The organism is Pseudomonas chlororaphis subsp. piscium, assembly GCF_003850345.1.
Classification (GTDB): domain Bacteria; phylum Pseudomonadota; class Gammaproteobacteria; order Pseudomonadales; family Pseudomonadaceae; genus Aquipseudomonas; species Aquipseudomonas piscium.
The window spans coordinates 2,625,042-2,740,384 of record NZ_CP027707.1 but is presented as its reverse complement, the minus strand read 5'-3'; the positions used below and the strand labels follow the sequence as shown (position 1 = coordinate 2,740,384).

The window sequence follows — 115,343 nt, the reverse complement described above, 5'->3', positions numbered from 1 at the left end:
GACAGCCATGGCGCCAACCCGGACACCAACGCCAACCTCCCCTATTTCAAGCCGGACCTGGAATCCAAGTGGCTGTCCATCACCGGCTATGACGAGACCGGCGCCCAGGTCTACAACCGTTGCGGCACCTCCAAGTGGTGGTGCGTCATGGGGGTTTCCGGCATTCCGTCCGCAGGACCGGAAGGCGAGATCATCCCCAACGCCAACGGCACCTCGGCGGCGGCCCCCAGCGTTTCCGGCGCCCTGGCCCTGGTGATCCAGCGCTTTCCCTACATGACCGCGAGCCAGGCCCGCGATGTCTTGCTGACCACCTCCACCCTGCAAACCCCGGACGGCCCGGACACCCCGGTCGGCGACCGGAAGGGCGGACGCACCTACGACAACCTGCAACCGGTGCACGACGCCGCTCCCGGCACCCCGCAGGTGCCAGGCGTGGTCAACGGCTGGGGCCTGCCCAACCTGAAAAAGGCCATGCAGGGCCCGGGACAGTTCGTCGGTGCACTGGCCGTGGCGCTGCCCGCCGGCACCCGCGATATCTGGGCCAACGACATCTCCGACGAAGCGATCCGTGCCCGACGCAGCGAAGACGCTGCCGAACAGGCCACCTGGAGCGCGATCAAGCAGCAAAAAGGCTGGGTCAAGGGCCTACCGGCCGGGGCCTCGGCGGACGATCAATTCCAGTACGAGATCGGCATGGCCCGGGAACAGGCAACGCTGACCCGCGGCCTGGACCCGCTGACCGGCCAGACCTATGTCGGCAGCCTGACAAAGTCCGGGGATGGGGAACTGGTACTCGAGGGTCAGAGCAGCTATTCGGGCAGTACCTGGGTCCGTGGCGGCAAGCTCTCGGTGGACGGCAGATTGACCTCCAGCGTGACGGTCGATGGCAGCGCCGTGGGCACCGTCGATGCCAATAATCAGGTGGTCACCCGTATCGGCGGCACCCTGGCGGGCAACGGCAGCATCGGCAGCCTGCTGGTGAACAACGGCGGTACTGTGGCCCCCGGCCATTCGGTCGGCACCCTGCACACCGGCGACGTCACGTTCAACCCGGGTTCGGTGTACGCGGTGGAAGTCGCCGCCAACGGGCAGACCGACACCATCCAAAGCACGGGCGTGGCCACTCTCAACGGCGGACAGGTCACCCTCTCCATGGAAAACAGCCCCAACCTGCTGTCTGCGGCCCAGGCCAGCAGCTACCTGGGCCAGCAGTTCAACATCCTCAGCGCCAGCCAGGGTATCAACGGCCAGTTCGCTTCCGTCGCCCCCAGTTTCTTGTTCCTCGGCACCCGCCTGGACTACCAGCCGAACCAGCTGAACCTGGGCATCTACCGCAACCAGACCGCGTTCGCCAGCGTAGCCTTGACCCGTAACGAGCGTGCCGTCGCCAGCGCCATCGACACATTGAGCGCGGGTAATCCGGTGTACGAGAGCATCCTGGCCTCCGACTCGGCGGAACTGGCGCGACAAGCCTTCAACCAGCTCGATGGCCAGGTGCACGCCGACATCGCCGCTGCGCAGATCGCTGACAGCCGTTACCTGCGTGACGCGGTCAACGGCCGCCTGCAACAGGCTCAGGCCCTGGGTACCGATATGGATATCCAGGCCAGCAGCAATGGTGGCTGGGTGCAATTGCTCGGCGGCCACAGGCAAGTCGACGCCGATCACAACGCCACGCGCTACAGCACTTCCACCACCGGCGTCCTGCTCGGCCTGGACACCGACGTCGGCGATGGCTGGCGCGTCGGTGCGGCAACCGGCTACACCAGAACCGATCTGAACGGAGCCTCCAGGACTTCCGCCGACAGCGACAACTATCACCTGTCGATCTATGGCGGCAAACGTTTCGACAGCATCGCCCTGCGCCTCGGCGGAGCCACCACCTGGCACCGCTTCGACACGTCCCGTGACGTGGCGTACGGCAACCAGTCGAGCCATGAAAAAGCCAACTACAACGCGCGTACCGATCAGGTGTTCGGCGAAATCGGCTACACCCGGTGGGCGGCTTTCGAGCCCTTCGCCAACCTCAGCTACATCAACTTCCAGAACGACTCGTTCAAGGAACGCGGCGGTGCGGCAGCCTTGCATGGCAGCAAGCAAAGCCAGGACGCCACGCTCTCGACCCTTGGCCTGCGAGGTCATACGCAATTGCCGGTGAGCGCCACCCGCTCGGTGACCTTGCGTGGCGAGCTGGGCTGGGAACACCAGTACGGCGACCTGGATCGTGAAACCTCATTGAAATTCGCTGGCAGTGCGGCGGCCTTCGCGGTGAACGGCGTGCCGGTGTCTCGCGATGGCGCGGTGGTCAAGGCCGCTGCGGAAATGGCCATGAGCAAAGACACCCTGGTGTCGCTGAACTACACCGGGCTGGTGTCCGGCCATGGCGGTGGCAGCGCGGTCAACCTGGGGTTCACCTTCCAGTTCTGACCCTGCTCAGGTGATCGGCCCATGGGTGCAATGACTGTTCATTGCACCCTTTTTTATTTGCGCCCTTCGGCTTTTCCCCGCCGGGTTGCCGAGCAGCAGCGGCGCGCCACTGAAAATTTATTCTACAGATTGCAATTACCGAATTTTTATTCCATAAATAGCACTCCTTACAATAAGAATTCTGAAAGGGGTCGGCTATGGGTGAACTTGGAATAGGCTTGATCGGCACCGGTTTCATGGGGCGGGCCCATGCGCTGGCGTTTCGTAATGTCAGTGCGGTATTCGAATTGCCGGTGCGCCTGCACCTGGCGGCGCTGGCCGATGCCGACCGCCAGCGCGCCGAACAGTGCGCCGCGGCCTGGGGTTTCGCCCGGGCCCACGACGACTGGCAACGGCTGATCGACGACCCGAAGGTCGATCTGGTGGCGATCACCACGCCCAATCATCTGCACTTCCCCATGGCCATGGCCGCGCTGAAGGCTGGCAAGGCGGTGTACTGCGAGAAGCCCCTGGCGGTCAGCGTCGAACAGGCGCAGCAGATGCAACAGGCGGCCCAGGCCGCCGGGGTGGTCACCCGGGTCGGCTACAACTATCAGCACAACCCGATGATCCTGCAGGCCAAGGCGCTGATCGACAGCGGCGAACTGGGGCAGATCCTCAGCTTCCAGGGCGAGTTCAGCGAAGACTTCATGGCCGACCCGGCCTCGCCTTTCTCCTGGCGCTGCGATCCGCAGCATGCCGGCGGCGCCCTGGCCGACCTGGGCAGCCATCTGTTGGCCATGGCGCGTTATCTGCTGGGCGATGTCGAGGCGGTCTGCGCCGACAGCCAGACCGTGCACCACCAGCGCCCGGCCAGCACTGGCAGCCAGGAACAGCGCCCGATCGCCGTGGACGACCAGACCCACGCCCTGCTGCGTTTCGCCAGCGGCGCCCGCGGGACCTTCAGCAGCAGCTGGCTCAAGCATGGCTACAAGAACCACCTGAGCTTCGAGATCAGCGGCACCCGCGGCACCCTGGCCTTCGACCAGGAACGCCTCAACGAACTGCGCCTGTACCGTGCCGGCGACCAGGGCTTCCAGCGCCTGCTGGCCGGGCCCGCCCTGCCCGGCTACGCCGCCTTCAGCCCAGCCCCGGGGCACCAGCTGGGCTACAACGAGCTGAAGACCCTGGAGGTGCATGAATTGATCATGGCGCTTAGCGGCCAGGGGCACGGCGGGACGGATTTCGCCGAGGCCTGGCAGGTGGAGCGGCTGGCGGCGGCGATCCGGGTCGCGGCGCGGGAGCAGCGTTGGGTGGATGTCAACGCGGTGTGACCTTGAGCGTGATGGCGTTAAGGAGGACGTCATCGCGGGCAAGCCTCGCTCCTACAAAAACATACATATCGTTGTAGGAGCGAGGCTTGCCCGCGATAGCCGCGCAGCGGCGATTTACCCTAACGCCACCAACCGCGCCGCCAACGCCTTGGCCTGGCTGGCCACGTCGGTCACCGCGGTGCTTTCCCACCACATGCCGCGCAACGGCGGGCCCATGGCGAACAGCCGACTGGCGACCTGCCCTTCGGCGTCCACCACCGCGCCGCCGGCGTCGGCCCGGATCCCCAGGGCCAACGGTCCCGGCTTGATCAGGCCACGGGCCAGCAGCTGCTGCGGCAACGGCCGGGCGACCCGGCGCCAGTCGTATTCGATGCCGCTGGAGTTGATCAGCGCATCCCCCGCGACCCAACTGGTTTGCGCTTCGCCGCGACGGCGAATGCGAATCGCCAGGCGCCCATCCGCCGAAGGCTCCAGGCCCTTGAACGAGGCGGCCTGGATGCACAGCCGCCCTTCCCCGTGCAAACGCGCCACCAGCTCGGCGCTCAGGGGCGGCGAACGGTGGTGATGGCTTTCCCACCAGGGCCGCACATGGCGCACGAACTGCCGGCGCTGCCCATCCGTGGCCTGGCTCCACAAACGCCCGATATGGGCGCGCACCGTGTCCAGCGGCGCCTGCCAGTCCACGCCGTCCGCCAGCGCCTGGCGGCACTGGCGACGCAGTTCGTGCAACAGCTGGCGCGGGGTGCGGATGCTGGGGTCCTCGGCGAGGAAGTCGACCCAGGCCGGTGGCTGGCGCCGCACATGGGGCAACAGGCCGTGGCGCGAGAACACCTCGATCGGCCCGCGATGCCCGGCCTGCTCCAGGGACACCACCGCGTCGACCATGGTCAGCCCGGAGCCGATGATCAGCACAGTCGCCTGCGGGTCGAGCCGGCTCATGGCCGAGACATCCCAGGGGTCCAGCGCGGCGGCGTTGAGGCCGCTGGATTCGGTCTGTGGCGTGCGCGCCGCCGGGAACATGCCGGTGGCCAGCACGGCAAAGGCACCGCGTAGTTGCTGGCCGTCGTTGAGGGTCAGCAAGGCCCCCTCAGCGTCGGCCTGCAAGTCCACCACCTCGGCGCGCACATGCTCCACCCTCGAGCCCTGCAAGGCGCCTATCGCCTGGGCTTCGGCCAGCCGCTGCTGCACATACAGGCCGAAGATCCCGCGGGGCGGAAACAGCTCGCTGACCGGCACATGCTGCTGGTCCGACTCGGGCCAGCCGCCGGCGGCGAGGTAGTCGCTCAGCCACTGGGTCAGGTCGTCGGCGTTGTCCGGATCGACGCTCATGCGCGCGGCGTTGCCGTTCAGGGTGTGGCCCAGCTCGACGGCGCTGTAGGCCTCACCGCGCCCCAGCTCGCTGCGCGGTTCGATCACCAGCACCTGACGCCGGCCCGGCAGGCGCAGCAGTTGAGCGGCGAGCAAGGCGCCACTCAGGCCGCCGCCGACGATCAGTACATCGGCATCACGGGTGGCGCCGCTCGCCTGTCCGTTGGGTGTTTGGCTCATGGGGTTCTCACGGGTCAGTGTTTACCTGGGTTGCGGTGATGCACGCAGGCTTGGGTAGCGTAGCTGGGCACCACATTAGTAGGTTGTTCGACGATACGGAATCTCCCGGCCCCGGCGAGCTTCATGCAATGTTGCGCTTGAGCCCGGCCAGCCACGGCGATAGCGGAAACTTCGCGGCGCTGCCGGGGGCTTGCCAGATGTAATGCAGCCGCTGGAAACCCAGGAGCCGACGTATCTGGTGTTTGACCAGCCGTTGCAAGGGGCGCTGCGGCTGGGCATTGGCCCAATCCCACAGCCGGCGTCGCCAATGGCCCGCAGGCACCAGGCGGCGTGCGCTGTCAGCGGCCAGGTATTGCAGGCGCGCGGCCGAAAGCAGCAGGCCGCTGGGGGCCACCTCGCGGCGGTCGCGGCTGGCCGAATCGCGGCTTTGCGGAAACGCCAGGCTATGGCCGCTGTGCAGCCACTGTTGCAGCAGCACCCTCAGGCCATCCGGCCATTCCGTGCCCTCTTCGCTCCACAGCTGCGAGGCCGCGGCCGGCTGCCACCAAAGGTTCTGCCGCCGCGGCGTTTCACTGGCACCGAGCAAATCATCGAAGGCCAGCACCGGTTGCCGCGCCGCGTCAGGCAAACGCGGCACCGCCTGATGGGCGATCAACAGCTGCGGGGCCGGGCTGCTTTCGCCGGCGGCGACCCAGCGCAGCAACTGCGGCGCGCAATGCACGAAGGCATGGCTCGGCTGCAGGCGCCACAGGGCCCGGCGCAGCGCCACGTGGCCGAGCTGATCGTCCAGGGTCAGGACCTCGGCCCCCACGCTTTGCGCGGCCAGGGCCAGAAGCAGCAGGTCGGGCTCGAACAGACCACTCAGCACCAGCCGCGAGCGCTCGCTGAAACCCTGTTGCCGCAGCCCGTCGGCCAGGCGCTCGACATCCCGCAAGGCGTCGATCCAGCGCCAGTGGTACCAATGGCCGTGGCGCTTGTGACGCAACGCGCTGGCCAGCGGGCTGACCTGGGCCCAGTGCTGCAACAGCTCCAGGGCAGCGGGCAGCAGCGCGGTGTTTTCCAGTGTTCGTGCATCCGCCGGGGGCGAACGCTTGAGTTCATGCACGCTCATGGGCTGACCTCGATGCCTTGGGCAAAAGCGTGCGGTGGTCCGCTGGCTGGTTTTTGGGTTTGCACCGCACCTGTAGCCGCTGCCGCAGGCTGCGATCGACCGGAACGGTCGCGGCGATGGTCCTGACGGCAAAGACCCTGCGGGTCTTATCGCAGCCTTCGGCAGCGGCTACAGGGACGGTACCCGGATAGACGCCACCTGCTGCTCCTGGCGATGCCAGGCCGCGAGGTCGCGATAGGCGCTGCCCGGATGCACTTCCGGCAAGCGCGGCCCGGCGCCGAACAGCTTCTCGCGCAAGGTACCGGGGGCGTATTCGGTCTTGTACACGCCGCGCTTCTGCAGCTCGGGGACCAGCAGTTCGACGGCGTCGACAAAGGTTTCGTGGGTCAGCGCATAGGCCAGGTTGAAGCCATCCACATCGGTGTCCTCGACCCACTCCTGGAGCAGGTCGGCCACGGTTTCCGGGCTGCCGACGAACAGCGGGCCGAAGCCGCCGATGCCGACCCAGTCCGCCAGCTCATGGGGGGTCCAGACCTTGTTCGGGTCGGCCGTGGAGAAGGCTTCCACCGCCGACTGGATGGCGTTGGTGTGCACATGCTTGAGCGGCTCATCGGGCTTGAACTGGCTGAAGTCGATGCCAGTCCAGCCGGAAATCAGCGCCATCGCGCCCTCGTAGCTGACCCAGGATTTGTACTCCTCGAACTTGGCCCTGGCCTTGGCGTCGGTCTCGCCGAGGATCACCGTCTGCAGGTTGAAGATCAGGATCTTCCTTGGATCGCGCCCGGCCTCGGCGGCCCGGCGACGGATATCGGCCACAGTCTTCTTCAGCAGCACCTTGGACGGCGCGGCGACAAACACACACTCGGCCTGCTCGGCGGCGAACTGCTTGCCACGGCTCGACGCCCCGGCCTGGTAGAGCACCGGGGTGCGTTGCGGCGAAGGCTCGCAGAGGTGGATGCCCGGCACCTGGAAGTGTTTGCCGAAGTGCTGGATCTCATGGATCTTGCTCGGGTCGCTGAAAATCCGCCGTTCCCGGTCGCGCAGCACCGCGCCCTCTTCCCAGCTGCCTTCCCAGAGCTTGTAGCAAACCTGGAGGTATTCCTCGGCGTAGTCGTAACGGGCGTCGTGCTCGGTCTGGGCTTTCTGCCCGAGGTTCTTCGCCCCGCTTTCCAGGTAGGAGGTGACGATGTTCCAGCCGGCGCGGCCCTTGGTCAGGTGATCGAGGGTGGAAAGACGCCGGGCGAAGGGATAGGGATGCTCGAACGACAGCGACGCGGTCAGGCCGAAGCCCAGGTGTTCGGTGACCAGGGCCATGGGCGGAATCAGTTGCAGCGGATCGTTCACCGGCACCTGGGCCGCCTGGCGGATCGCCGCCTCGCCGTTGCCCTGGTAGACGTCATAGATGCCCAGCACATCGGCAATGAACAGGCCGTCGAACTTGCCGCGTTCGAGAATTCGCGCCAGGTCGGTCCAGTATTCGAGGTCCTTGTACTGCCAGGAACGGTCCCGGGGGTGGGCCCACAGGCCCGGCGACTGATGGCCGACACAGTTCATGTCGAAGGCGTTGAGACGGATTTCACGGGACATCAAACAACACTCCTGAAACTGGGCGGCACCACGCCGTTGAGGCGGTAGTTGCCGATCAACGGGTATTTCCAGCGCAACGGCTCATCCAGCGCGGCGGGCAGCGGGCTGCGCTGGCCGGTCAGCTCGAACTCGGCGTTGCTCACCGCGAGCAAGGCCTCGCGACTGGCGATGGCCGCCTCGGCCTGGGCCACGCCGACTTCGGCGACATCCTGTTCCCTGGCGAGCAAGGCCTGGGCTCGCTCCTGCAAGGCAGCGGCGACTTCGACACGGATCAGCAGGTCGCCAAAGCGGCTGATCACATAAGGGTCGTCGCTGGCCCTGGCCAGGCCGCTGCCGGGCCAGGGTTTGGCCTGCTCACGGACAAAGGTGAGGGTCGACTGCAGCAACTCGCGGGCGCGGCGCAGGTCGTCGTGGCTTTGCTCGGGCTTTTCATGGGTGGTGGCTTGGCTCAATGCGTTCATGGGCGGTTCCTCAGTTCCAGGCGTGGCGGGCCGGCTTGACGCCGTTGAGCAGGAAGTTGCCGATCAGGTGGTATTTCCAGCGCGCCGGGTCATGCAGGGTGTGGGTCCGCGCGTTGCGCCAGTAGCGGTCGAGGTTGTACTTGCCGAGCACCGAGCGGGTGCCGGCCAGCTCGAACAGCTTGCTGCTGGCGAGCAAGGCGCTTTGTGCCGACAGCACCTTGGCTTGCGCCACCACCACCGAGGCCTGGGCCACTGTGTCTTCGTTGGGTTCGCGCAGTGCCTGGTCGATGGCCAGGCCGGCTTTTTCCAGGATCGCTTCGGTGCCGTGCACCCGCCATTCCAGGTCGCCGATGGCAGCGATGGTGAACGGGTCCTGCCAGCCATGGTCCTGGCCGCTGTCGATCCAGGGCCGCGACTGGCGGGCGTGGCGCTTGGCCTCTTCCAGGGCGCCGAGCGCCAGGCCGGTGTCCACCGCCGCCTGGATGATCTGCGAGATCGGCCCGTCGGCGGTGGGCTCGTCGAACGCGCGGTGGGCCGGGATCACCGCACTGAGCGGCACCTGCACCGCGTCGAGGGTAACGCCGCCGCTGGCCGTGGTGCGCTGGCCGAAACCGTCCCAGCTGTCGATCACGGTCAGGCCGGAACTGCCCCGTTCAATAAAGGCGATGAACGCCTTGTTCTCCTCATCGACCGCCACCGCCGGCACGATATGGGCGAACAAGGCGCCGGTGCAGTAGAACTTCTCGCCGTCGATCCGCGCGCCGTCGGCGTTGAAACGGATACGGGTCTCGAAGGCGCCGGCATGCTTGCTGCCGGCTTCGGAAAACGCGTTGCCGAAGCGATAACCCTGCAGCACCTTGGCGAAGTAATAGCGCTTCTGCTCTTCGCTGGCGGTCTGCAGCAGGATGTCGAGCACACCCAGATGGTTCTGCGGCAGTTGACCGAGGGACGAGTCGGCGGCGGATATGATCTTGATCACCTCCGCCACCGTCAAGTAGGACACCCCGGCGCCCCCGTAGGCCTTGGGAATGGTGATGCCCCACAGGCCGCTGGCGGAGAACTCGTCCAGCTCGGCGAACGGCAGGCGCCGCTCGCGATCGCGCACGCTGGCCTCGACGGCGAAACGCTCGGCCAGGGTCCGGGCGACGGCAATCGCCTCGGCATCGGAGTGGATGATATGGGCGGTTCGGGTGGGTTGAGCAGTGGCTGTCATGGCCAACTCCAGGTCCTGTCGAATGCGGAAGATCCGTTCTGACCGGGAGATTGCAGAAGTCGTGCCTAAGCCTATAAATCTTATAAATCAGTAAGTTGAATTGTATTTGCAATAAATAACATCAACTGAAAACAGGCAAAGTGTTCAAGCACTGTTGCCCAGGCAACAGTACTCAGATCACCACGTTGCGCACGAAACGCACCGCCACCGCCCCATCGTTGCGATAGGCGTGCGGCAGGTTGCTGGCGAACATGAAGAACTCGCCGCTGTCCAGGCGCCGCTCCTGCTCTCCCAGGACCAGGGTCAGGCAACCCTCGCAGACATACAGCTGCTCGCTCCAGCCTTCGGCGTCCGGTTCCGACAGGTATTGCTCGCCCGGCTCCAGGCGCCACTCCCACAGCTCCACTTCGCGGCAGGCGTTGGCCTTGGCCAGCAGCACCGCCTTGCTCCCGGGAAGCAGCCCGGCCCAGGCCAGCTCATTGATGCGGCTCGGGTCGCGGGCATCGGGGGCCTGGATCAGGTCGCTGAAAGCCACGTCCAGGGCTTCGGCCACCCGGTCCAGGGTGCTGAGGCTGACATTCTTCTCACCGGCCTCGATGGCCACCAGCATCCGTCGGCTGACCCCGGACTTCTCCGCCAAAGCGCTCTGGCTCAGCTCGGCGGCGTGGCGCAAGCGCCGGACGTTGTGACTGACATGCTGCAGCACGGACGCGCGCTGCCCAGGATCTTTGTGCACTATATTGCTCACTGTATGGATTTGCGCAGTATACTGCCCAACTTCGCGGCGCATTGTGCGGCCGCCCCGGGTAGCGCGCAAGGGCATGACGTCTGTGAACTCCTCCAAACCTTCCTCCTTCTTCCTCAAACTGAGCAAAGCCGAGTGCGTGCTGGTGCTGATCACCATGGTCTGGGGCGGCACCTTTCTCACCGTGCAACACGCCATGACCGTCAGCGGCCCGATGTTCTTCGTCGGCCTGCGCTTTGCCGCGGCGGCCTGCATCGTCGGGCTGTTCTCCCTGCACAGCCTGCGTGGGCTGACCCTGTTCGAACTCAAGGCCGGGGTCTTCATCGGCACCGCCATCATGCTCGGCTACGGCTTGCAGACTGTGGGCCTGCAAAGCATTCCCAGCAGCCAGTCGGCCTTTATCACCGCGCTGTACGTGCCCTTCGTGCCGTTGCTGCAATGGCTGTTCATGGGCAAGCGCCCGGGGCTGATGCCGAGCATCGGCATCATGCTGGCCTTCACCGGCCTGATGCTGCTCTCCGGGCCGAGCGGCGCCGCGCTGGACTTCAGCCCGGGGGAAATCGCCACCCTGATCAGCACCGTGGCCATCGCCGCGGAAATCATCCTGATCAGCACCTACGCCGGCCAGGTCGATGTACGCCGGGTCACAGTAGTACAACTGGCTGCGACCTCGGTGCTGTCGTTCCTGATGGTGGTGCCGACCCAGGAAGCCATCCCGGACTTTTCCTGGCTGCTGCTGGCCAGCGCCCTGGGCCTGGGCGCCGCCAGCGCGGCGATCCAGGTGGCGATGAACTGGGCGCAGAAAAGCGTCTCGCCGACCCGCGCCACCCTGATCTACGCCGGCGAACCGGTGTGGGCCGGTCTGGTTGGGCGCATCGCCGGCGAACGCCTGCCGGCCCTGGCCCTGCTGGGCGGCGCGCTGATCGTCGCGGCGGTGATCGTCAGCGAATTGAAGACCAAGGGTAAGAGCGCTGAGGCGGTCGAGGCGGATCGGCTGGATGAAACCGCGGATTCGCAACGCTGAACTAGCGCGGCAACGATTCGACAATGGCCGCCAGCTCCTGCCGAGAGAGCTGGCCGGCCTGTACCGCGGCGACAATGTCTTCTCGTGTCATCGCTGCTTGGTCCGGGACCTGCCCGGGATCGACATTCCATAACCACAAGGGGCTGATCGACGCTTGCCCCGGCCAGAAGGCCTTGGGCAAGGCTTCCTGAGCGATAACGCCCTTGTGATAGAAGTACGCCAGGTAGCGACTATGGCCCTCGGCAAAGCCGGTGTCGTAATAGAGCACGGTGCCGGCGGGCAAGGCCGCCGCCGTCTGCCCCTCGATCGACAAGGGTTCCAGGGTCTTGAAGCGGCTCATGCCAGCGGTGGGCCCGGCAAGCGTCAGCCACAGCCAGACGCTCCAGCCGCCGAAGGCCATCAGCAGCAGGCTGGAGAGGGTTTTGCGGGTAAAGGTTCCGAGGGTCATAGGGCCTGTCTGCTTCCTTTCAAGCGGGTCCGTTGCAGATCGGCGTGACCATAACACCGCGCGCAGCGCTTTGTTGTCATTCACGCCGGGCAAACTGCCATGACTTTCGCGCCAACCGGCTTTTTGTCCCCTGCCTTGAACGCTGGCCGAAAGGGTTTTGTAGGATCCTGCCACAGCTTCAAGGTTGGTGATCCCTGAGTCGGCACGTATGATGCATCACAATTTCCCGCAGATTAGAAGCCTATGTCCCTGATAGTTCTACTGCTTCTGCCTTTTATCGGCAGCTGTCTGGCGGCCTTGCTGCCGCACAACGCGCGTAACACCGAGTCCCTGCTGGCAGGCCTGGTCGCCTTGGCCGGTACCGTGGCGGTGGCCTCCATGTACCCGCAGATCGCCCATGGCGGCGTGATCCGTGAAGAGTTCAACTGGCTGCCCAGCCTCGGCCTGAACTTCGTCCTGCGCATGGACGGCTTCGCCTGGCTGTTCTCCATGCTGGTGCTGGCCATCGGTACCCTGGTGTCGCTGTACGCGCGCTACTACATGTCGCCGGAAGACCCGGTGCCGCGCTTCTTCGCGTTTTTCCTGGCCTTCATGGGTGCCATGCTCGGCCTGGTGATTTCCGGCAACCTGATCCAGATCGTATTCTTCTGGGAACTGACCAGCCTGTTCTCCTTCTTGCTGATCGGCTACTGGCACCATCGCTCCGATGCCCGGCGCGGCGCCTATATGGCACTGATGGTTACCGGCGCGGGGGGCTTGTGCCTGCTGGCGGGGGTCATGCTGCTCGGCCATGTGGTCGGCAGCTACGACCTGGACCAGGTCCTGGCTGCCGGAGATCTCATCCGAGCCCATGCCCTCTACCCCATCCTCCTGCCCCTGATCCTGATCGGCGCCCTCAGCAAAAGCGCGCAGTTCCCCTTCCACTTCTGGCTGCCCCACGCCATGGCCGCCCCGACACCGGTGTCGGCCTACCTGCACTCGGCGACCATGGTCAAGGCCGGGGTCTTCCTCCTCGCCCGCCTCTGGCCCTCGCTGTCCGGCAGCGAAGAATGGTTCTGGATCGTCGGCGGCGCCGGCGCCGCGACCCTGGTGCTGGGCGCCTACTGCGCGATGTTCCAGAACGACCTCAAGGGCCTGCTGGCCTACTCGACCATCAGCCACCTGGGCCTGATCACCCTGCTGCTGGGCCTGAACAGCCCGCTGGCCGCGGTGGCCGCGGTGTTCCATATCCTCAACCACGCCACCTTCAAGGCCTCGCTGTTCATGGCCGCCGGCATCATCGACCACGAAAGCGGCACCCGCGACATCCGCAAGCTCAACGGCCTGATCAAGCTGATGCCGTTCACCGCGACCCTGGCCATGGTCGCCAGCGCCTCCATGGCCGGCGTGCCACTGCTCAACGGTTTCCTGTCGAAAGAGATGTTCTTCGCCGAGACGGTGTTCATCAATTCCACCGCCTGGGTCGAGGCCGCCCTGCCGGTGATCGCCACCATCGCCGGGACCTTCAGCGTCGCCTACTCCCTGCGCTTCACCGTGGATGTGTTCTTCGGCAAACCGGCCGAAGACCTGCCGCACACGCCCCACGAACCACCGCGCTGGATGCGCGCGCCGGTGGAGCTGCTGGTGTTCACCTGCCTGCTGGTGGGGATCTTCCCGGCGCAGATGGTCGGCCCGCTGCTAGCCGCGGCCGCCCTGCCGGTGGTCGGCGGCACCCTGCCGGAGTACAGCCTGGCGATCTGGCACGGCCTGAATGCGCCGATCATCATGAGCCTGATCGCCATGTCCGCTGGCATCGTGCTCTACCTGCTGCTGCGTACCCCGCTGGTGCGCGGCCACTTCGCCTACCCGCCGCTCATTGGCCGCTTCAACGGCAAGCGCCTGTTCGAGCGCAGCCTGGTGAGCATGATGCGCCTGGCCCGGCGCCTGGAGCGGCGGATCAGCACCAAGCGCCTGCAGACCCAGCTGTTCCTGCTGGTGCTGGTGGCGGTGCTGGCCGGCCTGATCCCGATGCTCTACAGCAGCCTGAGCTGGGGCGACCGACCGAAGATCCCGGGCTCCATCGTCTTTGTCACCCTCTGGCTGCTGGCCATCGCCTGCGCCCTGGGCGCCGCCTGGCAAGCCAAGTACCATCGCCTGGCGGCCCTGACCATGGTCAGCGTCTGCGGCCTGATGACCTGCGTGACCTTCGTCTGGTTCTCCGCGCCGGACCTGGCCCTGACCCAACTGGTGGTGGAAGTGGTGACCACGGTGCTGATCCTGCTCGGCCTGCGCTGGCTGCCACGGCGGATCGAAGACGTCTCGCCGCTGCCCAGCAGCCTGCCCAAGGCCCGTGCCCGGCGCCTGCGCGACCTGCTGCTGTCGATCGCCGTCGGCCTGGGCATGGCCGTACTGTCCTACGCCATGCTGACCCGCCAGACTCCCAACGACATTTCCTCGTTCTACCTCAGCCGCGCCCTGCCGGAAGGCGGCGGCAGCAATGTGGTGAATGTGATGCTGGTGGACTTCCGCGGCTTCGACACCCTGGGCGAGATCACCGTGCTGGCGGCCGTGGCCCTGACCGTGTTCGCCCTGCTGCGGCGCTTCCGCCCACCGAAAGAAAGCATGCAGTTGCCGGCCCAGCAGCGCCTGCTGGCGCCCGATGTGGTCACCGACCTGGTCAACCCGCGCCACGCCAGCGACACCGCCCTGGGCTTCATGATGGTACCGGCGGCGCTGGTGCGCCTGCTGCTGCCGATCGCCCTGGTGGTGTCGTTCTACCTGTTCATGCGCGGCCACAACCTGCCGGGCGGCGGTTTCGTCGCCGGCCTGGTGATGTCGGTGGCGTTCATCCTGCAGTACATGGTCGCCGGCACCCAGTGGGTCGAGGCCCAGATGAGCCTGCGGCCGCTGCGCTGGATGGGCACCGGCCTGCTGTTCGCCACCCTGACCGGGCTCGGCGCCCTGGCGTTCGGCTACCCGTTCCTGACCACCCATACCCTGCACCTGGACCTGCCGCTGCTGGGTGATATCCATATCGCCAGCGCGCTGTTCTTCGACATCGGCGTGTATGCCGTGGTGGTCGGCTCGACCCTGCTGATCCTCACCGCGCTGGCGCACCAGTCGGTGCGTGCCCAAGTCAAACCCCAAGCCAAGCCAGGAGCCGCCTGATGGAAGAAGTCATTGCAATCGCCATTGGTGTGCTGGCGGCCTCCGGCGTCTGGCTGGTGCTGCGGCCGCGGACCTTCCAGGTGGTGATGGGCCTGTGCCTGCTGTCCTACGGGGTCAACCTGTTCATCTTCAGCATGGGTAGCCTGTTCATTGGCAAGGAGCCGATCATCAAGGACGGCGTGCCCCAGGACCTGCTGCACTACACCGACCCGCTGCCCCAGGCACTGGTGCTCACGGCGATCGTCATCAGCTTCGCCATGACCGCGCTGTTCCTGGTGGTCCTGCTGGCGTCCAGGGGCCTGACCGGCACCGACCATGTGGATGGCCGGGAGCCCAAGGAATGAACCTGATGCCGCACCTGATCGTCGCGCCTATCCTGCTGCCGCTGCTGACCGCCGCGGTGATGCTGATGCTCGGCGAGAAACATCGCCCGCTCAAAGCCAAGATCAACCTGTTCTCCAGCATGCTCGGCCTGGGCATCTCCGTGCTGTTGCTGTGCTGGACCCAGCAGACCGGCGTGCCCGGCTCCGTCGGCGTGTACCTGCCGGGCAACTGGCAGGTGCCGTTCGGCATCGTGCTGGTGGTCGATCGCCTGTCGGCGCTGATGCTGGTGCTCACCGGGATCATCGGCGTCAGCGCCCTGCTGTTCGCCATGGCCCGCTGGGACCGCGCCGGGGCCAGCTTCCACGCATTGTTCCAGATCCAGCTGATGGGCCTGTACGGCGCCTTCCTGACCGCCGACCTGTTCAACCTGTTCGTGTTCTTCGAAGTGCTGCTGGCCGCCTCCTACGGCCTGATGCTCCACGGCTCGGGCCGCGCGCGGGTGTCCGCCGGCCTGCACTACGTGGCGATCAACCTGCTGGCCTCGTCGCTGTTCCTGATCGGCGCGGCGCTGATCTATGGCGTCACCGGCACCCTGAACATGGCCGACCTGGCGCTGAAGATCCCGCTGGTACCGGAAGCCGACCGTGGCCTGCTGCACGCCGGCGCGGCGATCCTCGCCACCGCGTTCCTGGCCAAGGCCGGCATCTGGCCGCTGAACTTCTGGCTGGTGCCGGCCTACTCCTCGGCCAGCGCGCCGGTGGCGGCGATGTTCGCGATCATGACCAAGGTTGGCATCTACACCCTGCTGCGCCTGTGGACCCTGCTGTTCTCCGGCCAGGCCGGGGCCTCGGCCTACTTCGGTGGCGACTGGCTGATCTACGGCGGCATGGCGACCATCGTCTGCGCGGCCCTGGCGATCCTCGCCGCGCAGCGCCTAGAGCGCATGGCCAGCCTGAGCATCCTGGTCTCCGCCGGGATCCTCCTGGCGGCGATCGGCTTCGCCCAGCCCAAGCTGATCGCCGGCGCGCTGTTCTACCTGGTCAGCTCGACCCTGGCCCTCAGCGCGCTGTTCCTCCTGGCGGAATTGATCGAGCGCTCGCGTTCGGCCAACGAAATCCCCCTGGACGACGAGGTCGAAGCCCTGCCCCGGCCTCAGGAGTCGTTGCAACCGCCACCGGGCACCAACCTCGACGACGAGCAGAAAGCCGTGGTCGGCCAGGTGATTCCCTGGACCATGGCCTTCCTCGGCCTGAGCTTTATCGCCTGCGCGCTGCTGATCATCGGCATGCCGCCGCTGTCGGGGTTCATCGGCAAGCTGAGCCTGATCGGCGCCCTGCTCAACCCGGCCGGACTGGGCCAGGCCAGCGATGCGCCGCTGTCCGGCGCCGCCTGGGGCCTGCTGGCCTTGCTGATCCTCTCCGGCCTGGCGTCGCTGATCGCCTTTTCGCGCCTGGGCATCCAACGCTTCTGGACCCCGGAAGAGCGGCCCTCGCCCGTGTTGCGGCGTTTCGAGTGCGTGCCGATCATTGCCCTGCTCGGGTTGTGCATGCTGCTGACCGTCAAGGCCGAGCCGCTGCTGCGCTTTACCCAGGCCGCCGCCGACAGCCTCAACGACCCGCAACAGTATGTGATGGCCGTGCTCGGCACCCGGGCGATCCCCAACCCCGAAGCCCAGGCGGCGTTGCAGGAGGTGCAGCCATGAAGCGCCTGTTCCCCGCCCCCTGGTTGTCGCTGGCGCTGTGGTTGCTGTGGCTGGTGCTGAACCTGTCCGTCAGCCCCGGCAACCTGCTGCTCGGCGCCCTCCTGGGGTTCTGCGCGCCCTTGATGATGCGCCCCTTGCGTCCGCTGCCGATCCGCATCCGCCGCCCCATGACCATCCTGCGCCTGTTGCTGGTGGTCGGCCGCGATGTGCTGCTGTCGAACCTGGCCGTGGCCTGGGGCGTGCTCAACGCCGGGCGCCGCCCGCCGCGCTCGCGCTTCGTCAAGATCCCCCTGGAGCTGCGCGACGCCAACGGCCTGGCCGCGCTCTCGACCATCACCACGGTGGTGCCGGGCACGGTGTGGTCCGAGCTGTCCCTGGACCGCAGCATCCTGCTGCTGCATGTGTTCGATCTGGACGACGAAGCGGCGTTCATCCAGCACTTCAAAACGACCTACGAGCGTCCGTTGATGGAGATCTTCGAATGAGTGCCCTGCTCACGAACGCGATCCTGCTCAGCCTGTTCCTGTTCTCCGTGGCCATGGTCCTGACCCTGGTCCGGCTGTTCAAGGGCCCCTCGGCCCAGGACCGGGTCCTGGCCCTGGATTACCTGTACATCCTGGCGATGCTGATGATGCTGGTGCTGGGCATCCGATATGCCAGCGACACCTACTTCGAGGCGGCGCTGCTGATCGCCCTGTTCGGCTTCGTCGGCTCCTTCGCCCTGGCCAAATTCCTCCTGCGTGGCGAGGTGATCGAATGAATGCCGTCAGTGAACTGTCGTGGTGGATCGAGGTACCGGTGGCGATCCTGCTGGTGCTCGGCAGCGCCTTCGCCCTGATCGGCGCCATCGGCATCGTGCGCATGAAGGATTACTTCCAGCGCATGCACCCACCGGCCCTGGCCTCGACCCTGGGCGCCTGGTGCGTGGCCCTGGCGTCGATCCTGTATTTCTCGGGGATGAACTCGGGGCCTGTGCTGCACGCCTGGCTGATTCCGATCCTGCTGTCGATCACCGTGCCGGTGACCACCCTGCTGCTGGCGCGGGCGGCGCTGTTCCGCAAGCGCATGGCCGGCGACGATGTGCCGGCGGAAGTCAGCAGCCGGCGTAGTGAGAGCGGTAGCTGAGTTTTTCAGCGCCTGGATAGACGCCATCGCGGGCAAGCCTCGCTCCTACAAGGGTCGCATCGTTCTCGATGACATGAACAACGCGGCTTTTGTAGGAGCGAGGCTTGCCCGCGATGCTTTTAAACATTCAGCAACTCAGTTCCAGGCCACCACCAACAACCCCGCCCCCAGCACCACGCACAGCGGCGAATAGAACAGGGTGTCCAGCCGGGCGAACCTGGACCCGCTGACCTCCTTGAAGAACCCCACCAGGTTCGAGTCGCCGATGGCCCGGGCGAACATCAGCAGGGCCATCGCGCTGATCACCCATTGCAACGACGGGTGGCTCACCGTCGGCAAATACAGGCCCACCCGCAGGCATACCAGCATCGCGATCAACAGCAAGCCCACCGCCACCAACAGAGTGGCGAACCCCGAGGGTTTGAACGCCGGCTCCAGCTCACCCGGTGTCCTGCCCGGCACCTGGGGGATCGCCGCCTCGCTGCCGCGCTTGCCGCCGGCGGCCCAGTACAGGTGGATCAGGCTGATCAGCAGGAAGGCTCCTGCCATCCATTGCGCGATCAAAACATTCATATGCAAACATCCATGGCAAAAAATGTTGCTGAAGAATGGACCCCCTCACGCGTTTTTGTAAGTACGTTCGTCGCCTGCGATGGTAAAGTGCCGCCCCATGAAATTAGCCCGAACCGATCGCTCGCTCATTGCCTGGATGCTCTATTGCTGCGTCCTGTTCAATGTGTTCGCCTGCAGCATCGGCCACGGGCAAATGGTCGGCCAGCAGCTCAACGGGATCGGCGGCCAGTTCTGTACGGTGGACCCGCGCACCCAGGCGCCGGTCTCCTCCAACCCGGTCGACGAATCGCTGCCGACCCTGTCCAAGGCCTTCGGTTGCCCGCTGTGTTCCACCGGCGGCATGGGCCCGGCGTTCAATTCCAGCCTGACCCTGGCGATCCTGCCGCAGCACCACAGCCCGCCGCTGGCGCCCCGCTCCACCGCTGACATCCCCGCCCGCTTCACCTGGCCCGCGGCCCACCCGCGCGCGCCGCCCGCCTTCGCCTGAGTCTTCCGCCCTTGTCATCAGCCCGCCCCGTGCCAATGCACGGTGTTTGTTCGTGGGCTGCTTCCTAGCCAAGAATTCAGGATGTACCGATGAAACACATTCCCCTGCTGGCCAGCCTGTGCGGCTGCCTGTCCGTTAATGCCTGGGCGCAATCCAGCGTCGACCTGGCACCGATCACCATCGACGGCGACCAACCTGTAGAACCCGGCCTGGCCCTCGACCAGTCCAGCGGCATGGCCTCGCGCCTGGGCCTGAGCGTCCGTGAGACCCCGGCTTCGGTGGCGGTGGCCAACCGCAACGACATCGAGCGGCGCGGCGCGCAGAACTTCCAGGACGCCGCCAACACCCTGCCCGGGGTCAATGCCAGCGCCCCGCCGGGGTTCGGCGGCTTCATCTCGTACCGTGGTTTCACCAACAGCCAGATCACCCAGATGTTCAACGGCATCAATGTGTCCAGCGGCCTGGCGCGACCGGTGGACTCGTGGATCTATGACCGGGTCGAGCTGCTCGGCGGCCCCTCCTCACTGGTCAATGGCGCCGGCTCCGTGGGCGGTTCGCTGAACTACGTGACCAAGCTGGCCGACCGCCAGGAACGGGCCATCGAGGGCCGGGTCAGCTATGGCAGCTACGACACCACGGAAACCGCCTTCGGCCTCAACCACGCCCTCAGCGAAGCCGGCGACGAGGTGCAGCACTACGCCCGCCTCGACGTCAGCCACAACACCAGCAACGGCTACATCGACCGCCAGGAACGGGATGCCTGGAGCATGGCGTTCTCCCTGCTCAGCGACCTGACGCCGAACCTGTCCCACACCCTGGCCCTGGAATACCAGGACGAACACGAGGACAGCCCGTACTGGGGCACCCCGGTGCTCAACCCCAAGGCCGGCGAGCTGAAGATCGACAAGCACAACCGCTTCAACAACTACAACGTCGAGGACGGCCGCTACGAGCAGCGCACGATCTGGGTGCGCTCGATCCTCGACTACCGGATCAACGACAGCACCAGCCTGCGCAACACCCTCTATCACCTGGACAGCCAGCGCGATTACCGCAACCTGGAAACCTACCAGTACAACGCCGACAACAGCGCGGTGAACCGCTCCACGGCCTATCAGGTGCGGCATCAGGGCGAGCAGAACGGCAACCAGTTCGAGCTGCGCCACGACACCTCGATCTTCGGCCTGGACAGCACCTGGTCCGGTGGCTTCGAGTACAAGGTCAACCGCACCACCAACTCGCCGCTGAACGTCAAGGCGGCCAACAGTGTCGACCCGAACAACTACCAGCCGGGGCATTTCTACGACCTGCCGGGCACCCGCCAGGGCTTTGTCGCCGACAAGACCAACGAGGTCACCACCAAGGCGCTGTTCGTCGAGAATCGCCTGGCCCTGACCGACCAGCTGGCGCTGCTCACCGGCCTGCGCTACGACGACATCGACCTGGACGTGACCAACCACCGATTGGTGACCGCGAGCAACCCACGGCACCTCAAGCGCAGCTGGGAGCCGGTCACCGGCCGGGTCGGCCTGACCTACCAGTTCCTCCCCAGCGCTAACGTCTATGTGCAGTACAGCACCGCCGCCGAGCAGCCCAACAACAGCACCCAGGACTTCGATGTCTCCACGGGCAAGCAATGGGAAGTGGGCAGCAAGTTCGATTACCTGGACGGCCGCGGCTCGGCGACCCTGGCGGCCTACCGCATCGAGCGCAAGGACTTCGCGGTGACGGACCCGCAGGACCCGACCCTGAGCATCCCGGTGGGCCAGCAAACCTCCAAGGGCATCGAAGTGGCCAGCTCGCTGCGGGTCACCCCCAAGCTGCTGTTCGAGGGCAACTTCGCCTGGGTCGACGCGCAGTACGACGAGTTCACCGAGAAGAACGCCGCGGGCGTGGTGGTGTCACGCAAGGGCAATACCCCGACCAACGTGCCGGACCGGGTCGGCAACCTGTGGCTGACCTATGACCTGGCGCCGCAGTGGCAGACCGGGGTCGATGCGCGTTATGTGGCCTCGGTGTACGCCGACACGGCCAACACCCTGACCGTGCCCTCCTACACCCTGTACGGCACCTTCCTCACCTACAAGCTCGACAACCACACCTCAATCACCGGGCGGGTGCGCAACCTGACCGACGAGGTCTACGCCAGGTTCGCCCATGTCTCGCCGGCTTACTACCTGGGTACGCCACGGACCTTCGAACTGGCGGTACAAAGCCGCTTCTAAAAGCATCGCGGGCAAGCCTCGCTCCTACAAAGGTCACGTCGTTCGTTCCATCGTGAACGACATCAGCCTGTAGGAGCGGAACTTGCCCGCGATAGCGATCTCATCCTCACCACAGCGTCTTCAGTCAAGACTCGCACTGACCTTATCCGCCACATCCCCGGGCAACCACGCCCGCCACACCTGCGGATGCGCCTTGAGAAACGCCTGCGCCGCCTCCCGAGGCGGCGTGTGCTTTTCGCTCATCTCGGCCAGGGCCTTGTTCAGCGCCTCGATCGGCAAGTCGACCTTGCCGAAGAACTCGGCGATCTGCGGGTACTGCTTCTGAAACGGCGTGGACACGCCGATGGACAGCTTCGAGGCCAGCGAGCGCGTGGGGCGTGGATTGGGGTGCTCGGCGTCGGTCAGGGTTTTCCAGGCCTCGGCATCGAACGGCGGCTCTTCCAGCTGGATCAGCTTGAAGCGACCGAGCAACGGGGTCGGCGACCAGTAGTAGAACAGCACCGGCTGGCCGCGACGGATCGATGAAGTGATCTCGGCGTCCAGCGCCGCGCCGGAACCGCTGCGAAAGTTCACATAGCTGTCGGTCAGGCCATAGGCCTTGAGCTTCTGCTTGTTCACCACTTCCGAGGTCCAGCCGATGGGGCTGTTGAGAAAGCGCCCCTTACCCGGGCTTTCCGGGTCCTTGAACACGTCCTTGTAGCGCTTGAGGTCCGTGACGCTACGCAAACCCGGCGCCAACGGCTTGATGCCCTTGGCCGGGTCGCCCTTGACCACGTATTCCGGCACCCACCAGCCTTCGGTGGCGCCCTTCACCGTGTCGCCCAGGGCCGCCACCTTACCCTCGGCCTCGGCCTTGACCCACACCGGGCTGCGTCCGGCCCACTCTTCGCCGATGACCTGGATGTCGTTGTTGGCCAGCGCGGTTTCCAGGGTGATGGTGGTGCCCGGCAAGGTGTCGGTCGGCAGGCCGTAACCCTTCTCGACGATGGTGCGCAGGATATCGGTGATCAGGCTGCCGCTTTCCCAGTTCAGGTCGGCGAAGTGGATCGGCGTCGGTGCCGCCCAAGCGCCGGCGGGCGCCAGCAAAATACCGAAGCCGAGCAGCGCGCCGCCCAGCAGTGTCCGCAGTCCTTTCATGCCTGGTGCCCCTTTGGCTGTTCACAGCGTTGCAGGATGGTCTTGCGGCCCTGGGCCGCAAGCCTCTGACTATTCAAGTCATCTGACTGTAGTAGAGGTTCCTGCTTTCGATGGGGACTTCAGTTTTCGCCCTGCTCCTGCAGGCGCTGCAACTCGCGGCGCACCATGCTGGCGTATTCCGCCGGTTTCAGGACATACAGCTGCGAGGCCACCCAGGCCAGCCAGGCGCCTTGCAGCACGGCCTTGCGTTCGAACAGGCGCTGTGCCTCGGCGCGAGCGCGCTCAAGATGCTGCTGGTGGAATTCGGCGCGACTCACTCGCTGGCCTTGAAGCTCACCAACTCACCCTTGCGCCATTTGGCGGCCTTGCCGGTCACGGCTTTCAGGGTCTTGGTCAGGCCTTCCTGCAACTGCTGGTTGGCGGCGAACACCGTCACCACGCTGTGGCCTTCCTTGAACAGGATGGCGTGGCCGTCGGCGGTGCTGACAAAGGCGTATTCGCCCAGGCCGTAGACGGTCAGCTTGATCTCGCGGAAACGGATTTCGAACTTGCCACCTTCACGGCTGGGCAGGACCGCCGCGCGGAAATGATCGCCGACCTTGAGTTCCAGGCGCGGCTTGTCGTCCACGACCAGCGCCGTCTCGGTATCGATTTCGGCGACATAAATGCCTTCCGGCGTCTGTTCGGTGATGTAGACGAAACGTGACTGGAACTGTTTGACCAGCTTGGCGCGCAAATCGCCCAGGACAAACAACGCGTGCATATCAAGATTACTTACTGCCAAGGAAAGGTCCCCGAAGCTGAAAATGACTCTGTCCGCGTAAACGACGGACAGCAAAAAAGGCGGCCGAACCGGCGCCGTGACTCCACATGAAAACAATCTGAAAAAGCACCACTCGCCAACGCGTAGGCGCAAACACCGGAGCGCCCCTCCCAGGAACAACCGGAAGGACTACCGGACCGTTTGGCCCGCATCAAGCGCAGAAGAAAGTGGTTCCGACCCGCCGAGAAAGCTGCGCACTCACTGTCGATCGGAAAACCTCACGATCCTTTCGTCACCCTTCATGGGACGGGAGTGCTGCAGGTAAACATCAATCTCTGACCGCCGGGGCAATTCTAGAGCAACTTTATGTATTCAGAGCAACCCATGCATGAGCAAATCGCTGAAAAAACCTCTTTTATCCTGCCGGTCAGCCACTTGCGTGACTTAACTCAGCCATCGACGGGCAACAACTGCCATACTGCCGCGACCTTGAAGCCAGCCACCGGCCAGGCTTCACCAGCATATTTTCCAGGGGAAAGTCGGACGTGACGGAATTCGATATAGGCGAGTTTTTCATTCATGGCGAAGCCCGGGACGTCGAGGGCGAGTTCCAGGCCGTGATCGTGATGCGCGCCAAGCCACCGCTGCGCACCGTGCGCTACCACCAGGTGGAAAAGGACCGCTGGTTCAAGACCGCGGAACTGGCCGAAGCCGCCGCCAAGGACGCTGCCCGCGCCCTCAAGCAGGCCGTCGACCAGGGCGCCCTGAACCTCTGAGCCCAGGGTAAAGGATTGCCGCGCACGACCGACATATTGGCGAGCCTTCCGATAAAGAGCGCCATGATGATCGACCTCAACCCACCTGCCCGTCTCCCCTCCCTGGCCGAGTTCGCCCTGCCAGGCACGGCGGGCAGCGAAAGCCCGGCGAGCGATCCGTTTGACCTGCGCACAGCGATCACCCGGGCGAGCAACGCCGCCCCCGACGGCGTGCTCGAAGCGAAAAAGAAACGCATCAAGCTGCTGCGCAAACAGATCGAGCAATTGCAGCAGCGGCTGCGCAAAGCCAACGAGCGCCTGGCGATGGTGCAAAGCGCTGCCCGGCATCGCACAACCGATGCGCACATGCAGGCCTTGTCCGCCGCCCGGGCCCAGGCCCAGGCCGCCAGCAGCGCCTTGTCGATGGCCCAGGTGGCGCTGTTCCAGGCCGAAAGCGCGGTGATCGGCAGCGAGGTCTGAAGGCGCGGGTGCCTGCGCCCTCAGGCCGAACGACTGAACAGCGGGTGTCCGATCCTGTCCTGCGCCAGCTGGGCCAGCCAGGACGCCTGGCACTCCACGGCCTCGTCCCGGCTGGCGAACGGCGCGCCGCGGCGCTCGCCATTGACCAGCACGACCCAGCACACATTCAGCCCGACCGCGCGAAAGGTGGCCGGTACACCGCTACCAATCATCACTGCGACATCGACTTTGCTTTGCATGAGGACTTCTCCTGGCAACTAGTTAGCTAGCTAACAATGCTGACCATATTAATGAGTTCCCCTGCTGGGAAAAAGCCATCCCTTGCACAGCTTCGTTGCGGGGTCGGTAACAATGGCCAGCGGCCATATCTTGGCGACCCCAAGGTTAAGTCCGGGTTATCAAGAACCCTGCTCCGGCTTGTAGCCCAGGCGCAAACCGCCCCAATGCCGGCCCTTGACCCTGATCGGCACCGACAGGTCGTGCATCAGCTCGCCGGTATCGCGGGTGTAGGTTTGCAGCAACAGCGGCTGCTGGTGGCTGCCGCAACGGATGCCGGTGCGATCCTCGAACTTGCGTTTGGTGCGGTTGTGCAAGGTGTCCAGCTGCGGATCGCCGGTCAGCGGCTGGGAGAACGCCTGGTTGTGGGTCGGCACGTAGCCCTGGGGCGTGCAGGCGATGGCGAACACCAGGCCTTCATGACGCGCCAGCAAGGGCTCCTGGATCGCCGGCAGCACCTGATCGGCATAACGGTCGAAGCGGGTCTGGTATTTCACCGGCTGGGTATTGGCGATCGGCTGGTAGCTGCAGTCGAACAGGTCGTCGAGGCTGATGCGACTGGCCGCAAGGTCCGCCTCGAACTGTTCGGCGATACGTCGGGCGCCTTCCTGGGCCAGGTCGTAGATGCGCTGGTGGTAGTCGTCCAGGCCGACCTCGGCCAGGCGCTCGCTGATGATTTCCGCCTGCCCTTCCATCTGCACCGCCGCCTCGGCCAGGCTGCGGGTCTGCTGGTCGCTCACCGCCAGGTCGCCGCGCACCTGCTCCACGGCATGGAACAGGCTGTCCAGTTGCTGGCGATTGGTCTCGGCGCCGCGGGCGATCTCGCCGACCTGGCTTTCCACCCCGGCCGCCAGCCGGGCAATGTTCTGCAGGTGCTGGCCGGTGGACTCCACCTGCTCCACCCCGGTGTTCAGGTCGCTGGACAGCTGGCGGATCTGTTCCACCACCTGGGCCGTGCGCTGCTGGATATCGCTGACCATCACCCCAACCTCATCGGTGGCGGTGGCCGTGCGCCCGGCCAGGCCGCGCACTTCATCGGCCACCACGGCAAACCCACGACCATGCTCCCCGGCCCGCGCCGCCTCGATGGCGGCATTCAGCGCCAGCAGGTTGGTCTGGCTGGCGATCGACTGGATCACCAGCGCCACCCGCTGGATGTCTTCGCTGCGCTGGCTCAAGGCTTCGATCAGTTCACGGCTGTCGTTGGCACTTTGGCTGAGGCGGTGCATGCGGGTGATGGACTCGCCCAGCACCACGCTGCCTTCGGCGCTGCTGCGATGGGCTTCGCTGGCGGCGCTCAGGGCCTGCTGGCTGAGCTGTGCGGCCAGTTGCTCGGTGTGGATCATCGCCTCGGCGCTGCTGACGATGCGCGCCGCCGAGTCCAGTTGCGATTGCACCCGCCCGGCCAGTTGCCGGACCGAATAGGCCACGCCGGCGGCCGACAGCGCGTTATGGCTGGTGCTGTAGGACAGGTCGCGAGTCAGCGCGGCGATCTCGCCATTACCGACATTGCTGGCCGGCGTCACGGTCTTGGGCGCGACCAGGCGCGGCAGCCAGACAATCAGCAGCATCAGCGGCACGGCGAGGTAGAGAGAAAGCAGCCCCTGGGACAGGGCATACAACACCAGCAGCAAGGCGCCGCTTTGCAGGGCTGGCCCCCACCAGCGCCGGGTGTTTTGGGCTACTGACAGCGGTTGCGCAATGGCAGCCGACAAAGATCCGTCTTGCGTCATCTGGAATACCCCATGCTTTTCTAATTATTTGCTCTGCATTGAACGCCACTAAAAAGCCATTATCCATGGTCCATTAGTCGCAGGTTTGCAGCAGATCAATAGAAATGCACGGGGGCTTTCAGGGCGCCCGGAAACGACTCGCGGGCAAGCCCGCCATCCCAGGTGCAGTGGCGACCTTGGGGTGGGGCTTGCCCGCGAGGGGAGAAGTCTTGGCGATCAGGCCTGACGCTGGTGCTTGTCGATCTGCTCGTGACGTTCCTGAGCTTCGATGCAGTACTTGGTGGTCGGGCTGATCAGCAGGCGTTTCAGGCCGATCGGCTCGCCGCTGTCGTCGCACCAGCCGAAGCTGTCGTCGCCGATACGGCCCAGGGCCTGCTCCAGCTGCGGCAGCATGCGCTGGTCGCGGTCGATAGCGTTGACCAGCCAGGTCCGCTCTTCCTCTACGGAAGCCGCGTCCGCAGGGTCGGCCGGGGTGTCCAGGCTCTCAATGGCGATTCGGTTCTGTTCGATGCGCTCGTGGGTTTCGACCTTCATCGCCTGCAACAGCTCAGTGAAAAAAGCCAGCTGCTCGGCGTTCATGTAGTCATCCGCCGGCATGGCCAGCAACTTTTCCTTTGTCATTGATTTCTCTATAAAAAATACGTGCATTAAGGCGAATTAAAGCTGTTTTCCGTGCCCCCTTTCGGGGCATCGGAAAGGCGCCATACATTCCAAGCGCCACCCGGCACTCAATTTACGAGGGGCGGCAGTCTAAGGCCCGTTTGAGGCCTCAGCAACTGAAATGACATCGAATTTGTCCGACAAGCCCTGAAAGCCCGCCAGGGTTGGCTTTGGCGGCGGTTATCGGAGTGCGTTTATAACAAGAAATTCCATCGGCCGGGGTCTTTTAGAAGACAAACGGCAACGGCAGGCCCGAAAAAGGCCTGCCGTTGCTGTGGAGTATGGCGCGTCTAACGCTTCTGTAGGAGCGAAGCTTGCTCGCGATAACGGTGTATCAGTCAGTACGCCATCGCGGGCAAGCCTCGCTCCTACAGAGGAAAGATCAGCGCTTGAGCTTGCGCTTGTTGCGGTACTGGTCGATGACCACCGCCACCACGATGATCAGGCCCTTGATGATGTCCTGGATGTAGGCATCGACCCCGACGAAGGTGAAACCGCTGGCCATCACCCCGAGGATCAGCGCGCCGATCACGGTGCCGGTGATGCGCCCCACCCCACCGGCCAGGCTGGTGCCGCCGATCACCGCCGCGGCGATGGCGTCCAATTCATAGGACATGCCCATGCCCGCCTGCCCGGTCGCCGCCCGCGCCGAGGCCACCACCCCGGCCAGCCCCGCCAGCAGCCCGGCGATGCTGTAGACGATCACCAGGTGGCGCTTGACGTTGATCCCCGAGGTCCGCGCCGCCTGCATGTTGCCGCCGATGGCGTAGGTGTACTTGCCGTACTTGGTGTAGCGCAGGGCGATATGGAAGATCACCGCCACCACCAGGAAGATGATCACCGGCATCGCGCCGTGGCCGATGGCCGTGTAGGAATCCGAGAGCATGCTGATCGGCTGGCCTTCGGTGTAATAACGCGCCAGACCGCGCGCCGAGACCATCATGCCGAGGGTGGCGATAAAGGGCGGGATACCGGTGATGGCGATGATGCTGCCGTTGATCGCCCCCGCCAGCAGCCCTACCCCCAGCCCGGCCACCACCGGGATCCACACCGGCAGGTCGGTCAGCGACGGGAACACCGCGCGGGTGAAGTCCGAGGTCTGCGCCAGGCTGGCGGCGATCATCGCCGACAACGCCAGCACCGAGCCGGACGACAGGTCGATGCCGGTGGTGATGATCACCTGGGTCACGCCGATGGCCAGCAGGCCGATGATCGACACCTGCAGGATCATCAGCACCAGGCGCTGGGAGTTCATCAGGAAGCTCTGGTCGCGCACTATCCAGCCGAACAGTTCGAACACCAGGCCGATACCGATCAGCACCAGGAAGATGCTCAGTTCGGTGGGCAGGCGCCGGCGCGTTCTGGCTGGCGCCGCCGCGGGTTTGTTTTCCAGTATCGCGTTCATAAGCCTTCACCTTCTTCTTGTATGGCCGGCGGCGAACACTCCTCGCCGGCGGCCTTGATACGTTTGCCGGCTAGTGGACCAGGGACATCCCGGAAGCCAGTTGCATGACCTTCTCCTGGGTCGCTTCGCCGCGGTCGAGGGTGCCCATCAGCTCGCCCTCGTGCATGACCATCACCCGGTCGCTCATGCCCAGCACTTCCGGCAGCTCCGAAGAGATCATGATCACCGCCATGCCTTCGCCGGCGAGGTAGGCGATCAGCCGGTAGATCTCGGCCTTGGCGCCGACGTCGATGCCGCGGGTCGGTTCGTCGAGGATCAGCACCCGCGGGTTGGTCATCAGCCAGCGGGCGAGCAAGGCCTTCTGCTGGTTGCCGCCGGACAGGGTGTCGATGCACTGCTCCAGGGACGGGGTCTTGACCCGCAGCTTCTTGCACATGTCTTCGCACAGGGCGCGCAGGGCCTTCTGCTGGATGAAACCGTTGCCGGCATAGTGCGGCAGCACCGCCATCTCCATGTTTTCCAGGACCGACAGGCAGGGGAACAGGCCGCTGAGCTTGCGGTCCTCGGTCAGCAGGGCAAAACCCTTTTCGATGGCCATGTGCGGGTCGCTGATGCGCACCGGCTGGCCGTCGAGGCGGATCTCGCCGCCGTCGCTGGGGGTGATGCCGAAAATCGTCTCGGCCACATTGGTGCGGCCCGAGCCCATCAGCCCGGCGATGCCGAGAATCTCCCCGGCGTGCAGGTCGAAGGACACCCCCTCGAACACCCCGTCCAGGCGCAGGTCGCGCACCGACATCAGCAGCTCGCCTATGGGCTTCTCGCGCACCGGGAACAACTGGCTCAGTTCGCGGCCGACCATCATCGAGATCAGGCTGTCGCCGTCCATGCTGTCGGCCCGTTGCAGGCCGATGTAGGCACCGTCGCGGAACACCGCCACTTCATCGGCGATGGCGAACACTTCGTTCATCTTGTGGGTGATATAGATGATGCCCTTACCCTGGGCCTTGAGGTCGGCGATGATCGAGAACAGATGCGCCACCTCTTTCTCGGTAATGGCCGAGGTCGGCTCGTCCATGATCAGGATGTCGGAGTCGTAGGACACCGCCTTGGCGATCTCCACCATCTGCCGCTCGGCGATGCTCAGGTTGCCCACCTGCTCCTCGGGGTCGAGGTTGATGCGCAGGCGTTCCAGCAACAGCGCGGTGCAGCGGTGCATCTCGCGGTGGTCGATCATATGCAGGCCGTTGAGCTGCTCGCGGCCGATCCAGATGTTCTCGGCGATGCTCATGTGCGGCATCAGGTTGAGTTCCTGGTGGATCATCGCGATCCCCGCCTGCAAGGCCGCCAGCGGCGTCTCGAAATTCACCCGCTGGCCCTTGAGCCGCAGCTCGCCGGCGTCCGGCTGGTAGATCCCGGCGATGATTTTCATCAGGGTCGACTTGCCCGCGCCGTTCTCCCCCATCAGTGCCAGCACCGTGCCGGGACGCACCCGCAGCTGCACATCGGACAGGGCGACAACCCCGGGAAAACCCTTGCTGACGTTGATGACTTCCAGCAGGTAGGGCTGCTGTTCAGACACAGGCTGGGCAGACTGGACGGCTGGCTGCACAGCCGCCGCCGGGATGCTCGAAGCAGTCGCTGAAGCGAACATGATCAGGTACTCCATCCGCGGGGCAGCCGGGCCACCCCGTCGGCTTATTGTTGTTATGGAACGGACGCGCTTATTTGAACTGGGCGACGTTTTCCGGGGTGATCAGGCGATAAGGCACCCACACCGCCTGTTCCACCGGCTCGTGCCTGGCCATCTTCACCGCGGTGTCGATCGAGCCGTCGGCCTGGCCCTTGGCATCCTGGAACACCGAGACCGCCAGGTCGCCCTTCTGCACCGCGCGCAGGCCGTCGGGCGTGCCGTCGACCCCGGCGATCAGTACGCTACCCTTCTCCACCCCGGCCTGTTTCAGCGCCATGGCGGCGCCGATGGCCATTTCATCGTTGTTGGCCACCACCGCATCGAACTTGCGGCCCTGGGTCAGCCAGTCGTTGACCAGGGTCATGGCCTTGTCCCGCAGCCAGATCCCGGTCTGTTCCTGCTCGACCTTGATCCCCGGGTATTTGGCCAGCACTTCCTTGACGCCCTTGGTGCGGTTGGTGGTGGAGTTGTTCGCCAGGTCGCCCAGCAGGATCACCACCTCGCCCTTGCCGCCCATCTTGTCGGCCAGGTACTGCATCTGCATCTGCCCGGCCTCCAGGTCGTTGGAGGCCACGGTGACCACGCCCTTGGGCAGGTTCAGGTCGTCCGGACGGCGGTTGACGTAGACCAGGGGAATCCCGGCCTTGACCGCCGCCTCGGTGATCTTGCGGGTCGCCGCGGTGTCCACCGGGTTGACCACGATGGCGTCGACCTTCTGGCTGATAAAGCTTTCCACCTGGCTCAGTTGCTTGACCACATCGGCCCGGGCGTCCTCGAACTGCAGGGTGACGCCGTCCGGCAGGGACTTGGCTTTCTGGTCCATGGATTCGCGCAGGTAGGTCAGCCAGGTGTCGTCGAACTGCGACATGCTCACGCCGATCTTCAGGTCGGCGAACGCCGAGCCGCTACCCAGCAACAGGGACAGGGCGAGCGTGGCAAAACGGGTCTTGGTCTTCATGAAAGGTCTTTCTCCACATTCTTGTAGGTTTTATGGATAAGGCGCAGAAACCACTCAGTGAGGCAGACGAACGATCGGCGCGCCGGGCATGCAGCACACCAGCGCGCCCTTGCGTTCGACGCAAAGCAGGCGGACCAGGGACTGGACGACGGGGGTGTGCCTAGGTGTTTGGCGAGACAGCGGACGGCGGCGCAATAACGCGCGACGAAGCAGGTGCAAAGCGGAACTGAAGGTTTTCATCGACGGTACCTGTTGTTTTTGTTGGCGGGTTCCACTCGGCTCAAGGCGGGCTTGAGGTCGGTGCGAGAACCCTGCTAGTCGGCAACCTGGAAATGACTTTATTGGAAAATAATTTCTATATCAACTCATTTTAGAATTTTATTCCAAATTCATTCTGCAGCCGGAAATCGGCCATTTCCACCACCTGGCGCTGGCGCCAGCTCAGGCGCGCGGCGTCCAGTACGCGGGTGGTAGCCAGGGCCTCGGCCGGCGTCACCGGCAGCGGCCCCTGCCCTTGCAGCGCCGCCTGCCAGCGTTTATAGAACTGCAACCAGTCGCCCCGCTCGGAGGCTATTCGCTCGCGAATCTCGCCTTGCTCGAACCAGCCCCAGCGCCGATGTTCCTCGACGCCCCAGCGCTCGCCCTCGGTCTGTGGCGACTGGCCGGCAACCAGCGCCTCCTCCTGGCCGTCCAGGCCCTCGACCGTATAACTGCCGGCCGAACCGCTGACCCGGAACCGCGGCCCCTGGCAGTTCTGCAGACAACTACCGGATAAATGTGAAACCACGCCGTTGGCATGGCTCAGGGCGAGGAAAAACCCGTAGTCGCAGGTCGGCGCCTGGGCGGCGTACTGCAACTCGGCATAGACCCGGGTCACCGGGCCGAACAGCTGCAAGGCCTGGTCCACCAGATGGCTGCCAAGGTCGCGCAGGAACCCGCCGCCACTGGTATTGCCCACGGCCTGTGGCACATAGCGCTCGACCCGTGACTCGAAGCGGCTGACGCTGCCCAGGGCGCCGCTGTCGATCAGCTTGCGCAGGGTGAGGAAGTCCGAGTCCCAGCGCCGGTTCATATATACGCTCAGCGGCACCCGACGGGTTGCCGCGGCGTCGATCAGTGCCCTCGCCTGTTCCACGTCGCTGGCGAAGGGCTTGTCGCTGACCACCGGGATACCGCGCTCGATGGCTTCCAGCACCAGCGCCGCGCGGCCCTCCAGCGGGGTGGAAATCACCAGCCCGTCGATCCCGGCTGCCACCAGTTGCTCGATGCTGTCGAAGGCCCGTACCCCGGGATGCTCCGCCGCCAGCAACTGCCGGCGCTCGGCCGACAGGGTAACCACCCCGACGAAAGTCGCGCCGGGCAGGCTGGCAATCAGCGGCGCGTGAAAATGTCGGCCACCATGGCCGTAACCCACTAAACCAATGCGCATCGCAAAGCCCTCCTTATATAGAACCCGCCGTATTGCTGTAGGCGATGTAGTCGATGTAGCCGCTGGCGCAGCCTGCGATCGACCACGCAGTGGTCGCAATCACGGCACATGCGGTCTTTCAGTTCGATCCGCGCCGCCAGGTTTTGCGAGGACGTTGTCCTCGATCGCAGGCTGCGCCAGCGGCTACAGGCGGCTGTGTTTATGTCAGCGGCACAGCTCGCTGCTGACCCGTTCCAGCATCATCCGGTTGGATTCGTCCGGGCGGTCTTCCCAGGCGAACACCGAGACCGTGGCGATGCCGTCGAACTGGATCTCGCGCAAGGTATCGAAGAACGCCGTCCAGTCCACTTCGCCCTGGCCGATGTCCAGGTGCTGGTGCACGGTGGCGGTGACACCCGTCGGGTTGACGATATAACGCAGGCTCGACGACGCCTTGTGGTTGTAGGTGTCGGCGATGATCAGATGGCTGAGCTTGCTGCCCGCGTACTTGAGCATCGAGGCGATGTCGCCCTTGCCGTCGTCATAAAAGAAGGTGTGCGGCGCCGCATACAGGTAGTTGATCCAGTCCCGGTCGAAGCCGCGGATGATGTCCACCGACTCGTTGTTGCGCTCGCAGAAATCATAGGGATGGGCCTGGATATCCAGCTTGATGCCCTCGCGCTCGAACTCCGGGATCAACTCGTCCATGGAGCGCATGAACTGGTTCTCGCACACCAGCGGGTTGTCCGACTGGCCGGTGAACTCGGTGTTGACCAGCTCGCAGTCCATTTCCACGGCGATCTGGATCGCCCGCTTCCAGTTGCGCACCGCCGCCACGCGCAAGCCTTCGTCGGCGGCGGCCCAGTGGTACATCGGCAACAGCGATGAGAGCTGCACGCCACTGTCGCTCAGGGCCTTGCGAAACGCCTTGATCCGCGCCCGGTCGACCCGGGGCGCCTTGTAGAACGGCAGGAAATCCTCGCGGGGCGACAGCTCGATGTACCCATAGCCCAGTTCGGCGGCCTTGTCGGTCATCTTGCCCAGCGGCAGGTGGCGGTACATGTAGGGGTCTAGTGCGATACGCATTTTAGTGTTCTCCCCGAATCTCAAGTGTTGACCTGTAGCCGCTGCCGCAGGCTGCGATAAGGCCGAAGGCCTTCAGCGATCTTGAGGCCTTGCGCGCCCTTCGGTCGCGATCGCAGCCTTCGGCAGCGGCTACAAAGTTGCTGTGTACCCTGTAGGAGCGAAGCTTGCTCGCGATAGACGTTAACGATGACGCGTATTTCTGGATAAACGCGGCGCTCTCAGGTCCATCGCGGGCAAGCCTCGCTCCTACGAAATCAGCATTCAGCTATAGAAAGCCGGGCGCGGCGGCTGCGCGACCTTGACGATCTGCCCGCTGTTCTGCGCCTCGATGCAGGCATCGGCGGCCACCGCGGCGGCATAACCGTCCCAGGCCGAAGGGCCACCCACCTGCCCCGCTCGCACGCCGTCGATAAAGGCCTGCAGCTCGACGTCATAGGCGGCGATAAAGCGGTCTTTCCAGTCCATCAGGATCGCGTTGGACAGCTTGGCCTCGCTGCGCAGCTGCACCTGGGACGGTTCCGGCAATTTGGCGATGCCGGTCTCGCCCACCACTTCGCACTGGATGTCGTAGCCGTACTGGCAGTTGACGAACACCTCGACGTCGATGCGCGTGCCCTTGGCGGTTTCCAGCAGCACCACTTGCGGGTCTTTCAGATGGGCCAGGGCCTTGCTCGACTTGCGCGGGAACACCACCTGCACCGACACGTAGTCGTCGGCCAGCAGCCAGCGCAGCACGTCCAGCTCATGGATCAGGGTGTCGGTGATCGCCATGTCGGTCTTGTAGTTCTCGCCGACCCGCGGGTTGCGGTGGGCGCAGTGCAGCATCAGCGGCTCGCCGATCTGGCCGCTGTCGATCACCGCCTTCAGGGCGCGGTAGCCGGAATCGTAGGGACGCATAAAGCCCACCTGGACCAGGCGCTTGCCGTGGGCCACCTCGGCCTCGACTATCTTGCGGCAGCCGGCGGCGGTCACCGCCAGCGGCTTCTCGCAGAACACCGGCTTGCCGGCGGCGATGGCGGCCAGCACGAACTCCTCATGGCTCGGCCCCCAGGAGGTGACCAGCACCGCCTCGACCTCCGGCGCCTTGATCAGCGCGTGGCCATCGGGATACACCTCGGCGGCGATCTTCAACTCGGCCACCACCTTCGCCGCCTGCTCCAGGTTGATATCGGTGACCGCCACCACCTGGCTGCCCAGCAGGGTCTGGCTGCAACGACGAATGTGGTCCTGGCCGATGGCCCCGGTACCGATGACGCCCAGTTTCAAAGACATGGTGCTACTCCTGTTGTTGTTCGCTTGAGAGCAATCAGTACTGCCGGGCCTTGGCCAGGCGTTCATTGAGTTGTTTGGCCACCGCATCGGTACGGGCGCTGGTGGACACCTGCGCCACCCCGACCCGCCACCAGGACAGGTACTTGTGGATCATGGTCTTGGGCAGGACCTTGATATCGATCAGGGTCGACACGCTCTGGGTCCGCGCATCGGCCAGGGCCGCCTGCAACTCTTCCACGGTCCTCACCTTGTAGGTCTTGCAGCCATAGGCCGCCGCGCTCATGGCGAAATCCACCGGCACGAAGGCGCCGTCGAGCTTGCCGGTTTCGGGGTTGCGGAAGCGGAACTCGGTGCCAAAGCTGTCCATGCCGTGTTCCATCTGCAGGTTGTTGATGCAGCCGAAAGTCATGTTGTCCAGGAGCACCACGTTGATCTTGCGCCGCTCCTGGATCGAGGTGGTCAGCTCCGAATGCAGCATCAGGTAGGAGCCGTCGCCCACCAGGGCGTAGACCTCGCGCTGGGGCTCGGCGAGCTTGACCCCCAGGGCCGCGTTGACCTCGTAGCCCATGCAGGAATAGCCGTACTCGACGTGGTAGGTGTTGACCCCCTTGCTGCGCCAGCTGCGTTGCAGGTCGCCGGGCAGGCTGCCGGCGGCGGCGACTATCACCGCGTCGTCGGCCAGGGTCTGGTTGAGCACACCCAGCACCCGGCTCTGGGTCAGGCAGGAGCCGGTCAGCTCGATGAATTCGCGCAGCACCGCCAGGTCCATATGGTCGTTAATCTCCGGGACAAAGCCGTCGGCGCGGTATTCGACCTGATAGACCCGGTCCACCTCCGCGTCCAGCTGCGCCCGCGCCTGACTGATCTGGTCGCCCCAGGCGGCCTGGTAATCACTGCGCGCCAGGGCCGCGGCCAGTTCGTTCAGGCCGTCCCGGGCGTCCGCCAGCAGCTGCACGCCATCGAGTTTCAGGGCATCGCAGGGGCTGATATTGAGGTTGAGAAACTGCGCATCGGCGCGGAACAGCGACTTCGAGGCGGTGGTGAAATCGCTGTAGCGGGTGCCGATGCCGATGATCAGGTCCGCCTCTTTCGCCAGCAGGTTGGCCGCCAGGCAACCGGTCTCGCCGATGCCGCCGAGGTTCAGCGGATGGCTGGAGACCACCGCGCTCTTGCCGGCCTGGGTTTCGGCGAAGGGAATACCGAAGCGCTCGGCAAAGGCTTGCAGGGCTTCGTTGGCCCCGGAGTATTTGACCCCGCCGCCGCAGATGATCAGCGGCTTGCGCTTGCCGGCAAAGGCCGCCACGGCATCCTCGAGCATGGCCGCGCTGGCCGGCCGGCGTTCGATGCGGTGCACGCGTTTTTGCAGGAAGTAATCCGGGTAATCGTAGGCCTCGGCCTGCACATCCTGAGGCAGGGCCAGGGTCACCGCGCCGGTTTCCGCCGGGTCGGTGAGCACGCGCATGGCGTGGATCGCCGCGGTCATCAGTTGCTCGGGGCGGTTGATGCGGTCCCAGTATTTGCTCACGGCCTTGAAGGCATCGTTGGTGCTGATGCTCAGGTCGTGGAACTGCTCGATCTGTTGCAGCACCGGGTCGGGCTGGCGGCTGGCGTAGACATCGCCGGGCAGCAGCAACAAGGGAATGCGGTTGGCGGTGGCGGTCGCCGCGGCGGTCAGCATGTTCGCCGCGCCCGGGCCCACCGACGAAGTACAGGCGTAAATCTTGCGCCGCAGGTGCTGCTTGGCGAAGCCGATGGCGGCATGGGCCATACCCTGCTCGTTGCGGCCCTGATGCACCACCAGTTCGCCGCTGTCCTGCTCCAGGGCCTGGCCCAGGCCGAGCACGTTGCCGTGGCCGAAGATGGTGAAGATCCCGGCGACGAACTTGCTCTGCACCCCATCGATCTCGACGTACTGGTTGTCGAGGAATTTCACCAGGGCCTGGGCCATGGTCAGTCGTGTCGTAGTCATGTCTGCACCTTTGAATAGGGTGAAGGTTGCTGCTGTTCTGTAGCCGCTGCCGCAGGCTCGGGCCGCGTTCGGACGATAAGGTCCGCAGGACCTTCGGCGATCTTGAAGAGCGCGCCCGCTACGCGGTCGATCGCAGCCTACGGCAGCGGCTACAGGGAACGGTGTTATGCCAGGGCCTGCTTGAGGTGGTCGATACTCGCGCCGATCGCCCGCTGGATATCCACCAGCCCATGCACGCTGTCGGCGAACGGCTCGAACGACAGGTGGCCGCTGTAGCCACTGGCAAGCAGGGTCTCGATCTGCGCCGCGTTGCCGAGAATGTCGCCCTCGCCCACCAGCACCCGGTGGCCGTCGCGGATGCTCGCCAGCGGCGCCTCGCGATCCTCGACCCCGGAGATATGCACCAGCCCGGTCAGCTCGGGGAAGAACTCCTGCTCGCCGGCCAGGTGATGGTGAAAGGTGTCATGCACCAGGCGGAACACATCCAGCCCGCCGATGGCGCGGATCGCCTCCACCGCCGTGCGCTTGCGCCGCAGGGAACATTCCTCGAAACCCAGGGGTTCGATAAAACCGAGAATCCCGTGCTCGCGCAGGATCGGCGCCAGCTGCGTCAAGGCAGTGCGCAGGCCGGTGGCGCGTTCGGCTTCGCCGCAGGGGTCGGCGCGATCGTTCAGCGGGCACAGCACCAGGCCGCGGGCGCCGCAGTCGCGGGCATAGGCGGCGAGCTTCAGGGCCTGGGCGCGACGCTCGTCGTTCCAGACATCGAAGGGGTACAGCGCATTGATCGACAACACCTGGATGCCATGGGCCGCGCACAACTGGCGCACCTGTTGTGGCGGCGTGCCGTCTTCGATTTCCACGCCTTTGAGGTCATTGCGGATCTCGATGGCATCGGCTTTCAGGGTCACCGCCAGCTCGATGAACGCCGGCAGGGTCAAACGTGGGGCAACCATACGATTCAGGGCGAAACGCAGGGGCTGGCTCATTATTCTTGTTCTCCTGGGCAACGGGTTGAAGAGCTTTACTTGGCGGTCGGCATGCTGAACTCGGGGCCCTTGGCGATGCTGTCCGGCCAGCGCTGCATCACGCTCTTGTAGCGGCTGTAGAAACGCAGGCCTTCCTCGCCGTAGGCGTGGTGGTCGCCGAACAGCGAGCGCTTCCAGCCGCCGAAGGAATGCCAGGCCATGGGCACCGGAATCGGCACGTTGATGCCGACCATGCCGACCTTGATGTTGCGGGCGAAGGCCCGGGCCACGCCGCCGTCGCTGGTGAAGCAGGACACGCCGTTGCCGAATTCATGGGCGTTGATCAGCGCCACCGCGCTGGCGAAATCCGCTACCCGGACGATGCCCAGCACCGGGCCGAAGATTTCTTCCTGGTAGATGCTCATCTCGGTCGTCACGCCGTCGAACAGGGTGGCGCCAACAAAGAAGCCCTGCTCCGCGCCCGGCACCTTGAAGCCCCGGCCGTCCACCAGCAGTTGCGCGCCCTGGGCCACGCCCTGGTCGATGAAAGCTTCGACCTTAGCCTTGTGCTCGGCGGTCACCAGCGGCCCCATGTCGCTGTCGCCCTGCATGCCGTTACCGATCTTCAACTGGTCGATGCGCGGCCGCAGTTTCTCGATCAGCCGATCACCAACATCGCCCACCGCCACGGCGATGGAGATCGCCATGCAGCGCTCGCCGGCCGAGCCGTAGACCGCGCCGATCAGCGCGTCGGCGGCCTGGTCGAGGTCGGCATCGGGCATCACGATCATATGGTTCTTCGCCCCGCCCAGGGCCTGCACGCGCTTGCCGCGGGAGCTGGCCTGCCGGTGGATGTATTCGGCGATTGGCGTCGAGCCGACAAAGGAAATCGCTTCGATGTCCGGGTGCTGCAACAGCCCGTCCACCGCCGCCTTGTCGCCCTGGACCACGTTGAACACGCCATCGGGCAGCCCGGCTTCCGTCAGCAGGCGGGCCATCAGCAGGCTGGCGGACGGGTCGCGCTCGGACGGCTTGAGGATGAAGCAGTTACCGCTGACCAGGGCCAGCGGGATCATCCACAGCGGCACCATCACCGGGAAATTGAACGGGGTGACCCCGGCGCACACGCCCAGGGGCTGGCGCAGGTTCCAGTTGTCGATGCCGCCGCCGATGTTGTCGCTGAAATCGGTTTTCAGCAGGCTCGGCGCGCCACAGGCGAACTCGACGATCTCGATGCCGCGGGTCACTTCGCCGCGGGCGTCGGACAGCACCTTGCCGTGTTCGCGGGTGATGATCTCTGCCAGTTCGTTATGGTGCCGGTCCAGCAGTTCCTTGAACTTGAACATCACCCGCGAACGGCGCAGCGCCGATTGCTCGGACCAGGCCGGGAAGGCCTTCATGGCCGAAGCAACGGCATCGTCCACCGTCTTCTGGCTGGCCAGGGCGACCTGGGCCTGCACGCGGCCGGTGGCCGGGTTGAACACATTGGCGAAACGCTCGCCGCTGTCCTGCACCTGACCGTCGATGTAATGGCCGATTACCGGGGCGTCACTCATTGTTCTTGTTCTCCATTCGAAGGTTGGAAATCAGACTTTGGAAATCAGAGGTCCAGCAGCCAGCTGTGCTGCGGATCGTTGTGGAACTGCCAGACCCGCTTGGGCCCGGCCATGACGTTCAGGTAATAGGACTCGTAGCCATAGGGCACGCTGACCGGGTGGTAACCCTTGGGCACCACCACCAGGTCGCCGTGCTCCACGGCCATGGCCTCGTCGATGCTGCGGTCGTCGGTGTAGACCCGCTGGAACACGAAGCCCTGGGGCGGATTGACCTGGTGGTAATAGGTCTCTTCGAGAAAGCTCTGGTGCGGCAGGTCGTCGGTGTCGTGCTTGTGCGGCGGGTAGCTGGAGGAATGCCCGGACGGCGTGCGCACCTCCACCACCAGCAGCGAATGGGCCGGCTCGCTGTCCGGCAGGATGTCGCACACATAGCGGGTGTTGGCGCCCTTGCCGCGCACGCTGCGCTTCATGCTCGCAGGAAGGATCAGCCGGGGGCCGAGGCCCTTGGCGGCGGAGCTGTTTGCAGTAGCGCCGGGAGCAGCGCAGACGGCGATCTGCACATCGCTCAGGGCCGTGACCTGGGCCTGGCTGCCGGGTGGCAGGTAGACGGCGAAGGGCGACTTGTCCTCGAACACCGATTGCCGGTCGCCGAGGTTGTCCCAGCCAAAGGCGCCCTGCCCCGGCGCCTCGCCCTGAATGCCGATGCGCCCGCTGAGCAGCACCAGGCACAGTTCTTTATCACCGGCACTGAGGGGCAGGCTTTCACCGAGGCTCAGGCGGTAGGCGGCAAAACCGACGTACTTCAATCGGCCCTCAGTCAACTGCACCATGGTCCGGCCCTTGGCCGCGCTTTTCACCAGCAGGCTCATTGTCCGGTCCTCTTATCGAGCAGCGCGCGCAGGGTGTCGTAGCCCTTCTTGGCGTAGATGTAACTGGGTGCCACCGCCGGGTCCTGCTCGGCCTCCACCACCAGCCAGCCCTGGTAATCGGCGGCCAGCAGCTCGTCCAGCAGCACGGCGAAATCGATGTCGCCATCCCCCGGCACGGTGAAGGTGCCGTTGATGATGCAGTCGGGGAAACTCCACAGGTTGTTGCGCGCCAGCTGCACCACCGGCTTGCGCACATCCTTGAAGTGCACATGGCAGATGCGCCCGATGTGCTTGCGCAGCACCTCCAGCGGTTCGCCGCCGCCCATGTAGCAGTGGCCCGAATCGAACAGCAGGCCGACTTCGCTGCCGGTCAGGCTCATCAACTTATCGATGTCCGCCGGCGATTCGACGTAGGCGCCCATATGGTGGTGGTACGCCAGGCGCACGCCCTGGGACAGGGTGAAACGCGCCAGCTCGGTGAGCTTGTCGGCGTATTCCTGCCAGGCCTGCTCGCTGTGAAAACGCGGACGCTCCACCAGGGCAATGCGCTGGCCCTGGATCGAGTCGGCGACTTCGCCGTAGACCAGCACCCTGGCGCCGTTCTGCGCCAGCAGCTGGACATGGCTGGCGATGGCGTCGATCTCCTCGGCCACCGAACGCCGCGCCAGGCGGCTGGAATACCAGCCCGAGACCAGCGCCAGGTCATAAGGCCGCAGCACATCGCCGACGCCCTTGGCATCCTTGGGGAACTTGCCGTTGAGCTCGAAGCCTTCGTAGCCGATCTCCTTGCCTTCGCTCAGCGCCGTGCTCAAAGGCGTTTCGCCGCCGAGGGACGGCAAGTCGTCGTTGCTCCAGGAAATCGGGTTGATGCCAATTCGGATTGCGGGCATGGCTGCACCTTTTATTGTTTTCTAAATAAGCCGTTGTTTCTGTAGGAGCCTGGACAGATCCTCGCCTCTGTAGGAGCGAGGCTTGCCCGCGATGAACGATGACGCGGTGTACCCGAGAGACCGCGTTGGCAGATTTCGCGGGCAAGCCTCGCTCCTACAGAAGAAGGTCAACCGCGGGCGGCGCGCCAGGCGTCGATCAGCTCGACGAAGGTCGCCTGCACCCGACGGATCAGGGTTTCATCGTCGATCTCACTGGCCAGCCAGGCCCGGCTCGGTTCATGGAAAATCGTGCGGCCCACGGCGAAGCCGCGGCAGGTGCGGCTGTTGCCGGCCTGGCGGAAGCCTTCGGCCAGGGCCGTCGCCGGGGCGTTGAGGCCCAGCAGAACCACGCCCCGGCAATAGGGATCGCGCTCCTCGATCAGCTCATCGAGCTGCTTCCACTGCTCGGCGCTCTGCGCCTCGATCTTCCACCAGGCCGGAAAGATGCCCAGGTTGTACAGGCGCTTGAGGGCACGGTAGAGCACGTCCGGATGAGTCGAGGGATGGTCCTTGGGCGGAATGATTTCCAGCAGCAGCTCATGGCCGCTGACCTGGGACGCCTGGTACAGACCCTTGATCTGCGCTTCCTGCTCCAGGCGCAGCAGCGGCTCGTCGTCCGGGTGGTATTGCACCAGGCACTTGATGATCTGCTCCTGGGGCCAGGCAATCAGGTTGCTGCCAATCGAACGCCCATGTTCGAAGGCCAGCGGCCGCGAGCCCTGGACTTCCACCGGCCGCGCCACCCACCAGCCTCGGCCGGTGGCGGCGTTCAGCGAATCCTGGCCGAAACGCTGGTCGGCCAGCAGGCCGACATCGGCCTCGACGCCCTGCCCGTGCAAGTCGGCCTCGACCCGCTCCACCGCCTGGATAAACAGCTGCTTGAGTTGGCCGATGGCCTTGAGCTCGCGCCCGCCCTTCTGCGCCAGTTCCACCAACTGCCCGCGATGGTCGAAGGCGAAGATGAACAGCTGCTTCCAGGCCTTGCGCGGCACGCTGACCTGATGCAGGCGCTGCAGGGTGGTGTCCTGGTCCGGCCGGGTGATGGGCACCGGGCTGTTGAACAGGTAATCCAGCTCGGCGCGGGTCGGCATCGCCGGCGCGCAGGCATGGCGCGACACGACTAAACCGCCGCAGGCGTTGGCCAGCTGGCAGCAGCGCTCGTCGCTGGCGTCCTCCAGCCAGCCACTGAGGAAGCCGGACATAAAGGCATCGCCCGCCCCCAGCACGTTGAGCACCTCGACCCGCACCCCGGGGTAAATGGCGCCGTCTTCCAGGCGCGCCGGGATCGCCCCGTGGATCACCGTGCAGCCCTGGGGGCCGAGCTTGACCACCAGGGTCGCGGCGGTCAGCGAGCGCACGGTGCGCAAGGCGCCGAGCAGGTCGTCGCTGCCGCCGGCGATAAGGAATTCTTCCTCGGTGCCGACGATCAGGTCGAAGCGCGGCAGGATCTTCTGCACATGGGCGCTGACATTCTGGTCGGCGACAAATCGGGTCTCGCCGTCGGCCTTGCCCGCCAGGCCCCAGAGCACCGGGCGGTAGTCGATGTCGAGCACGCGTTTGACGTTGTGTTGCTCGGCGTACTCCAGGGCCTGGAGGCTGGCCTGGTACACGCCGTCGGTGGAGAAATGGGTGCCGGTGATCAGCAAGGCTTTGCTGGAGGCGATAAAGGCTTCGCTGATGTCTTCGGCGCGCAGGGCCATGTCGGCGCAGTTCTCGCGGTAGAACACCAGGGGGAAGGTTTCGCGGTCCTTGAGACCGAGCAGGACCAGAGCGGTCAGGCGCTGCGGGTCGACCTTGATCGCACTGACGTCGCAGCCTTCGCGGGCCAGGGACTCCACCAGGAACCGCCCCATGTGATCGTCGCCGACCCGGCTCAGCATCGCCGAGCGCAAGCCCAGGCGCGCGGTGCCGAAGGCGATGTTGGCGGACGAGCCGCCGAGGTATTTGGCGAAGCTGGCGACATCTTCCAGCCGGGCCCCGACCTGCTGTGCGTAAAGGTCGACGCCCAGGCGTCCGAGGCAAATCAGATCCAATTGACGCCCATTGGCAAAACGAGTCTGGCCCATGCTGGCTCCTGTTATTTTTATCAGCCTGCGCGTGGCACCGAGGAAGGCGCCGAACGCTCTTGGTGGATGCAGACTAAAACGTTCACCGGCACCAATCAATATTTTTTCTATAAATTTTTTACGTGGAATATTTTTTCCAATAAACTTTTTCAAGGCCGGTCCAGGCAGCGTGCATCGTTTCAGCAGGCTGCCTATGGGTCCGTGGCTCAAGATTTTCCCCGCGCCGACCCTGTAGACTGCGCACAGCCCACCTATTGTCAGGGAATGGATGAACAGGCCCGTTCCCATCAAGTACAAGCCAGTAAGCACAGAAGGATTGCCTATGTCCCGCACCGATCAGCCGGCCACGACCGAGAGCCCGCAAGACAGCGACCTCGCCAGCCCCCCGATCAATGCCGAACGCCTGCTGCAGCTGATCACCCAGGAATACGAAAGCCTGCCGCGCCAGCTCAAGCGCATCGCCAGCTACATGAGCCAGCAGAGCGACCGGATCATGGTCGACCGCATCAGCGACATCGCCCGCGAATGCGAGGTGCACCCTTCGGCCATCGTGCGCTTCTCCCAGCGCTTCGGTTTCAGCGGCTTCAGTGAAATGCAGGCGCTGTTTCGCGAGGCCTACACCCACAAGACCACCCCGGTACAGAACTACCAGCAGCGCATCCGCAGCATGATCGCCAACAAGTCGCAGAAGGCCAGCGGCGGCGACCTGGCGCGCGAATGCATCAACGCCACCCTGTCGGGCATCGAGCGCCTGGGCCTGGAACTGGATGACGCAGCCTTCGACAAGGCCGTGGACCTGGTGGTCAACGCCGACAACATCTACGTGGTCGGGGTGCGCCGCTCCTTCGCCGTGGCCGACTACCTGGTGTACAACCTGCAGCACACCAACAAGCGCATCCACCTGGTGTCGGGCCTGGGCGGCAGCTACCGCGAACAGATGCGCAGCATCCGCCCCAACGACCTGGTGATCGCCATCAGCTTCACCCCCTACGCCAAGGAAACCCAGCACTGCCTGCGCATCGCCCAGCACCACCAGGCCAAGACGCTGATCATCACCGACAGCAACCTGTCACCCCTGGCCAAGCGCGCCAACAGCGTGCTGCTGGTCAACGAAGGCAGCTCCTTCGCCTTCCGCTCCCTGAGCGCGACCCTGTGCCTGTGCCAGGCGCTGTTCATCGCCGTGGCCTACCGCCTGGAACTGAAGGTCGACGAGATTCACGAGCAGGCGGGGTTCGAGGACTGAGCCTCACCCCGCCGAGTGCGTATGCGCCTGCAACGCCCCCGGCACGCCGGTGCGGATCAGGCCGCCCTCTTCGACCCAGGTCAGGGTCTGCTGGTGGGCCCGTTGCAGCAGTTGCTCGGTCTGGCTGAAGTCGAACACCGAAATGCCCAGCGGACACAGCGGCGCGACCACATGAATCGCCGCCTGTGGCGAATACAGTTCAATGTCCCGCACCAGCTGGCGCATGCTCATCAGGTTCAGGGTGTGCAAGGCCAGGGCGATCAAGCCGCTCGGCGGTCGTGGGCAGGCGCAACCGAATCCGGTCGGCACCACTATGACCCGGGTCGCGCCCAGCGACACCGCCGCGGCGATCGGGGTGTTGCTGGCGACACCGCCGTCGACCAGCAGCTTGTCGCCGATCTGCACCCAGGGAAACACCAGGGGAATCGCGGCACTGGCCAGCAGGGCCTGCTCGACGCTGCCGCTGGATAACAGCTCCTCGGCCCCGGTGAGCAGGTTGGTGGTGACGATATGCAGGGGCAGTTCGGTGTCTTCGATGCGGGTGACCGGCAGCACCCGGCGCACCAGGCTCGCCAGCGCCGACGAGGGCAACAGGCAACCGCGGCGCTTGAGCAAGGAAGACAGCGCGTCAATGAAGGAAAACGGAAACACATCGGCTTTGTGCAAGCCACGCCAGAAATCGGCCAGTTCGGCGACCCCGCGGGCATTGGGCCTGGCGGCAAAGTAGGCACCGTTGAGGGCACCGACCGACGCGCCGACCACCAGGTCGAACACCACGTGCTTTTCGAGCAGCGCCCGCAGCATCCCTACCTGGACAGCCCCGAGGCTGCCACCACCGGCAAGGACAAGGGCGGTTCGGGTGGGATGCATAGCGCTTCTCCTGCCGATGTTCAGCCATTGCTTCCTACACAATAGCGCTGCCACACCGGGCTACGAGGCCGTCTGGCGGCTCCCTCGCATGACATGCTTTTCATCTGAAAGACCGGCACCGGCTACGTCGCTCACCTACGCTGGGTAACGGATGCTCCACAGCACAAGAGTGCTGCGCTGTTCAATCAAGTGCTGGTCATGGGCATCAGGATAAATCCCTCGCAGTGCCAGGGAAGTTTGAGGTTCAAGTTCAAACTCACGCAAGGAGCGCATCATGACCGATAAAGCATACGCAATTCTTCTGTATTCCGAAGACGAGGATAATGGCTACCTTTACTTCCCCATTAAACGCGCCAATCTGGTTTATGGCGGCATGCCGCAATTCTTCGGTGGCACCAAGAATGCGGGAGAGACTGATCACGACACTATCGCCAGGGAGATGAAAGAGGAAAGCGATGGCAAAGTTACCTTGGGGGCCGGTGGACTGACGTCAATCTACAAGTCCAAGGTTGGCAACAATAACTACAGTTTTTATGTAGCGGAAAACTACGTAGGGACGAACTTCCTGGGCAGCCTGACCAACAGCGAGATGAGCAGTATCCAGCAGTTCTTCGTCCAGATTGGACAGGAGGACGATATTGAGGATCTGCTGAAATCACTCAAGATCGTTCCGACTGCAGAGTTTATCGAGTCCGAAACCTATGAGGCATTCAATCGGGCTATCGCGTGGAGTGAAAAATAAGGCAGCGGATTGAGATGCACAGCGTTTTGTTGAGCATTTCAAACCGGAACAGTAGAACGTGTTCAATACTGCTTCGGACGCTTAAACCCGCAGCGCAATATCAGGCTGCGGGTTTCCAATCGTTATCAACGATACACAGGTAGAAGTGCCTGGAGGGCCTTTTACAACTTCGCGCTCATGTAACCGACCTCATGTTTCCAGCTCCCTCGAACATTGCACCAACAGGCTGCCCGAGAACTTTCATCCTCGCCTCATTAAACCTGGAATACCCGTCATCGGTGATTGACAGCAATAACCAAGCCCCCGATAGCCAACCCCGGACATTTGTCGCTAAATTAGCCATTGCCCTCCCCTGTCTCGTTGTTTCGCACAAGGAAATGCTCAATGAAACTGATCGGTATGCTCGATTCACCCTATGTTCGCCGTGTCGCCCTCACCCTCAAGCGCCTGGATATCTCGTTCGAGCATGAGGCGTTGTCGGTGTTTCGCACCTTCGAGCAGTTCCAGCGCATCAACCCGGTGGTCAAGGCACCGACCCTGATCTGCGACGACGGCACGGTGCTAATGGATTCGTGCCTGATCATCGACTACCTGGAAGCCCTGGCCGGCCGTAGCCTGTTGCCGGCGGCGCCCCAGGCGCGGGCCCACGACCTGCGGCTGATCGGCCTGGCGCTGGCGGCGTGCGAGAAGTCGGTGCAGATCTACTACGAATACCAGCTGCGCCCCGCACAGAAACAGCACGAACCGTGGCTGGAGCGGGTTCGTGGGCAATTGGCGGCAGCCTATGGCGAGCTGGAGAGAGAATTGGAGAAACGTCCGCTGGCCACTGACGGCGGCATCGATCAGGCCGGTATCAGCCTGGCCGTGGCCTGGAGTTTTACCCAATTGGTGGTGGCCGAGCATCTGGATGCCACGCGGTTTCCAAGGGTCAAGGCGTTTGCGGAGTACGCGGAAGGGTTGGAGTTGTTTGTCAGTACGCCGATGGTTTGAGGCCACGAGACGGCGCGGTGTTTCAGTAACACCGCGTTATCGTTTACCTCCATCGCGGGCAAGCCTCGCTCCTACAGAAGAAGAACGTGTGCATCTGTAGGAGCGAGCGGGCGGCGATCCGACTTGCCCGCGATAAAACTACAAGGCGACGCGGTGCTTCTGAAGCACCGCGCCAGGCTCAGCCCAGCGCCACCTGCAACGGCGCCACCGCCTGCAAGCCGAAACGCTCGGCGAGGAACGGCGTGATATCCAACGGCAACGGCTCCTCGTTCACCAACCGATCCAGCAGCACCCCAGTGATCGCCGAGGTCAGGATGCCGGTGCGGAAATGCCCGCAGGCGTTGAGGTAGCCCTCCACCCCGCACATCGGCCCGAGGATCGGCAGTTCATCCGGCGAACCCGGGCGCAAACCGGCCCAGCAGCGCTTGAGGTTGACCTGTTCGAGCTGCGGCACGCAGCGCACCGCGCCCTGCACCAGGCCCTGGATTTCCCGGTAGGTGGTGCTGATATCGAAGCCCTTGTCCTCGGTGGTGCTGCCGATCAGGATCTCGCCGTTGTCCTTCTGCGCCATGTAGCAATCGCTGGTGGTCAGGCAACCATTGAGCAGTTGCGGCATGCGCTCGGTAAGCAGGATCTGGCCCTTGACCGGCTTGACCGGAATGCTCGCGCCGGTGGCTTGCAGGCTCAGCTCGGCGGCCCAGGCGCCGGCGGCGTTGATCAGGGTGTCGCAATGGAACAGCCCCGCCTCCGCCGTCTGCACCCCGCTGATCCGGCTGCCCTGGTGCAGCACGCCGGTAACGTTGGTGTTGAAGTACATGTCCACGCCGTTCTGCCGCGCGCCTTCGGTGTAGGCGTCGGCCAGGCGGAACGGGTTGACCTGGTGGTCGCAGAGGAACTCCAGGGCACCCTGGGCGTGATGGCTGACGTTCGGCTCCGCCTTGCGCAGCGCCGCCTGGTCGAGCCAGCGCACCTGATGGGACAGGTGCGGGATGCAGGCCACGATGTGCTCGGCGTAGAGCCGGTCCTCGTCGTCGTAGATCACGAACTTCAGCCCGGTGCGCTCGAACTTGAAGTCCATGCCGTGGCGCTCGCGCAGTTCCTCGTGCAACTGTGGGTACAAGCCGTTGGATTGCAGGGCGAAGTCGAAGAACGACTGCGGCAGGATATGCGGCGTGCTGGAGTCCACCAGCACCGCCGAACCCTGGGCCTGGCGCTTGTTGCGCGCCGACATCATGCGAAAGAAGATCACCCCGCAGCCCAGCCCCACCGACTCGCCGATGGCCCACAGGCCGCCGGCCGAGGCGCGGGTGGCGTTGCCCGGGCGCTTGGCGTCGATCAACGCCACCCGCAGGTTCTTGCGCTTGGACAACTGGTACGCGCAGGAAGCGCCGATCACACCACCGCCAGCGATGACCACGTCGTAGAACTTACTCATGATTCAAAGCATCCTTGCTCGGTTGAGGGAAAGCGGAAAAGGGAATCGGGTCCAGGGGGAAACGCGGGCGCAGCCAACCCACATCCTGGCGCCCGGTGGCCTGGCGCAAACGGTCGCTGCAATAGCCCACGCACATGCGGCCCTGGCAGTCGCCCATGCTCACCCGGGTACGCATCTTCAGGCTGGCCATGTCCTGCACGCCCTGCTCCAGGGCGCGGTCGATATCGCCACGGGTCGCGTGTTCGCAGCGGCAGATCAGGGTGTCGGCGGCCGGCAGTTCGATCTGCCCGGTGCCGCGCTCGGTGTAGCGGTCCACCGCCGCACGGAAACGGGTGATGGAAGCCAGTTTGCTCTGGTACTTCTGGCGCCGCTCCAGGGCCGCCTCGTTGCTCAGCACATCGCGCTGCATCAGGATCGACAGCGCGGCGATGCGCCCGGTGAGCATCGCCGCCTCGCCGCCGCGAATCCCGCCCATGTCGCCGGCCAGGTGAATGTGCGGCTCGCTGCTTTGCTGCCAGACATTGGCCGTGGCCCGCAGGTAGCCGTCATGGCTGAAGCCGTGGTTGAGGCCCATCTGCTGGCTGAGCTGGGTACGCGGGATAAAGCCGTAGCCCACCGCCAGGGTCTGGGCGGCGATCTGTTGCTGGCGGCTCAGGTCCGGTTCCCAGCTCGCCGAGTACGGCGCCACGCTGACGCTTTCCAGGCCGTCCGTGCCCTGGGCCTCGACCACGCCCCAGCCGTAATGCACAGGAATGCGGTGCAGCTTGAGGTAGGCGAGCATGCTCAGGCCATCGAGGAACAGCTGCGGCTTGTTCAGCAGCGCCAGGCTTTCCTTGGCGATCCGGCCAAAGGCGCAGGCCTCGTAGACCGCCGCCACGTTCGCGCCACTGGCGTGCAACTGGCAGGCCACCAGCGGCAGCAGCGGCCCGGTGCCGGCGATCACCACCGGCCCGCGCGGCTTGACCACGCCGCTCTTGATCTGCAGCTGCAAGCCGCCCAGCAGCATCACCCCGGGCAAGGTCCAGCCGGGAAACGGCACGCTGCGCTCATGGCAACCGGCGGCCAGCAGCAACTGCGGATAGGCCACCTCCTGTAGTTGCTCGTCGGCATCCAGCAGGACCAGGCTGCCCTTGCCTTCGGCCCCTACCACCCGGTGGTTGAGGCGTACGTCGATCATCTGTTCGCAGTCGGAAAAGGCGCCGTGCAGTTTCGCCAGGGCTTCGCAATAACGCGGCCCCAGGTAGTCCAGCTGCACGCCGTCGCGCAGCGGCCCGCGATAGACCACACCGCCCAGGCGCGAGGCCTCGTCGATCAGGGTGCTGCGCACCCCGTGCTCGGCCAGTTCGATGGCGGCGGCCATGCCCGCGGGGCCGCCGCCGACGATCAGTGGATTCAGGCTCATAGCACCTCCTCCGCGGCAATGATGCGGTTGACCTCGGTCTGCACCTGCATGCCCGGCCGCACCTGGGTCTGGCAGGCCCGGCGCTTGTGTCGGCCGTCGATCTGCACCAGACAGCAATGGCACACGCCCATGCCGCAATAGGCGCCGGCCAGCTGGCCGTGGTCGTTGCGCGCCACCTGACGCAGCCCGAGGGACTGGATGACGCTGAGTACGGTTTCACCAATCGCCGCCGTCACCGGCTGGCCATTGAGGCTGATGGTCATATCCGCCTGTTGCAGCGGCTGGATATCGAAGGTTCGTTCGGTATGGCGCATCAGGAAATTCGTCCTTGAGTGAAGAGGAATGCCAGCGTCCTGCTGTGCATCGGCGTGAGCCTGGTCATCGACCCTGATCACGGTTGCGCGACGCCAGCTCCTCGGGGCTGAACACCAGGCCAATCTAGTAGGTTTGTCGAACAAGAACATTGATCTGGGCCAAGCAAAGCGGAAGGCTCTGGAATGCGCCTCCCGCCGTCCTGCCCTAACTGGAAAACACGTAGCGACCCTTGACCTTGCGCGGCCCGATGAAAGCGAAATCCGGAAAAATCAGACTGCGCACATACATCGCGAAAAACACCACCCCCAAGGTCATGGCCGCGCCGATCAGGGTACCCAACGGGTCCTCGGTATAACCTTCGAACAATCGGGGGAATTGTGACAGGGTCAGAAGGGCATAGAGGCTGTAGGCGTTCACCGAAGGTTTATGGAAGCCCCAGGCGAACAGCAGCGGCACCAGGCCGCCCAAGAGCGCGAATACCCATGCGGCCTTCGGGCCGATGACCGAGCCGAGGAAGAACCCGGCCACCGCGCCGACGACCGCCTGCAACAGCATCACCGCCAGCAGGATCTGGATCTTGCGCCGGTGCCGCGCATAGAGCTCTGGGTCGGAATAAGCGGCAATCCAGAACGCCAGCAGCCGCTCCTTGATCCCGCTGCCGGCAAACGCGGCAAAGGTTTCGCCCCTGGAGCGCCCGGCCTCGAGGCTGGCGATGACTTGGCGCCTGGCTTGCTGTTTGTCCATTCGACTTGTCCTCGATAGTGCCCTCCGGCGGCGCCGTGCCGGCAACGCTAGTAGAGGCGCCCGGGCCTGTCCAATCGGCGTCTGCGGGTGTTATTTGCGCTTGTAGCTTTTGCTGCCGCTCGGGGTCAGGCAATAGACCCCGCCCCGTGGCCCGGTGCAGAAACTGCCACCGCCACAGGGGCAGCCGTCGCTGCTGCGCAACAGGCTCTGTGGACGCGCGGCCTGGCCCGAGTTGCCGTAGCGCGCGGCGCAGTTTTGCTTGGAGCCGCTGATGGAACCGTCGTTGCACAGGAACAGCTCGCCGTCGCAACCGGCGATCCCGCCTTTCTTGCCCGAGCACGGCTGATTGGCGGCGAACGCCGGAGCCGCCGCCAGCAGCAACAGGCCAACGCCCAGGGCTTTCCAGTCGAGGTAATCAGGTAGGTGCATTGCGCAGCGTCCATGCCAGCCGGTAATAGCTGGATGATATCAACGATTGCCCCACCCGGCCCGCCTGCTACCCTGCGTTCGCCAGGGCGCTGGTATGAAGATGAAAGATTTTTTAGAAAGCCCGCGGCGATTTCTTGGCAAAATGCAGGCCTGCGTCATGAAATCTCCAATCAGGTAAGCCCTTATGACCCGCATTCTGACCATCGAAGACGATGCCGTAACCGCCCGCGAAATCGTGGCGGAACTGAGCAGCCACGGGCTGGACGTGGATTGGGTCGACAACGGTCGCGAAGGCCTGGTGCGCGCCGTCAGCGGCGACTACGACCTGATCACTCTCGACCGCATGCTGCCCGAGCTGGACGGCCTGGCGATCGTCACCACCCTGCGCACCATCGGCGTGTCGACGCCGATCCTGATGATCAGCGCCCTGTCCGATGTCGACGAGCGCGTGCGCGGCCTGCGCGCCGGTGGCGACGACTACCTGACCAAACCCTTCGCCTCCGACGAGATGGCGGCCAGGGTCGAGGTGCTGCTGCGGCGCAAAAGCACGGTGCAGGAATTCGAAACCAGCCTGCGGGTGGCCGACCTGGAGCTGAACCTGATCAGCCGCGAAGCGACCCGCGCCGACCAGTTGCTGAGCCTGTTGCCCACCGAATACAAGCTGCTGGAATTTCTGATGCGCAACACCGGCCAGATCCTCTCGCGGATGATGATTTTCGAGGAGGTCTGGGGCTATCACTTCGACCCGGGCACCAACCTGATCGACGTGCATATCGGCCGTCTGCGTAAAAAAATCGATCCGCCTGGCATGACCCCGCTGATCCGCACCGTGCGAGGCTCGGGTTATGTCATTGCTGAACCCCTCTAAGGGCTGGCGCTCCTCCAGCAGCCGCCTGCTGGCGCTCTACAGTTCGCTGTTCGTGGCCTGGAGCTGCATCCTCATGGGCGTCATGTACTACGAGGTGTCCGGCTACCTGGAAAGCCTCGCCAAGCACTCGCTGATGCAGCGCCAGCACCTGTTCGCGCGCTTCCAGGGCGAGCAGCTGGAAGAAGCCCTGACCACCAGCATGACCTTCGACATGCGCGCCATCGACGCCTATGGCCTGTTCGACGAGCGGCGTCACTACCTCAGCGGGCCGATCCGCGAGATCCCCGACGACCTGCCGCTGGACGGGCAGATCCACGAGCTCAAGAGCTGCATCGACTCCGACGACCCCAGCCTGCCCCGCGACAGTTGCGATGCGGTGGCCACCTACACCCGCGATGGCCGCTGGCTGATCCTGGTGCGCGACAACGGCTCGCTGTTCGCGGTGACGCGGATCATTCTCCACGCGCTGCTGTGGGGCGTGTCGCTGACCATCATCCCCGGCGCCGCCGGCTGGCACCTGCTCAGGCGCCGGCCGCTGCGGCGCATTCGCGGCATCCAGGCCAGCGCCGAGGCGATAGTCGCCGGCGACATGACCCATCGCCTGCCGCTGTCCAACCGCCGCGACGAGCTGGACATGCTGGCGGCCATCGTCAACGCCATGCTCGACCGCATCGAACGGCTGATGAATGAGGTCAAGGGCGTGTGCGACAACATCGCCCACGACCTGCGCACCCCGCTGACCCGCCTGCGCGCCCAGCTGTACCGCATGCAGCAACAGGCGGTCGAGGGCACGCCCGAAGCCTTGCAGCTGGACCAGGTACTGGCCGAGGCCGATCGATTGATGGCGCGTTTTCGCGGCTTGCTGCGGATTTCCGAAATCGAGGACCACCAGCGCCGCTCGGGGTTTGTCGAACTCGACCCGCTGCCGTTGCTGCGCGAGCTGTATGACTTTTACCTGCCGCTGGCCGAGGAAGGCCAGTTGACCCTGACCCTGGATGTACCCGACAGGCTGCCGAGCCTGACCGGCGACCGCGCCCTGCTGTTCGAGGCCCTGGCCAACCTGTTGAGCAATTCGATCAAGTTCACCCCGCCGGGCGGCGAGGTGATTCTGCGCGGGGTGGAGGATGGCGGCTGCACGCGCCTGGAAGTCCTCGACTCCGGCCCCGGCATCCCCGAAGCCGAGCGCAAGGCGGTGTTCCAACGCTTCTACCGGGTCGACGACAGCAACTCCCACGGTGGCTTCGGCCTCGGCCTGTCCATAGTCGCGGCCATCGTCAGCCTGCACGGCTTCAAGCTCGACGTCGGCAGCAGCGACAGCGGCGGCGCGCGCCTGAGCCTCGACTGCCGGCCCAATCTGATCGCCAAGAGCTGAGTACTGGCCTCGTCGCTACTGGGCAACGCAGGCATCTGTAGGAGCGAGGCTTGCCCGCGAAAAATCCTCATGGCAACGCGGTGTTTCAGGCAGCCCGCGTTATCGTTCACCACCATCGCGGGCAAGCCTCGCTCCTACAGATGCGGTTCCCCGCTCAGGCGCTGCGGTCAGGACAGGTGCACCAGGCTGATGGAGTTGCTGCGCAACTCGTACAGCAGCTCCTCGATCATCGCCAGCACGTCCGCTTCTGTCGCAAGCGCGCGCGGGTCGATGCCGGTGACCACCAGGTCGACCCGTCCGCTTTCAGGCTCGAAGACCCGCAGGGTCAGTGTGGAATCAGAGCCGGTGCTGAAGGCACAGGCCAGGGGCGCGAAGCCCTGTTCGATATAGCGGCGCAACTGCGCCTGGGAAATCACCCAGGCCTCCCTCAGCGACGGCGCCACAACAGGCCGGCCAGCAGGCCGACCCCGGCGAGGATGGCGACGCTGGCCAAGGGTTTGTTGCGGACAAAAGTGGAGACGCTGTCCAGGGCATCGCCATAGGTTTCCTGCAACTGCCCCGCGGCCTGGCGGGCGGCGCCTTCCAGGCGCATCTGCTGGTCATCCAGCAACTCGCCTACTGCGCCCTGGGCCTTGCCGGCCACCGTGCCCACCGCACCTTTGATCTGTTCGCTACGCATCGTGCATTCCTTCAGCTGATGATATTCGGTGAACGGCCCGTGTCCACCACGGCACCGCATATCACCCAGCCTAAGAAACCCCGTGACGCCGCAGAAGCGTCATTTGTACTGGTGACACTGGTGCATTTGCACCGGTCAGCGCTGCACCTTTCAGCGCTGTGTCTTGCCGCGACGGTCGCCGCTGAACAGCCCGCGTTCGCGAGCCCAGACAATGGCCTCGGCGCGGCTGTGCACCGCCAGCTTGGAATACACCGTGGCCAGGTGATTGCGCACCGTGCTGAGGGCCAGCTGCAGGCGCGCGGCAATCTCCTTGTCGGCCAGGCCCTCGCAGATCAGCCCGAGCACATCGCGCTCGCGGGCGGTCAGGTCGGTAAAGGACGCACTGGGCTGCTCGGCCTGGTTGGCGCTGCGCACATTGGCCAGTTTTTCGATCAGGGTCTGGCTGAACCACGAGGCATCGCGCATCACCTCCTCGATCGCCGACACCAGCTCCAGCTCGGAGCGCTTGCGCTCGGTGATGTCCATCAGCACCAGCAGGTAGCTGGGCTTGTCCTGGATGTCCACGGTGTCGGCCGAGACCACGCAGTCGAGCCGTTCGCCGCCCTTCTTCAGCACCCTGAGGTCGAGGTTGCGCACATCGGCGCTTTTCTCCAGAGCGCCGAACAGGCTGGCGCAGGCCTGCGGGCTGGCGATAAAGCCGACCTCTTCCACGGTCTTGCCCAGCAGCTCTTCGGCGGCGTAACCGGTGCTGTCGAGAAAAGCCTCGTTGACATCGACTATCTGCTGGCTGTCGGCACCGCACACCAGGGTCGGCACCGGCGTCAGGCGGAAGGCCTTGGCAAAACGCTCCTCGCTCTGGCGCAGGGCGGTCTCCGCCTTGCGCCGCGGCTCCAGGTCCATAAAGGAAAACAGCATGCAGTCTTCTTCATTGATATCCAGTGGCTGGCCAGCGACTATCACCAGCTTGCTGCCACCCTCGGGCAGGCGCAGCTCGGCCTGCATCTGCGGGATGGTCGCGCCCTGGTTCAGGCGCTCGATGGCCAGATCCTTGCGCTCGGCGCCCTCCAGCACATCCACCTCGTACACCGAGCGGCCGATCACCTGGTCGCGGGCATAGCCGGTCATTTCCAGGAAGCCCTGGTTGACCTTGATGTAGCGCAGGTCGCTAAGGCGGCAGATCACCGCCGGCGCCGGGTTGGAATTGAAGGTCTTCTCGAAACGCTGTTCGGCGCTGGCCCACTCGGTGGCGTCGCTGAGGATCAGCACCAGGGACTCCACCTCGCCGGCGCGGTCGGTGAGGATCATGCTGCGCACCCGATGCACCCAGGTGCGTTCCCCCTCGCCCTCGCCGCTGCGCACCTCCACCACCACATCGCTGAAGGTCTCCCCGGCGGCGACCCTATTGATCGGGTAGCTCTCCAGGGCCAGGGGGTGATTGTTGCGATAACGCAGGGCGAAACGCTCGGCGTACTGGCGGTCATCGGCGCCCAGCTCGCCGATGGCTTCGACCCCGTGCATGGCCAGCGCCGCCTCGTTAGCCCAGACAATGCGCCGGTCCGGCTCAAGCAGGATGACCCCGTCGGACAGTCCGGAAATGATCTGCTGCAACTGGCGGCGATTGGTTTCGGTGGCGAGTAGGTCCTGGCTCATGGCAGCTCCTGAAGTGCCCGCACTCTTGGCAAGGCGGCGGATAAAGGGGGCAGAAGCTACGACCACGGCGCATCGCCATCGTGCCCTGAAGCTGAAGCACCAATGACAGCGGAGTACTGGAGCCTCACCTGCGCAAAGGCTAAGCTGCCGCACCCGGCCCGATCCGCCAATGCCATCAAGGAATGAAGCATGATCACCATCCGTGAAGCTGACAGCCGCGATATCGATGCCCTCCAAGCCATCGGATGCGCCACCTACCGCGAGCACTTCTCCTCGATCTGGACCGCTGAAGGCATACAGCAGTTTCTCGACCAGGACTTCTCCCTCCGTACCCTGCGGGACTCTCTTGCCGCCAAGAGCGAGCATCTGTGGCTGTTGGCCCTGGACGAGCAACAGCACCCCATAGGTTTCGCCAAACTCAACTGGGCGCGGCCCACTCCGGGCAGCGGCATTCCCGGTGCCGAGTTGCAGAAGATCTATCTGCTCAAGTCCCAGGCCGGCAAGGGACACGGTCGCCGCTTGCTTGAGCATGTGCTGCAACGCGCCACCGATGCCGGTGAACCCTGCCTGTGGCTGGACGTGCTCAAGAGCAACATTGGCGCCCAGCGCTTTTATGCCAGCGCCGGCCTGCGCCAGGTAGGCGAGGTGCCCTTCAACACCGACCTGGAGCAGATAGGGATGTGGGTGATGGCCTGCGACCTGCCCGGCCACAACAACCGATAGCCACCCTGCTCGCCCCTGAGCCGCTGGCGCAGCCTGCGACAGAGCCGAAAGGGCTTCGGCGCCGGCAAGATCATCGCGAGCGTGCCGCTCGAGCGCAGCCTGCGGCAGCGGCTACACAAGCATTGAGCAGGGCCGGAATATTGAGGGGATCACAGTATCCCTGTAGCCGCTGGCGCAGCCTGCGATAGACCCGAAGGGGCTTCGGCGTCGGCAAGATCGCCGCGAGCGTGCCGCTCGATCGCAGCCTGCGGCAGCGGCTACACAAGCATTGAGCGGGGCCGAAATATCGAGGGGACGCAGTATTCCTGTAGCCGCTAGCGCAGCCTGCGATAGACCCGAAGGGGCTCCGGCGCCGGCAAGATCGTCGCGAGCGTGCCGCTCGATCGCAGCCTGCGGCAGCGGCTACAGGGGGGCGAACAGGCTCAGGAAATGCCCAGGGCCTTCAGCCGCCGGTACAGGGTGCGCTCGCTCAGGCCCAGGGCCTTGGCCAGTTCGCTGCGCGAGCCGTCGAACACTTCCAGGGCATGGGCCAGTTGCTCCAGGTCCTTGCCCGCGCGGCGCCGGCTCGGCTGGCTGGCGGCGCCGCTGCCGGCGCGCAATTCCTCGGGCAGGTCCTCGACCCGGATCACCCCGTCGTCGCTGAACAGCCGCGCCCGTTCGAGGATATTGCGCAGCTCGCGGATATTGCCCGGGTAGGCGTACAGGCCCAGGCGCTCCAGGGCCTCCGGAGCGACCCGCGGCACCGCGCCCGGCGCCAGGCGTTGCAGCAGGCTGTCGATCAGCAGCGGCAGGTCGTCGCTGCGCTCGCGCAGGGCCGGCAGGCGGATCGGGAAGGCGCTGATGCGGTAGTACAGGTCCTGGCGGAAGGTGCCGGCGGCGACCATTTCCTTGAGCGGCTTGTGGGTCGCCGAGACCAGGCGGAAGTCCGAATGCACGGTGCGCAGGCTGCCCACCGGACGAAAGCTGCCGGACTCGATCAGGCGCAGCAGCTTGACCTGCATCGCCAGCGGCACTTCACCGATCTCGTCGAGAAACAGGGTGCCGCCATGGGCCGCCTCGGCCAGGCCGATCTTGCGTTGCAGGGCGCCGGTGAAGGCGCCCTTCTCGTAGCCGAACAGTTCGCTCTCCAGCAGCGACTCGGTCAGGCCGGTGCAATCGACCACCACCAGCGGCCCGCTGGCACGCGGGCTGCCGTCGTGCAGGGCACGGGCGAACAGCTCCTTGCCGGTACCGGACTCGCCCTGCAACAGCACCGGGATCTGCGACGGCGCCGCCCGCTGCAGGGCGCTCAAGGCCTCGTTGAAGGCCGGCGAACGACCCACCAGGCCCTTCTGCTGCGGCTGCACCGAAGCCACCGCCACCGAACTCAGGCGCTCGACATAGGCCACCACCTGCCCCGTGTCGCCGAGGATCGGCCGCAGCTCGACATCCACATGCTCCGGCCCGCGCGGGGTGTGATGGACATGCAGCAGGCGCTCCGGCAGGCGGGTCTCGAAGGCCTTGCGCATCGGGCAATGTTCGCCGGCCTGGTCGCAGGGCACCGCGAACTGGTGGGACACCCGATAGCACTTGGCGCCGACATGGGGTTTGCCCTCGACGCCGAACTGGCGCTGGTAGGCGGTGTTGGCCGCGAGGATGTTGTAGTCGGTGTCTAACAGGATCGTCGGCTGGGCGTCATGTTCCAGATAGGACATCAGGGCTAACATTTCAGCATTGGCGAGGGCATTGGTGGGCTGGGGCATGGCAACTCCTGGGCGTTGCGCGGCAGCTTAAACCATGGGCCCGGCTTCTGCCATTTTCTGCCAGAAACTGTCAATCGACTGCCAACTACAATTGACAGTGACAGCCAGAACGCCCGCCCCAAGCCTTTGAATTCAATGAATGGGCGGTAAAAGCAGCGCGCGCCGGTTGGCACGTTTATTGACAGTTCAAGGGATGACTGCCCGCCCCGGCCGGCGTCACCCTATTGTTCGGAGAGCCCAATGATCATCGGCGCATCGCTGTGCGTAGAAGCCTTTTTCGACCACCAGACATGGACCATCAGCTATCTGGTGATGGACCTCGACACCCGGCGCTGCGCGCTGATCGACAGCGTGCTGGACTACGACCCCAAGTCTGGCCGCACCCGCACCGAGTCCGCCGACAAGCTGATTGCCCGGGTACGCGAACTGGACGCCCAGGTCGACTGGATCCTCGAGACCCACGTGCATGCCGATCACCTGTCCGCCGCGGCCTACCTCAAGGCGCAGCTCGGCGCCCGGGTGGCGATCGGCAACCAGATCACCGTGGTGCAACAGGTGTTCGGCCAGCTGTTCAACGAAGGCCAGGGCTTTGCCCGCGACGGCAGCCAGTTCGACGTGCTGCTCGAAGACGACAGCCGCTTCGCCATCGGCAACCTCCAGGCCCGCGCCCTGCACACCCCCGGCCATACCCCGGCGTGCATGACCTATCTGGTGCAAGTCGGTGAGGAGACCGTGGCCTTTGTCGGCGACACCCTGTTCATGCCCGACTACGGCACCGCCCGCTGCGACTTCCCCGGCGCCGACGCGCGCACCCTGTACCGCTCCATCGGCAAGATCCTCGCCTTGCCACCGCAGACCCGGCTGTTCATGTGCCACGACTACCTGCCCAACGGCCGCGAGCTGCAATACATGACCACGGTCGCCGAACAGCGCGCCAACAACATTCATATTCACCAAGGGATCGATGAGGACAGCTTCGTGCGCATGCGCGAAGCCCGCGACGCCACCCTGGAAATGCCGGTGCTGATCCTGCCCTCGGTGCAGGTCAACATGCGCAGCGGACAGTTCCCCGAGCCCGACGACAACGGCGTGAGCTACCTGAAGATCCCGCTGAACGCCCTTTAAAAACCTATAACGCCACTCCACCAGGAGACGCTGCCATGCGCCCGATTTCCCCCATCCAACGAGCCGTCAACGGCAGCCACCAGGTGCTGATCGTCGGCGGCGGCGCAGCTGGCATTGCCACCGCGTCCAGCCTGATCAGCCGCGAACCGCATCTGGACGTCGCTATCATCGACCCGGCCGACACCCACTATTACCAGCCCGGCTGGACCCTGGTCGGCGCCGGGGTGTTCCGCGCCGAAGACACCGCCCGCGGCATGGCCTCGCTGATCCCCAAGGGGGTGACCTGGATCCAGGCAGCGGTGAGCAGCTTCGAGCCGGAGCACAACGCCTTGGTACTCAACGACGGTCGCGTGCTGGGTTATGACCAGTTGGTGGTCTGCCCGGGCCTCAAGCTCGACTGGAACGCCATCGACGGCCTGAGCGAAACCCTGGGCAAGAACGGCGTGACCTCCAACTATCGCTATGACCTGGCGCCCTACACCTGGCAACTGGCGCAGAACCTCAAGCAGGGCCAGGCGCTGTTCAGCCAGCCGCCGATGCCGATCAAATGCGCCGGCGCGCCACAGAAGGCCATGTACCTGTCCTGCGATCACTGGCTGCGCAGCGGCCGGCTGGGGCAGATCAACACCCGTTTCCTGAATGCCGGCGGCGTGCTGTTCGGCGTGCCGGACTACGTACCGGCGCTGATGGAGTACGTGAAGAAATACGACATCGCCCTGGATTTCGGCCACAACCTGGTGGCGGTGGACGGCCCCGGCAAACGGGCGACTTTCGTTCGCAACAGCGCCGATGGCCAGCAGGAACGCATCGAGCTGCCCTTCGACATGCTGCACGTGGTGCCGCCGCAAACCGCCCCGGACTTTATCCGTAACAGCCCGCTGGTCGACGCCGCCGGCTGGATCGATGTCGACCCGCACAGCCTGCAGCACAAGCGCTACAGCAACATCCATGGCCTCGGCGACGGGACCAATACCAGCAACGCGAAAACCGCCGCGGCGGCGCGCAAGCAGGCGCCGGTGGTGGCCACCAACGTGCTGGTGAACCTCAAGCGCCTGCCGACCCGGGCGCAGTACGACGGTTACGGCTCCTGCCCGCTGACCGTGGAGCGCGGCAAGATCGTCCTCGCCGAATTCACCTACGGCGGCAAGGTCGCGCCAAGCTTTCCGGCCTGGCTGCTGGACGGGCGCCAGCCAACCCGCCGCGCCTGGTGGCTGAAGGAGCGCATCCTGCCGCCGCTGTACTGGCGCGGCATGCTCAAGGGCCATGAGTGGCTGGCGCGGCCCAGCCTGGTGACGGACCTGCCGGAATCATGAGTGAGTACAGCTTGTTGGGCGCAGGGCTCGGCGCGTTGATCGGGGCGATCCTGGCGTTGACCGGGGCCGGTGGCGGGATTCTCGCGGTGCCGCTGTTGGTGTTCGGCCTCGGCCTGAGCATGGTCGAGGCGGCGCCCATCGGCCTGCTCGCGGTGGGCCTGGCCGCCGCCGTGGGCGCGGTGTTGGGGCTGCGCGAAGGCATAGTGCGCTACCGCGCCGCCGGCTTCGTCGCCGCCATCGGCATTCTCATGGCGCCGGTCGGCCTGTGGCTGGCCCACCGCCTGCCGAACCTGCCGCTGGCCCTGCTGTTTTCCGCGGTGCTGCTGTACGCCTGCGGACGCATCCTGCTCAAGGCCACCCGTGAACTGCGCCACGGCCAACCGGCGCCCCGGGCAGCCTTCCAGCCTTGCGTGCTCAACCCCTTGCAGGGCCGACTGCGCTGGACCCTGCCCTGCGCTCGCGCCCTGACCTTCACCGGCATGCTCTCCGGGCTGCTCTCCGGCCTGCTCGGTGTCGGCGGCGGCTTCGTGATCATCCCGGCGCTGACCCGCTACACCAACCTCGACAGCAAAAGCATCGTCGCCACCTCCCTGGCGGTGATCGCCCTGGTGTCCACCGGCAGCGTGATCACCGCCAGCCTCAGCGGCGTGATGCACTGGGCGGTGGGCGCGCCTTTCGCCGGCGGCGCAGTACTGGGGCTGATCGCCGGTCGGCAAGTCGCCCGTTACCTGGCGGGCCCGCGGTTGCAGCAGTTGTTTGCCTTGGTGGGGATGCTGGCGGCGGTGATGCTCAGCCTCGGAGCACTCGGCGCCTGGCGTTGAACCCGCAATCGCGAGCAAACGCTCTTCTGTAGGAGCGAAGCTTGCTCGCGATAGCGCCCGCCCAGACGGCAAAAATATCTCGGCAATCAATCGCTCCTACAACCAAATCAGTACCTGCCCAACCTCTTACAGATTCCTCCTAAATCCATCGCTCGCCATTCCCGGTACGGTTTCCAGCGCCCCTTTTGCCTGAACCAGGACCACCCATGGCCAGCAACGGACCCGGGCCAATGCCCAACCTTCTACGGCCCGCCAACCCCAACCAGCGCCCCGCTGAACGCGCCGCCGAGACCGAACAGCCCAGCTACGGCGAACAGCTCTGGGCCCAGTACGAGAAATACGCCAAGGAACCTGCGCCACCGCCTGAAAAGGTTCAGGTGGCGCTGCGCATTGGTGTGTTCTTTGACGGTACCGGCAATAACGCCAGCAATTCGGCTATGGGCCAGCTGTGTGGCGCCCAGCACCCTATTGAGGCCAAGGATCTCGATGGCAGTTGCAAGCCGTATATGAGGGATCCGGAGAGTAGTTATGGGAATGATGTGAGCAATGTTAAGCGGTTGAGTGATTTGTACTATTCCAACCAGACACCTGAGGGTGAAGGTCTGCAAAAGCGTGCCTTTCACTCAATCTATATCGAAGGCATTGGTACACGAGCTGACGAAAAAGACAGCCTGATTACCTCAGGTACAGGACGTGGCGAGACGGGTGTCTTAGGGTGTGTACAAAGGGCTTTCCTTGAGATCAAAGAATATATCAGCGGCATCCACGAAGAGAATTCTGAGGCTGAGATCACTTCGCTGATCTTCGATACTTTTGGCTTTAGTCGAGGAGCCGCAGCGGCCCGACACTTTGCCAATGAAGTCGTGCGCTGGCTCGGGCCACTCGAGCTAATTCTCCACGACTACTCCAGTGCCTTCAGCCCCCGCTTCAACCGACAGTACGGCAACGACGTAGACATGGGTTTTATTGGCCTGTTCGACACAGTGCCGTCGGTTGCCGGCTTGAGTAATCTGGGCAACGTGCGCAGCGCCATTGCCCCAGGTATCAAGCTGCACCTCGACCGTCGCTACTTTCGCTCGGTGGTTCAATTGGTCGCCCGCGACGAGTACCGCGCCAACTTTGCTCTGAGCCGGGTCAAACCCGATCATGTCGAGATCACCCTACCCGGAGCGCACTCGGATATCGGTGGCGGTTATCTGGATGAGATGCAGGAGTGTGTACTGGTCAGCCCGATGCAGGCGCTGGAGGTACCGATCACTACTGATGTGACCCAAACCTCGATTTACCGAGACGCGGTACAAGCAAAATCGCGCTGGCTGGCCAAGGGCTGGCCCACACAATGGCTGGAGATCGTCACGCCGGAGCCGATGGTTCTGCCGCAGGATTCACAGGACCGCCTCGGTTTACGACAAAAACGAGTGTATGCCGGCCTGCAGCTCAAGAGACCAATGAGTAACAAACTGGCAAAGGTGTATCTGCGCGTCATGTATGAACTGGCCAAGGAGAGCGGTGTGCAGTTCGAGGACATCCCAGAAACAACCGAGTACGCGGTTCCATTGGAGCTTCAAGCGCTTTGTGACAGATTTGTCGCTGGTGACTACAGTACGACTCCAGCCGAGGAAACCATGCTCAAGCTGCGTTATATCCATCTCTCGGCCCATTGGAACCACCCACTTGGTAAACAAAATGGCGGCAGCCTTAAAGTCGTCTATATCAACGCCCCCACGGTGGATGCCGTGCGTGTGCAACATCCTCACGTACCTGACTGGACGCTTTGGTAATGAGAGTATTCATCGCCCTGCTAGGCGCACTGCTGTTGACTGGCTGTCTGGCTAGCGACCCGCTATCTGGGAAAAACGACCCCAAGGCACCTTGGTGGCAGCTTGGCTTCAGCGAGCCGTTCTATATGAAAGTTTGGGTCGAAGACAGCGCTGTTGAAGATATCAACGGCAAACTATTTCTTCACACTGGTGGCGGCTCCGCTGCGGGTGGTGATATGGGGTACGACAAAGAGTGGGCCAGAGGATGGGGAGGGAGGGGAGTTGGAGGCAGCGGTAAGTCGGTGGTTGGCGCTGACCTACCAAAGCGCATTTTCGTACGCTGGCAATCCATAGTAGAGCCACAGACTTATCGCACCTGGGTCGATATCCCGGAAGAAGCCCGAAAAATCATGTGGACCTCGACTAACCGGCGCTGCCCGGAGACACCGCATCAGGCCGCCCGCTATATGGCATCGGTCTATTTAGGTCTGGCCCCCGGCGGCATCGTACAAGTCTGGGTCAGAGATGAATGCCGTCATCCGGTCAAAGTCGCCCGGACCCAGGCCGAAGTTGAGCCATTAGGGCCGGACCAAGGAAAAAACAATGGGCGTTACGCCTACAAGGTCAGCGAGAAGTCCAAACGCTATATAGAGAAGTACGGCATCCCCTATGGCAGTTGGTAGGCAGAGCTCTCCTTTATTACGTGAACACCCTATATCTACTCGGCTGAACACGTTGGTAATGGGAGCATTCATCACCCTGCTGGGCGCACTGCTGTTGACTGGCTGCCAGGTCAGTGATCCGTTATCCGGAAAAAACGACCCCAAAGATCCTTGGTGGGAGCTTGGCTTCATCGAGCCGTTCTATATGAAAGTTTGGGTTGAAGACAGCGCCGTTGAAGATATCAACGGCAAGCTATTCCGTCGTACTGGCGGCGGTTCCGCTGCGGGTGGAGATATGGGTTACAACAAAGAGTGGGCCAGAGGATGGGGTGGTGGGGGTGGAGGTAGCGCTAAGTCAGTGGTTGGCGCTGACTTGCCCAAGCGCATTTTCGTACGCTGGCAATCGGTCGTAGAGCCACAGGCTTATCGGGCATGGGTGGATATTCCAGAAGAGGCCCGGAAAATCATGACTACCTCGACCAACCGACGCTGCCCGGAAACTCCGCATCAGACTGCTCGCTATATGGCATCGGTCTATTTAGGCCTGGCCCCCGGTGGCATCGTACAAGTCTGGGTCAGAGATGAATGCCGCAACACAGTCAAAGTCGCCCGTGCGCAAGCTGAGATTGAACCGCTGGGGCCGCACCTGGGTAAATCAAACGGGCACTACTACCCGCTACCCGAGAATTCCAAGCGGTACATAGAGAAATACGGCATCCCCTATGGCAGTTGGTAAGCAACGGCCCTCACACACCTGACTGGACGCCTTGGTAATGAGAGCACTCATCGCCCAACTGACGCGCTAATGCTCTACCGCATACCGCTGCTCTCACAGACAACTCCCCACCTGACAGCACCACTCCCCTCTAGCCACCTCGCACATATCACCACCCCAAAGACTAAACTCCACTCACCCTTCCCCTGCACAAGGTCCCCCTCCCCATGAACATCGACTGGCTGCACTTCACACCCTGGAGCGCCCTCGCCGGTGGCGCGCTGATTGGTCTGGCCGCCGGGCTGTTTGTCATGGCCAACGGGCGCATTGCCGGGATCAGCGGCTTGCTGGGCAGCCTGTTGCAACCGGGCAGCGAAGGCTGGAGCGAAAAGGCCCTGTTCCTCTCGGGCCTGCTGTTGGCGCCGTTGTTCTGGGGGCTGTTCCAGGTGTTGCCGACAATCGAGTTCCAAAGCGGCATCGCCGGCCTGATCGGCGCCGGGCTGTTGGTGGGCCTGGGTACGCGCTACAGCGCGGGCTGCACCAGTGGTCATGGGGTCTGTGGCATCTCCCGATGGTCGCCGCGCTCATTGGTCGCCACCCTGAGTTTTATGCTGACCGGCTTTATCACGGTCTGGCTGCTGCGCCACGGGATGGGGCTATGAAAATGCGCAAGGTCACAGCCTTTATCGCCGGTCTGTTGTTTGGCCTCGGCCTGCTGCTGTCGGGCATGACCAACCCGACCAAGGTCCTGAGCTTTCTGGACCTGGCGGGCCAGTGGGACCCGTCCCTGGCCCTGGTGATGCTCGGCGCCATCGGCGCTGCCTGGTGGCCGTTCCACTGGGCCATCAAACAGCCCAATGCCCTGCTCGGCGCGACCATGCAATTGCCCACCCGCCGCGATATCGACCGCCGCCTGATCGGTGGCAGCCTGCTGTTCGGCATCGGCTGGGGCATCGCCGGCATCTGCCCGGGGCCGGGGCTGACCCTGCTGCTCACGCCCCATTGGCAGGCCTGGGTATTTGTCCTGGCCATGCTGGCGGGCATGCTGCTGTTTCAGTGGCTGGAAGCGCGCCGCACGCACTGAGCCCCTGGCGAACCAGACCCAACAAGGCTAGTGTCCGGGTCTACCCCTTCGAAGGATGCCCACATGGACTGTGAAATCCGCCCCGCCAACGAGCAGGACGCCGACGCCATCAGCCGCCTGATCATCGCCGCCCTGCAGACCAGCAACGCCCAGGACTACCCTGCCGCCGTGATCGCCCAGGTGCGGCAAAACTTCAGCCCGCACGCGGTGCGCCAGTTATTGAGCAAACGCCAGGTCTGGGTGGCACAGGCGGCCGGCGAAATCGTCGGCACCGCCAGCCTCGACGGCCATGTAGTGCGCTCGGTCTTCGTCGCCCCGAAAAGACAAGGCCAGGGCGTCGGCCGCCAGCTGATGGCCGAACTCGAACGCCAGGCCCTGGGCGCCGGCATCACCCAGCTGACCGTGCCCTCCTCGATCACCGCCGAAGGCTTCTACGCCAACCTGGGCTTTCGTCCCCTGCGCGAGCAATACCATGGCGAAGAACGCACCCTGATCATGCAACGCGAACTGACGCCACCCCTGTAGCCGCTGCCGAGCAACGCGAGGCTGCGCCCGACTGCGCAGCAGTCGCCAAACCTGCAAACGCGATTTGCCTGAATAAACACCCAGGCCAACCGACAAAACCCACTCAGGGCAAAGGCTCAAACCGCCCACTCCCCTCATTCCACTGAAACCCCGGCAACTTGCAGTCGCTCAAACTGATCCGCAGGCTCTCCCCCTCCGCCTGCACCTGCAACATATCCACCCCTTGATACAGACAACCCGGCGCCGCCAGCGTCAGGATCTGCAGCGGTTTGCCGCTGGCCTTGTCCACCACCTCGATCGCCGTTATCCGCTGGTCATTGCCCTGCATCGGCACCTGGAAATACCAGCGTTGGGTGGACGCGCTCTGCAACAGCGTGGTGTTCGGCTGCGGCCACGAGCGGTCCGAGTCCACCAGGGCCACCAGCTTCAGGGCGATGGGCAAGGTCTTGCCAGTGCGATAGCTGGTCCAGCTGCCGCGCACCTGCTCGCTCTGGCGGCTGACCATCAGGTCGTTGAACTGCAAGCGCGCCACCGGCAGGCCCTGCTCGTCCAGCTCGTCCATGGCCAGCACCTTGTTGCTGAAGCTGAAGGTCGGCTTGAGGCGGATCGGCGTGCGATAGCGCTGGTAGGCATAGGTCCCCTGGTACAGCGCGTTCTGGCTGCCCAGCGTCAACACGATGGCCTGCTTGCCCAAAGTGCCCTGGTACACCCCATGGGCCGCTTGCGCCGGCACTAGCCACGACACCAGCAACAACGCCGCCAGCCCGCGAAAAAGATCAACCACCCGCATCAGAAACGCTCCTCGCCAGACTGAATAAATTCCAGCCGGTCAGGGCTGATCACGCGGTAATAATCCCAACGCCGGGTGCCCGCACTGAAGTTGATAAAGTCCTGCTTGCTGAACTCCATCTGCCCGCCCGCGGCAAAGCGCAGCGTGCCCTGTGCGGCGAACTGCTCCAATTGCGGGTGGCGCAGATACGCCTGGGTCTGTGGGTGGTACAGGTAATACTGGGTCGGCGCGCACAGCACACTGCCGTACGGGCCGTTCAAGCTGTAGCCCTGCACCTGGAAATCAAGGGTGGAATCGGCATCGAAATGCTCGAAGGTCAGGGTGCGGGTCCCGGTCGGAGCCAGGCACCACTGCCCGCCCACCTCCTGCACCACCTCGCCGGTGGCCCGGCTCATTACCCGGATGTTGTCCACCCGCCCCGTGTCCTCCCCGGCATTACGCACGGCATGCACACTGAAATAGAACTGCTTGTCGGCCGCCGGCTGCAACAACTCACCGTCAAAGGCCTCCCGCTGACTCCCACCAAAACGCATCACCCGCTGCAACTGCAACGGCTGCTGCACGCCCGTGCGCAAATCGACCAAGGCCCCCTGCAACGCCTCGGCCCCCTCGGCAAAGGGCTGCAACGACACAGCCGCCGCCGGCAAGGTTGGGTTGTCCATGATATTGATCAACAGCCCCCCGCCCTGACGAAACGGCGTGAGCTCCAAAGGCATCGGCACCCGCTCGGCCCCGCTAAACCAATAGCCGGACATCCCGCCGCCATATTGCGAGTCATAGGTGAGCGCCAGCTCCACCGGCGTGTCACCGAGCGTGCCGCGGTAGGTGGTGATGGGGTTGGCGCTGGCCGTGGGCACACTCAGTGCCAACCCCACAAACAGCGCCGGAGCCAACCAGAATAGAAAATGCCCCAGGCGAGACACACAACCCCACTTCCCCGCCCCTACTCGCCTCCCACCACCAACGGACTGGGTCATGCCTGCGCTCCTTGCAATGGGTAAAAGGCGCGCAGGATAGCAAAGTTGGTTGGGGGGGATCAGAGGGTGTTGCTGCGGCCCTGTAGCCGCTGCCGAGCCCGCGAGGCTGCGATGGGGCGCGAAGCGGCCCCAAATCGGCACACCACGATTATTCAGATGCACCTCAGCGGCTGAATAGTGGACGCTCCCCCACGGCCTAGACCTGAGGTAACCGCTACAGAGTTCTTAGTAGCTGCGGCAAGGATCAACAACTCAGCCTCTCCCTACCCACACTCGAGAGCTTTCCTACAGCCCCGCCGTTGTCCCTAATCCACCCCACACCTATAGTTTTCACGTCTGCTGATTTTGATCAGCACAGGGGTTCGCAGCCTTATCGAGAGGACACTCAATCAATATAATTCTTCAGCAAGGAACTGCGATGAATATCCAAACTCCACACGAACGTTTTATTCCCCTCACTCCAATCGCCAGTGATACCCCGGTGTTGTTTATAGACAGTCAAGCTCCATTACTGGATCTGCATTTCTGCGCCAGCGAGCGCTTGCACACTGTTCTCGATTATTTGAATCTAATGGCCTGCACTAAGCTGAGAGACTCCAGCGAGAAAGATATTAACACTATAACCAATACAGCTCGATTACTATTACAGGACACAAAAGACATATTAGCAGCAATTGAAACTAGAATTTAAAACACAAATCAAACTAAAAGGCCGAGAAAAACCGGCCTTTTACTCAAGCCAAAACCAAATCAAATCACCCAGCAAAACCATATTACTAATTTTTATTTGAAAAGCCCCCCTCACCTCACAAGACATCAAAAACCTTTCAAAATCCTTTACAGCACTTTCACATCCCTAATAACCCACAATCATGATCACCCTCAGCGCATTTAGACCAAGTACAACAAACCACACCCACCACTTTTGAAAAACATTCAAACAACTACCCCCACACCAAAAGAAGACTAAACATCAAACCTAGCAACCAACTAATCAAACTCATTAAAAAACTTAGCAAAAATCAACCCCGCCCTTCCCGATTAGTTTATTTCCTCCACTTACAAAACCAAAACCCCAAGACAACCAGAACACAAAGCTTACGAATCTTTCTTGCCTTAACCTCATAATAAAAACAACTCCATACACTCCCATCTGAAAGTATATTTCTCATCCCATAGATACAAGATACGGCTCAGTCGAATCTAAACTCACACTATGGACATGCAGTGAAAATCACTGCCTGTCATATCAACAGCAATGAACAAACAGCAAAAAAACCGTCAAATATTTGAAAAATTAAAAAGAATGACTGCAACTCATTGACAGAAAAGCATTTAATAAAATTCTTATTGGATTTGTTATTTGCTGGCGATTTGCTATATTTTCCACTAAAGAAAAACACATACACACTTAATAGGCAACCCAGACCACTCACCATCAATTAAAACTCGCCATGCCTTTTTTCAAACCCCCAAAATATAACAATTCAAAATCCAAGCTCACTACTTCATCTTCCAAACCATTTAAAAAATAAAATTTTAATCTTGCAAGCATTATTAATTCAATGCACTTCACCTTGCCCTTGTAAACACACCCTCACAAAATACAGCAATATAGAAGATAGAGTCGTCACAACACATAAACCAGCACCAACATTAAAAAATAAACAAAAAGGATTCGACAAATGGAAAACCCAAAAAGACACCTCAGAATTTACTTCTCAGACTTCTTCAACACCTCACCAAAAAAAATAGAAACCTACGGAGCATTTAACATATCATTAATCAACGATCTACCTTTATTTGTCGACCCTTTTCTTCTATTCAACAGCGAAGATGAAACCTTCAAAAAACTGCACACCAACATAATAAAATACATGCTATTTCTAAAGAAAAAATCTTCTCTTGACTTGCCATCCGGTTTAATAAAGGCGTGGTACCTCTTCCCTGAAGTAAAACAAAACTGGTTTGGTTTTAGTAAAGCAGGCAACAGTGGGCGTGGCCTTGGCCCTTCATTTGCAAAATCTCTACAAAACAACTTTAAAGATATTTTTTCAGACTTTGGAAATGAACCATCTGGCTCCACACACTTAGGAAAGCTCACCCTTGTAAAGCACGGAGTCGGAAAAGATCAGATTAGCGACTTCACTTGCAATCTAATTCACGGTTTCCTAGCTGAGTACACACAGAAGTTTGCTTTAGAAAACATAAGCCCTGAAAAACTACAAACCTTTAGAATCCCAAAAGCAGAATTCAATTATCTGACAGAAACCTGGAACTCCAAACAATATACACTACCAAAATATGGTACAGAATATGTACTACTAACTCCAATTGACATACTGACTAAGGATGAAGCCTGGATATCCCACAAGGGTTTCCTTGAAGATTTCAGCAGGGTAATCTCCAGTATTCCCAACGACCAACTAAGAGACCAAATAACCTTATATCTAACGAAAGTGATGCCTGCAGAACCGACAAAAGAAGAGCAGGTAATAGCCTATGAAAAAACTACACTTCAATACCCGGCACTTATGGACACCTATGTCAACCTAAGAGAACTCGATAAGGAAACCGCAAGCACCTCTAGCTTAGAGAAAGTTAAAACTGCTCAAAAGCTATTTCAAGACCAGCTACGTCAATTTGTAGATTTAGTTGATAAAACTGCATTTTATAACTCTGAGCCTAATAGCTACGAGGCAGGCATGCAGCGTGTTGTATTCTTAAAGCATGTAATTGAAAAACAGGATGGATACCGTCTCTTTTATGTAAAAGGCATACCTATCTCAAGAGAAAGTGATCTACAGATCATGTTCAAACTAACCTGGTTCGCATCAAAATTCAGCTCTGACTCAGAGGTAAACAACGGTCGAGGACCAGCCGATTTCCTAATCTCTTACGGCAGCAAAGACAAATCCATAATAGAGTTCAAGCTTGCAAAAAACTCACACATGGAAAAAAACATAAAAAACCAGGCTAAAATTTATAGCGATGCTTCTAAAGCCACGCACCCTCCAATAATGGCCATTCTATACTTCAACCAAACTGAAGCTAACAACATCAAGAGAATCCTTACAAAGAACGGCCTCTCCGGATCTAAACATATAATTCTAATAGACGCATCACCAAAAGACTCCGCATCAAAAGTTTAAGAAGAGCCATTCAGAACAACACCTTCAATCTCGCCCTTGCAAACTTATATAAGACATAAGTTTTTAGGGCGAACTTATACCGCCACTCACGAAACTACAACATCCAATCAATTTCAAAAACAACCATTTAACCTGATTTTTTAAACTTATACCCCAAACATATAGCATCAAGTTATCTCCTACCAACCCCCCTCAGCCATATTGGCTTTTAAAAAGCTAGAAATAGCTCCCCGAAGACAAAGAAAAACCTTACAATCCTCGTCCGGTTTTCTTACTTTTTTGGTTAAACCAGCTTGGCACTGGGAGTCAGTTGTGTGAGCAAAACAGAGCAACCTGTCAAACAATTAATAGATGTACAACACCTTGCAACCGCACTACAGCGCTTTGCCGACGACCGCGACTGGCAGCAGTTCCACTCTCCCAAGAACCTGCTCCTGGCCCTCACCGGTGAAACCGGAGAGCTCTGCGAAATCTTCCAATGGATGAGCGAAGCCGATGCCATGGACGCGGCCAAGCGCCCAGAAACTGCTCAAGCGGTGAAGGATGAGTTGGCTGACGTGCTGATGTACCTGGTGCGCCTAAGCACTGTGCTGGGCGTCGACCTCAACGAAGCGGTGACCAGCAAACTCACGTTGAACGGTCAGAAGTACCCCGTCGACAAAGCCAAAAGCACCAGCAAGAAGTACGACCAACTCTGACCCTCTGGGCTCTAAGGACTATTCGTGATCGTTTACGCCGCGACCAAACAGCAATTCCTCGACGTTTGCGATAACGACGATATCGAAGAGGTCATCCTCAAGCACTTCAAAGAGGCCACGGGCAAGAAAGTGGCGGCTTCGGAGATCAGATCTTGGCAGGGTTCGCTGACTTATATGGCCAAGGCCCTACGCGATAAGGATCTGCCGGATGACGCTGGCGTGGCCATTGAGCTGCACATTCCGCAGTCCATGAAACGCATCGACTTCTTGCTGACAGGCCACGATCAACATCAGACCAAAAATGCAGTGCTGGTTGAACTGAAACAGTGGAGCAAAGCCAGCGCCACCAATAAGGACGCGATCGTGAAGACGGCGCTAGGTGGCAGTCATGTGGAAACCATCCACCCGTCCTATCAGGTGTGGTCGTACGCCACTTTGTTAGAGGGTTTCAATGAAGCCGTCTATGACAAAGGCATCCAAGTCCGCCCCTGCGCCTATCTGCATAACTACGTCAGCGATGGCGTTATCGACTCAGCTCACTACGACGCCTATACCAGCAAGGCACCGTTGTTCCTCAAGGGCCCAGACGAGCTGACGAAGCTGAGAAGTTTCCTCAAGCAGCACATCTATTACGGCGACAACAAAGAGGTGCTTTACGAGCTTTCCAGCGGCAAGATCCGCCCGTCCAAAGCCTTGGCTGAGGCACTTAGCGGGCTGATGGAGGGCAAGCCTGAGTTCGTACTGATTGATGATCAGAAGGAAGTTTTTGAGTCGGTACTGGCTGCGGTCAAAGAAGCCTCTGCCGAGGCTCCAAAGGTCGTGATTATTGAAGGCGGTCCAGGTACCGGAAAAACGGTCGTGGCTATCAATCTGTTAGTAACGCTCACCGCCTTACGGTTGATGAGCAGGTATGTCTCGAAAAACGCCGCGCCACGTGCCGTGTACGAGAAGAAACTGATCGGCACCATCAAGCCCACCAAGTTCTCCAGCCTGTTTTCCGGTTCGGGCGCCTATATGGAGATTAAGCCCGACTTTTATGACGCGCTGATCGTTGATGAAGCCCACAGGCTCAATGAAAAAAGTGGTTTTTATGGCAATGAGGGCGACAACCAGATCAAGGAATTGATCGGGTCCGCTAAATGCACAGTGTTCTTTATCGACGAAGATCAGCGCGTGACCTTAAAGGATATCGGCAGCAAACAAGCGATCCGCGCGTTTGCCGAGGCCAGAGGGGCAACGGTGGAGGAATACACCCTATCTTCCCAGTTCCGTTGCAGTGGTTCCGATGGCTACTTGGCGTGGCTGGATGACGTACTGGGTATTCGCCAGACCGCCAACCCGTTGCTCGATGCCAGCGAGTACGAGTTCAAGGTGTTCGACTCCCCGCAAGCGATGCACGAGGCCATCGAGCAAAAGAATCATGGAAACAAAGCGCGGGTTGTCGCCGGTTACTGCTGGCCATGGCGTAGCAAGAAAGACTCCAAGGCCAAGGATATCGAGATCGGTGACCACTACGCTCGCCAATGGAACCTGGATCAGGACGGCAGCTTGTGGATCATCGCGGAGAACTCCGTGGAACAGGTCGGCTGCATTCATACCTGCCAAGGGCTGGAAGTGGATTACATCGGCGTGATCATCGGGCCGGATTTGATCGTGCGTAATGGCCAGGTAGTGACTTCGCCCCATGAGCGAGACAAGTACGACAAGTCGATTCGCGGCTGGAAAAAGTTGATGAAAGAGCAGCCAGTTCTGGCGCAGCAAGAGACGGACCTAATCATCAAAAACACCTATCGAACCTTGATGACCCGTGGGATGAAAGGTTGCTATCTGTACTGTACCGATCCAGAAACCGCGCAATATTTTGCAAACCGGCTAGCCGAGCAAAGCAACGACTGATCAGTGGCACTAACCCGAGCACAGCACTCAAGGAAGCGGCTGTGTTCGGGAAGCTCCAATCAGGGTGAGCCTCTCCAGCGAACATCATTCGCACACCGGATGATTCCCAAACGCTATCAGGCGAGAATATTCTTATTGAATATTGCGTTTCTTCCTACAAAGAAACGGGAAACCTACGGATAGCCCATGCCCTCCTCACCCACCAGTAATCAATCCAATCCCGCTTGGAGTCGCGACGAACTTGTCCTGGCCCTGGACCTTTACCTCCGCCATCGCGGTGGGTTGCCCGGGAAGAACCACCCGGAAGTGGAAGCCTTATCACAGAGCCTCAATCTCATTGGCAACGCCACTGGCGTGAGTAAGAACCAGAGCTTTCGCAACACCAATGGTGTCTGCATGAAGCTCAACAATTTCCGTCGCTGGGACCCGAGCTACACCGACTCCGGCCGGACTGGTCTTGCGAAAGGCAACAAGGATGAAGAGTTGGTATGGCAGGAGTTCGCTAACAACCCCAAACGACTCGCCGAAGTAGTGGCCGCCATCAACGCCAACGTCGAGTCCGGCACGACTACCCCTATAAATTTAAATGAAGAGGAAGAGCCAGGTTTCTTCGAAGCTGAGGAAGGCAAAGTGCTCACCCGAGTACACCGGGTACGGGAAAGGGACAAAAAGCTCGTCAAACACAAAAAGGACGAAGCCCTCAAGAAACACGGTGAACTCAAGTGCGAAGCCTGCGGCTTCAACTTCAGCAAAACCTATGGTGCGGACATCGAAGGCATCATCGACATTCACCACACCAAGCCACTGCACACACTCCAACCCGGCGACAAAACCAAGCTCACTGACCTGGCGTTGCTATGTGCTAATTGTCATCGTGTGGTGCATTCACGACGTAAGTGGCTGAGCGTGGCGGAGGTGAAAGCGCGCTATCAAACTAATCGCTTGTAACCTCAGCAACCGCACCATTATCAAAATATGGAAACCACTGAGTCACCCAACCTCACAGGTTGGGTCATCTAACTATTGGCCACTCACGTTGCCTCTTGTGCAGCGGGCTACTTGGTCGCTTACTTGATCGCCTACTTGGTCGCTTTGGCTGAGATCGGCCGAGGCTCGATTGCCCGAGATGGTCTTGAAAACGTTGCGTGTATCCAATCAATACATAGTTATCGTTAACGACCATCGCGAGCAATCGAGCGTCGACCGGCTGCTCCTACAATGGATCGCCGTCGCCTAACTGATCGGCATTAATCACCTAGGTTTGCTAATCCGCAGCACTCGGAACGGCGTGATACAAACATCACACCAACACCCCACTCCCCACCCCCACCAACTTATCCGGATTCCGCATGATAAAGACACGGTTCACCCGCCCCCCTACGTCATACCCAAAACTCACCACCGCAACCACCTCCCCCTCCCCCCGCAACACCACCCCACGCCCACCATTGATCTCCACCTCCTGCCACTGATACTCCCGCCAGTACCTGCTCAACGACTCGCCCACAAACGCCAGCACCGCTTCCAGCCCATACAAGGTCTCGCGAATCGCGCTGGCTTTGCCGCCGCCATCGGCGCACAGCTCGACGTCTTCGGAGAGCATCGCGGCCAGGCCTTGGGTCGAGCCGCTGGTGATGGCGCTGTGGAAGGCGCTCAGCAGTTGTTCCTGGCGCGACGGGTCCGGCTGGTAGCGCGCCTGGGTGTTGCCCAGGCTGGCTTTGGCGCGGGAGACCAGTTTGCGGCAGGTGGCTTCCTGGACGCCGAGGGTTTGCGCGACTTGGGGGTAGCCCAGGTCGAAGATATCGTACAGCAGGTAGGCGGCGCGTTCCTTGGGGGTCAGGCGTTCGAGCAGGAGCAGGAAGGCGGTGGACAGCGACGAGGCCAGTTCGTGGCTCTGTTCGGGGGAGTCGTGATGCAGGGTATGGATCGGTTCCGGCAGCCAGGTGCCGACGTAGTCCAGGCGCGAGCGCTGGGCCGAGCGCAGCAGGTCGATGCAGTGCCGGGTGCAGGCGGTGGTCAGCCAGGCGGCCGGGGTGGCGATGGAGGCCTTGTCGGCCTCCAGCCATTTGATGAACAGGTCCTGCACCACGTCCTCGGCCTCGGCGCGGGAGCCGAGGAGGCGGTAGGCCAGGCCCAGCAGGAAGCTGCGACGGCTTTCGAATACCGTCGTGTCATCGATTCGATCCATCCTCAGTGCCTCGACACCTGCAAGCGATTCCACAGGTTGATCATGCCGATATCGGCCGTCAAGGCGGCGATCTGCGCTTCGCTGAAATGTTCACGCAGGGCGGCGCGCAACGGGCCGAAGTCGGTGTCTTCGCGCAGCACGGTGAGGGCTTCGGTCCAGGCCAGGGCGGCGCGTTCGGCGGCGTTGAAGTCGCTGACATGGCGCCAGACCACCAGGCGGTCCAGGCGCTCGTTGCTTTCGCCGTCTTCGCGGGCTTCGCGGGTGTGCATCTTCACGCAGAAACCGCACTGGTTGATCTGCGAGGCGCGCAACACCACCAGATGGTGCAGCTTGCGTTCCAGGCCGTGGGCGTCGATCAGGCCGTGGACCTGGCCCAGGCTTTCGAAGATCTCGGGGATGGTTTGCAGCAGGTTGACGGCTTGGGTCGGGTGGCTGGATGACATGGGGGTGGCTCCGTTATTTGAGGGATACACCGACATGACGGGCCAGCCTGGTGGTTTGTGACGGGGTGGTGAAAATAAATTTAGGGCGTCCTCTCCCCGCCCCGTCCAAAGCCGAAACCGCGCACAAGCCCTATGTCTGCAACGACACTCACACCGCCTTAGGGTCAAGGGCATAACTCGATGAAATGGTCTCAACGCTGTCGAGACTTTTACTGGGTGGGTCAGTGAGCGCTCGAACAAAGAGGATTTGATCTGGCACTCCGGCTCTTGGCACGACCAATGTTCCTGAATCGCCATGCGCAGGTAGAACTCACGTGCTCTGCCCGAGAACAACCAGGTTGTGGCTCCAGGACAATTGTCGCACCAGTGGTGCGACTTTCTTTTCAACCCGATAAAGCTCATAAAACTGCTGCATGCGGAACAGATTCGCTCGAGTAAAACCCCACAAGCCCGGCGGTTGTCGCGCAAGATAATCCGCCAACTGCCGGGCCACCCCATCGCCCCACTCCGCAGCCTCGATCTTGCGACTGATATAGGCGCCGACCTGCCAATACAGGTCCACCAGTTCGGTACCGGTCATCAAAGGTCGGAAACTGCTGCTTCACCCAACCTCACTGGCTAGGTCATCTACTTACTGGCCACCCACCTCGCCCCTTGCGCAGTCAACCGGTACTTCTGTACCGGGCTGCGTGGCGAATCGGGATCAGTCATTTCGATCAGTCCGGCGGCTAATGCCGGGGCCAAGTAGTTGTTACGGAAGGTGGGGCGGTGCACCAATTGCAAGTGCTGCATCAGCTCTCCCGCTTTGAGGGCAACGCTGCCGTCCAAGACGTGCAGCAGTCGAGCTACTTGGTCGCTTACTTGATCGGTTACTTGGTCGCTTTGTCTGCTATCAAGCAGAGCCTGCTGCAACGCTTGCAACATGAACTCGACAAAAGGTGTGGCCTCGGTTTGTTGATCCGCAGCACTCAGGGCAGCGTAATAAGCGTCCTGTTGCTCGCGAATCACCGTCTCCACCGGCAGCCAGGCCAGAACGGGACGCCATAGGCTCAATATCAGCGTTTGCCACAAGCGCCCCATCCGCCCGTTGCCGTCGGCGAACGGGTGGATGAATTCGAATTCGTAGTGAAATACACAGCTGGCAAGCAGTGGGTGCAGATCAGTGCTGGACAACCAGTTGAGCAGGTCGTCCACCAGCGTAGGCACGCGGCTGGGCGGCGGGGCCATATGCACCAACCTTTCCTCTCGGTAGATGCCGACCCCGGCACGACGCAACTGCCCGGCATCGTCGATAAGCCCGTGCATTAGCAAACCATGAGCCCCCAGCAAGTGCGCACGAGAGGATGGCTGCCAACCGGACATGGCCTCATAGGCGGCAAAGGCATTGCGCACCTCCTGGATCTCACGGGGCAGGCCTAACACCCGTCGACCATCCAGCACGGCCGTGACCTGTTCGATACTCAGCGTGTTGTTCTCGATGGCCAGCGAGGCCTGGATGGTGCGAATACGATTACCCCGCCGCAGCTGTGGCGTCAGGGTCGACTCATGCCGCGCCGACAGTCGCCCGACTTGCTCGCTGATCTCGGCGACCAAGGCGAGCATGGATGGGGTCAGGGTCAATGGCGGCTGGTAGCGGCTCATGGGGTTATCTGCTGCGCTGTGAATGGCGTGCGCCGGTGCGAGCGCAAATCTCCCACTTTCTGGCCGTCGGCAAGAGTGCTGGCAGCCTTTTGGCCCGTCATGGACTGACTCCTGCTGTCGACGCAGATGAATTGCGCAATGGAAAATGAAAAACCGATCACGAAGATGCGGCCCAAGATGAGCAGCATGATACCGGGCTCGCGGTTTTTCGTCAGAACCCTGGGTAACAGACTGCGCCTCACACCAGGATAAACAGCAATATCAAGCAATCGCTCCGGCAGGCACCCCGGCAACAACACCCAAGAGTCAACCTCCAACGCCCAAGTACTTTCGCCGTTTATGAGCATTGCGGCATTTGGCCATAAAAGCACAGAGCGGACACCAGGTCCCCTGCGTAATGGAGTGAGGAATCGCTTCCCAGGTGTGTCCGATGCTGCATATCCAACGCAGTTTGGTTTGCGAATCGACATAGTGTGCTGAAAGGCACCGACCACCATGTGCCTGAGCCAAAGTGTGCATGGTTTTGATGTCACTGCGCATGCTGTCGTAATAACACTGCCGACACCAAGTACCTTGCAAGACTCTTGCGGGTCCAGCGTCCCAGACATGACCTTCAGCACAGCGCCAAGTGAGTGGCGTGATGCCATTGACATAGCGTGAAGACAAACACTCGCCACCGCGCTTTCGGGCAACGGCCTGAACCTGCTCTAAGGTGTTGCAACGCGCCTCCACAGCACATACAGGGCACCAGCTATGGTGTTTCACACTAGCGGGCACTGCCTCCCAACGATGACCTTGGCCACACTCCCAGAGCAGGGCGCTTGCACTGTCGATATAGCTCTCGGACAAACAGCGACCTCCCCGCTGGGTCGCAATTTGCTGCATCGCCTCCAGCGTATCGCGCCGGCCTAAGCGGCAGCAGGTCGGACACCAACGGTCTTGTTTGATACTTGCCAGTGTTGCCTGCCAGCGATGCTCCTGGGCGCACTGCCACTCCAGAGGCATACGCCCTGACTCACAATGAGCCGACAGGCAGCGACCACCCCGTTCGAATGCAATACGCTGCGCCGTCTCCAGGGTACTGCGTCGTCGCACACGAGCACACACCGGGCACCAACTCCCCCGAATGACGCGGTAAGGGTCCGCCAGCCACTCATGACCATGCTCACAGCGCCAAGACAGTCGAGTAGCCAGATTGCGATAAGAGTCGGATAGGCACCGCCCTCCTCGCGATTGGGCCAGTTGCTGCATACCTTCAATGGTTTTAAGAGAGGGAGTGGTCATGCTGGGTATCGGTGGTCCTGATGGACGAGGATTTAGATTTGGTTGCTCAGGTTCAGCGCAGTATCGACTCGCGCTGCTCATTGACTAAATCGGTAACCGGTAGAGCAAATCAGTTTCCAACCGGTATCGACAAGCTGCCCGTACGTGATCGTCGATACGTCCTACGCTGACTAACTCTCGGCATTTCCTTTCGGATTGCTGGCGATCAGGCTGGCACCACAGGCTGTTTTCATTCCGTCGAGCGCCACGGGGATACCGCCAACATCCAGCAGGGCACTGCCCTCGGAAATCGGAAACACCCCTTTGCATAATGGGCACACAACCTTGTGGCCTACACCGGCCATGGGTTTGCTGTTCAAGTCGGTTTGGTTGAATGCTTCAATCACAGTGCCGCCGTGACTGGTGGAGTCGCCGAGTCGGATGATGTCCACATCTGCTCCTTTTCCGTTGTATGACCAAACACTTCTCCCTCAGCGGGCATTGTGCCCACCGAAGGATGAGTGTTCAGGTGTGGAAGGTGATGGTCCAGAGAGGAAACAGCCTCCGTCACAACACGAACTGATCTCTACTGAGTTTTACAGTTCGTCCATCCAGTTGCTGTTCGGCTTCAGGTCAGCCAAAAACTCCTCCAAGGCGTAGTCCGTTTGCACAACGGGCGGCTTCGGAGTCGGTGACACGACAGGGTTACCTACTGGCTGCGTTTGGGGAGCAGGGTCATCGCTGCTGGCAGTCTGCGGCATCAGGTTGACCCCAAAAGGATTGCTGACTGGTTTCTTGCCTGGTGTGGCCGAGGTGATGGAAATGATCGTCGCCCGATCCTGCCGGCGCATGGGCATGACGATGCTGGTATCGGCATTCAGATAGCTGGCCATGGTGGCCAGCGCGATGCCTACAAAAGGCGAAGCCGCCCCTGTGTCACCCAGCCGTTGGGTGAGATCGTAGCTCTCCCGTGACTCAAGCAGGTCAAGCGAGCTATGAGCGGCCTTCAGGGCAGGCAGCAGTTCAGCCAGAGGGGCCGTGTTCAAACCGCCATCGTAGAACAGCCGAGCTGGCTTCGGAGTGAGCCCATCCATAGCTTTTTGCCAGCCAGCAGCTAACTGGGCGGTCAAGGCCTCGCGCTTCAGACGCTCGCCAGTATCAGGGCGTTGCAACGACACGGTGACAGGCCGGTGAATTTTGGCCAACACAGGGAGAGCATCCCATTGCTCAAAAGCACGTTGGGTCCAGGGCTGTGGAATGAATTCCGATGGCTGGAATTCCACGGCGGGTTTGCGCCAGCCCCAACCAGTGAACTCGGGATCAATGGGATTCTTGTTCGTCTTCGCAAACTGGGCGTAATAGCGCAGCCATTCGACCCGTTCGGGACGACCGACGACCAGAGCGACCATTGAATCAGTGAGCTCGCCTGGTTGCCGAGGCCCGGTCCCAAGCCCTATGGGTTTATTGCCCTTGGTCGTCAATGACAAGGCCATGTTGAACCCCTCGTTAACGTATACCAGCAACGCAGGAAGATCAGGATTACGCTCGAATAACTGGAACAGAGATTCCACCACCCCTTCGGGGGTGTCATTGCAGACTATGCCGTCCTGTAAGTTACGAATGCGGTGCCAATGTAATCCCGCTGGATTCCGCATATCGTTGACCATGACCGACAGACTTTCTTGGGTCTCTTCAGGCGTAAAACGTAAATTGGGGGTTTGGGGATTCCAACCACGAACCACAGTAATGGTAGGAATCGGCCACTTTTCCAGGAAGTCTCGCAACCCCAACTCCAGCGCATCTGCTTCCCGCTTTTCAGAAGCCATATCCTTATCATCGGCAGTCACTGGATACTTCTTCGGATCCATAGGCAGGATGCTGCCAACATGCAGAGCCTCTGGCTGTTTTGCATTCTGCTCTTGTAACGTCTGCCAAGCCTGCCCCTGGCGAAACACATCCAGACTCATGCCGATACTGAGTACATCAAGAGTTTCCAAACGTGGTGAGGTAGTTGGGGCGCGGTAACGAGTATCAGTGGACACAGTGGTAGCCTCCTTGGCCGAGGTATAGGCAGTCACGGCCGCGGCCGGGCTGGCAAAACAGCGGGTAGACGTCAGAGAGGGGGTAGCCGCCAGAACCAGATGGCTGGTCAGCAGCAAACCAGGGATAGATAGATACGGGAGAATGCGGTGCATCAGACTTTCCCCCCAAAACTGATGGATTTACCCAGCCTTTTCCCACCCCAGGTCTGCGTGGCCACTAAGGAGGGCATCTCAGCCTTACCTACAGTATCTGGCAATGTGCCATTTTGGCGGTAGGTCACTGTGGAGTCGATCAGATCGCGATTCTTATCGTCTTCTATCCGATAAAAGCTCTGCACAGATTCGTCAGGAAGATCATTATCTAGATCTGCATCAGCCTGTGCCCTTCCTTTCGCTCGCTTGCTCTTCCAATCCAACCGCCAATCCGCCACGCGACAGAGATACGCATAGAACGTCATGTCATCGACACTCTCCCCTGCGCCGATGGCCACGTCATAGGCCAGTACCTGCCGACTGTGCTCCGGGTTGTTCGGAATGCCCGAGTGAAAGGACTGGGCCTCTTGATACTCCTCGCTTTGCAGGCGCAACCGGGCTTCGTAAGGCGTCTCTCCGCGGGTGATCAGTACCTGACCATTGCCCAACGACCGTGCGGAAAAAACATGAGCGCGCTGAGCGGGCTCATTGATGTCGTCACGAGCCTGCTGCACGCTGGCAGTATCACGGCCACGTTTAAAAGCTACTTGTTCATCTAGCGTCTCCTGACGGGCGTACTTCGGATCCTTGGGACGCCAGGCAGACTTGATACGGAGGGACTTGTCATTACTCAGACCAATAGCCGCATCGATGGGGTCCAGCTTGTCCATGATCTGATAAACACCACTGCTTGAGTCTTCCCCTGGCGCGGTCATGGTTCCGTCGGCCGAGAAATCTGCCTTTGCCGGCACAGGCAATAGAGGAGCAGTCAACATCACACTGGTGCCCGGCTTGAAACTGGCACGCCCACTCCGGTCCAATCCTCCTAAACCGGTGTCTTCCCAGGTTTTTTCCCCTTCAAGCAGCAGAGAGTAAGAATAGGGAGGCACGTGCTTGCCGATTTCTTCCTTCTGCCCATTGCGCTTGCGCAAGGTAAAGATGCGCTGGTAGAAGCGCTGCGGCAACACGGTACGTGCAGGCTGCCCATCAACGACATCCCCGATACCCTGCCAACCAATTCCCTGTACGTTGCCAAGACCCACAGTCTGATCTTGAGGTGTGAAGTAAAGGTAGGTGCATCCTCGGTTATCCCGTTCGTCAAATGAAACGGACTCTCCACGGATATTGGCTTGAGATGCTGTGCTGCCGGTCCATCCAGGCCCGCCAATAGCGCCGTAACCCTGGCAGTTTTTCAGCGCAACACTCGACAGTGCTGGAACCGGGTTCGGGGTACCCGCAATGAACTGAAGGATGCCGTTGAGGGTAGCGATACGGGCAGCTGTTGTTTGCTGCTCTAGCCATTTCTGGGTCTTTTCGTTGAAGGGTTGGAACAGGCTATAGGGCGAGTTGAGCATGATCACGCCATCGGCCGGTTTTATCGTTTCATCCTTGAGAAATGCATGGGCCAATAGGGTGAGCATCGTGCCCTGGCTATGTCCGACTATGTTGATGGTGTCATTGGGATAACGCTTGCGGATGATCTTGATCAACATGGCCAAGCGCATGGAAGCCAGCACCATGTAACGACGGCCTGCGGCTGAAAACAGCGGGTGGGTTAGGGTGCCACCAACAAAATTGAGGGGAAGGATACCGAACGGATAACCGTTGAAACCCTCCCCCCACATGTCGGGCAAATTGGTGGTAGCGTTAGCGAACTGCCCCCCCTCCTTAGTGCCGGTCTTATCCAGGCGGTTGTTGTTGCGGTCCAGCCACTCACCGTGGGGCTCGGTCTTGTTAATGTATTTTTCTTCCTCGCGAAAGCCCCAATAGAACGGAATGACCACGCTGCGGATAGTCCCACCATCGCTGGACGCGCTGAACTTGCGCCGGTAGTACACGGCATCGGGGTTGCTCGCCTTACCGTCATCATCAGAGGGTAGGCTGTATCCAGCCGATATCAGGTAACCCGGGTTACTGGCGCCGTTGGGCAGGGTCTGCGGCATATCCAGGCGTTCGTTCAGCCCCTGGCATAGACCACGCTCGATACGCTCATAGCAACCGGCAAGATCGTTGACCCCATGCACAATGATGGTCACGCAAGGTTTTGGCGGAGTTGCAATCAGATGCACGTCACCACCGCCAGGCAGGGTGATGGCCTTACCTGAACTGATTGTTCTCATCCGAACCGCATCATTCATTGCTGCTCTCCTTGCTTCTGCCTGGTAATCCTTCTGACCAGGCAGCTGTCTGAATTTGGGGGCCGCTACGAATCCGCTGGGCCCACCCGCTCTGGATCTTTATGCCCCAGCTTTTGAAAGCAACATGCGCACACTGGCGATGTTCATCGCATCTTTCTGCAATAACTGGGTAGCTCCCGTTGCATCGGTAGTGCCTTCGACAACCTCACCATTGGCCATGGTGATTTTGTAGGGCACATTGGGCATCGCCGATTGGCCATCGATCTGCTTGAGCATGAAACGTCGTTGGGTATCCCCCACCTTGAACTTCGGCAGCTCGGTATCGAGACTCGCGCCCCCCAGCATGCTGTGTTTGGCAGCTTTGACGGTAAAGTTGCCCGGCATGCCCAGCTCGATGTTGCCACCCTTAAGGGTGAGGTAAGCGCCACCGCACATCAGCGTGATGTGTTCCTTCGCGGAGACCAGTACATGGTTGTTGCTCGCACTGACCTCCACACTCTGATCCGCCTCCAGGCGGATATTGTTCTTCTGCGCCTGCAGTAACATCAGCCCCTGATGGGCGATGTGGCGCATCTCACCGCTTTGCGCGAACAACCCCAGGTCGGTGCCGGCATTGACCACGAACCTCTACCCCGAGGTCAGTTGCTGGTTCTGCTGGGCCACGCTGTCGATATGCTCGCCAGCCGCCAGAATGACGCTGTTAGGCGACGCCACCGCAACACCGGCCTGACCGCTCAGGGCGATAGCAGGTTTACCACCGTTGGTTTTGCCTGACTCATCATTGGCTCCATGCCCCAGATCGCGAACTGCTTCGCTGAGTGTTTTCTGAGGGTCTTTATCGTGATCGATGCCTTGGTTATCGGCGGCATAGTCACCCAGGCCCTTGGCCAATTGCAGGGCAGCCTCCAGCACTTGAATGACCGTGCCACGGTCAAGGTGACCACCGCTGGCATTCAACTGTTCTTCGGTGCTGAGCAGCAGGCCCTTGGCTGCTCGCATTGCACCATGTTCGTCGGTACGCAGTTCGAAACCTTCACCCCGTGGCGCGCCGCCGCTAGGACGCGGGTGAGTCAGGTACCCCAGGTGCAGCGCGGTGCTGCCGTGGTCGCTCATCAGCGCGGCACTGATCTCTTTGGTGGTGTCGTCGATGCGCAGTTCGTTGGCACGGCTGCCTTTGTATTCCTTGCTCTTGATGGTGCTGAGGATCTTGTGATTCGGCAGTTGGTACGGTGGCATGTTGCTCGCACGGTAAGTGCGGCCCGTGATGATCGGTTGGTCACAGTCGCCATCGAGGTAGTCGACTATGACTTCCTGGCCAATTCGCGGGATCGCCATATGGCCCCAGTCTGCACCGGCCCAGTTTTGTGATACCCGGATCCAGCAGGAGCTGAACTCGTTGTCCTTGCCCTCCCGGTCCCAGGGGAACTGAACCTTTACCCGGCCGAACTCGTCGGTGTGGATCTCCTCTCCTTCCGGGCCCACCACGCTGGCGATCTGCGGCCCGTCGATACGAGGTCTGGGCAGAGGCACCGGGCGCCACTCCATCTGTTCGGGAATGATCTCGGCGGTGAAGTCGTAGCTCACGCCCATTTCGGCGTCGGCGGACTCTTCTTGCTGGCTGGCGTGCTGCACCCCTCGGTGGGTGATTCGCACCGATCGCCACCAGCAGTTGAAGTCTTGCCGGGGGTGGCCCGTCAACTGGAAGGAAAGGCCCGGAATCAAGCGCGGATCGTCACCTTCGACCTGGACGACCTGCGTGTCCTGTCGGTGGCCCCGCAAGCGGTTTTCGGTGAAGGGTTTGCCGGCTGCGCTGGCCTTGTAGCGTCCTGGATAGTCATAGCGCTCATAGTGCGGCGCCTGGTGTTCCAGGTCCTCGCCGACCAGACGCTGTTGCTGGTTGAACGCGGGACGCTTGAAGGTGTAGTCGCGCTGAGTCTGTTCGGCCGTGCGGACGTTTTCCGTGTAGCTGAACGCGTACAGCACGGGCCGTTCAGCGTCCCCCGCCGGCTGCGTGCTGTACAGCACCGGATCGCCCTGGATGCGTTCCTGAACGTAGAGCTTGTCACTCTGGATCAGCGTGTGAGAGGTCGCATCGGATTTGAAGTAATAGAACAGGCCCTCCTCTGTGGAAAGCCGATCGAACCAATACAGGTCGGTGTCCCCCGCCTGGGTACAGTATTCGCGGGACAGGTGCTCGGTATAGGTGTTCTGCTGATAGTCCAGGATGCCATGCTCAGCCAACACCGACTTGAGTATTTCGGGCACGCTTTTCTGCTGGAAGATCCGCCAGTCGGAACTCAGGCCAAGCCGGGCAAGCTGCGGCTCGACCACCACGCGGTAGCGGGTGCGACGAAAGCCGGTTTTGCCCTGGGTGAAGCTGGAGACCAGACCGTGGACATGGCGGACAGCCGTGGTGCCTTGCCAGATCGTCAGCAACGCCGGCTGATCGAGGGCCTGGGCAAAATCGATGGTTGGGTTGTCACTGGCCAGTTCGAGCGTCAACCGATAAGGCTCGCAAATGGCTTCTTCCAGGGTGAACTCTACGACCTCGAACTCCATCCGGCCGGACAGCACGGAGAAGGTGAATCTCAAATCCCTTTGGCGCATATAACTAATCCCTAGTCAAAATAATGGATGCTGCGCGGGGAAGCGAACCTCAACCGCTTAGCGGAGCCGATACTTAGCGAGCACCTAACGAGATACAGCAACCGACTCGTGAGCGTCACAGGCACCATCGTTGAGCATTCGGAGCAATACTTCGGATATGGCCTGACCGCCTGCTGGCCAGGTCAATGTCGAATACGCAGGTTTACCGAAGGGCTCATTGCCGATGACGACAAGGACTTGAAAGGCATGTTTGAGACCGTTAAGGGCCAAACTGAATAGCGCTTGCGGAAAAACATTGAACATCCATTGTTCCTTTTCACCGTGGTGATGCACGGGGTTTGTCACGACCATGGTGGTGCCAAAGACACACTGAACAAGTCACACCGAGCCATCACAAGCTCGCTTTTTGAGTACGCTAACAAGGCTGCGAAAAAATTGCTTTAGGAAACGTCCTAAAACTCATCCTTTTTTGCAATAGCTCAGAATTGGGCTAGCGAGTGAGAGCAGAGACAACGGGGAGCGCCTCCAGGTAGAAATCCAGCTTGCCCAGGTGTTCCGGCTCGAAGCGCCCGACCTTGAGTTCAATGGCCACCAGGCAATTCAACCCGCGATGAAACAGCAGCAGATCCAGCACAAAATCGCGCCCGCCGACCTGCAATGGGTAGCGTGAAGCGACAAAACAGAAGTCCCGCCCCATTTCGATCAGAAAGTCTTTCAGTTGCTGCACTAACCCACTGTGCAGATCGGCTTCGCTATGCCCCTGGGCCAGGTCAAGAAACTCCACCACATAGGCATCCTTGAACACCCTCAACGCCTCGGGATGCAATTGTCTCAACGCTGTCGAGACTTTTGCCGGTTGGGTCAATGAGCGCTCGAAAAGGGCCGATTTGATCTGGCGCTCCAGCTCCCGACGCGACCACTGCTCCTGAACCGCCATGCGCAGGTAGAACTCACGCTCCTTAGGCTGTTTGCTCTGCCCAAGAACGACCAGGTTATGGCTCCAAGACAATTGTCGCACCAGTGGTGCGACTTTCTTTTCACCCCGATAGACCTCATAAAACTGGCGCATACGAAACAGATTGGCTCGGGTAAAACCCCGCAACCCCGGCTGCTGCCGCGCAAGATAATCCGCCAGTTGCTCGACCACTCCATCGCCCCACTCCGCCGCCTGGATCTTGCGACTGATATAGGCGCCGACCTGCCAATACAGCTCCACCAGTTCGGTATTCACCGCCCGCACCGCCCGTTGGCGCGCGGCGGCGATCATGTGCGCCACTTCGTTGAAGGCCGCATCGGTGGATGGCAGTGCTTGATTCATAAAAAAGGTCCTGCCTGAAGGATGTAGTCCACCATCATCAGGCGGCCCTCAATCAACGTGCAGTCAGCCGCGTCTCTTTCTATTGAGCGAAATTTCCTGGATTGAGCAACGCCGGCAGCTCTGTCACCCCGGCATGCACTCAAACCCATGCGCACTCGCCACCTGCTTCCCCTGGGCATCAAACAACCGCGCCCGCACCTCGGTGCCCAGGGTCGACTCCACCAGCTTGTAATGCTCCCCCGCCTGGAAGTTCGGGTAGCTCACATGCCCGCGGCAATCGACCTGGTTGGAGTCGCCGCCGACCTCCTCGAACAGGGTCACGTCCAGGCGGTGGGCGCCGGGTTGGACTTCGAAGTAGCGGCCGTCGTCGACGTTCTTGCCGTCGACCCGCTCGGCCATCAGGTCGCTGGGGCCCTCTTCTTCGAGGCTGATCCAGGCTTCCCTGGGGTCGGGCTGGGGCATCGGGCCGGCGCAGGCGGACAACAGCAGCACCAGGCTCAGGGCGGGAATCAGCAGCAGGGGTTTGGCATTCATGGCAGGTACCTCGGCAGTAAATATCGACACAGGGCGAAGCGAAAAAAGCAGTCGCGCCGGATTGCCATGCAGCTTGTCGAGGCCCTGTTCAGAGGACAAATGAATCCCCGTGAAAGGAAATTCAGGCCTTACCTAAAACTTCCTTCACCTGGCTGAAAGCCGCGTGTTAGGTGGGTCGCCGGAGACTGCCGAGCTTTGTTTCCGCCTCGGAGGTCCACCCCATGCTCGGGCTGGTCAAGACCGCTCTGCTCAAGCCCTACACGTTTATCGTGCTGGCGATTTTTATCTGCATCATCGGGCCGCTGGCGGCGCTGCGTACGCCCACCGATGTGTTCCCCGATATCGGCATTCCGGTGGTGGCGGTGGTCTGGCAGTACACCGGCCTGTCGCCGGACGCCATGGCCGGGCGGGTGATCTACACCTACGAGCGCTCCCTGAGCACCACGGTCAACGACATCGAGCACATCGAGTCGCAGTCGCTGCCGGGCATGGGCATCGTCAAGATCTTCTTCCAGCCGGGGGTGGATATCCGCACCGCCAACGCCCAGGTCACGGCGGTGTCGCAAACCGTGCTCAAGCAGATGCCGCCGGGCATCACCCCGCCGCTGATCCTCAACTACAGCGCCTCGACGGTGCCGATCCTGCAGATGGCCTTCTCCAGCCCGACCCTGTCGGAAGCAAAAATCCGCGACCTGGTGCAGAACAATATCCGCCTGCCCCTGAGCTCCGTGCCGGGGCTGGCGATGCCGACGCCCATGGGCGGCAAGCAGCGGCAGATCACCCTGGATCTGGACCCGCAGGCGCTGGCGGCCAAGGGCCTGTCGGCACAGGACGTGGGCAATGCCCTGGCGGCGCAGAACCAGATCATCCCGGTAGGCACCGCCAAGCTCGGCGGCGACGAATACACGGTGCTGCTGAATAACAGCCCGACCGCCATCGACGAGCTCAACGACCTGCCGATCAAGACCGTGGACGGCGCGCTGATCACCATCGGCCAGGTGGCCCATGTGCGCGACGGCTCGCCGCCGCAGAGCAATATCGTGCGGGTCGACGGCCATCGCGCGGTGCTGATGCCGGCGCTGAAGAACGGCAATATCTCCACCCTGTCGATCGTCGATGGCATCCGCCAGATGCTGCCGCGCATCGACGAAACCCTGCCGCCGGCGCTGAAGACTTCGCTGCTGGGCGACGCCTCGGTGTTCGTCAAACAGTCGGTGGGCAGCGTGGCCCGGGAAGGCATCATCGCCGCGCTGCTGACCAGCGCGATGATCCTGCTGTTCCTCGGCAGCTGGCGCTCCACACTAATCATCGCCGCCTCGATCCCCCTGGCGGTGCTCGCGGCCATCGCCCTGCTCGCCGCCAGCGGCCAGACCCTGAATGTCATGACCCTGGGTGGACTGGCGCTGGCGGTGGGGATTCTGGTGGACGACGCCACGGTGACCATCGAGAACATCAACTGGCACCTGGAACAGGGCAAGGCGGTGAAGGCCGCGATCCTCGATGGTGCGAAACAGATCGTCGGCCCGGCCTTCGTCTCGCTGTTGTGCATCTGCATCGTCTTCGTGCCGATGTTCCTGTTGCAGGGCATCGCCGGTTACCTGTTCCGACCCATGGCCCTGGCGGTGATCTTCGCCATGGCCAGCTCGTTCATCCTCTCGCGGACCCTGGTGCCGACCCTGGCCATGTACCTGCTCAAGCCCCATGTGCCGGAAGCAGGCCCGGGGCATCACCCGGAAGACGAATTCATCAACCACCACGAGGGCGAGCAGCACGCCCCGCCGCGGCATGCCCTGGTGCGTGGGCTGCTGGGGTTCCAGCAGGCTTTCGAGCGGCGCTTCTCCACTGTCCGCGACACCTACCACGGCCTGCTGACCCTGGCCCTGGCCCACCGCAAGCGCTTCCTGCTGGGTTTCCTCGCCTGCGTGCTGGCCTCCTTCGCCCTACTGCCGAGCCTCGGCCAGGACTTCTTCCCGGCCACCGACGCCGGCGCCCTGGCCCTGCATGTACGCCTGCCCCTGGGCACGCGGATCGAGGAAAGCGCGGCGGCCTTCGACCGCATCGAGGCGCGGATTCGCGAGGTGATTCCGCCGGAGCAGCTGGACAGCGTGATCGACAATATCGGCATCCCCCTGAGCGGCATCGACATGGCCTACAGCAGCAGCGGCACCATCGGCCCGCAGGACGGCGACATCCAGGTCACCCTCAAGCCCGGCCACGCGCCGACCGCCGACTACGTGAAGCAATTGCGCGAAGCCCTGCCGGAAAGTTTCCCCGGCAGCCAGTTCGCCTTCCTGCCGGCGGACATCAGCAGCCAGATCCTCAACTTCGGCGCGCCGGCGCCGCTGGACGTGAAAATCTCCGGCCCTAACGGCGCCGCCAACCGCGCCTATGCCCTGGCGCTGCAACGGCGCCTGCAACATGTGCCGGGCATCGCCGACCTGCGTATCCAGCAGTCCACCGGCTACCCCTCGCTGGCGGTCAAGGTCGACCGCTTGCGGGCCAACGGCCTGGGGATTACCGAGCGCGACGTGACCAACAGCATGGTGGCGTCGCTGGCCGGCAGCTCCCAGGTGGCGCCGACCTTCTGGCTCAACCCGCAGAACGGCGTGTCCTACTCGATCGTCGCCGCCACTCCGCAATACCGCCTGGACAGCCTGCCGTCCCTAGAGGCGCTGCCGGTGACCGGCAGCAACGGCCAATCGCAGATCCTCGGCGGCCTGGCCAGCATCTCGCGGGTGGACAGCCCGGCGGTGGTCACCCACTACAACATCCAGCCGACCCTGGACCTCTACGCCAACGTCCAGGGCCGCGACCTGGGCGGCGTGGCCCAGGATATCCAAAAAGTCCTCGACGACAGCCAGGCGCTGCGGCCCAAGGGCGCGACCATCAGCCTGCACGGGCAGATCGACGCCCTGCATGAAGCCTTCAGCGGCCTGAGCCTGGGCCTGCTGGGCGCGGTGGTGCTGATCTACCTGCTGATCGTGGTCAACTTCCAGTCCTGGCTCGATCCGTTCGTGATCATCACCGCGCTACCGGCGGCCCTGGCCGGGATCGTGTGGATGCTGTTCCTCAGCGGCACCTCGCTGTCGGTGCCGGCGCTGACCGGGGCCATCCTCTGCATGGGCGTGGCCACGGCCAACTCGATCCTGGTGGTGAGTTTCTGCCGCGAACGCCTGGCCGAACACGGCGATGCCCTGAAGGCCGCGCTGGAAGCCGGTTACACGCGCTTTCGCCCAGTGTGCATGACCGCCCTGGCGATGATTATCGGCATGCTGCCGCTGGCCCTGTCGGAGGAGCAGAACGCGCCCCTGGGCCGCGCCGTGATCGGCGGCCTGATCCTCGCCACCACTGCCACCCTGCTCTTCGTTCCCGTGGTGTTCAGCCTGGTCCACGGGCGTCACCCCACTCGCGCTGTCGCTGGAGAAAGTACCCATGTCGCCTGAACACACCCCCTCGCGCAAACGCCTGCTGTGGCTGGGCATCGGCGGCCTGACCCTGGCCGCCCTGCTGGTGGCCAACGGTCTGGCCGCGCGCAGCCGCCATGAACGCGCGGTGGCCGCCTGGACCGAAACCGCCGCCGTGCCCCAGGTGCTGGTGTTGCAGCCACAGCAGAACCGCCAGGGCGACACCCTGCGCCTGCCAGCGCACCTGGAAGCCTGGAGCAAGGCACCGATCCACGCCCGGGTCAGCGGCTACCTGAAAAGCTGGAACAGCGACATAGGCACCAAGGTCGAGGCCGGGCAAGTTCTCGCCGAAATCGACAGCCCCGACCTCGACCAGCAGATGGCCCAGGCCCACGCCCGGCTGGTGCAGGAACAGGCCAATGCGCGCCTGGCGCAGACCACCGCCGTGCGCTGGCAGAACCTCGTGGCCAGCCACTCGGTGTCGCGCCAGGAGGCCGATGAAAAAACCTCCAACGCCGCGGCCGCCAAGGCCAATGCCGAAGCGGCCGCCGCCGATTACGCGCGGCTCTCGGCCCTGGAGGACTACAAGACCATCCGTGCGCCCTTCGCCGGCACCATCACCGCGCGCCACACCGATATCGGCCAGTTAATCAAGGCCGACAACGACAGCGATCCGCAGCTGTTCGACCTGGCCGACACCCACAAGCTGCGGCTCTACGTGCCGGTGCCGCAGAACTACGCCAGCGTGATCCGCCCCGGCCTCAGCGCCGAGCTGACAGTGCCGGAACACCCCGGCCAGCACTTCAGCGCGCGGCTGCTCGGCGACTCCACCGCCATCGACCAGCGCTCCGGCACCCTGCTCGCCCAGTTCGTCGCCGACAACCCCGACGGCGCGCTGCTGCCCGGCGACTATGCCGAAGCCGCCCTGGCCCTGCCCGCCGACACCCGGGGCCTGAGCATCCCGGCCAGCGCGCTGATCTTCCGCGCCCAGGGCACCCAGGTGGCGCTGCTCGACGAGCACAATCACGTGCACCTGCGGGACATCCATATCGGCCTCGACCTCGGCGCACGGCTGGTGATCGACCAGGGCCTGCAAGCCGCCGACCGGGTGATCGACAACCCGCCCGACGCCCTGCGCGAAGGCGACCTGGTGCAACTGGCCGACGCCGGAGGTGAGCATGCGCCCAAGGCTTGAACCGCTTGCTGTCTTGCTGTTGCTGGCCCTGCAAGGCTGCTCCCTGGCGCCCGGCTACCAGGTGCCAACCGTGGAGCTGCCGGCCCACTACCGCGAACAGACCAGCGACGGGCCCTGGCATCCGGCGCAACCAGCAGATCAACTGGCCAGCCAGTGGTGGCTGCTGTACCAGGACCCGCGCCTGGATGACCTGCAACAGCGCCTGCTCAAGGCCAACCCGGACCTGGCGGCGGCGCTGGCACACTTCGACGCGGCTCAGGTCTATGCCAGCCAGCTGCATGCCGGGCTGTTCCCGCAGATCAGCGCCAGCGGCCAGTCACTGCGCCAACGACAGTCGGACAATCGGCCGTTGCGCGGCAGCAGCCAGCCTTCGGTGTACAACAGCAACACCGCGGGTTTTGCCCTGAGCTTCGACCCGGACCTGTGGGGGCGGATTCGCAACCAGGTGGCCGCCGGCGATGCCCAGGCCGAGGCGTCGGCCGACGATCTGGCGGTGGTGCGCCTGAGCCTGCAACAGCAGTTGGCGGCGCTTTATGTGCAGCTCAATGGCCTGGATGCACAGCGCGCGATCCTCAGCCAGTCCCTGGACGATTACGCCCAGGCCCTGCAACTGACCCGCAGCCGCTACCAGGGGCAGATCGCCTCGGAGCTGGACCTGACCCGCGCGCAAAGCCAACTGGCCAGCGCCGAGGCCGAGCTGGACGAAGTGCGCGGACAACGCAACCTCACCGAACACGCGATCGGCGAACTGGTGGGCGAGCCGGCCAGCCAGTTCCAACTGCCCGCGGCCACTCAGGCACTGACCCTGCCCGGCGTGCCACAACAGCTGCCCAGCGCCCTGCTGCAACGCCGCCCGGACATCGCCGCCGCCGAACGCCGGGTGTTCGCCGCCAACGCCAACATAGGCGTGGCCCGGGCCGCCTGGTACCCGGACTTCAGCCTCACCGGCCTGCTCGGCGGGCAGACCCAGGGCAGCGGAAACCTTCTGGCGGCGGGCAATCGCTATTGGGCGCTGGGGCCCCTGGTCAACCTGCCGATCTTCGACGGCGGCCGCCTGAGCGCCAACGAACGCCAGGCCCACGCCGAATTCGAGGAAGCCGCCGCCCATTACCGCAGCCAGGTGCTGCGGGCGGTGCGCGAGGTGGAGGACAACCTGGGACAACTGCGGGATTTGCGCCAGGAGGCGCTGGATCAGCAGGCGGCGGTGAATGCCGCGCAGCACACGCAGACTTTGGCCATGAACAGCTATCGGGCGGGGGCGGTGAGTTATCTGGAGGTGGTGACGGCGCAGACCGTAGCGTTGCAGGCGCAGCGGGGGTTGCAAGCGCTGCAGACGCGGGAGTTGTTGGCGAGTGTGGGGTTGGTTACGGCGTTGGGTGGGGGGTGGAAAGCTGGAGCCTGAAGCCGGAGGCAGGGCTATAGAAAGCTCGATCCTCCTGCGTACATATCCGTTTCTGCGGTAACGGCGACTTAGGGTTCCGCCCTTACGGCGGGTCACTTTGGAAGAGCGCCAAAGTAACCAAAACGCTTTGCCCCTGGCGTCCGGTCCTCGCTAAGGCTCGGATTCCCTCGCTCCGGTCCTGCTCCGTGGGCCGCCGCCACAGGCCATCCATGGCCTGGGGCGGCTAACTCGGCATCCCTGCCGAGTTGCCCACTGCGCAGAACCTCCACTCGGCCTCCCGATGGGGCAAACAATCAAAAGCAACGCGAGGCGGCCTACCGGCCGGCCTGTGTTTGAAAGCGTGCGTTCTGTAGCCGTGTAACCCTGTAGCCGCTGCCGCAGGCTGCGATCGGCCCGAAGGGACGCCAAGCCTGTATCCGCGGTTTGCCTGATGTACCTCAGCGCCTGGTTTTACGGGCGCTTCGCGCCCGTGCGCAGCCTGCGGCAGCGGCTACAGGGAGCGCACTCCCCCAGGCCGGCCGGCAGGCCGCCGTCTTGCTTTGGCTTTGGCTTTGGCTTTGGCTTTGGCTTTGGCTTTTGATCTGAAGGCCCCGTTAACCACGATGGCCGAACGCAGGTATTGAGCCGTGGGTAACCCGGCAGGGATGCCGGGTTAGCCGCCCCAGGCCATGGATGGCCTGTGGCGGCGGCCCACGGATCAATGCCGGAGTGAGGGCATGCCGAGCCTAGGCGAGGCACCGAGTGGTGGGGCGAAACGTTTTTGGTTCCTTTTTAGGCGTTTGTAAAAAGGGACTCGCCGTAAGGGCGAAACCATAAGCCGCCGTGACCGCAGGAATGGATATGTACACCATCCAAAAAATGCAGTGCCGGAACCGACGCCATCGCGAGCAAGCTTCGCTCCTACAGATGCCAAAAAACGTGACCTGCCGCGAGAACGAAACCGCCAGCATCCAGCTCCTCAGATATGGCAACTACTCAACCCATTCTTCTCCAGATACCGCTGATGCCCTTCATCCGCCAACTCAAACCGCCCCAACGGCACAACCACCGTAGCCACAGGTTTACTCAGACGTCCCGAGTCCTGCAAAGCCACCTTGGCCACCCGCGCCTCCCCAGCCTGCCCACCATCATGATAAAAAATCGCCGAACGATATTTCCCCCCACCATGCTCCCCCTGCCGATCCACCGAGGTGGGATCGTGCAGCCCCCAGAAGTGTTCGATCAGGCGGGTATACGCCAGCACCTGTGGGTCGAAATCCACCTGCACCACTTCAATCTGCAAGGCTTCGTCCGCCGCCTCCACGGCGTAGCCCACCCGTGTCTCCACCACCCCCGGCAGCGCCCGGAACGCGGCTTCCGCGCCCCAGAAACAGCCCGCGCCGAAGGTCGCCTGCTTGATCCCGCTCATGTTCCGATACTCCTCGCTCACTGCACCGATCCGACTTTCTCGCCGCTGGCGCCCAGCCACTGATCGACGATCGCCGGGTTGGCCTGGACCCAGGCCTTGGCCGCTTCCGCCGCCGGTTGTTGTTCCTTCTCGATCCTGAGGATCAGGTCATTCAACACCTGCGGGTCGATGCTGAAGTTTTCCAGGAAGGCGGCGATCCGTGGCGCGCGTTTCTGTAGCGAGGTGGAGGCCAGGACATAGACCCGGGCGTCCGGGTAGGCGCAGGTGATCTTGCTCTTGTTCAGCCAGTCGGCATCCACCGTCGGGCTGACGAATTTCCAGCAGCCGTCGGCCTTGTACAGCGGGTCGCCCTTCTTGTTGTCCTGGGCGTAGCCGTCGAACGCCGGCTCGTCCAGGCGGCGCAGGTCGAAGGCGGAGAAGATCCAGTCCGGGGTGTAGGCGTAGAACACCACGCCGCGCTGGGCCTTGTAGGCCGCCGCGAGTTTGGCGTAGGTCACCGAGGCTTCGGTGGACACCGACTCGAACTGGTCGGCAAAGCCGAAATCCTTGGCCTTGATCTGGCCTATATAGGTCGACTCCCAGCCCGCCGGGCCCACCAGCAATTGCGCCTTGCCGCCGCCCAGGGGTTCGAAGAGTTTCGCCACTTCGGTTTTCTGCAGGTCGTAGACCGATTTCACGCCGTATTTGTCTTGCAGGTAGCCGGGGATATAGAAGCCCTGGACCCCGAGGTAGGGTTGCTTGTTCGGCACCAGGGAGCGAGTGCCGCCGGTGACGTACTTGGCCCAGGCGGCGGATTGATTAGGCAGCCAGATATCGGTCAGCACATCCACCGAACCGTCGCCCTTGGCCGCGGCGGCGAACAGTACCGGTATGTCACCGGCCAGGTACGACACGTCGCCGTCGAGGCGGCTTTTGATCACCTCGCCGAGAATGTTCTGGATGGCGATGGCGCCGGTCCAGTTCTGTTCGCCGATGACGATCTTGTCCTTGGCCAGCACCGGTAGGGACAACCCCAACAGCAGCGCGGCGGCGCCCAGGGTACGGGAAAACGACTTGTTCAAGAGACACCTCATGGCTGATGGAAAGCGCGATCCCGCTGGCGCAGGGTCGCTTGAATGATGCGGTCGGGAATCAGCGCGCAGAACACGATCGCCGCGCCGGCCAACATGCCCTCGCCGCCCTTGATATTGCGCAGCGCGGTCATCACGTCGTAGCCCAGGCCGCCGGCGCCGATCAGCGCCGCGACCACCACCATCGACAGGCTCATCACCAGGGTCTGGTTGATCCCCAGCAGCAGCGAGCCGGCGGCCAGGGGCAGCTCGACCTTGGTCAGGATCTGCCACGGCGTGGCGCCGTGGGCCAGGGCCGCTTCAACGGCGGTCCTGGGCACTTCCTGGATCCCCAGGGCGGTGAGGCGGATCATCGGCGCCAGGGCGAAGATCAGCGTGGCGATCACCGCCGGGGTCTTGCCCACCGAGAAGAATGCGACCGCCGGGATCAGGTACACGAAGGTCGGCAGGGTCTGCATCACGTCCAGCAAGGGCGTGATCAGGCGCCGGGCCAGGGCGCGCTTGGCCAGGAGGATGCCGGCGGGCACGCCGATCAGCAGCGACAGCAGCACCGAGGAACCCACCAGGGCCAGGGTGGCGATGGTCCGCTCCCAGAAACCGAACAGGCCGATATAGAGCAAGGCCGCCGCGCTGGTCAGGGCCAGGGCCGCGCCGGCCGAGCGCCAGGCCAGCAGCACCAGGGCCAGCGCCGGCACCGGCCAGGGCAGCCAGCCCAGCAGGCTTTCGATGCTCTCGATCACCGTGCGCACGGCGACTATCACGCCGACGAAGGTGCTTTCGAAGGTGGCCTGGGACCAACCGATCAATTGATCGATGGCGGCCGCGGTGCTCAGCAGCGCCTGGCGGTCGGCGGGAAATTGCAGCCAGGGGCCGCTGGCATCCACGGCCACCACCCGCCACAGCACCAGGCCCTGGCACAACAGCAGCACCAGCCACGGCAGGCGCCAGTCGGAACGGCCCTGGCGGCTCGGGCGGCGGGCCAGGGTCACGCTGAGCAGGCGGCTGAGCAACAGGCCAAGAATCGCCAACCCGGCCCAACCCAGGCTGGCGCTGGCCAGCCACTGGCCCAGGGCACTGGCCGCCGCCAATTCCAGGGCGAAGCCCAGCCAATACAAGGCGCCATGCCCGCTGGCGGCCAAGGCCGCCGGCCCCAGCAACAGCGCCTGTTGGAAGGAAAACCCCGGGGCCACGGGCGCCGGAGCGGCCGCTGTTTTAGCCGAAGCAACAGGCGCCGCGGCGACTGTGTTGCTGCACGCGCCGTGCTCCTGAAAGAAATCCGCCACCTCGGCGTCCGCCGGGTGCTGCAGCAACTCGTCGGGGCTGCCGAGCTGGATCAGATGGCCCTGGCGCAGCACCGCGATGCGGTCGGCCAGGCGCAGGGCCTCGGCCGGGTCATGGGTCACCAGCAAGGTGGTGATGCCGCGCTCGCGCACCAGGCGCAGGAAGTGGCTTTGCAGGTCGCGGCGGATGGTCGGGTCCAGGGCGCTGAAGGGTTCGTCCATCAGCAGGATGTCCGGCTCGCTGACCAGCGCCCGGGCCAGGCCGACCCGCTGCTGCATGCCGCCGGACAGCTCATGGGGATAGTGCTCGCCCCAGCCCTCCAGGCCCATGGCCCGCAGCTGCACATCGGCGGCGGCCTGGCGCAGCGCCTCGGGTTCGCCGCGCAACTCCAGGGGCAAGGCGACGTTGTCGCGCACGCTGCGATGGGGCAGCAGGCCGAAGTGCTGGAAGACCATGCCAATGCGCCGCGAACGCAGGGTGCGCAGGTCCTTGGCCGAGAGCTGGCTGATCGCCGCGCCGTCGATCAGCGCTTCGCCGCTGCTGGGTTCGATCAGCCGGTTGATATGCCGGAGCAAGGTGGACTTGCCACTGCCGGAGGTGCCCATCAGGCACAGCACTTCGCCACGGCGCACGCTGAGGCTGACCTGCTCCACCGCCGGCGCGGACGAGCCGCGGCCGTAGCTTTTGGTCAGGTTGCGCAGCTCCAGCACCACCTCGGCGCTGGCCGGTTGCGGGGCGGACGAGGCTGGGACGGCAAAGGCCGCTTGGGGGTGAACGGCAGACACGGGAACTCCTGACGCCGGGCGTGCAGCCAACGGCGGTGATGAAAATAAAAAGGGGGAGGTCTTTTCGCCGGCCAGCCGGCTCCTACACAAATCCCTGCAGGAGCCGGCATTGCCGGCGAATGCGGACTAACGCTCAATCACAAATGCGTGGGGCTCCACAGCTGCACCGCGCGGGCATCCACCGGCTTGGGCAAGAGTTTTTCCTGGTAGAAGGCATCGGCGATTTTCTGTTGCTCGCCCAGGGCGTCCGGCTGCACTGCCTCCACCTTGTAGGTGCGGCGACTGTTGGCCAGCTCCACCGTGGTCACATCCAGGTTGCCCCACAGCGGGCCGAGCAATTTCGCCGCCTCCGTCGGGTGCGCCTTGACCCAGGTGCCGGTCTTCTGCAACTCGGCGAACACCTGCTTCAGTACTTCCGGGTGAGCCTTGGCGTAATCGTTGGAGGCCAGGTAATAACGCCGGTAGCTGGCCAGGCCCTGGCCGTCGTGCAGCACCCGCGCGCCCTGCTGGCGTTCGGCGCTGGCGACGAAGGGTTCCCAGGTGACCCAGGCATCGACCTTGGCGGTTTCCAGGGCGGCGCGGCCGTCGGCCGGGGTCAGGTACACCGGCTGGATATCGGCGAAGCTCAGGCCGGCCTCGCGCAGCGCGGCGATCAGCAGGTAATGGCTGCCAGCGGCCTTGGTCACGGCGATGCGCTTGCCCTTGAGATCGGCCAGGGATTTGAGGCTAGAGTCCTTGGGAATGACTATGGACTGGGCGGCGGGCGACGGGGTCTCCGTGGCGAAATAGGTCAGCTTGGCCCCGGCAGCCTGGGCGAACACCGGCACGGTGTCGGCGACGTCGGCGCTGATGTCGACGTTGCCCACGTTCAACGATTCCGCCAGGGGCAGGCCGCTGGTGAATTCATGCCAGGAGATCTTCACGCCCTGCCCCGCCAGTTGTTTTTCCAGGGTGCCCTGGGCCTTGAGCACCGCCAGCAGGGTCGAGGATTTCTGGTAGCCGATACGCAGGTCGGTATCGGCCTGGGCATCGAGGGCCATGCCCAGCGCCAGACCGGCCAGGGCGGAGATCGACAAGCTACGACGCAAAGCAAAGGGCAGGCGCATGGGGGCGGACCTTCTGGGAGACAGGAAAGTCGCTAAAAGCTAATCGATCTAAGAATTAAGATATAAATACTTTTTAGGAATTAGCTTAGGTTCGGGTGGACGATCCCAAGCTGCATGCGATGGCCGATCACAACATCACCCTGTAGCCGCTGCCGAGCCCGCGAGGCTGCGATAGGCCCGCAGGGCCTCGGTTCTCGATATCCCGACGGGCCTCTATCGGTCTTGAGATCGCCGCGCCCGTGCCGGGCGATCGCAGCCTGCGGCAGCGGCTACAGGTGTCTGTCAGCGATTTCAGCGCTGCTCTTACGATTATCGCGGGCAAGCCTCGCTCCTACAGAAGCAATCCGCGTTCCAGTAGGAGCGAGGCTTGCCCGCGATGGCGTCAGTGCAAACACCCTCAATTCAGGCTCAGGCCACGCGCTGCCCCTTGGCAACCGCCTGGGACGCCGCCAGCATTGCCCGCAGCAACACCGCGCAACCGGCGGCGAGGTCGTCGGGGTCGGCGTTTTCGATTTCGTTGTGACTGATGCCGCCTTCGCAAGGCACGAAGATCATCCCCGCCGGGCCCAGCTCAGCGACGAAGATCGCGTCGTGCCCGGCGCCGCTGACGATATCCATATGGCTCAGGCCCAGCCCCTGCGCCGCCTCGCGCACCGCATCGACACAGATCTTGTCGAAATACAGCGGCGGAAAGTCCGCGGTCGGTTGCATTTCAAAGGTCAGGCCATGTTCTTCGCAGGTGCTGTCGATCACCTGGCGCACCTCGGCGATCATCGAGTCCAGGCGCGCCGGTTCCAGGTGCCGGAAGTCCAGGGTCATGCGTACTTCCCCGGGGATCACATTGCGCGAACCGGGATAGGCCTGCAGGCAGCCCACAGTGCCACAGGCATGGGGTTGATGGCCGAGGGCGGCGCGGTTGACCGCGGCCACCACCGCCGCCGCGCCGACCAGGGCGTCCTTGCGCAGGTGCATCGGGGTCGGGCCGGCGTGGGCCTCGACGCCGCGCAACTTCAGGTCGAACCATTTCTGGCCAAGGGCGCCGAGTACGACGCCTATGGTTTTCTTTTCGTCCTCGAGGATCGGCCCCTGCTCGATATGGGCTTCGAAGTAGGCCCCCACCTTGTGCCCGCTGACCTTGCGGCTGCCGGCATAGCCGATGGCGTTCAGCGCATCGCCGACGCTCACGCCCTCGGCATCGGTCTTGGCCAGGGTTTCTTCGAGGGTGAATTTCTCGGCGAACACCCCGGAGCCCATCATGCACGGCGGGAAGCGCGAACCTTCTTCGTTGGTCCACACCACCACTTCCAGCGGCGCCTCGGTTTCCACCCCGAGGTCGTTGAGGGTGCGCAGCACTTCGAGCCCGGCCAGCACGCCGAAGCAGCCATCGAACTTGCCGCCGGTGGGTTGGGTGTCGATATGGCTGCCGGTCATCACCGGCGGCAGCTGCGGGTTACGCCCGGGGCGGCGGGCGAAGATATTGCCGATGCCATCCACCGTGACCGTGCACCCCGCGGCCTCGCACCATTGGACAAACAGGTCACGGGCCTGGCGGTCGAGGTCGGTCAGGGCCAGGCGACAGACCCCGCCCTTGACCGTGGCCCCGAGCCTCGCCAGTTCCATGAGCGACTGCCACAGGCGGTCGCGGTTGATGTGCCGGTGGCTGGATTGCAGAACGTCGACGGCAGCGTTCATGGTGATCTCCTCAGGCTTTTCTGGTTGTGGTTGACGAGGGGTCCTTTGAGGGTGCACTCGTCTGGAGCGATGCAGTGTTCGATAGATCCCATCGCGGGCAAGCCTCGCTCCTACAGAAGCATGCGATTTTCTTCTGTAGGAGCGAGGCTTGCCCGCGATGCTTTTACGTTTTACACCGGCGTCTTGGCGGTCGCGGTTTGCGGGCTGCCCAGGCTGCACAGCCCGTAGTAAATGATCCCGCCCAGCGCCGAGCCGGTGAACCAGCCGTAGCTGTAGAACCAGCTGAACGCATCGCTGCCCAGGGACAGCAGGGTCAGCGCCACTGGCACGCCAAAGGCGATAAAGCCGTACCCGTTCCACGTCGGGTAGACGTCATCGCGGTACAGCCCGGCCAGGTCCAGCTGCTGTTTGCGGATGATGAAATAGTCCACCACCATGATCCCGGCGATGGGCCCCAGCAGACTGGAGTAACCCAGCAGCCAGTTGGAATACACGGTCTCCAGGCTGACGTCCGAGACCAGCAGGCCGAGCTTTTTCAGCAGCTCATGGGCCATCAGCGCCAAGCCGACGAGCCCGGTGAGGATCACCGCCTTGGTACGGCCGATCAGCTTGGGCGCGATGTTCTGGAAGTCGTTGGTCGGCGAGACGATGTTCGCCGCGGTGTTGGTCGACAGCGTGGCGATGATGATCAGCGCCATGGCCAGTGCCACCCAGCCGGGGCTCTGGATATGGCCGATCAGGCTCACCGGGTCGGAGACGGTGACGCCCACCAGTTTCACCGAGGCGGCGGTCATCACCACCCCCAGGGCGGCGAACAGGAACATGGTCAGCGGCAGGCCGAAGATCTGCCCGAGGATCTGGTCCTTCTGGCTTTTCGCGTAGCGGCTGAAGTCCGGGATATTCAGCGACAGGGTGGCCCAGAAACCGACCATCGCCGTAAGCCCGGCGAAGAAGTAGCTGTAGACGCTGGCGCCTTCCGGACGCTTGGGCGGGATCGCCAGCAGCTCGCTCAGGGACACATTGGGCAAGGCCCATACCAGCAGCCCGATGCCCACCGCCACCAGCAGCGGCGCCGACAGGGTTTCCAGCCACTTGATCGACTCGGCGCCACGCAGCACCACCCACAGGTTGAGGGTCCAGAAAATCATGAAGCCGATCACCTCGCCGGTGCCGCCCAAGGCTTTCCAGCCCTCGAAGATCGAGCCGAGGAACAGGTGGATCGCCAGGCCGCCGAACATGGTCTGGATGCCGAACCAGCCGCAGGCCACCAGAGCGCGGATCAGGCATGGCACGTTGGAGCCGATGACGCCGAACGACGCACGCAGCAGCACCGGGAACGGAATGCCGTACTTGGTGCCGGCGAAGGCGTTGAGGGTCAGGGGGATCAGTACCACGATATTGGCCAGCAGGATCGCCAGCAGCGCCTCACCCACCGTCAGGCCGAAATAGGCGGTGAGCACGCCGCCCAGGGTGTAGGTCGGCACGCAGATCGACATGCCGACCCACAACGCAGTGATGTGCCATTTGTTCCAGGTGCGCTCGTGGACCTTGGTCGGCGCGATATCGTGGTTGTAACGGGGGCTGTCGAGCACGTCGCTGCCGGCGTCCAGCTCGTACAGGCCGGCACGCTCGGTCACTTGAGATCTGTTCTGTTGCATGGCCGCTCCACTTTTTTCTGATTATTTTTGCTCATCGGGCGGGCCGGCAGACGTGCTGCCAGCCCGGCGATGGCCGGAGAACTGACGACTTTTACCGACCGGCCATCCTGTCGACGGCGGCACTCAATAAGCGTGCCGGCTTGCCCGTCGAGGCGGCTTCACAGTCGGTAAAATCCATGTAAACAACTGATGTTTCTTCAGTTTTATTCTGAACAACTTCCTGCCCAAGATAACTTGCCGGTTCACTCAGGCCGAATGCCGGGCAAGTTGTCCATCGGGTCAGGACTCAATCTGGTGCACGCAAACTTTTTTCAAACTTTCGTATGGGCCACAGGCCTCCTTCAAGCGGCTGATTTCACATAGAAAATCTTGCTCATATTTCGATCCTGTCAAGTGCGTCAAAATGGTGAAAGGCTGCACCATTTTGCGGATTTACGAATTAAAACTTTATATTTCAATAACTTAATATCGATATATGCTTATAAAAAATAATCTTGCCGATTGATTGAACACCAGCTAGTTTTTATTCCTGACACCGCTGACAGGAATAAAAATTCCGCAGCATGCTTATTACCAGAACACTAGAACCGGCATAAGCCGGTCATGCCTGCGAGGAACTCGGAATGTCTCTGTTGATCCGTGGCGCCACCCTTATTACCCATGATGAAAGTTATAAAGCCGATGTGTTGTGCGCCGACGGCGTGATCAAGGCCATCGGCCAGAATCTGGACAACAATCTGGATAACCCTGCAGGCTGCGAAGTGCTCGATGGCAGTGGCCAATACCTGATGCCCGGCGGCATCGACCCCCACACCCATATGCAACTGCCCTTCATGGGCACCGTGGCCAGCGAAGACTTCTTCAGCGGCACCGCGGCGGGCCTGGCGGGCGGCACCACCTCGATCATCGACTTCGTGATTCCCAACCCGCAGCAATCCCTACTGGAGGCCTTTCACCAGTGGCGCGGCTGGGCCGAGAAGTCCGCATCGGACTACGGCTTCCACGTCGCCATCACCTGGTGGAGCGAGCAGGTGCGCGAGGAAATGGCCGAGCTGGTGAGCCATCACGGGGTCAACAGCTTCAAGCATTTCATGGCCTACAAGAACGCGATCATGGCCGCCGACGACACCCTGGTGGCGAGCTTCGAGCGCTGCCTGGAACTCGGCGCCGTGCCGACCGTGCACGCGGAGAACGGCGAGCTGGTCTACCACCTGCAACGCAAGTTGCTGGCCCAGGGCATCACCGGGCCGGAAGCCCACCCGCTGTCGCGCCCTTCCCAGGTCGAAGGCGAAGCCGCCAGCCGGGCGATCCGCATTGCCGAAACCCTCGGCACGCCGCTGTACCTGGTGCACGTCTCGACCAAAGAGGCGCTGGACGAAATCACCTACGCCCGCGGCAAGGGCCAGTCGGTGTACGGCGAAGTGCTGGCCGGGCACCTGCTGCTGGACGACAGCGTGTACCGCCACCCGGACTGGCAGACCGCCGCCGGCTACGTAATGAGCCCGCCCTTCCGCCCTCATGGGCATCAGGACGCGCTGTGGCACGGCCTGCAATCGGGCAACCTGCACACCACCGCCACCGACCACTGCTGCTTCTGCGCCGAGCAGAAAGCCGCCGGCCGCGACGACTTCAGCAAGATCCCCAACGGCACCGCCGGCATCGAAGACCGCATGGCCGTGCTCTGGGACGAGGGGGTGAACAGCGGGCGCCTGTCGATGCAGGACTTCGTCGCGTTGACCTCCACCAACGCGGCGAAGATCTTCAACCTCTACCCACGCAAGGGCGCGATCCGCGTCGGCGCCGATGCCGACCTGGTGCTCTGGGACCCGCAAGGCAGCCGCACCATCTCCGCCGCGACCCACCACCAGCAGGTGGACTTCAACATCTTCGAAGGCAAGACCGTGCGCGGCGTGCCCAGCCACACCATCAGCCAGGGCAAGCTGGTCTGGGCCGACGGCGACCTGCGCGCCGAGCGCGGCGCGGGTCGTTATGTCGAGCGCCCGGCCTATCCGGCGGTGTTCGACCTGCTGAGCAAGCGCGCCGAGGCGCACAAGCCCACTGCCGTCAAACGCTGAGCCAAGCACCTAAACCGAATACCTGTAGCCGCTGCCGCAGGCTGCGATCGACAACGCAGTTGTCGCCAAACCAGCGCTCGCGGTTCTCCAGACAGAACGCGGTATCCGCCCTTGCGGCCGCTTCGCAGCCGATCGCAGCCTGCGGCAGCGGCTACAGGACGCGTTGCAGCGAATCCAGCGGGGTGTCCGCCCCGTTCGTGAAAACAATGCCCGTCAGAGGCAATCGACAAAAAAACTGAGGTCAAAACCGTGATCAAGACCCTGAACCACTTGCCCCATCCCCAGGAGGATGGTGCCACCCTCGCCGGCCATTTCAGCGACCTGGCGCCACCGCTCAACGACCGCCAGGCGCATCTGGAAGCCTCGCGCTGCCTGTATTGCTACGACGCGCCGTGCGTCAACGCCTGCCCCAGCGAGATCGACATTCCCTCGTTCATCCGCCATATCCACACCGACAACGTGCAGGGCGCGGCGCAGAAGATTCTCTCGGCCAATATCCTCGGCGGCAGCTGTGCCCGGGTGTGCCCGACGGAGATCCTGTGCCAGCAGGCCTGCGTGCGCAACAACGCCCAGGAATGCGCGCCAGTGCTGATCGGCCTGCTGCAGCGCTACGCGGTGGACAACGCGCACTTCAGCCAGCACCCGTTCCAGCGCGCCGCCGCCACCGGCAAGCGCATCGCCGTGGTCGGCGCCGGGCCGGCGGGGCTATCGTGCGCCCACCGCTGCGCCATGCACGGCCATGAGGTGGTGATTTTCGAGGCCCGGGAAAAAGCCGGCGGCCTCAACGAATACGGAATCGCCAAGTACAAACTGGTGGACGACTTCGCCCAGAAGGAGCTGGATTTCCTGTTGCAGATCGGCGGCATCGAGATCCGCCACGGGCACAAGCTCGGCGACAACCTGAGCCTCACCGAACTGCACCAGCAGTTCGACGCGGTGTTCCTCGGCCTCGGCCTGGCCGCCAGCAAACAGCTGGGCCTGCCCCATGAAGACGCCCCCGGCCTGCTGGCCGCCACCGACTACATCCGTGAATTGCGCCAGGCCGACGACCTCACTCAACTGCCCCTGGCCGACCACTGCATCGTCCTCGGCGCCGGCAACACGGCGATCGACATGGCGGTGCAGATGGCCCGCCTCGGTGCCCACGACGTGAACCTGGTGTACCGCCGCGGCGTCGAGGACATGGGCGCCACCCAACATGAACAGGACATCGCCAAGGCCAATCAGGTGCGCCTGCTGACCTGGGCCGCCCCCGAGGAAGTGCTGCTCGACGCCCAGGGTCGGGTGCGCGGCATGCGCTTCGCCCGTACCCGCCTGGTGGAGGGCCGGCTGCAGACCACCGGGGAAACCTTCGAGCTGGCCGCCGACGCGATCTTCAAGGCCATCGGCCAGGCGTTCGACGGCGCCGCCCTGGGCGACCCGCTGGCCCGCGAACTCAAGCGCGCCGGCGAACGCATCGAGGTCGACGAGCAGCTGCGCACCAGCATCCCCGGGGTGTATGCCGGCGGCGACTGCGTCAGCCTCGGCCAGGACCTCACCGTGCAGGCGGTGCAACACGGCAAGCGGGCCGCCGAAGCCATGCATGCCCAACTCATGCTCAATGTGGAGGCTGCGTAAATGGCCGATCTCTCGATTGTGTTCGCCGGTATCAAGGCCCCCAACCCATTCTGGCTGGCCTCCGCGCCGCCGACCGACAAGGCCTACAACGTGGTCCGCGCCTTCGAGGCCGGCTGGGGCGGCGTGGTCTGGAAAACCCTGGGCGAGGACCCGGCGGCGGTCAACGTGTCGTCACGCTACTCGGCGCACTTCGGCGCCAACCGCGAAGTGCTGGGCATCAACAATATCGAACTGATCACCGACCGCTCCCTGGAGATCAACCTCAAGGAAATCACCCAGGTCAAGAAGGACTGGCCGGACCGCGCGCTGATCGTGTCGCTGATGGTGCCCTGCGTCGAAGAGTCGTGGAAAAACATCCTGCCCCTGGTGGAAGCCACCGGCGCCGACGGCATCGAGCTGAACTTCGGCTGCCCCCACGGCATGCCGGAACGCGGCATGGGCGCGGCGGTCGGCCAGGTGCCGGAGTACGTGGAACAGGTCACCCGCTGGTGCAAGACCTATTGCTCGCTGCCGGTGATCGTCAAGCTGACGCCGAACATCACCGACATCCGCATGGCCGCCCGCGCGGCCCATCGCGGCGGCGCCGACGCGGTGTCGCTGATCAACACCATCAACTCCATCACCAGCGTCGATCTGGAGCGCATGGTGGCCAACCCCATGGTCGGCAGCCAGAGCACCCACGGCGGCTACTGCGGCTCGGCGGTCAAGCCGATCGCGCTGAACATGGTGGCGGAGATCGCCCGCGACCCGCAGACCCAGGGCCTGCCGATCTGCGGTATCGGCGGCATCGGCACCTGGCGCGACGCGGCGGAATTCGTCGCCCTGGGCTGCGGCGCGGTACAGGTGTGCACGGCGGCGATGCTCCATGGTTTCCGCATCGTCGAGGAGATGAAGGACGGCCTGTCGCGGTGGATGGACAGCCAGGGCTACAGCAGCCTGCAGCAGTTTTCCGGCAAGGCCGTGGGCAACACCACCGACTGGAAGTACCTGGATATCAATTACCAGGTGATCGCCAAGATCGACCAGGACGCCTGCATCGGCTGCGGTCGCTGCCATATCGCCTGCGAAGACACCTCGCACCAGGCCATCGCCAGCCTCAGGCAGGCCGACGGCACGCATAAGTACGAGGTGATCGACGCCGAATGCGTGGGCTGCAACCTGTGCCAGATCACCTGCCCGGTGCAGGACTGCATCGAGATGGTGCCCCAGGACACCGGCAAGCCGTTCCTCGACTGGCAGCATGATCCGCGCAATCCGTATCGCGAGGCGGTGTGACTGGATGGTTAGAGGATTCGCCGGATAACGCTCATTGACTGGACTGACGTCATCGCGGGCAAGCCTCGCTCCTACAGAAGAAGACCGTGCGCTTCTGTAGGAGCGAGGCTTGCCCGCGATGGAGGTGAACGATAACGCATACTGTCTGGTGCTCCAGCGATATCGATAGCAATCTCAGGGACGCCTACGGCTCCAACCCAATCCCCCGCAAAATCACGCTGGTCACCGTCTGCACCGCCTTTTCGAACTGCATGTCCGACAGCGGCTGGTGCTCGTTGATGATCATGATCTGGTGGTCGAAGTCGGCGTAGTGCTGGGTCGAGGCCCAGATCATGTACAGCAGGCTCGACGGCTCCACCGGCAGGATGCGTTGGTCTTCGACCCACTGGCGGATCTTCGCTTCCTTCATCTTCGCCCAGTCGTACAGGCTGGCGTCCAGGGCCTCACCCAGGGTCGGCGCGCCGTGGATGATTTCGTTGGCCCAGACTTTCGAGCCATAAGGCCGGCTGCGGGAATGGTTCATCTTGGCGCGGATGTAGCTGCTGAGCACCACCCGCGGGTCGTCGAACATCTCGAAGCACAGGGCGTCCTGCTTCCACAGTTCCAGCAGCTCCAACAGCACCGCGCTGTACAGCTCGCTCTTGGTGCTGAAGTAGTAATGCAGGTTGGAGCGCGGCAATTGCACCTCGGCGGCGATATCGGCCATGGCGGTGCCGCTGAAACCTTTTTCGGCGAATACCTTTTCCGCCGCCAGGAGGATCTTCTCGACGTTGCTGCGACGGATCTCGATCTTGTGATTGCCCATAGGGGCTCCCTGAAAACAGTCTGCTGCAAGACTAGCATTGGCCCTCGTACAAAAACGAAACTTCCTGTACCTGGCTTTCCCCGGCCAAAACGATTGGTTAGGATCCTTCCCGCCTTATTCCCAGGCACCTGAAGTGTTCCGTCCAGGCGTTGATTCGCGACACGGACATGCAGGCAGGACTTTCGCCGCCGAACCCTGAGGGTTTCGGCCATCCTGCAACGCCGCCATGGATCATGCTCATGCACATTCGAAAACGCTGGCCCGCGGACGATCCGCAGCTCGCCGCCCTGTGGGACCGCTCGGTGCGGGCCACCCACGACTTCATTAGCGAAGACGATATCCAACTGCTCTACCCCCTGGTGCGCGACACCTACCTGCCGGCCCTCGAGGTCTGGTTGCTGGTGGATGACGACGGCACCCCGGCCGGCTTTATCGCCAGCGCCGGCGAAAAGGTGGAAATGCTGTTTATCGAACCGGTCCGCCGTGGCCAGGGAGTCGGCCGACAACTGCTGGACCACGTGCGCAGCCGCCATCCTCGGCTCAGTGTCGACGTCAACGAACAGAACCCCCAGGCCCATGGTTTTTATCGGCACTACGGTTTCGAAGACATCGGCCGCTCGGAAACCGACGGCCAGGGCCGGCCGTTCCCGATCATCCATATGCGCCTGAAAACCCCTTGAACGCCACGTCGATGTTTCATCCAGCGACCCTGCCGCGGTCCTTATACTCATAGGCGCAGCGACTACCCGACACTCATTGAACAGGTATTTCCCATGCTGAAAAAACTCCTGACCACCAGCGCCCTGCTGGCCTCTCTCGTCGCCGCTTCCTCGGCCTTCGCCCACGCCCACCTGCAAAGCCAGGTCCCGGCGGCCGACAGCACGGTGAGCGCGCCGAGCGAACTGCGCCTGGTGTTCTCCGAAGGCGTCGAGGCGACCTTCACCAAAGTCAGCCTGAGCAAGGATGGCGCGGCGGTCGCCGTCAAAGCCCTGGCCACCGAAGGCGCGGACAAGAAGACCCTGATCGTGACCCCGGCGGCGCCACTGACGGCGGGCGCCTACAAGGTCGAGTGGCACGCGGTGTCGGTCGATACCCACACGAGCGAAGGCAGCTACAGCTTCAAGGTCGGCCAGTAACCGATGTCGACCCTGTTGGTGCTCTGCCGCTTCGTGCATTTCGCGGCAGTCCTGCTGCTGTTCGGGGCCTGGGTGTTCAGGCCCCTGTTGTTGGGGCGCGAACCCTGTGCCGCACTGGATCGCAACCTGACCCGACTCGGTCGCTGGCTGACCGGGATCGCCCTGGCCACGGGCATCTGCTGGTTGCTGTTGATCACCGCCAGCATGGCCGGCAGCGGCGCCGCGGCCCTCGACCCGGCGACCTTGCGACTGGTGCTGGGCAACACCTTTTTTGGCCAGGTATGGAGCTGGCATCTGCTGCTCAATGGCGCGCTGGTGGTTTTGCTGCTGACTCGCCTGGGTGAGCGGCTGGCGCCACGGCTAATTCTCGCCGCCCTGCTACTGGCCACCCTCGCCCCGGTGGGTCACGGCGCCATGCTCGACGGCCTCGGCGGCCAGTTGCTGATTCTCAACCAGATCGTCCACCTGAGCTGCGTCAGCCTGTGGCTCGGCGGTTTGCTGGTGCTGCTGATGCTTCTGTGGCAGCCGGACGGCCTGCCGCTGGGCCAGCTGTTGCGGCGCTTCAGTGGGGTCGGTTATGGGCTGGTGGCCGGGTTGACCCTCAGTGGGCTGATCAATGTGCGGGTCCTGACCGGCCAGCTGTGGCCGACACCGCTGCTGTCCGGCTTCGCCCTGATCCTGCTGATCAAGGTGCTGCTGGTATGCGGCATGTTCGCCCTGGCCCTGTTCAACCGCCTGCGGATCGAGGACTGCCAGCAACGCTTGGGCACCCTGCGCCGCAGCGTGCTGCTGGAATGGCTGCTGGGGATCGCCGCGGTGGCGGCCGTGTCCCTGCTCGGCACCCTGCCGCCCCTCACCGCCGCCTGAGCGCATCTGTAGGAGCGAGGCTTGCCCGCGATAGGATCTTGAATCTGACGCCAGCTCCGGATCTGTATTGGCCGGGCGGGCCTCATCGCGGGCAAGCCTCGCTCCTACAAGGGGAGCACATCACTCGATGTGCTCATCCCCCTCGCCAGCCGTATCGATACTCACCACCACCGACATCCCCGGGCGCAGGCGCTCGCTTTCTGCCTGGTCGGGGTCGACGGTGATGCGCACCGGGATCCGCTGGGCGATCTTGACGAAGTTGCCGGTGGCGTTATCGGCCTGTAACAAGGCGAACTCCGAACCGGTGGCCGGCGAGATGCGCTGCACATGGCCGTGGAATTTGCGGTGGTTGAGCGCGTCGACGGTGAAGCTCGCGGGCTGGCCGACGCGGATGTTGTCCATCTGGGTTTCCTTCATGTTGGCGATCACCCAGAGCTGGTTCGGCACCAGCGACATCAGCTGCGCACCGGAGTTGACGTAAGCCCCCAGGCGTACGCCGATCTGCCCCAGCTGGCCATCCCGCGGCGCGGTGACCCGGGTGTTGGACAGGTCGATCCGCGCCAGTTGCACAGCCGCCTCGGCATTGGCCACCGCAGCCTCCAGCGAACCGCGATTGACGATCACCGTCTGCAGGTCCTGGCGGGCGATGTCCAGCTGCGCCTGGGCCTGGGCCACCGCGGCGATGGTCTGGGCGTTGGCGGCGCGGGTCACGTCCAGGTCACGCTGGGACACCGAGCCGTCGGCGATCAGTTCCTGGTTGCGCCGCAGGTCGGCGGCGCTCTTGCGCGCCTGGGCCTGGCTGTCGGCCAGCGCCGCCTGGCGCAGCTTGATGGTGGCTTCGGCGCTGTTGCGTTGCTGCACCACGTTGGCCAGGGCCGCCTTCTGCGACGCCAACTGGGCCAGGGACTGGTCCAGGCGCTGCTGGTAGATGCGGTCGTCGAGGCGCACCAGCAGGTCGCCGGCCTTGACGAACTGGAAGTCCTGCACCGGCACCTCGAACACATAACCGCTGAGCTGCGGCCCGATGATCGTCACCTGGCCCCGCATCAGGGCGTTCTCGGTGCTTTCGATGGCGCTGCTGAACGGCGGCAGCTGCCAGGCATAAAGCACGACCAGCACGCCGCTGATGGCGATCGCGGCGAACCCCAGGGACGAGATGATCCGCACCCGCAGCGAACGCGGCTCGGTGATCGGCATCGAGGGCGGCGCGCTGCCTTCCGGCGTCGAGGCAATGGCGTTGGTCGTGGTGATGGTCGGTTCGGTCATGAAGAAATGGCACCGCTGGGTTGGACGGGAGTCGGGGCAGAAGTCGAGGTGGCGGGCGTGACCGCCTTGGTCGTGCTCATCAGCCACAGGCTGCGAATGAAGATCCAGATCATGGTCAGCACGGCGATCACCGCGATCAGCATGAACACATCGTTGTAGGCCAGCACGTTGGCTTCGCGGGTGGCGGCGCTGGCCAGGCTGCGGATGCCTTGCAGCTCGCGTGCCTGCGGGTCGGCGATCATCCTGCCGACCGCCGCCCCGCCGCTCTGCACCCGGCCCAGCACTCGCGGGTCCATCATCACCAGTTGCTCGACGATATGGCTGGAATGGTATTTCTCGCGGACGATCTGGAAGGTCCCCAACAGAGCCGAACCGATCAGCCCGCCGAGGTTCTGGCAGATGCCGAACAGCACCGAGAAGCTCACCAGGTTGCGTGGGTTGGTCAGCACGTTGCGCGTGCCCAGGACCATGGTCGGGCCGAGAAAGAATGTCCCGCCGAAGGCCAGCAGGAACTGGCTGAAATACATGTTGGCCGGGCGCGTGAGGTTACTGGAGAAGCTGTCCATCACCGAACCCACGGCCATCAACGCCAGGGAGATGACCAGCGGCATCAGCAGGTGCGCCGGGTTGATGGTCAGGGCGCTGGTGGCCAGACCCGCGATGCTGCCCAGCAGCATCACCCCATACAGCAGGCGCATCTGCTGGCTGCTCATGTTCAGCGCCTGGAGAAAACCCACGGCGCCGGTGGACTGCTCGGACAGCACCATGCGGATCAGGATCACCGCCAGGGCCAGGCGGATCGCCGCCCCGCTGCCCAGCCAGCGGGTCATCAACATCGGGTTGCTGCGGTTATGTTCGATGGCCAGGCCGGCGAGGATCAGCACGATGGAGCCGGCGCTGGCGTAGCCGATCCACGGCGCCTCCAGCCACCAGTCGATGCGCCCCAGGGACAGCACCGCGCACAGCAGCGCGACGCCGCTGGCGAGGATGGCGAAGGTCAGGAAGTCGAGTTTCTCGAAGGTGCGGAAACGGTCGCCGGGCGGCAGCTTGAGCAGGAACACGCAGCCCAGGGAGGCCAGCGCCAGCCCCAGCTCGAACAGGTACAGGCCGCGCCATTCGGCGATCTGCAACAGGTCTTCGGAAAACAGCCGGGCCAGGGGCAAGGCCAGTTGCGAGGCGCCCAACCCCAGCACCAGGGCCTTCATCCGCCACTTGGCCGGGAAGGCCTGGACCATGTAGTACAGGCCCAGGGAACTCAGGGCCGCGCCGACCATGCCGTGGGCCGCGCGCACGGCGATGGCCGAACTCAGGTCGTTGACGAACAGGTGGCCGAAGGTCACCAGCGCATAGAGCACCAGGAACACCTCGGTAAAGGCACGCAGGCCGAACTGCTGGCGAAACTTCACCAGCAGCAGGTTCATCGACACGTTGGTCATCACATAGGCCGCCGGCAGCCAGGCCATTTCCGCCGTGGTCGCGCCCAGCGCCCCTTGCAGATACTGCAGGTTGGCGACCACCAGGGAGTTGCCGAGGCCGCCGGTGATCGCCACCAGCAAACCGACCAGGGCATAGGCCAGGCGCTTGTGGCTGGGGTGCAGCGGCGTCGAGGGGGAGCCGGGCAAGCTGGGCTTTTCGTGGGGTTGCCAGTTGCGCGGGGCGTAGCTATCCATTCAGTGACCTTGCCATTCGCTGACCTTGTTCCATGTCCGCCCGAGTGGCGGACGATCCAGAGTTGTTCCGGGGTGCCCGGCAGTGTGCCGGAAAACCTTGGGATCCAGGCAAACTGCCGGGCTCGATTGACGAACTTTATGCAAAGCCAATCACGCCGCGGAGGATTTTTTCACCCCACTGCCGGCCGCCGGACGAAATACCCGTGGCGCTGACGCAAATCCGCCACAGGCCCTGCCTATCATTGCCGCTGCCCGCCCCCTAAAATCGGCCGTCACCTGTGCCTCCCGCGGAGCCCTGCAATGCCCCTGTCCTTTCAGAAGCTGCATGCCAACGGCGACGACTTCATGCTGGTCGATGCCCGTGGGCGCGACAACCCGATCACCAGCGAGCTGGCCAGGACCCTGGGCGACCGCCATCGCGGCGTTGGGTTCAATCAACTGGTGGTGCTCAGCCATTGCCCCGAGACGGCGGCGCAACTGACCTTCTGGAATGCCGATGGTTCCAGCCTGAGCACCTGCGGCAGCGCCACCCGGGGCGCGGCCGACCTGCTGATGCGCGAAAGCGGCGAAGACTCGGTGCGGGTGAAAACCGTCCGCGGCATCCAGCACTGCATTCGCCTGGACGATCAGTCGGTGTCGGTGGAGATGGGTGTGCCGCAATTTGCCTGGCAGGAGATTCCGCTGGCGACGGCGCTCGACAGCCTGGCCCTGCCCCTGCCCGGCGAGCCGGCGGCGTGCAGCATGGGCAACCCGCACTGCACCTTTTTTGTCGAGGACCTGCAAGCCATCGATGTGGCGACACTGGGCCCGCAGATCGAGGCGCATCCGCTGTTCCCACAGAAGACCAATGTGCATTTTGTCCAGGTCATCGACCGCCAGACCATTCGCCTGCGCATCTGGGAACGCAACGGCGCCATTCCTCTGGGGTCCGGCTCGTGCTCCTGCGGCGCGGCAGTCAACGGCATACGCCGCGGCCTGCTGGACAGCCCGGTCAAGGTGCTGTGCGACGGCGGGCCGGTCACCGTCAGCTGGGACGGTCAGGGCAAGGTGCGGCTGGCCGGTGGAGTGGAGCGGGTGTTCAGCGGGACGTTCTGAGTCTGGGAGGG

The 115,343-nt window shown here is 62.9% G+C and carries 98 protein-coding genes and 4 pseudogenes (1 of these 102 only partly in view); 43 read left to right on the top strand and 59 right to left on the bottom strand.

Going from position 1 to position 115,343, the window contains the following annotated elements; translation table 11 throughout:
• Both C4K38_RS12805 and C4K38_RS12800 read left to right on the top strand, forming a co-directional pair.
• Positions 1–2,427, top strand: the 3' portion of a protein-coding gene (locus tag C4K38_RS12805) for an autotransporter domain-containing protein (protein WP_053278690.1). It extends 1,305 nt beyond the left edge of the window; 2,427 of the gene's 3,732 nt are visible here — the last part of the coding sequence; the start codon falls outside the window, past its left edge; its stop codon occupies positions 2,425–2,427.
• A 197-nt stretch (positions 2,428–2,624) separates the two neighbouring features.
• Positions 2,625–3,740, top strand: coding sequence for a Gfo/Idh/MocA family protein (locus C4K38_RS12800; RefSeq protein WP_053278689.1), 1,116 nt, complete (start codon positions 2,625–2,627; stop codon positions 3,738–3,740).
• Between the two features lie 114 nt (positions 3,741–3,854).
• Here C4K38_RS12800 and C4K38_RS12795 read toward each other — a convergent pair whose 3' ends face one another.
• The 6 genes from C4K38_RS12795 to C4K38_RS12770 all read right to left on the bottom strand — a co-directional run bounded on the left by C4K38_RS12795 (position 3,855) and on the right by C4K38_RS12770 (position 10,396).
• Positions 3,855–5,288: an FAD/NAD(P)-binding protein gene (locus C4K38_RS12795; protein ID WP_053278688.1), complete on the bottom strand. Its 1,434-nt coding sequence runs from the start codon at positions 5,286–5,288 to the stop codon at positions 3,855–3,857.
• Between the two features lie 121 nt (positions 5,289–5,409).
• Positions 5,410–6,399: an AMP-binding protein gene (locus C4K38_RS12790; protein WP_053278687.1), complete on the bottom strand. Its 990-nt coding sequence runs from the start codon at positions 6,397–6,399 to the stop codon at positions 5,410–5,412.
• 168 nt (positions 6,400–6,567) lie between these two features.
• Complete coding sequence (locus C4K38_RS12785; protein ID WP_053278686.1) at positions 6,568–7,986, bottom strand: LLM class flavin-dependent oxidoreductase; 1,419 nt, start codon at positions 7,984–7,986, stop codon at positions 6,568–6,570.
• A complete protein-coding gene (locus tag C4K38_RS12780) occupies positions 7,986–8,447 on the bottom strand; it encodes an acyl-CoA dehydrogenase (protein WP_053278685.1) in 462 nt (153 codons plus the stop codon). Before C4K38_RS12780 ends, C4K38_RS12785 begins: the two co-directional genes overlap by 1 nt.
• Before the next feature lie 10 nt (positions 8,448–8,457).
• On the bottom strand, positions 8,458–9,660 hold the full coding sequence (locus C4K38_RS12775) for an SfnB family sulfur acquisition oxidoreductase (RefSeq protein ID WP_053278684.1): 1,203 nt from the start codon (positions 9,658–9,660) through the stop codon (positions 8,458–8,460).
• Positions 9,661–9,832: 172 nt separating this feature from the next.
• Positions 9,833–10,396 (bottom strand): helix-turn-helix domain-containing protein, encoded by a 564-nt coding sequence (locus tag C4K38_RS12770; protein WP_053278683.1) that lies wholly within the window; start codon positions 10,394–10,396, stop codon positions 9,833–9,835.
• A 15-nt stretch (positions 10,397–10,411) separates the two neighbouring features.
• On the opposite strand from C4K38_RS12770, the pseudogene C4K38_RS12765 reads away from it, so the two are divergent.
• Positions 10,412–11,429: pseudogene (locus C4K38_RS12765) on the top strand (DMT family transporter).
• A 1-nt stretch (position 11,430) separates the two neighbouring features.
• Here C4K38_RS12765 and C4K38_RS12760 read toward each other — a convergent pair.
• Positions 11,431–11,877, bottom strand: a complete 447-nt coding sequence (locus C4K38_RS12760; RefSeq protein ID WP_053278681.1) for a hypothetical protein — start codon at positions 11,875–11,877, stop codon at positions 11,431–11,433.
• 243 nt (positions 11,878–12,120) lie between these two features.
• Between C4K38_RS12760 and C4K38_RS12755 the strand changes: the two genes are divergently transcribed.
• The 6 genes from C4K38_RS12755 to C4K38_RS12730 are packed head-to-tail and all read left to right on the top strand — an operon-like array spanning position 12,121 to position 18,175.
• Complete coding sequence (locus C4K38_RS12755; protein WP_053278680.1) at positions 12,121–15,024, top strand: monovalent cation/H+ antiporter subunit A; 2,904 nt, start codon at positions 12,121–12,123, stop codon at positions 15,022–15,024.
• Positions 15,024–15,368: a Na+/H+ antiporter subunit C gene (locus tag C4K38_RS12750; RefSeq protein WP_003202835.1), complete on the top strand. Its 345-nt coding sequence runs from the start codon at positions 15,024–15,026 to the stop codon at positions 15,366–15,368. Before C4K38_RS12755 ends, C4K38_RS12750 begins: the two co-directional genes overlap by 1 nt.
• Positions 15,365–17,050, top strand: a complete 1,686-nt coding sequence (locus tag C4K38_RS12745; protein WP_053278679.1) for a monovalent cation/H+ antiporter subunit D — start codon at positions 15,365–15,367, stop codon at positions 17,048–17,050. Before C4K38_RS12750 ends, C4K38_RS12745 begins: the two co-directional genes overlap by 4 nt.
• Positions 17,047–17,535 carry a Na+/H+ antiporter subunit E gene (locus C4K38_RS12740; RefSeq protein WP_025809430.1) on the top strand — a complete coding sequence of 163 codons (489 nt, stop codon included), beginning with the start codon at positions 17,047–17,049 and terminating at the stop codon, positions 17,533–17,535. The genes C4K38_RS12745 and C4K38_RS12740 overlap by 4 nt, the downstream gene beginning before the upstream one ends.
• A complete protein-coding gene (locus C4K38_RS12735) occupies positions 17,532–17,810 on the top strand; it encodes a K+/H+ antiporter subunit F (RefSeq protein ID WP_009048485.1) in 279 nt (92 codons plus the stop codon). Before C4K38_RS12740 ends, C4K38_RS12735 begins: the two co-directional genes overlap by 4 nt.
• Positions 17,807–18,175 carry a Na+/H+ antiporter subunit G gene (locus tag C4K38_RS12730; RefSeq protein WP_053278678.1) on the top strand — a complete coding sequence of 123 codons (369 nt, stop codon included), beginning with the start codon at positions 17,807–17,809 and terminating at the stop codon, positions 18,173–18,175. The genes C4K38_RS12735 and C4K38_RS12730 overlap by 4 nt, the downstream gene beginning before the upstream one ends.
• 135 nt (positions 18,176–18,310) lie before the next feature.
• On the opposite strand, the gene C4K38_RS12725 is transcribed toward C4K38_RS12730, so the two are convergent.
• Complete coding sequence (locus C4K38_RS12725; RefSeq protein WP_053278677.1) at positions 18,311–18,748, bottom strand: DUF3995 domain-containing protein; 438 nt, start codon at positions 18,746–18,748, stop codon at positions 18,311–18,313.
• A gap of 97 nt (positions 18,749–18,845) precedes the next feature.
• Here C4K38_RS12725 and C4K38_RS12720 point away from each other — a divergent pair, with 97 nt between their 5' ends.
• Entirely contained in the window at positions 18,846–19,235 is a 390-nt protein-coding gene (locus tag C4K38_RS12720) for a DUF2946 domain-containing protein (RefSeq protein WP_053278676.1), read from the top strand.
• 89 nt (positions 19,236–19,324) lie between these two features.
• A complete protein-coding gene (locus C4K38_RS12715) occupies positions 19,325–21,460 on the top strand; it encodes a TonB-dependent receptor (RefSeq protein ID WP_053278675.1) in 2,136 nt (711 codons plus the stop codon).
• A 120-nt stretch (positions 21,461–21,580) separates the two neighbouring features.
• Here the strand turns inward: C4K38_RS12715 and C4K38_RS12710 are convergent, their stop codons facing one another.
• The 3 genes from C4K38_RS12710 to C4K38_RS12700 form a co-directional block, all read right to left on the bottom strand.
• Entirely contained in the window at positions 21,581–22,597 is a 1,017-nt protein-coding gene (locus C4K38_RS12710; protein ID WP_053278674.1) for an ABC transporter substrate-binding protein, read from the bottom strand.
• A gap of 119 nt (positions 22,598–22,716) precedes the next feature.
• Positions 22,717–22,914: a hypothetical protein gene (locus C4K38_RS12705; RefSeq protein ID WP_053278673.1), complete on the bottom strand. Its 198-nt coding sequence runs from the start codon at positions 22,912–22,914 to the stop codon at positions 22,717–22,719.
• Positions 22,911–23,360 carry a hypothetical protein gene (locus tag C4K38_RS12700; protein ID WP_031286381.1) on the bottom strand — a complete coding sequence of 150 codons (450 nt, stop codon included), beginning with the start codon at positions 23,358–23,360 and terminating at the stop codon, positions 22,911–22,913. Before C4K38_RS12700 ends, C4K38_RS12705 begins: the two co-directional genes overlap by 4 nt.
• A 545-nt stretch (positions 23,361–23,905) precedes the next feature.
• Between C4K38_RS12700 and C4K38_RS12695 the strand changes: the two genes are divergently transcribed.
• Both C4K38_RS12695 and C4K38_RS12690 read left to right on the top strand, forming a co-directional pair.
• On the top strand, positions 23,906–24,136 hold the full coding sequence (locus tag C4K38_RS12695) for a hypothetical protein (RefSeq protein WP_016701793.1): 231 nt from the start codon (positions 23,906–23,908) through the stop codon (positions 24,134–24,136).
• A 66-nt stretch (positions 24,137–24,202) separates the two neighbouring features.
• A complete protein-coding gene (locus tag C4K38_RS12690; protein WP_053278672.1) occupies positions 24,203–24,595 on the top strand; it encodes a hypothetical protein in 393 nt (130 codons plus the stop codon).
• A gap of 20 nt (positions 24,596–24,615) precedes the next feature.
• On the opposite strand, the gene C4K38_RS12685 is transcribed toward C4K38_RS12690, so the two are convergent.
• The 16 genes from C4K38_RS12685 to C4K38_RS12610 form a co-directional block, all read right to left on the bottom strand.
• The gene (locus C4K38_RS12685) at positions 24,616–24,834 is read right to left on the bottom strand and encodes a hypothetical protein (RefSeq protein ID WP_053278671.1); all 219 of its coding nucleotides are present in this window, start codon (positions 24,832–24,834) and stop codon (positions 24,616–24,618) included.
• A 159-nt stretch (positions 24,835–24,993) separates the two neighbouring features.
• Complete coding sequence (locus C4K38_RS12680) at positions 24,994–26,217, bottom strand: methyl-accepting chemotaxis protein (protein WP_414860345.1); 1,224 nt, start codon at positions 26,215–26,217, stop codon at positions 24,994–24,996.
• A 603-nt stretch (positions 26,218–26,820) separates the two neighbouring features.
• A complete protein-coding gene (locus tag C4K38_RS12675) occupies positions 26,821–27,225 on the bottom strand; it encodes a TraR/DksA family transcriptional regulator (RefSeq protein ID WP_007923643.1) in 405 nt (134 codons plus the stop codon).
• A gap of 421 nt (positions 27,226–27,646) precedes the next feature.
• Positions 27,647–28,669, bottom strand: coding sequence for an ABC transporter permease (locus tag C4K38_RS12670; protein ID WP_007923642.1), 1,023 nt, complete (start codon positions 28,667–28,669; stop codon positions 27,647–27,649).
• 70 nt (positions 28,670–28,739) lie between these two features.
• Positions 28,740–30,320, bottom strand: a complete 1,581-nt coding sequence (locus C4K38_RS12665; protein WP_053279042.1) for a sugar ABC transporter ATP-binding protein — start codon at positions 30,318–30,320, stop codon at positions 28,740–28,742.
• 70 nt (positions 30,321–30,390) lie between these two features.
• Positions 30,391–31,317, bottom strand: a complete 927-nt coding sequence (locus C4K38_RS12660) for a sugar ABC transporter substrate-binding protein (protein WP_009048473.1) — start codon at positions 31,315–31,317, stop codon at positions 30,391–30,393.
• A 54-nt stretch (positions 31,318–31,371) separates the two neighbouring features.
• Positions 31,372–31,557 carry a hypothetical protein gene (locus C4K38_RS32565; protein WP_081001484.1) on the bottom strand — a complete coding sequence of 62 codons (186 nt, stop codon included), beginning with the start codon at positions 31,555–31,557 and terminating at the stop codon, positions 31,372–31,374.
• A gap of 130 nt (positions 31,558–31,687) precedes the next feature.
• Positions 31,688–32,746 carry a Gfo/Idh/MocA family protein gene (locus C4K38_RS12650; RefSeq protein ID WP_053278669.1) on the bottom strand — a complete coding sequence of 353 codons (1,059 nt, stop codon included), beginning with the start codon at positions 32,744–32,746 and terminating at the stop codon, positions 31,688–31,690.
• A gap of 204 nt (positions 32,747–32,950) precedes the next feature.
• Complete coding sequence (locus C4K38_RS12645; protein ID WP_053278668.1) at positions 32,951–33,811, bottom strand: sugar phosphate isomerase/epimerase family protein; 861 nt, start codon at positions 33,809–33,811, stop codon at positions 32,951–32,953.
• Positions 33,812–34,072: 261 nt separating this feature from the next.
• Entirely contained in the window at positions 34,073–35,083 is a 1,011-nt protein-coding gene (gene iolG / locus C4K38_RS12640; protein WP_053278667.1) for a bifunctional inositol 2-dehydrogenase/D-chiro-inositol 1-dehydrogenase, read from the bottom strand.
• 34 nt (positions 35,084–35,117) lie between these two features.
• On the bottom strand, positions 35,118–37,052 hold the full coding sequence (gene iolD / locus C4K38_RS12635) for a 3D-(3,5/4)-trihydroxycyclohexane-1,2-dione acylhydrolase (decyclizing) (RefSeq protein WP_053278666.1): 1,935 nt from the start codon (positions 37,050–37,052) through the stop codon (positions 35,118–35,120).
• Between the two features lie 164 nt (positions 37,053–37,216).
• Entirely contained in the window at positions 37,217–38,038 is an 822-nt protein-coding gene (locus C4K38_RS12630; protein ID WP_053278665.1) for a TIM barrel protein, read from the bottom strand.
• Between the two features lie 35 nt (positions 38,039–38,073).
• Positions 38,074–39,573 carry a CoA-acylating methylmalonate-semialdehyde dehydrogenase gene (locus C4K38_RS12625; protein ID WP_053278664.1) on the bottom strand — a complete coding sequence of 500 codons (1,500 nt, stop codon included), beginning with the start codon at positions 39,571–39,573 and terminating at the stop codon, positions 38,074–38,076.
• 44 nt (positions 39,574–39,617) lie between these two features.
• Positions 39,618–40,442 carry a 5-deoxy-glucuronate isomerase gene (gene iolB, locus C4K38_RS12620; RefSeq protein ID WP_053278663.1) on the bottom strand — a complete coding sequence of 275 codons (825 nt, stop codon included), beginning with the start codon at positions 40,440–40,442 and terminating at the stop codon, positions 39,618–39,620.
• Complete coding sequence (iolE, locus tag C4K38_RS12615; RefSeq protein ID WP_053278662.1) at positions 40,439–41,332, bottom strand: myo-inosose-2 dehydratase; 894 nt, start codon at positions 41,330–41,332, stop codon at positions 40,439–40,441. Before iolE ends, iolB begins: the two co-directional genes overlap by 4 nt.
• 167 nt (positions 41,333–41,499) lie before the next feature.
• Positions 41,500–43,437: a bifunctional 5-dehydro-2-deoxygluconokinase/5-dehydro-2-deoxyphosphogluconate aldolase gene (locus tag C4K38_RS12610; RefSeq protein ID WP_053278661.1), complete on the bottom strand. Its 1,938-nt coding sequence runs from the start codon at positions 43,435–43,437 to the stop codon at positions 41,500–41,502.
• Between the two features lie 322 nt (positions 43,438–43,759).
• Between C4K38_RS12610 and C4K38_RS12605 the strand changes: the two genes are divergently transcribed.
• On the top strand, positions 43,760–44,680 hold the full coding sequence (locus C4K38_RS12605) for a MurR/RpiR family transcriptional regulator (protein WP_009048462.1): 921 nt from the start codon (positions 43,760–43,762) through the stop codon (positions 44,678–44,680).
• A 3-nt stretch (positions 44,681–44,683) separates the two neighbouring features.
• Here C4K38_RS12605 and C4K38_RS12600 read toward each other — a convergent pair whose 3' ends face one another.
• The gene (locus C4K38_RS12600; protein ID WP_053278660.1) at positions 44,684–45,550 is read right to left on the bottom strand and encodes a patatin-like phospholipase family protein; all 867 of its coding nucleotides are present in this window, start codon (positions 45,548–45,550) and stop codon (positions 44,684–44,686) included.
• Between the two features lie 274 nt (positions 45,551–45,824).
• Here C4K38_RS12600 and C4K38_RS12595 point away from each other — a divergent pair, with 274 nt between their 5' ends.
• The gene (locus C4K38_RS12595; RefSeq protein ID WP_053278659.1) at positions 45,825–46,292 is read left to right on the top strand and encodes an NUDIX hydrolase; all 468 of its coding nucleotides are present in this window, start codon (positions 45,825–45,827) and stop codon (positions 46,290–46,292) included.
• Positions 46,293–46,676: 384 nt separating this feature from the next.
• A complete protein-coding gene (locus C4K38_RS12590) occupies positions 46,677–47,282 on the top strand; it encodes a glutathione S-transferase (protein WP_053278658.1) in 606 nt (201 codons plus the stop codon).
• Between the two features lie 178 nt (positions 47,283–47,460).
• Here the strand turns inward: C4K38_RS12590 and hcnC are convergent, their stop codons facing one another.
• The 5 genes from hcnC to C4K38_RS12565 all read right to left on the bottom strand — a co-directional run bounded on the left by hcnC (position 47,461) and on the right by C4K38_RS12565 (position 51,607).
• Positions 47,461–48,717, bottom strand: a complete 1,257-nt coding sequence (gene hcnC, locus C4K38_RS12585; RefSeq protein WP_053278657.1) for a cyanide-forming glycine dehydrogenase subunit HcnC — start codon at positions 48,715–48,717, stop codon at positions 47,461–47,463.
• A complete protein-coding gene (hcnB, locus tag C4K38_RS12580) occupies positions 48,710–50,119 on the bottom strand; it encodes a cyanide-forming glycine dehydrogenase subunit HcnB (protein ID WP_053278656.1) in 1,410 nt (469 codons plus the stop codon). Before hcnB ends, hcnC begins: the two co-directional genes overlap by 8 nt.
• Entirely contained in the window at positions 50,116–50,433 is a 318-nt protein-coding gene (hcnA, locus tag C4K38_RS12575; RefSeq protein ID WP_041986661.1) for a cyanide-forming glycine dehydrogenase subunit HcnA, read from the bottom strand. The genes hcnB and hcnA overlap by 4 nt, the downstream gene beginning before the upstream one ends.
• Positions 50,434–50,638: 205 nt before the next feature.
• Positions 50,639–51,178, bottom strand: coding sequence for a hypothetical protein (locus tag C4K38_RS12570; protein ID WP_053278655.1), 540 nt, complete (start codon positions 51,176–51,178; stop codon positions 50,639–50,641).
• A 90-nt stretch (positions 51,179–51,268) separates the two neighbouring features.
• Positions 51,269–51,607, bottom strand: a complete 339-nt coding sequence (locus C4K38_RS12565) for a YdcA family protein (RefSeq protein WP_053278654.1) — start codon at positions 51,605–51,607, stop codon at positions 51,269–51,271.
• A gap of 184 nt (positions 51,608–51,791) precedes the next feature.
• Here C4K38_RS12565 and C4K38_RS12560 point away from each other — a divergent pair, with 184 nt between their 5' ends.
• A complete protein-coding gene (locus C4K38_RS12560; RefSeq protein WP_007930717.1) occupies positions 51,792–52,475 on the top strand; it encodes a response regulator transcription factor in 684 nt (227 codons plus the stop codon).
• Positions 52,453–53,847 (top strand): sensor histidine kinase, encoded by a 1,395-nt coding sequence (locus C4K38_RS12555; RefSeq protein WP_053278653.1) that lies wholly within the window; start codon positions 52,453–52,455, stop codon positions 53,845–53,847. Before C4K38_RS12560 ends, C4K38_RS12555 begins: the two co-directional genes overlap by 23 nt.
• A gap of 167 nt (positions 53,848–54,014) precedes the next feature.
• Here C4K38_RS12555 and C4K38_RS12550 read toward each other — a convergent pair whose 3' ends face one another.
• From C4K38_RS12550 to C4K38_RS12540, 3 genes are all read right to left on the bottom strand, one after another.
• Entirely contained in the window at positions 54,015–54,263 is a 249-nt protein-coding gene (locus tag C4K38_RS12550; protein WP_053278652.1) for a DUF1652 domain-containing protein, read from the bottom strand.
• Positions 54,264–54,274: 11 nt separating this feature from the next.
• Entirely contained in the window at positions 54,275–54,526 is a 252-nt protein-coding gene (locus C4K38_RS12545; RefSeq protein WP_053278651.1) for a CsbD family protein, read from the bottom strand.
• A gap of 150 nt (positions 54,527–54,676) precedes the next feature.
• A complete protein-coding gene (locus C4K38_RS12540; RefSeq protein ID WP_053278650.1) occupies positions 54,677–56,176 on the bottom strand; it encodes a helix-turn-helix transcriptional regulator in 1,500 nt (499 codons plus the stop codon).
• Between the two features lie 189 nt (positions 56,177–56,365).
• On the opposite strand from C4K38_RS12540, the gene C4K38_RS12535 reads away from it, so the two are divergent.
• On the top strand, positions 56,366–56,899 hold the full coding sequence (locus C4K38_RS12535) for a GNAT family N-acetyltransferase (protein WP_053278649.1): 534 nt from the start codon (positions 56,366–56,368) through the stop codon (positions 56,897–56,899).
• A 422-nt stretch (positions 56,900–57,321) separates the two neighbouring features.
• Here the strand turns inward: C4K38_RS12535 and C4K38_RS12530 are convergent, their stop codons facing one another.
• Positions 57,322–58,641 (bottom strand): sigma-54 interaction domain-containing protein, encoded by a 1,320-nt coding sequence (locus tag C4K38_RS12530; protein WP_053278648.1) that lies wholly within the window; start codon positions 58,639–58,641, stop codon positions 57,322–57,324.
• Positions 58,642–58,881: 240 nt separating this feature from the next.
• On the opposite strand from C4K38_RS12530, the gene C4K38_RS12525 reads away from it, so the two are divergent.
• From C4K38_RS12525 to C4K38_RS12485, 9 genes are all read left to right on the top strand, one after another.
• Positions 58,882–59,766, top strand: a complete 885-nt coding sequence (locus tag C4K38_RS12525; protein WP_053278647.1) for an MBL fold metallo-hydrolase — start codon at positions 58,882–58,884, stop codon at positions 59,764–59,766.
• 35 nt (positions 59,767–59,801) lie between these two features.
• Positions 59,802–61,079, top strand: a complete 1,278-nt coding sequence (locus tag C4K38_RS12520) for an NAD(P)/FAD-dependent oxidoreductase (protein WP_053278646.1) — start codon at positions 59,802–59,804, stop codon at positions 61,077–61,079.
• Complete coding sequence (locus tag C4K38_RS12515) at positions 61,076–61,900, top strand: sulfite exporter TauE/SafE family protein (RefSeq protein WP_053278645.1); 825 nt, start codon at positions 61,076–61,078, stop codon at positions 61,898–61,900. Before C4K38_RS12520 ends, C4K38_RS12515 begins: the two co-directional genes overlap by 4 nt.
• A gap of 206 nt (positions 61,901–62,106) precedes the next feature.
• Entirely contained in the window at positions 62,107–63,681 is a 1,575-nt protein-coding gene (locus C4K38_RS12510; protein WP_053278644.1) for a phospholipase effector Tle1 domain-containing protein, read from the top strand.
• Positions 63,681–64,343, top strand: a complete 663-nt coding sequence (locus C4K38_RS12505) for a DUF2931 family protein (protein ID WP_023968931.1) — start codon at positions 63,681–63,683, stop codon at positions 64,341–64,343. The genes C4K38_RS12510 and C4K38_RS12505 overlap by 1 nt, the downstream gene beginning before the upstream one ends.
• Before the next feature lie 58 nt (positions 64,344–64,401).
• The gene (locus tag C4K38_RS12500) at positions 64,402–65,058 is read left to right on the top strand and encodes a DUF2931 family protein (protein ID WP_053278643.1); all 657 of its coding nucleotides are present in this window, start codon (positions 64,402–64,404) and stop codon (positions 65,056–65,058) included.
• 206 nt (positions 65,059–65,264) lie between these two features.
• Complete coding sequence (locus C4K38_RS12495) at positions 65,265–65,699, top strand: YeeE/YedE family protein (RefSeq protein WP_053278642.1); 435 nt, start codon at positions 65,265–65,267, stop codon at positions 65,697–65,699.
• A gap of 2 nt (positions 65,700–65,701) precedes the next feature.
• The gene (locus C4K38_RS12490; RefSeq protein WP_172833203.1) at positions 65,702–66,121 is read left to right on the top strand and encodes a DUF6691 family protein; all 420 of its coding nucleotides are present in this window, start codon (positions 65,702–65,704) and stop codon (positions 66,119–66,121) included.
• Positions 66,122–66,184: 63 nt separating this feature from the next.
• Positions 66,185–66,646 (top strand): GNAT family N-acetyltransferase, encoded by a 462-nt coding sequence (locus C4K38_RS12485; protein ID WP_053278640.1) that lies wholly within the window; start codon positions 66,185–66,187, stop codon positions 66,644–66,646.
• A gap of 103 nt (positions 66,647–66,749) precedes the next feature.
• Here C4K38_RS12485 and C4K38_RS12480 read toward each other — a convergent pair whose 3' ends face one another.
• Positions 66,750–67,436 (bottom strand): hypothetical protein, encoded by a 687-nt coding sequence (locus tag C4K38_RS12480; RefSeq protein ID WP_053278639.1) that lies wholly within the window; start codon positions 67,434–67,436, stop codon positions 66,750–66,752.
• Entirely contained in the window at positions 67,436–68,413 is a 978-nt protein-coding gene (locus tag C4K38_RS12475) for a hypothetical protein (protein ID WP_053278638.1), read from the bottom strand. The genes C4K38_RS12480 and C4K38_RS12475 overlap by 1 nt, the downstream gene beginning before the upstream one ends.
• 418 nt (positions 68,414–68,831) lie before the next feature.
• On the opposite strand from C4K38_RS12475, the gene C4K38_RS12470 reads away from it, so the two are divergent.
• From C4K38_RS12470 to C4K38_RS12450, 5 genes are all read left to right on the top strand, one after another.
• Positions 68,832–69,104: a fructose-bisphosphate aldolase gene (locus C4K38_RS12470; protein WP_080768778.1), complete on the top strand. Its 273-nt coding sequence runs from the start codon at positions 68,832–68,834 to the stop codon at positions 69,102–69,104.
• Positions 69,105–70,098: 994 nt separating this feature from the next.
• Entirely contained in the window at positions 70,099–71,565 is a 1,467-nt protein-coding gene (locus C4K38_RS12465; protein ID WP_080768779.1) for a DUF8370 family protein, read from the top strand.
• Positions 71,566–71,879: 314 nt separating this feature from the next.
• Complete coding sequence (locus tag C4K38_RS12460) at positions 71,880–72,263, top strand: nucleotide pyrophosphohydrolase (RefSeq protein WP_053278593.1); 384 nt, start codon at positions 71,880–71,882, stop codon at positions 72,261–72,263.
• A 24-nt stretch (positions 72,264–72,287) separates the two neighbouring features.
• Positions 72,288–74,159 carry a DUF2075 domain-containing protein gene (locus C4K38_RS12455; RefSeq protein WP_053278592.1) on the top strand — a complete coding sequence of 624 codons (1,872 nt, stop codon included), beginning with the start codon at positions 72,288–72,290 and terminating at the stop codon, positions 74,157–74,159.
• A gap of 186 nt (positions 74,160–74,345) precedes the next feature.
• Positions 74,346–75,107: an HNH endonuclease gene (locus C4K38_RS12450; RefSeq protein ID WP_081001469.1), complete on the top strand. Its 762-nt coding sequence runs from the start codon at positions 74,346–74,348 to the stop codon at positions 75,105–75,107.
• 352 nt (positions 75,108–75,459) lie between these two features.
• Here C4K38_RS12450 and sigJ read toward each other — a convergent pair whose 3' ends face one another.
• The 11 genes and pseudogenes from sigJ to C4K38_RS12395 form a co-directional block, all read right to left on the bottom strand.
• Positions 75,460–76,347 (bottom strand): RNA polymerase sigma factor SigJ, encoded by an 888-nt coding sequence (gene sigJ, locus C4K38_RS12445; RefSeq protein WP_053278591.1) that lies wholly within the window; start codon positions 76,345–76,347, stop codon positions 75,460–75,462.
• A 2-nt stretch (positions 76,348–76,349) separates the two neighbouring features.
• Positions 76,350–76,790 (bottom strand): carboxymuconolactone decarboxylase family protein, encoded by a 441-nt coding sequence (locus C4K38_RS12440; protein ID WP_025809478.1) that lies wholly within the window; start codon positions 76,788–76,790, stop codon positions 76,350–76,352.
• A 189-nt stretch (positions 76,791–76,979) separates the two neighbouring features.
• Positions 76,980–77,361: pseudogene (locus C4K38_RS12435) on the bottom strand (DUF1016 N-terminal domain-containing protein); the annotation flags it as partial.
• A gap of 56 nt (positions 77,362–77,417) precedes the next feature.
• Positions 77,418–78,431 (bottom strand): Fic family protein, encoded by a 1,014-nt coding sequence (locus tag C4K38_RS12430; protein WP_053278590.1) that lies wholly within the window; start codon positions 78,429–78,431, stop codon positions 77,418–77,420.
• On the bottom strand, positions 78,428–78,619 hold the full coding sequence (locus C4K38_RS12425) for a hypothetical protein (protein ID WP_124345277.1): 192 nt from the start codon (positions 78,617–78,619) through the stop codon (positions 78,428–78,430). The genes C4K38_RS12430 and C4K38_RS12425 overlap by 4 nt, the downstream gene beginning before the upstream one ends.
• A 1,266-nt stretch (positions 78,620–79,885) precedes the next feature.
• Positions 79,886–80,146, bottom strand: coding sequence for a PAAR domain-containing protein (locus C4K38_RS12420; protein ID WP_053278588.1), 261 nt, complete (start codon positions 80,144–80,146; stop codon positions 79,886–79,888).
• Between the two features lie 144 nt (positions 80,147–80,290).
• Positions 80,291–81,889, bottom strand: coding sequence for a type VI lipase adapter Tla3 domain-containing protein (locus tag C4K38_RS12415; RefSeq protein WP_124345276.1), 1,599 nt, complete (start codon positions 81,887–81,889; stop codon positions 80,291–80,293).
• A complete protein-coding gene (locus C4K38_RS12410) occupies positions 81,889–84,066 on the bottom strand; it encodes a T6SS effector phospholipase Tle3 domain-containing protein (RefSeq protein WP_053278587.1) in 2,178 nt (725 codons plus the stop codon). Before C4K38_RS12410 ends, C4K38_RS12415 begins: the two co-directional genes overlap by 1 nt.
• A 99-nt stretch (positions 84,067–84,165) precedes the next feature.
• Positions 84,166–86,673, bottom strand: a pseudogene (locus C4K38_RS12405) (type VI secretion system Vgr family protein).
• Between the two features lie 517 nt (positions 86,674–87,190).
• Positions 87,191–87,991 (bottom strand): annotated as a pseudogene (locus C4K38_RS12400) (PDDEXK nuclease domain-containing protein); the annotation flags it as partial.
• Positions 87,992–88,114: 123 nt separating this feature from the next.
• Positions 88,115–88,525, bottom strand: coding sequence for a PA0061/PA0062 family lipoprotein (locus C4K38_RS12395; RefSeq protein WP_053278585.1), 411 nt, complete (start codon positions 88,523–88,525; stop codon positions 88,115–88,117).
• A gap of 221 nt (positions 88,526–88,746) precedes the next feature.
• Here C4K38_RS12395 and C4K38_RS12390 point away from each other — a divergent pair, with 221 nt between their 5' ends.
• From C4K38_RS12390 to C4K38_RS12380, 3 genes are read left to right on the top strand one after another with little or no spacing between them, the layout of a single operon-like run.
• A complete protein-coding gene (locus C4K38_RS12390; protein ID WP_053278584.1) occupies positions 88,747–91,968 on the top strand; it encodes an efflux RND transporter permease subunit in 3,222 nt (1,073 codons plus the stop codon).
• Complete coding sequence (locus C4K38_RS12385; protein WP_053278583.1) at positions 91,958–93,124, top strand: efflux RND transporter periplasmic adaptor subunit; 1,167 nt, start codon at positions 91,958–91,960, stop codon at positions 93,122–93,124. The genes C4K38_RS12390 and C4K38_RS12385 overlap by 11 nt, the downstream gene beginning before the upstream one ends.
• A complete protein-coding gene (locus C4K38_RS12380) occupies positions 93,108–94,526 on the top strand; it encodes an efflux transporter outer membrane subunit (RefSeq protein ID WP_053278582.1) in 1,419 nt (472 codons plus the stop codon). Before C4K38_RS12385 ends, C4K38_RS12380 begins: the two co-directional genes overlap by 17 nt.
• A 958-nt stretch (positions 94,527–95,484) precedes the next feature.
• Here C4K38_RS12380 and msrA read toward each other — a convergent pair.
• The 6 genes from msrA to C4K38_RS12340 all read right to left on the bottom strand — a co-directional run bounded on the left by msrA (position 95,485) and on the right by C4K38_RS12340 (position 103,526).
• Entirely contained in the window at positions 95,485–95,934 is a 450-nt protein-coding gene (gene msrA / locus C4K38_RS12365; protein WP_053278581.1) for a peptide-methionine (S)-S-oxide reductase MsrA, read from the bottom strand.
• A 17-nt stretch (positions 95,935–95,951) separates the two neighbouring features.
• Positions 95,952–97,007, bottom strand: coding sequence for an ABC transporter substrate-binding protein (locus C4K38_RS12360; RefSeq protein ID WP_053278580.1), 1,056 nt, complete (start codon positions 97,005–97,007; stop codon positions 95,952–95,954).
• Positions 97,004–99,070, bottom strand: coding sequence for an ATP-binding cassette domain-containing protein (locus tag C4K38_RS12355; RefSeq protein ID WP_053278579.1), 2,067 nt, complete (start codon positions 99,068–99,070; stop codon positions 97,004–97,006). Before C4K38_RS12355 ends, C4K38_RS12360 begins: the two co-directional genes overlap by 4 nt.
• Before the next feature lie 137 nt (positions 99,071–99,207).
• Complete coding sequence (locus tag C4K38_RS12350; RefSeq protein WP_053278578.1) at positions 99,208–100,176, bottom strand: aliphatic sulfonate ABC transporter substrate-binding protein; 969 nt, start codon at positions 100,174–100,176, stop codon at positions 99,208–99,210.
• Positions 100,177–100,584: 408 nt separating this feature from the next.
• On the bottom strand, positions 100,585–101,868 hold the full coding sequence (locus C4K38_RS12345; RefSeq protein ID WP_053278577.1) for a Zn-dependent hydrolase: 1,284 nt from the start codon (positions 101,866–101,868) through the stop codon (positions 100,585–100,587).
• Between the two features lie 170 nt (positions 101,869–102,038).
• Positions 102,039–103,526 (bottom strand): NCS1 family nucleobase:cation symporter-1, encoded by a 1,488-nt coding sequence (locus C4K38_RS12340; protein WP_053278576.1) that lies wholly within the window; start codon positions 103,524–103,526, stop codon positions 102,039–102,041.
• Between the two features lie 623 nt (positions 103,527–104,149).
• Here C4K38_RS12340 and hydA point away from each other — a divergent pair.
• The 3 genes from hydA (at position 104,150) to preA (ending at position 108,493) form a co-directional block, all read left to right on the top strand.
• Positions 104,150–105,601, top strand: a complete 1,452-nt coding sequence (gene hydA, locus C4K38_RS12335; RefSeq protein ID WP_053278575.1) for a dihydropyrimidinase — start codon at positions 104,150–104,152, stop codon at positions 105,599–105,601.
• A gap of 249 nt (positions 105,602–105,850) precedes the next feature.
• Positions 105,851–107,218, top strand: a complete 1,368-nt coding sequence (locus tag C4K38_RS12325; protein ID WP_053278574.1) for an NAD(P)-dependent oxidoreductase — start codon at positions 105,851–105,853, stop codon at positions 107,216–107,218.
• Complete coding sequence (gene preA, locus C4K38_RS12320) at positions 107,219–108,493, top strand: NAD-dependent dihydropyrimidine dehydrogenase subunit PreA (protein ID WP_053278573.1); 1,275 nt, start codon at positions 107,219–107,221, stop codon at positions 108,491–108,493. It begins immediately after the preceding gene.
• A 184-nt stretch (positions 108,494–108,677) separates the two neighbouring features.
• On the opposite strand, the gene C4K38_RS12315 is transcribed toward preA, so the two are convergent.
• Positions 108,678–109,298, bottom strand: coding sequence for a TetR/AcrR family transcriptional regulator (locus C4K38_RS12315; protein WP_007922198.1), 621 nt, complete (start codon positions 109,296–109,298; stop codon positions 108,678–108,680).
• Positions 109,299–109,537: 239 nt separating this feature from the next.
• On the opposite strand from C4K38_RS12315, the gene C4K38_RS12310 reads away from it, so the two are divergent.
• From C4K38_RS12310 to copD, 3 genes are all read left to right on the top strand, one after another.
• Positions 109,538–109,978 carry an acetyltransferase gene (locus C4K38_RS12310; protein WP_053278572.1) on the top strand — a complete coding sequence of 147 codons (441 nt, stop codon included), beginning with the start codon at positions 109,538–109,540 and terminating at the stop codon, positions 109,976–109,978.
• Between the two features lie 93 nt (positions 109,979–110,071).
• Positions 110,072–110,434 (top strand): copper homeostasis periplasmic binding protein CopC, encoded by a 363-nt coding sequence (copC, locus tag C4K38_RS12305; protein WP_053278571.1) that lies wholly within the window; start codon positions 110,072–110,074, stop codon positions 110,432–110,434.
• 3 nt (positions 110,435–110,437) lie between these two features.
• Positions 110,438–111,301 (top strand): copper homeostasis membrane protein CopD, encoded by an 864-nt coding sequence (gene copD / locus C4K38_RS12300; protein ID WP_053278570.1) that lies wholly within the window; start codon positions 110,438–110,440, stop codon positions 111,299–111,301.
• Between the two features lie 120 nt (positions 111,302–111,421).
• Here copD and C4K38_RS12295 read toward each other — a convergent pair whose 3' ends face one another.
• Positions 111,422–112,567, bottom strand: coding sequence for an HlyD family secretion protein (locus C4K38_RS12295; protein WP_053278569.1), 1,146 nt, complete (start codon positions 112,565–112,567; stop codon positions 111,422–111,424).
• On the bottom strand, positions 112,564–114,237 hold the full coding sequence (locus tag C4K38_RS12290) for an MFS transporter (protein ID WP_053278568.1): 1,674 nt from the start codon (positions 114,235–114,237) through the stop codon (positions 112,564–112,566). Before C4K38_RS12290 ends, C4K38_RS12295 begins: the two co-directional genes overlap by 4 nt.
• 300 nt (positions 114,238–114,537) lie before the next feature.
• On the opposite strand from C4K38_RS12290, the gene dapF reads away from it, so the two are divergent.
• Positions 114,538–115,332, top strand: a complete 795-nt coding sequence (dapF, locus tag C4K38_RS12285) for a diaminopimelate epimerase (RefSeq protein WP_053278567.1) — start codon at positions 114,538–114,540, stop codon at positions 115,330–115,332.
• Positions 115,333–115,343 lie beyond the last annotated feature (11 nt).

What these genes read in the sequence shown, in the direction of transcription:
- C4K38_RS12800 (WP_053278689.1), top strand. Translation starts at nt 2,625, where the DNA reads ATGGGTGAACTTGGAATAGGCTTGATCGGCACCGGTTTCATGGGGCGG.
- C4K38_RS12795 (WP_053278688.1), bottom strand. Translation starts at nt 5,288, where the DNA reads ATGAGCCAAACACCCAACGGACAGGCGAGCGGCGCCACCCGTGATGCC.
- C4K38_RS12790 (WP_053278687.1), bottom strand. Translation starts at nt 6,399, where the DNA reads ATGAGCGTGCATGAACTCAAGCGTTCGCCCCCGGCGGATGCACGAACA.
- C4K38_RS12785 (WP_053278686.1), bottom strand. Translation starts at nt 7,986, where the DNA reads ATGTCCCGTGAAATCCGTCTCAACGCCTTCGACATGAACTGTGTCGGC.
- C4K38_RS12780 (WP_053278685.1), bottom strand. Translation starts at nt 8,447, where the DNA reads ATGAACGCATTGAGCCAAGCCACCACCCATGAAAAGCCCGAGCAAAGC.
- C4K38_RS12775 (WP_053278684.1), bottom strand. Translation starts at nt 9,660, where the DNA reads ATGACAGCCACTGCTCAACCCACCCGAACCGCCCATATCATCCACTCC.
- C4K38_RS12760 (WP_053278681.1), bottom strand. Translation starts at nt 11,877, where the DNA reads ATGACCCTCGGAACCTTTACCCGCAAAACCCTCTCCAGCCTGCTGCTG.
- C4K38_RS12755 (WP_053278680.1), top strand. Translation starts at nt 12,121, where the DNA reads ATGTCCCTGATAGTTCTACTGCTTCTGCCTTTTATCGGCAGCTGTCTG.
- C4K38_RS12750 (WP_003202835.1), top strand. Translation starts at nt 15,024, where the DNA reads ATGGAAGAAGTCATTGCAATCGCCATTGGTGTGCTGGCGGCCTCCGGC.
- C4K38_RS12745 (WP_053278679.1), top strand. Translation starts at nt 15,365, where the DNA reads ATGAACCTGATGCCGCACCTGATCGTCGCGCCTATCCTGCTGCCGCTG.
- C4K38_RS12740 (WP_025809430.1), top strand. Translation starts at nt 17,047, where the DNA reads ATGAAGCGCCTGTTCCCCGCCCCCTGGTTGTCGCTGGCGCTGTGGTTG.
- C4K38_RS12735 (WP_009048485.1), top strand. Translation starts at nt 17,532, where the DNA reads ATGAGTGCCCTGCTCACGAACGCGATCCTGCTCAGCCTGTTCCTGTTC.
- C4K38_RS12730 (WP_053278678.1), top strand. Translation starts at nt 17,807, where the DNA reads ATGAATGCCGTCAGTGAACTGTCGTGGTGGATCGAGGTACCGGTGGCG.
- C4K38_RS12725 (WP_053278677.1), bottom strand. Translation starts at nt 18,748, where the DNA reads ATGAATGTTTTGATCGCGCAATGGATGGCAGGAGCCTTCCTGCTGATC.
- C4K38_RS12720 (WP_053278676.1), top strand. Translation starts at nt 18,846, where the DNA reads ATGAAATTAGCCCGAACCGATCGCTCGCTCATTGCCTGGATGCTCTAT.
- C4K38_RS12715 (WP_053278675.1), top strand. Translation starts at nt 19,325, where the DNA reads ATGAAACACATTCCCCTGCTGGCCAGCCTGTGCGGCTGCCTGTCCGTT.
- C4K38_RS12710 (WP_053278674.1), bottom strand. Translation starts at nt 22,597, where the DNA reads ATGAAAGGACTGCGGACACTGCTGGGCGGCGCGCTGCTCGGCTTCGGT.
- C4K38_RS12700 (WP_031286381.1), bottom strand. Translation starts at nt 23,360, where the DNA reads ATGCACGCGTTGTTTGTCCTGGGCGATTTGCGCGCCAAGCTGGTCAAA.
- C4K38_RS12690 (WP_053278672.1), top strand. Translation starts at nt 24,203, where the DNA reads ATGATCGACCTCAACCCACCTGCCCGTCTCCCCTCCCTGGCCGAGTTC.
- C4K38_RS12685 (WP_053278671.1), bottom strand. Translation starts at nt 24,834, where the DNA reads ATGCAAAGCAAAGTCGATGTCGCAGTGATGATTGGTAGCGGTGTACCG.
- C4K38_RS12680 (WP_414860345.1), bottom strand. Translation starts at nt 26,217, where the DNA reads ATGATCCACACCGAGCAACTGGCCGCACAGCTCAGCCAGCAGGCCCTG.
- C4K38_RS12675 (WP_007923643.1), bottom strand. Translation starts at nt 27,225, where the DNA reads ATGACAAAGGAAAAGTTGCTGGCCATGCCGGCGGATGACTACATGAAC.
- C4K38_RS12670 (WP_007923642.1), bottom strand. Translation starts at nt 28,669, where the DNA reads ATGAACGCGATACTGGAAAACAAACCCGCGGCGGCGCCAGCCAGAACG.
- C4K38_RS12665 (WP_053279042.1), bottom strand. Translation starts at nt 30,320, where the DNA reads ATGTTCGCTTCAGCGACTGCTTCGAGCATCCCGGCGGCGGCTGTGCAG.
- C4K38_RS12660 (WP_009048473.1), bottom strand. Translation starts at nt 31,317, where the DNA reads ATGAAGACCAAGACCCGTTTTGCCACGCTCGCCCTGTCCCTGTTGCTG.
- C4K38_RS32565 (WP_081001484.1), bottom strand. Translation starts at nt 31,557, where the DNA reads ATGAAAACCTTCAGTTCCGCTTTGCACCTGCTTCGTCGCGCGTTATTG.
- C4K38_RS12650 (WP_053278669.1), bottom strand. Translation starts at nt 32,746, where the DNA reads ATGCGCATTGGTTTAGTGGGTTACGGCCATGGTGGCCGACATTTTCAC.
- C4K38_RS12645 (WP_053278668.1), bottom strand. Translation starts at nt 33,811, where the DNA reads ATGCGTATCGCACTAGACCCCTACATGTACCGCCACCTGCCGCTGGGC.
- iolG (WP_053278667.1), bottom strand. Translation starts at nt 35,083, where the DNA reads ATGTCTTTGAAACTGGGCGTCATCGGTACCGGGGCCATCGGCCAGGAC.
- iolD (WP_053278666.1), bottom strand. Translation starts at nt 37,052, where the DNA reads ATGACTACGACACGACTGACCATGGCCCAGGCCCTGGTGAAATTCCTC.
- C4K38_RS12630 (WP_053278665.1), bottom strand. Translation starts at nt 38,038, where the DNA reads ATGAGCCAGCCCCTGCGTTTCGCCCTGAATCGTATGGTTGCCCCACGT.
- C4K38_RS12625 (WP_053278664.1), bottom strand. Translation starts at nt 39,573, where the DNA reads ATGAGTGACGCCCCGGTAATCGGCCATTACATCGACGGTCAGGTGCAG.
- iolB (WP_053278663.1), bottom strand. Translation starts at nt 40,442, where the DNA reads ATGAGCCTGCTGGTGAAAAGCGCGGCCAAGGGCCGGACCATGGTGCAG.
- iolE (WP_053278662.1), bottom strand. Translation starts at nt 41,332, where the DNA reads ATGCCCGCAATCCGAATTGGCATCAACCCGATTTCCTGGAGCAACGAC.
- C4K38_RS12610 (WP_053278661.1), bottom strand. Translation starts at nt 43,437, where the DNA reads ATGGGCCAGACTCGTTTTGCCAATGGGCGTCAATTGGATCTGATTTGC.
- C4K38_RS12605 (WP_009048462.1), top strand. Translation starts at nt 43,760, where the DNA reads ATGTCCCGCACCGATCAGCCGGCCACGACCGAGAGCCCGCAAGACAGC.
- C4K38_RS12600 (WP_053278660.1), bottom strand. Translation starts at nt 45,550, where the DNA reads ATGCATCCCACCCGAACCGCCCTTGTCCTTGCCGGTGGTGGCAGCCTC.
- C4K38_RS12595 (WP_053278659.1), top strand. Translation starts at nt 45,825, where the DNA reads ATGACCGATAAAGCATACGCAATTCTTCTGTATTCCGAAGACGAGGAT.
- C4K38_RS12590 (WP_053278658.1), top strand. Translation starts at nt 46,677, where the DNA reads ATGAAACTGATCGGTATGCTCGATTCACCCTATGTTCGCCGTGTCGCC.
- hcnC (WP_053278657.1), bottom strand. Translation starts at nt 48,717, where the DNA reads ATGAGTAAGTTCTACGACGTGGTCATCGCTGGCGGTGGTGTGATCGGC.
- hcnB (WP_053278656.1), bottom strand. Translation starts at nt 50,119, where the DNA reads ATGAGCCTGAATCCACTGATCGTCGGCGGCGGCCCCGCGGGCATGGCC.
- hcnA (WP_041986661.1), bottom strand. Translation starts at nt 50,433, where the DNA reads ATGCGCCATACCGAACGAACCTTCGATATCCAGCCGCTGCAACAGGCG.
- C4K38_RS12570 (WP_053278655.1), bottom strand. Translation starts at nt 51,178, where the DNA reads ATGGACAAACAGCAAGCCAGGCGCCAAGTCATCGCCAGCCTCGAGGCC.
- C4K38_RS12565 (WP_053278654.1), bottom strand. Translation starts at nt 51,607, where the DNA reads ATGCACCTACCTGATTACCTCGACTGGAAAGCCCTGGGCGTTGGCCTG.
- C4K38_RS12560 (WP_007930717.1), top strand. Translation starts at nt 51,792, where the DNA reads ATGACCCGCATTCTGACCATCGAAGACGATGCCGTAACCGCCCGCGAA.
- C4K38_RS12555 (WP_053278653.1), top strand. Translation starts at nt 52,453, where the DNA reads ATGTCATTGCTGAACCCCTCTAAGGGCTGGCGCTCCTCCAGCAGCCGC.
- C4K38_RS12545 (WP_053278651.1), bottom strand. Translation starts at nt 54,526, where the DNA reads ATGCGTAGCGAACAGATCAAAGGTGCGGTGGGCACGGTGGCCGGCAAG.
- C4K38_RS12540 (WP_053278650.1), bottom strand. Translation starts at nt 56,176, where the DNA reads ATGAGCCAGGACCTACTCGCCACCGAAACCAATCGCCGCCAGTTGCAG.
- C4K38_RS12535 (WP_053278649.1), top strand. Translation starts at nt 56,366, where the DNA reads ATGATCACCATCCGTGAAGCTGACAGCCGCGATATCGATGCCCTCCAA.
- C4K38_RS12530 (WP_053278648.1), bottom strand. Translation starts at nt 58,641, where the DNA reads ATGCCCCAGCCCACCAATGCCCTCGCCAATGCTGAAATGTTAGCCCTG.
- C4K38_RS12525 (WP_053278647.1), top strand. Translation starts at nt 58,882, where the DNA reads ATGATCATCGGCGCATCGCTGTGCGTAGAAGCCTTTTTCGACCACCAG.
- C4K38_RS12520 (WP_053278646.1), top strand. Translation starts at nt 59,802, where the DNA reads ATGCGCCCGATTTCCCCCATCCAACGAGCCGTCAACGGCAGCCACCAG.
- C4K38_RS12515 (WP_053278645.1), top strand. Translation starts at nt 61,076, where the DNA reads ATGAGTGAGTACAGCTTGTTGGGCGCAGGGCTCGGCGCGTTGATCGGG.
- C4K38_RS12510 (WP_053278644.1), top strand. Translation starts at nt 62,107, where the DNA reads ATGGCCAGCAACGGACCCGGGCCAATGCCCAACCTTCTACGGCCCGCC.
- C4K38_RS12505 (WP_023968931.1), top strand. Translation starts at nt 63,681, where the DNA reads ATGAGAGTATTCATCGCCCTGCTAGGCGCACTGCTGTTGACTGGCTGT.
- C4K38_RS12500 (WP_053278643.1), top strand. Translation starts at nt 64,402, where the DNA reads ATGGGAGCATTCATCACCCTGCTGGGCGCACTGCTGTTGACTGGCTGC.
- C4K38_RS12495 (WP_053278642.1), top strand. Translation starts at nt 65,265, where the DNA reads ATGAACATCGACTGGCTGCACTTCACACCCTGGAGCGCCCTCGCCGGT.
- C4K38_RS12490 (WP_172833203.1), top strand. Translation starts at nt 65,702, where the DNA reads ATGCGCAAGGTCACAGCCTTTATCGCCGGTCTGTTGTTTGGCCTCGGC.
- C4K38_RS12485 (WP_053278640.1), top strand. Translation starts at nt 66,185, where the DNA reads ATGGACTGTGAAATCCGCCCCGCCAACGAGCAGGACGCCGACGCCATC.
- C4K38_RS12480 (WP_053278639.1), bottom strand. Translation starts at nt 67,436, where the DNA reads ATGCGGGTGGTTGATCTTTTTCGCGGGCTGGCGGCGTTGTTGCTGGTG.
- C4K38_RS12475 (WP_053278638.1), bottom strand. Translation starts at nt 68,413, where the DNA reads ATGACCCAGTCCGTTGGTGGTGGGAGGCGAGTAGGGGCGGGGAAGTGG.
- C4K38_RS12470 (WP_080768778.1), top strand. Translation starts at nt 68,832, where the DNA reads ATGAATATCCAAACTCCACACGAACGTTTTATTCCCCTCACTCCAATC.
- C4K38_RS12465 (WP_080768779.1), top strand. Translation starts at nt 70,099, where the DNA reads ATGGAAAACCCAAAAAGACACCTCAGAATTTACTTCTCAGACTTCTTC.
- C4K38_RS12450 (WP_081001469.1), top strand. Translation starts at nt 74,346, where the DNA reads ATGCCCTCCTCACCCACCAGTAATCAATCCAATCCCGCTTGGAGTCGC.
- sigJ (WP_053278591.1), bottom strand. Translation starts at nt 76,347, where the DNA reads ATGGATCGAATCGATGACACGACGGTATTCGAAAGCCGTCGCAGCTTC.
- C4K38_RS12440 (WP_025809478.1), bottom strand. Translation starts at nt 76,790, where the DNA reads ATGTCATCCAGCCACCCGACCCAAGCCGTCAACCTGCTGCAAACCATC.
- C4K38_RS12430 (WP_053278590.1), bottom strand. Translation starts at nt 78,431, where the DNA reads ATGAGCCGCTACCAGCCGCCATTGACCCTGACCCCATCCATGCTCGCC.
- C4K38_RS12425 (WP_124345277.1), bottom strand. Translation starts at nt 78,619, where the DNA reads ATGCTGCTCATCTTGGGCCGCATCTTCGTGATCGGTTTTTCATTTTCC.
- C4K38_RS12415 (WP_124345276.1), bottom strand. Translation starts at nt 81,889, where the DNA reads ATGCACCGCATTCTCCCGTATCTATCTATCCCTGGTTTGCTGCTGACC.
- C4K38_RS12410 (WP_053278587.1), bottom strand. Translation starts at nt 84,066, where the DNA reads ATGAATGATGCGGTTCGGATGAGAACAATCAGTTCAGGTAAGGCCATC.
- C4K38_RS12395 (WP_053278585.1), bottom strand. Translation starts at nt 88,525, where the DNA reads ATGAATGCCAAACCCCTGCTGCTGATTCCCGCCCTGAGCCTGGTGCTG.
- C4K38_RS12390 (WP_053278584.1), top strand. Translation starts at nt 88,747, where the DNA reads ATGCTCGGGCTGGTCAAGACCGCTCTGCTCAAGCCCTACACGTTTATC.
- C4K38_RS12385 (WP_053278583.1), top strand. Translation starts at nt 91,958, where the DNA reads ATGTCGCCTGAACACACCCCCTCGCGCAAACGCCTGCTGTGGCTGGGC.
- C4K38_RS12380 (WP_053278582.1), top strand. Translation starts at nt 93,108, where the DNA reads ATGCGCCCAAGGCTTGAACCGCTTGCTGTCTTGCTGTTGCTGGCCCTG.
- msrA (WP_053278581.1), bottom strand. Translation starts at nt 95,934, where the DNA reads ATGAGCGGGATCAAGCAGGCGACCTTCGGCGCGGGCTGTTTCTGGGGC.
- C4K38_RS12360 (WP_053278580.1), bottom strand. Translation starts at nt 97,007, where the DNA reads ATGAGGTGTCTCTTGAACAAGTCGTTTTCCCGTACCCTGGGCGCCGCC.
- C4K38_RS12350 (WP_053278578.1), bottom strand. Translation starts at nt 100,176, where the DNA reads ATGCGCCTGCCCTTTGCTTTGCGTCGTAGCTTGTCGATCTCCGCCCTG.
- C4K38_RS12345 (WP_053278577.1), bottom strand. Translation starts at nt 101,868, where the DNA reads ATGAACGCTGCCGTCGACGTTCTGCAATCCAGCCACCGGCACATCAAC.
- C4K38_RS12340 (WP_053278576.1), bottom strand. Translation starts at nt 103,526, where the DNA reads ATGCAACAGAACAGATCTCAAGTGACCGAGCGTGCCGGCCTGTACGAG.
- hydA (WP_053278575.1), top strand. Translation starts at nt 104,150, where the DNA reads ATGTCTCTGTTGATCCGTGGCGCCACCCTTATTACCCATGATGAAAGT.
- preA (WP_053278573.1), top strand. Translation starts at nt 107,219, where the DNA reads ATGGCCGATCTCTCGATTGTGTTCGCCGGTATCAAGGCCCCCAACCCA.
- C4K38_RS12315 (WP_007922198.1), bottom strand. Translation starts at nt 109,298, where the DNA reads ATGGGCAATCACAAGATCGAGATCCGTCGCAGCAACGTCGAGAAGATC.
- C4K38_RS12310 (WP_053278572.1), top strand. Translation starts at nt 109,538, where the DNA reads ATGCACATTCGAAAACGCTGGCCCGCGGACGATCCGCAGCTCGCCGCC.
- copC (WP_053278571.1), top strand. Translation starts at nt 110,072, where the DNA reads ATGCTGAAAAAACTCCTGACCACCAGCGCCCTGCTGGCCTCTCTCGTC.
- copD (WP_053278570.1), top strand. Translation starts at nt 110,438, where the DNA reads ATGTCGACCCTGTTGGTGCTCTGCCGCTTCGTGCATTTCGCGGCAGTC.
- C4K38_RS12295 (WP_053278569.1), bottom strand. Translation starts at nt 112,567, where the DNA reads ATGACCGAACCGACCATCACCACGACCAACGCCATTGCCTCGACGCCG.
- C4K38_RS12290 (WP_053278568.1), bottom strand. Translation starts at nt 114,237, where the DNA reads ATGGATAGCTACGCCCCGCGCAACTGGCAACCCCACGAAAAGCCCAGC.
- dapF (WP_053278567.1), top strand. Translation starts at nt 114,538, where the DNA reads ATGCCCCTGTCCTTTCAGAAGCTGCATGCCAACGGCGACGACTTCATG.